This window comes from Bacillus cereus, assembly GCF_007678085.1.
GTDB classification, from domain to species: domain Bacteria; phylum Bacillota; class Bacilli; order Bacillales; family Bacillaceae_G; genus Bacillus_A; species Bacillus_A cereus_BE.
In genome coordinates this window covers 576,714-692,056 of sequence record NZ_VEDW01000001.1, presented here as the reverse complement: position 1 = coordinate 692,056, position 115,343 = coordinate 576,714, and the positions used below count along the sequence as shown (strand labels likewise).

Below are 115,343 nucleotides of genomic sequence, written 5' to 3'. Positions count from 1 at the left end.
CGTGCTTTTTTAACTAATTTTTTAATAGAAAAGCTTTTTTTAAAGGACATAACTTGCGTGCACTCTTTTTTCGCAGCAATCCAATTTCCGCTCCAGTTATCTTGCCCTTGTAATCCAGTCTCCCAAAATGCAACTTTAGACCAAGATGATTCTTCTCCGTAATTATCCCATACCTTTACCCGGTAAAAATAACGCGTCTCTGCTTTATATGAAAATGAATTGACTGGTACATGTATACTTTGATCTGTTTCTACTTTTTGCGAATCAAACATTATAATCTCAAAATCTCTATCCTTCGCAACCTGCAGTTGATAAGCAAATTGTTTTACATTTCGGTTACTCGACTCAAGCTGCCAACTCATTTTAACAACTTTTGAATCTATACCTATCGGATTTTTTTTATTATCACAAAGCACTCTCTTTATTGTTAGCACACTTCTTCACCATCTTTTCTAAATCTTAATTTAAATTAATTATAATAAAAATAAAATTCTAAATAAATAATAATTTTATTCATTCTTACAAAATTATTAACTTTCCATATTTATAAAGGTTTTTATTTTCTATTACCGAAATTATAGTGCGGTAGAACAAAATTTATATTTGGAGGTTAGAAGTATGTCTAAAATTGAAACTCCTGTTATGACTTCTTTACAAACAATGGTTGAAAGAATGATGAAGGATTTACATGTTCCTGGTTGCGCTGTAGCTGTTATAAAAGATGGTGAAGTTATTATTTCAGAAGGTTTCGGCTATCGTAATATAGAGACAAAAGAGGCTGTTACACCGAGTACTCGGTTCGCAATTGGTTCCTCAACGAAAGCTTTTGGCACACTTTCATTAAGTTTATTAGCACAACAACAAAAATTTAATTGGGATAGTCCTGTCCAGTCTTATATACCTAACTTCTCTTTATCTGAACTACTTGCTAGCTCACAAGTTACCGGACGAGATTTAGCTTCTCATCGAACTGGTGTAAGCCGTCATGAGGCTCTTTGGTATAGCTCTTCCTTACCTCGAAAAGATCTCGTTGAAAAAATAAAACATTTACCACTTGATGCACCGTTCCGTACAGCATTTCTTTATAACAACTTAATGTATGCAACAATGAGTTACATTGTAGAAAACATTACGAATCAAACGTGGGAGCAATACGCTACAGAACATATTTTAGAACCTTTAAATATGAGACATACAAATTTCTCTGTTACAGATTCACAAACTACAGATGATTATGCTTTACCTTACATTGAAAATGAAGGTGAAATAAAAGAAGTTCCATTCCGTAACATCGATACAGTCGGAGCTGCTGGATGTATTAATTCTACAATTGAAGATATGGCAAATTGGGTCCTTCTTCACTTAAACAAAGGTAAATTTGGAGATCATGAATTAATCTCCTCTGAATTATTACAACAAATGTATACACCACATAATTCCATTCCAGATCAACCAGTTTTATCACTTCCTGAATCTCCATTAAATAGTTACGGCCTTGGTTGGTTTATAAGCGCTTATCGTGGTAATAAGGTGATTCATCATGGTGGTAATATTGATGGATTTTCAGCGCTTGTTTCTTTCATACCAACAGAAAACATCGGCCTTGTCATTTTAACGAATGCTGGAGGCACATTACTTCCTACTTATCTCGCTAATCAAATTTATGACGAACTGCTTGAATTAGAATCCATTGATTGGCATAAACGTGCTGTAGAAGATACTGAAAAAATGAAGGAAATGATGAAAGAAGCAACCGAATCCATTCCAGAACAAATGAAAGGGACTACACCTTCTCACAAATTAGAGGACTATACTGGTACTTTCGAACACCCTGCATACGGAGTATTACAAGTATACAAACGAGATGATTCGTTATTTGTACAATTTATGGAGATGGACATTCAATTAGCGCATCATCATTACGACATCTTCTCTGCTAAAGTTGACTTATTCCAAATGAAAATGAATTTATTATTCGCTTATGAAATGAATGTGAGTGGTGAATTCCCATCCCTTCAGTTACATGTGCCAGCTATGTTAAGTACGCAGCCACTTGTATTTACGAAAATTAAATAAATATTTTAATAGAGGGATGATAACACATCCCTCTATTCCTCTTTTCTCTATGCAAAAAAGGATAATACGTAAAGGATATAGAATTGTATTATTTAACTAATTAAATTATCTGGAGGAAAAGCTGTGTACACAGAAATTTTCAAAGAAGTTGTTTCGATTACTCATCACGATTATTCCGGTTGTATTGATAAAAAAGGATGGGACGATCCTACTACTTATTTACAGACAATCGAGAAATTAGAGAAACACGGAGAACTGACACCAGTTTATTTCACTGAAATTGTACGTGATTACTTAATAGACTTTAAAGATAATCATATGTTTTTCAAAATGAACTCTAACAATCAACCTCTTAACAGTGTTGGTTTCCAAGTGAAAAGATACGAAGATCGCCTATATATTACATCCACTTCACATGAAGTAAGAGTGAAAAAAGGACAGTCTATACTAGCATTAGATAATATGAAAATTCCTGAGCTATTAATAAAATATAAGAAGTATTTAAATGAAGCTACATATGAACGAGAAAAATGGGATTATGTTTTATTAAAATCGTCAAATTGTACACTTATAGATGAAGATGGATTGACTCAAACAATTACTTTACAAAAGTATAAACAAAATGAATACACGCCTATTTATTCATTTAAACAGCATAATAAAGATACACTTTTAATTACTTTGACGGATTTCGCAAATACTGAAGCTATTAATAGATTATTAGACTCACACAAAAATGAGCTAAATTCTTTTCCGAATTTAATTATTGATGTGCGTTTGAATCGTGGTGGAAGTGATGATGCATTTTTCAAATTACTTCCTTACATATTCGAAGACAAAGAGATTTCCCTTTTCGATTCTTCAGATACAATGCAATTAAATCATACGGAACGAAACTTTCATTTACGTATGAAAGACATGGAAATGGAAGATTATGATTCTTTAGACGAACTTTCCAAAATATTCACAGATATATTTATTCAAGATTTAAAAAAGAATTATAAAAAAGGGTTCGTTACATTTGATCCTTCTGAATTACCAAAAGAACTCCAATCATTAACAATACATGGAAGGAAATCACCTACTAGAGTAGTGATATTAACAGATGTTACATGCGGAAGTTCTGGTGATTCTTTTGTAGAAGTTGCAAAAAAATCATCGAAAGTAAAAGTAATAGGTCGTCCTACTGCTGGTTTAAATGATTATTCTAATTTAGCGGTAATGAAATGGGCTGATACATTCGCTCTTTATTACCCTACTTCACGGCTTTCTATTATAGATAAAGGCGAAGGAATGTCCGGAATTGGTATACAACCACATATACATATCCCATGGACTCCGGAACATATACAAGAAGATATAGATGTAAAGTTAGCATTACAACTACTTCAAAACGAAAAATGGTAATAGGAAAAGGAAGGTGTGAATCACACCTTCCTTTTTTATTTCATGTCAATCTTTTCTGGTTGAAACCAGATTGGCTTCGATAACTCAAAGTCTTTATGATCCTCTAAAACGATAGTAAGGCGTTCTAACGTATCATCTAACATGTGCGGTGCTGCTCGTAATGACCATACAACTGATGAGAAAACTGTCATACCAACGTATACCGCATATAATTTCCAAAACTCCTCTGGTATTTTCCCATTAAAGTATCCTTCTATTTGTCCGATTGAATACGGAATACTAATATCCCTTGCAAACAGTGCAATTTTTACGAAATCATGAAGTGGATCGCCCCAGTCATAGCCATTAAAATCAACAACACCTACATATTTCCCATCTCGCACAATTATATTTTCTAAATGAAAATCATCGTGTTGAAATCGATTTGGACGGTTCTTTACATACATTTCATTTTCATCTATAAACTTTATGATTTTATCATCATTTTTTATTTTTATTCCACAGGTTTTATATGCCTCTACATATTTTTGATGTTTTTTCATTGCTCTTTCATACCACGGAAGGATATCATTAGGAGCTTCATATGTATGCATTTTTGCTAAATCTTGTCCTGCCTCTATACCAATTTCATATTGTTCTTTTGGTGAATACGTAGGCAATAGTTTCTTCGCATCTTCCCCTTCTATATATGAAAAAATACCATAGCATACGTCTTCCTCTGCCAATAAACCCATTTCAATTGGTTTTTGAGCTTGCACACTACGTTTTTGCATTTCATTTAAAATTTGAAACTCTATTTTCTTTCTTTCATACTCTTTTATATCGCCTGTTCGTAATAAATATTTTTCATTATTCGCTTTCGTAATGATATATTTCTTATCAGGTGAGAAACCTTTAGAAATTTCTTCAATATTAACTGCATCTTTTACTATCTGTATATTGTTTTGCCATGCTGTAATTGTTTTCATGTATATTCCCCTTACATTTCTACATTTGGTGTATACGCTACTTCTATAATAAATCCATTCGGATCGTAAAAATCAATTGTATAATACCCTTCCGAATAATGATTCATTTCAATCGGACCACGTATTATCTTTATTTTCGTACTAGAAAGAAACTCTGCTACCTCATCTACTACTTCTCTATGAATAGCTTGGTAACAAATATGTCTAGGCCCTAACGTCCTTACGATTTCCTCGTCTACTTCTTTAAAATATATTTCACTTTCTCCCGTACTATATGATGCTTCATTTAACTTTCTCCATCCAATTATGGAAAACAACATATCATAAAAAGAAATGGATTCCTCTAAATTCGCTACCCAAAATTCAATATGATGAATGCCTGTACGAAGTGTATTCATATTAAGAATACGCTCCTTGTACTACTTGCACAATTTCCATTGGTGTATTGACCATATAATCTGGTGCATCTTTTTTCACTGTTTCAATGACATCATATCCCCAAGATACCCAAATCACATTCACCCCAGCCTTTTTACAAGCTGCTACGTCTCGCTGTTCATCACCGACGTATAACATATCTTTCTCTGTTATATTTTTCGATTTTAAAAATCTTTTTATCATTTTATCTTTACCGAACAAATTTTTAGAACAATATACTTCTTGTATATTTTCTATATCATTATTGTGTAAAAACGCCCGAATATGCTCTTCTGAGTTCGATGATATGACTGCAATTCCGTAGCCTTTTTTATGTAACTCATCTAATACATCCTTCATCCCATGGAACAAAATAAGATCTTTTATGGCAGGTTGATACAATTTATAAAACTCTAGTGCTAATATTGGTAGTTTATACAATGGTACATCGAGTTGTTTACATCTCTCTGGCATCGTTAATTTCCGTAAATACTCAATTTCTTCTTCCCTTACCGTTTTATATCCATGCTTTTCAGCAATTTGATTATAAATTGGTACAAATATATTTTGTGAATCTACTAATGTGCCATCAAAGTCAAAAACAATATACTTTTGCATTCCCATACTCCCTTTGCTTCTTTTTTCTAAACCTATTTTATTCAACAACATAGTTGTCTTACCCTTCTCCAAAAATTAAAAAGAACAAGATTTTCTCTTGTTCTTTTTAAGAAAGCCATTTTGGCGGTACATTCGTATTCCAATAAATATTCCCTAACTCATGGTGTCCAGAGTACCCATCATCAAAACGGTGATAGTGGAAATTAAAATAGTAACCATCTTGCGGTGGATGATCTCTCCTTACATGAAATCGCAATAAGTCATTTCCTGATTTCGTGTCATAAACGTGAAAGATTTTTTCATTATTTCCACCAGCTGGTTTTTGGGAAATCGCTAATGATTGTAGTGAATCTTCTGGTACATCATTGGCAAGCTCAGCAATTGCCTCTTCAATTTTCGGTAATATTACATCTTTAAATTCATCTTCAATTACTGGACCAATTTTAGTGCCAAACTTTTGCATCGACTGCTTCTCTGCTTCTTGCATTGCATACGTAATAAAAATATCGGTGGTTAACCTGTCATTCGTTTCTTCATATGTATAGGACGTACTCTCCAAATTTTGTTGCCCAGCTGTGCTCGTAGGCTTGTCCGCAGCTTTGGCATTATCAAGCAATATGGAAGGAGGCGTCACTAAACCAAATGTAAATACGGTAATTAAGGCGACTAAGGTTTTTCTAAACCAATTTGGCATGTATGTTCCCTCCTCTTTCACTCATTATATTTTATATAACAGTTGTTTCTTCTATTATACAAAATGATTGTAATTTTTGCACTTTACAATTTTGTTAACGTTCACATATTTTTCACTTGAATATGAAATTGTAAGATTTCATACAATAAAATACAACAACAATGAGGAGGCGATCATATGTCTTTAGATGTCATGTATTCCGCCGCAAGCATACTCGTTTTAGCATATTTTCTTTATCAATGTGTAACAGATTAAAAAAAGAGCCGTTTTTCGGCTCTTTTCCTATGGTAAAAATACAATCCAACCAATCCATACTATAAAAAGAATCCCGGCAATTACAGCTAGTAATAAATAAAAATGTGAAAGGATAACTATTCCATACAAAAGTAGTACTGGAAGTAATAAATAGCGATCTGCCTTCCATCTTAACAATAGTAATTTTCCTTCATCACAATATAAATGAAGAAACATTTTTTTCGAAAATTCATTCCAATAATCGCGTGCATAACGAGAAATTCCAACTAAAGCAAATGCAAGAATAATAGCTGCAATCCACCTTGGACTCATAATAATACTGACAGTACTTATACATAGAATTTGAATATAAAATATTCGCGTACTACTTGTACGGAAAAATTCTTTTAAAAAGGATTCAACAATACGAGATTCCTTTTTCTTTCCTAAAAACTTTTTAGAACGCGGAAACATCCATGGTTTTTTACTCGAACTACTCGGTTTAGCTGTATGACCACCAACTTGCATAATCCCACTCGTCCAGCGCATACTTTCTTCTTTCTCTTTCTCTACTTCTTTAAAAAAGCAATTTTTATAATTCAATTTTTCTTTTATCAATACGATAATTAGAAAAACCGCTAGACCGATACATAGTATAGAATAAAATGGATTTTTATAAATAAGAAACAGACTCACTCCAAAAATGGTTAAACTTATAGAAAACATTACATTTTTTATAATCCATAATAGCCATCGTTTCTCCACACGTATATGAATAAATCTCGTTAATAACGACAATAAAAATCGAAATACAGTAAAGAATACCCAAAATAATACGACTTGTATTTTCGTCACTCCGATACTTTTCATCAACACTGGTAACATAGCAACTACTACTATTACATTCGTTATCGCTATTCGAATAAACGTATATATCATGCCATACTGGATTAACTTTTGCATGTGAGCGGGATACGAAATTAAAAATAAACTATCCGCTTGTTCAAAAAATGAACGAATTCCTCTTGAATATGTAATTACATAAAATGCGAATAGACCTAACCCAAAATAAACTGTCTCTCCCATCGATAATTCTTCTATCCATAGTGAACGATAATAAATCCCCATAAATATAAGTGCTGGAATAATAATATATAGCGCGACTGTCCAATCAGTTATAGAGCGTACGGACTTCCATTTACGCCTCAGTTCATGACGCAATCTTTTATAAAATTGTTGTTTAATCATGTTGTTCACGCCTTACGATTACATCAAAGCAGTCTAATAAAGAACTCCCTGGCATTTCCGCTAACGTTTGGATAGATTCTAAATGTCCATCTGCGACTAATGTACCTTGCGAAATGAGTAAAAACCTTTCACAAATTTTTTCAGCAGTATCTAATACGTGCGTACAAAGTAAAATTCCTGCCCCACGTTCTTTCTCTTTATATAAATAACTTAAAAACTCTTTCGTAGCTACTGGGTCTAAGCCGATAAAAGGTTCATCAATGATATAAAAATCTGGTTCAGTTAAAAACGCCAAAATGAGCATCGATTTTTGTTTCATTCCTTTTGAAAACTTTGATAAATACTCATGTTTATGTTTATCCATTCGAAACATATGTAATAATTCTTCAGCTTTCCTTTCCCAGCTTCCTATCTCATTCTCACGAGCAGCCATTAATAGTTCAATATGTTCCCATAGCGTTAAATACTCATAATATGTCGGATGTTCCGGCACATATGCATAAGGATTCTTTTTTTCACCGAATGATATTTCACCATCCATATTTACAAGTAAACCGAGCATCGTTTTAATCGTCGTACTCTTCCCAGCACCATTCGCACCAATAAGTGCAACTAATTCACCTTTTTCAATCGAAAAGGCAATATCATGAATTGTCTTTTTCCCTATATCATATCCAGCAGAGCGGATATTCACGTCTAACATACATTTCCCTTCTTTCCATTTCCAATACAATCAAGGAAAAGAATAACATATATCTATCTATATATCATTATAAAATATTTATTTTCGTAGCAGGAATAAATACTTTTTAACAGAATATTTAATGTTTGATTATATTTTATTGGAGTGGATACTATGTCTTTTCAAATTCGCAAAGCTACGATAGACGATATAGATGCACTTTGTTCTTTAACAAAAGAATTAAAAGGTGCCTCTATTTCCTATGAAGATATGAACAACCGATTGCAGTTCGTACAAATGAGTCCCTTTGATTTTTTATATGTTTATGAGGAAGAAGAAACCATATGTGGATTACTTGGGTTTCGTATACGTGAAAATTTAGAAGATATAACTCGTTATGGGGAGATTTCAATTATTAGTGTTGATTCTACAATACGACGGAAAGGCATTGGACAAGTATTAATGGATTATGCAGAACAATTAGCCAAAAAACATAATTGCATTGGTACATGGCTAGTTAGTGGAACAAAAAGAGTAGAAGCACATCCTTTTTACAAAAAATTAGGATATGAAGTAAATGGATATCGATTTGTAAAACATTTTTAAACTACTTATACATGGAAAGGACTAAAACTATGACAAACATCGAAGCTATTTTTATTGATCGTGACGGTACAATTGGCGGTGACACTACAATACATTATCCAGGTTCTTTTACATTATTTCCTTTTACAGAAGCAGCTCTGCAAAAACTAAAGGCTCAAAATATAAAAATTTTCTCTTTCACAAACCAGCCAGGTATCGCAGACGGGATAGCGACTGTTGCTGATTTTGCACAAGAATTAAAAGGATTCGGCTTTGATGATATTTACATATGTCCTCACAAACACGGTGATGGTTGTGAATGTCGTAAACCAAGTACAGGTATGATGCTACAAGCAGCCGAAAAACATGGGCTTGATTTAACAAAATGCGCTGTAATTGGTGATCGCTGGACCGATATCCTTGCAGGAGCAACAGTACATGCGACGACGATATTAGTTCGAACAGGCGCTGGATATGATGCTTTACATACGTACCGAGACAAATGGGCACATATTGAACCAAACTACATTGCAGAAAACTTTGAAGATGCTACAAATTGGGTTTTAAATCAACTATAATCATATAAAAAGAGACGTTTTCATTGTGAAAACGTCTCTTTTTATATGATTTTTTTAAAACGTTAATTCATAATGGAAATAACGATTATCTCTCAAATAACCATTTTCAGCATATAATCGCTGCGCTGATAAATTATCAATCTCAGTTTGTAATTTTACACCTTTTGCACCATTTTCTAATGCAAATCCTTTAGCAGCTTCTAATAATTTTTTTCCTGTTCCTGCTCCGCGTTTAGTGGCTTGTACAAATAAATCATTTAAAATCCATAATTCTTTCATCGAAATGGAAGAAAATGATGGATATAATTGTGTGAATCCAATATATTCATCGTCTTCAACTGCTACGAAAATAACGGATTCTTTTCTCTCGATTCGATTTCGCAAAAACACTTTTGCTCCTTCTATATCGGAATCTTGTCTATAAAACATACGATAGTTATTAAAAACTGATGCTAGTCCATCTAAATCTGCAATTGTTGCCTCATATATTCTCATTTTACTCCATTCCCCTTCCAATACTGTCTCATTATATCCGTTGCCCATTTAGGCTGTACAATTTCTTCTTTCGGCATAAACTCTTTCATTACCGGCTTTATATCCAATATAGGGGTGCCATCAATAGCATCTAACCCCTCAACAATAATTGATTTACCTTCTCTTTTGATTACCTTTACAATGGTTGCTCCTATGCGATTCGGACGATTTTTTCCACGCTGTGCAAAAATACCTACTTTAGGATAATCATTATTATTTCTAGGATGTCTAGCAAAATATTGAATTTGTTCATCCGTTACTTTATGAAAATAAAAAACAACTTCAATATGAGAAAAATCTTCAATCCCTTGTATACTTTCTTCTGTATACATTTCAGTTAAAGTAATATAGGATCTTACTTCTCCCCACTCATCATCTTTTATTTCCTTTCTTTCATTATGTACAAATGCGATTGGTTGAACTGAAAACATACGCATTCCCCCTTAAATGTAACCACTTACATTATAAAATATTTTCTGAATGTTTTCCACATACACGAACTAGGTTACATAATATGATTATACTCTATTTCGTAAAGCGAAATTAACTGCTTCAACTGCATGTATATGAGTTGTGTCGAATATCGGAACTGATACGTCTTCCTGCTTAATTAATAATCCTATTTCTGTACAACCTAATATGATTCCTTGTGCCCCTTCTTGTACTAGCTCTTCTATCACTCTTTTATAATATTCCCTAGATGGAGATGTTATCTTTCCTAAACATAATTCTGTATATATTACTTCGTTTACCTTATCTCTATCCTTTTTTGATGGAACCATTACTTTTATATGATTTTCCTCTATTCGTAATTTATAAAAGTCTTGCTCCATTGTATATTTAGTTCCTAGTAAACCAACCTTTTGAATATCTTTCCTTTTAATTTCTTTCGCTGTTGCATCAGCGATATGTAAGACTGGAATATGAATATTCTCCTTTATTTTCTCAATTACTTTATGCATTGTATTTGTGCAAATAATTATAAAATCGGCTCCTCCCTTTTGTAACGAATATGCTGCATTCCCTAATAATTCTCCTGCTCCATCCCAATCTCCGTTAGACTGGAATCGTTCAATCTCTTCAAAGTCCACACTATTAATCATACATTTTGCTGAATGTAATCCTCCTAATCTCTCTTTTATTTCTTCATTTATGATTCGATAATATTCAGTAGTCGATTCCCAACTCATACCACCAATTAAACCTATTGTTTTCATGAAAAGTAACACCTACCTCGCACTATATTTTATGTTAATTACAACATTTTATTATGTATATTATACACAATAAAAACAAGACTTTACGTTTGAAATATAAAGTCTTGTTTTAACTATTTCCAAGGAAATTTTATAAGAATATTCTGAAATTAATCATCTAATATTTTTATAGAATCTTCATATTGATAATGAAAACATTCTCGATACAACTGTTTAATTTCATCATACGATGGCACACGTGGATTATTTGCTGGACTTCCACTTTCAATTGCATCTGATGCCATTTTAGAAATAGCTTTTTCAAACTCAACCTCACCAATTCCGTATTCTTTTAAATTTGGAATACGAAGATCAAAACAAAGTTTTTTTATTTCGCCAAGCGTGTAGTCGGCTACTTCTTCATCACAATAGGAATACATATCTTTATTTAAACAACGTCCAATTTCCGCTAGTCTTTTTACTGCACTCACTTTTGTATATTCTAAAACTGTCGGTAATAGTATTGCATTCGATATACCATGTGGTACATGAAATAACGCTCCTACTGGTCTTGACATCCCATGAACTAATGTAACAGATGCATTTGAAAATGCGATTCCAGCTTGTAAGGATGCTATCATCATCGCTTCTCTTGCCTCCATATTCTCTCCATCTTCATATGCAATACGTAAATATTTCATAGTACTTTCAATGGCAGAAAGAGCTAATACATCTGTAAGTGATTGTGAAACTTTAGAAATATATGCTTCGACTGCATGACATAATGCATCTATCCCTGTTGCTGCTGTAATATGAGGTGGTACCGAACGTGTTAAAATTGGGTCAATAATCGCTACTTGTGGGGTAAAACTTGGATGTTTCATCATCATTTTTACATCTGTTCGTTTATTCGTAATTACTGCTACACTTGTTACTTCCGACCCAGTACCAGAAGTTGTTGGGATTGCAATAAGTGGTAGCGGATCATTATCTATTTCCATATCCTTTTGGACGTAATCTTCCACTTCTCCACCATTTGTATATAACACCGCAACTGCTTTCGCTGCATCAATACAACTTCCACCACCAATACCGATAATAAAATCACACTTTCCTTCTTTACAAAGTGTTAACGCTTCTAACACATGTATATTTGTAGGCTCAGCATTCACTTTATTATATGTAATAACAGTTATACCTTTCGTATTTAATTGTTGTATACACCTCTCAACATATCCTAAATCCTCCATAATTGTATCCGTAACTATAAACGCTCTTTTCCCCAACTTCTTAGATTGTTCCCCCAGCTTTTCAAGCGAATTTCTTCCATATAATACAGACTTCGGCATACGAAACTCAGCAACTTCTTGCAAGTACTCCACCCCTTCTTACCCTAATTAATATTTTAATTTATAAAATATCGACTTAATAAATTCCTGTTACAGTATAGAATGCGATTACTAAAAACACAGCAACCGTTTTCAAAATTGTAATAGCAAAAATATCTTTATATGACTGTTTATGTGTTAAACCTGTAACTGTAAGAATAGTAATAATTGCTCCGTTATGTGGTAATGTATCCATTCCTCCTGATGCCATTGAAACAATACGATGCATTACTTCTAATGGAATATCGAATTGATTGGCCGCTGCAATAAACTTATCTCCCATCGCACTCAAAACAATTCCCATTCCTCCTGATGCAGAGCCTGTAATTCCAGCTAAAATATTCGTCGTGACTGCTCCATTCACTAGAGGATTTGTGAATGTGGCAGAAATGCCATCTCTCATAATTGCGAAGCCTGGAAGTGCCGCGATGACACCACCGAATCCAAACTCAGCTCCTGTATTCATCGTTGCAAGTAGCGCTCCACCAATACTTGTATTCAATCCAGCTTGAAATCCTGTTACTACTCGTTTCCAATATAATAATAACGTAGTTACTATACCTATAATAAGTGCCAATTCTACTGACCAAATTCCAACTACTCCACTTAATTCTACTTTTCCAAATGTTTTCATACCAATTGTAGAAAAATCAAAACCATTCGGATACCACTTCGGTATCATAATAGTAAACACCTTATTCATTACACCTACTAAAATAAGTGGTATAAAAGCAATCACTTGCTGAACTCTTGTAATTTCAATACTTTTAAGTAACGGCATATCATTTTGTTCTACTTGCAAAGAAGCTGCCATTTCAGTATCCCCATCGTTAAAACCAAAATACCCTTCTCCTGCTGCTTTCGCCTTCTTACGTCTACTCTCTAAATATAGTAAACCTAACGTAAGTACAAAAATTGCCCCTACAATACCAAGTATCGGCGCAGCATAAATGTCTGTTTTAAAAAACGTTGTAGGTATTACGTTTTGAATTTGTGGGGATCCAGGTAGCGCATCCATTGTAAACGTGACCGCTCCAAGAACAATCGTTCCAGGAATTAAACGTTTTGGAATATTCGCTTGTCGAAACAACTTAGCTGCGAACGGATATACAGCAAACACTACTACATACACACTAACACCACTATACGTTAAGATAGCACCCATTAATACAATCGCTAAAATCGTACGTTTTTCACCAACTAACTCTATAATTGTCTTTGCAATCGAGTCTGCAATTCCTGACATTTCTACTACTTTCCCAAATATTGCCCCAAGTAAAAATACAGGGAAATATAGTTTAATAAAACCTACCATTTTCTCCATAAAGATATTCGAAAAGAAAGGTAATACAAAACTAGGCTCTGTCAAAAATACCGCAAATAATGCAAAAATAGGTGCAAATAAAATTACAGAAAACCCTCTATATGCTACAAACATAAGTAAACTAAGTGCTAATAATATAATAACTAGCTCCAATTATACCCCTCCTTTAAACAGAAAATTCAAACTTTTATTGTTAAACTTCTACTACTAGTCTTTTGATTCTGACATCCCTCCTCTTATTCATACAAATTTTTTATGCTAAAAATGTCTAATTATAAGTATTCGATTACATATGAAAAATCCCTTTAAACATAAACGATTTCATCGTCATACGTTATAAAGGGATTTTTAGTCTCTATATTTACTTCTTTATCAAACTATTTTCTACCAAAAAATAATGTAATTCTTTTACATCATTTACTATATGAGTCGCACCAACTTCAGTCAATTCTGTTTCACTACCATAGCCATATAATATACCGACTGAAGCAATTCCATTATAATTCGCCCCTATGATATCGTGTTTTCTATCTCCAATCATAACAATTTCTTCTTTATTAAGTTCTTCATTTGTTTGTAAAATATGAGCAATAATTTCTTCTTTTTTTATTCTCGTACCATCTAAATTACTTCCAATAATACCTTCGAAATAATTCGTTAGTTGAAAATGCTCTATAACTTGTTCAGCAAATATAGTAGGCTTTGAAGTTGCTATAAATAAACGATTTCCGTTATCTTTTAATTGTTTTAGAAGATTTGGAATACCCTCGTATACATTATTCTCCAACAACCCACGTTGCTTTAAATACTCCCTGAAATAAAAAACAGCTCGTTCAACTTCTCCTTCATTCATATTATATCTCTCTACGAATGATTGCTGAATGGGTGGACCAATAAATGAGTCTAACTCACTTACATGTAATTCTTCAATGCCAACCTTTTTTAATGCATACAATACTGAATTTATAATTCCTTCTTTCGGATCCGTCAATGTTCCATCTAAATCAAATAGAAATGTTATATACAAATTTAATCCCCCGCTCCTTTTTACTTTACATATTATATAGAAGGCTTTTTCATGCCCACCTTTCACTATACTACCATTATTTATCTTTTCGAAAAATTATTTCTTCTATGTCACATACTTTCCGTTACAAAGTGTAATACATATGATAAAGTAAAAAAGTTACAATTATTTTAATAGAAACGGTGAATCTAATGTCAATTACCTTAATTGTTATAATGGCTTTCACAATTGTTATTCACGCGGTTGAAACGAGCTCTTATAGTATTCGATTAGCTGGAGTTCGTTTAAAGAAAATTGCTGTTGCTTTGTCTGTCGTAGGTATGGTGTTACTTATTTCAAGAACATCTAACATGCTACAAGCCTTTTTAATCGGTGGGATTGTCGATGAGGCAAAACTAGACGCATCCATTAATTTAGAACATATTATACGGCTCGTTCTATTATCCGCCTCTGTCGGTACATTGATTGCGATTATACTATATCCAACTTTAACCAAACTATTTGGTTATGTCATTCAAAACTTTGAAACAGACGGTTCTTTCATTCGAATGATGAAAACAAATAACATTCAAAAATTAAAGTACACAAAAAAATATGTACGCTTTCCAAAATTAGAAATGATTCATAGACTGCGTATCGGTGGTATTCCAAAACGTATTATGCTTATTAATATGTTTGCTACTGCAATTTATACAGCTGGTGTTCTTTCAGCCCTTTACGCTTCCTTTTTACTTCCAGATTACGCAACAAAAGCTACTACAGCTTCTGGCCTTATTAATGGTTTTGCTACTATTTTATTAACAGTGCTGCTTGATCCACGTATCGCTCTTTTAACAGAGCGAGCTCTTCAATCAGAAGAAGGTGCAGAAGCAATGAGTAAAATGTATGGTTGGTTAATGATTTCTAGACTTTTTGGTACGTTATTAGCACAACTATTATTCATACCAGGTGCTTACTGGATCACTTGGATTATTAAACTGATGAATTAGTCCTCTATAAAAAAGTAGGTGGGATCACAAATGACTCTACAAACAAAGCAAGATATAATTCGCTTAATAGAAAACGACGAATGGATGATGAACGTATTACAATTAGCAAAATCACTTGAGCTACCTGATTGGTGGATTTGCGCCGGGTTTGTTCGCTCTAAAATTTGGGATACTTTACATAACTATGAAGCTAAAACAGCTATGCCTGATGTTGATGTAATTTATTATGATAGTCTACATAAAGATGAGATATACGAACAATCATTAGAAACGAAATTAAAGAATATTGATGCTACGATCCCTTGGTCGGTAAAGAATCAAGCTCGTATGCATGTAGTGAATAATATGCCACCGTATTCTTCTTCTGTTGATGCTATTTCTAAATTTCCTGAAACAGCAACCGCTTTAGGAGTTACACTTGATGAATTAAACAACGTCATACTAACGGCCCCATGCGGTATTGAAGATGTTCTTTCCTTACAAGTGAGACCAACAGATCATTTTCTTGAAACAAAAGAACGATTACATATGTACAACGCTAGAGTTACTAAAAAAAATTGGCAAAACAAATGGTCTAATATTACAATCACCTATCCCAAAATGTAAGAAAGGGGGCTTCGCATTATACGAAGCTCCCTTTCTATTTTATTTCAAAAACTGAATGACTATTTCAACAAAACGATCTGCTTCCTCATAATGTGGTGTATGACCACTCTCTTCGAATACAATATACTCTCCATTTTGAGCATCTTTATTAAACATATCAATTTGTTTTTCACACGTTACTGCATCGTATTTTCCTACAATTAATAACATTGGATTTTGTACATCTTTTATTTTTCGTAATAATGAAGTATGAAATGCTCCTTCTAATTTTAATCTATCAAAATGAATTTTGGAGCGATTTGAAAATACTTCCCACTCTTCATCACTATATAAACTCTCATCTGTCACATCTTCCTTATAATTGTAAATCTCCATTCTTTTTTCTTCTAGTTCATCACTTAGTCTTATATAAGCTTCTAACAACTCTTCTGAACTAGCATTGCTAGATAAATAAACTAAACACGCTTTTGCTACTTCTTCTTTTCCATACTTTTTTAATAAATCCGCTGTCTTTTGTAACAAAGCTTTACTTGTTAATGCAAAATCGAAAGTTGGTCCCTCAAATATTATTTTCTCTATTGAACTTGGATATATCGACGCATATAGCAACGCTACATATCCACCGAAAGAATGTCCAATTACAGACCACTTCTTAATTTGTAATACTTTTTTTAGTTCCTCACAGTCTTCAATTAAGTCATGTAATCCAAAAGCTTCGTCTTCAGTAATTTCTTCTGAGCGACATACACCTCTTTGATCTATCAAAATTACAAATAATGAATCTTTTAATCGTTCCGCTTGATGAAATGAAAAATCATAACAACTTTCTCCCGGTCCACCATGTAAGTATAGGACTGGTTTATTTTTAGGGTTTCCATGCGTTTCAACGTATAGCTTTTTGCCTCTAATATGCATGTATTTCCCTGCTTCTATCAAATTCGCCTTTATGATCATCACCTTCTTTTTTACTGAATATTATAACATTTTACCTTAAATAATCCCTATTACATTTAAAAAGACGATGATAATTGCAAGCGGTGCTACAAATCGAAGTAAAAACGCCCAACAAGTAAATATTTTCTTTCCATAATTACCACCTACAAAAAACTCTGCTTCTAGTACCTTCTTCTCCATTTTGAATGAAACGAAAATACTAATAAATAGTGCTCCAAGCGGCATTAATATATTACTAGATAAGAAGTCTACTGCATCAAAAATATTCTTTCCGAAAATCGTAATATCACTCCATATTCCAAATGATAACGCTGATGGTATACCTACTAAGAAAATGCCGAAACCGATCATCCATGATAATTTCGTTCTCTTTTCTTGTTCACCATTTGCTAATGCTGAAACAACTGTCTCTAATAGTGAAAATGCTGATGTTAATGTCGCAAATGTAAATAGTGCCAGAAATACTGTTAAGAATAAACCACCGAATGGAATTTGACTAAATACTGATGGTAATACGATAAATAGTAATCCAGGCCCTTCTGTTGGCTCCATTCCTAATGAAAATACAGCCGGAAAAATAGCAAGACCTGCAAATAATGAAACAAATAAATTCAATCCAACAATTGTTATTGCTGATTTTGGTAAACTTTCTTTTTTATTTAAATAGGAACTATACGTGACCATAATCGAAATACCGATACTAATTGCAAAGAAAGATTGACCCATTGCGAACAAAATACTTTCTGAAGTAATCTTTGAGAAGTCTGGTTGTAAGAAAAACTTCACACCTTCCATTGCATTATCAAGTGTTAATGAACGAATAATAAGAGCAACAAATAAAATGAACAACGCTGGCAACATATATTTACTTGCTTTTTCAATTCCGTTTTGTACACCTTTTGATACAACCCAAATCGTAATGAACATAAAAGCGAAATGTCCCATAATTGCCCAAGCGGGATTTCCAATTGTTTCAGTAAATAATGAACCGTAATTTTGTCCCGGAGTAATAAGTTGTCCCGTTACTCCTCTGAATAAATAAATTAACACCCATCCACCTACAACACTATAAAACGAAAGTAGTATAAAACATGTTCCAACGCCAAGGCGTCCAATCCAGTGCCACCCTGTATTTGGTGCAATACTTTTAAATGCTCCAACTGCTTGTTTCTGCGTACTTCGTCCAATCATAAATTCAGCTATAAGTAGCGGTAACCCAATTAATACAGTGAATAATATAAAGATTAAAAAGAATGCTCCTCCCCCGCTCTTCCCAGCGATATAAGGAAATTTCCATATTGCACCTAGCCCAATTGCTGATCCTGCTGCAGCCATTATAAAACCTAATTTCGAAGTCCATTGCTCCGTCTGTTTCATCTTATTTTCCTCCTAGTTAAATTACTTTATATAAATAATTAAATTTTATAAACCAATCCGAATAAACCCTCCATTTCTATTTCCATAAAATAAAAAAATGGCTCAACGTCTCTATATAAAGAGACGCTAAGCCATTTACTTAACGCGGTACCACCCTTATTGATTCCATTATGAATCCACCTTAGTAGTAATCGTTTGATTACAAACCTAATATCGAAGGTTAACCGTTAAGATTTACTAAGAATGTGATTCCGTTCCACCTTACTGCTCCTAGGCGAGTTCAGGATGTCATTTGACTATGTCACACCAACCCATAGCTCTCTGTACAAATATACGACCTTACTACTCCTATTCAACACATTTTAATATTTAGAATATATTTTCTTTTGAAATTAATATGAAGTATATCGGTTATATTTGTAACTGTCAAGGGTTATATTATTTTTTGTCAAAAAGAATGTTTCATTGTAACTTTGTACAATAGGACAATGTTATTAATCATCTTGATCATCATGATCCATATCGTCTTCATCTTGGTCTTCATCATCTTCATTTTTTATAAATTCAAATTCCTTTTCCGCTATAATATTCCCGTTTTTCTTATTAATATATATTTCTTCCTCACCTACATTTGTTTCTACCTCTACTTCATATACACCATTATCATCCATACGTTCTACATCAATTTCCTCTACAACTCCATTTACCTTTTCAACTGCAATTTGTTTAGCTGTTTCCGGACTAAGCTCTTTACTTTTGTAACGTTTTTCTTTCGTCTCTTCAAATCGTGTTTCTTCATGTTCCATTGCATTTACACCATATGCTGTCCCTCCAGCAATTAAAAACACCATTACGATTCCAATCCATAATTTCATTTCATGTTCCTCCTCTTCATTTCTTACTTACATACTAAAATGTTAAAATGAAAGAAAACTGTGAGAAACATTAAAATTTGATGAGAATTCCTTTATTGTTGTGATTACCCTTCGTCATCATCATCATCTTGATCATCATTGCCCTCTTCTTGATTATCGTCATCTTGTTGCTGTGATGACTCCTTTTGCTGAATAGCGTTATTTACCGATGTAGTTGATATAATTTCTCCTGTTATTGTATGTATTCTTACATCAACCGTTTCTGTTTGTTTTTTTATTATAATTTGATAGGTAGCCATACCATTTATATCAACTACACTTACCTTCTCGATAAATCCACCTGGTACTTTTTGTAGCGCCACTTCTTTTGCCTGCTCTTCTGTTATAACTTTTTGTATTTGTGAAGTACCAATAAAAGCGCCTGTATTTTCTTCAATTTCTACTATTACATTCTCATTTGTACTTTTCTCTATTTCTATTACATATATTTTTTTTTCGTTTTTTTGCTCAAGCCTAATTCCCTTTATATTCCCTGGCACTTGCTGCACTGCAATTTCTTTTGCCTGCTCTTCTGTAACTTTTTTCATCGGTTTCTCTAACAATTGAATTTTACCAGTAGTTTTTTCAATCTCAACTGCCTTACTTTGTTTATCATTTGTTTCTACCGTAATTACGAACACTTCTATCTCATTTCTTTTTTCTAATATAGTATGTTTAATTACACCTTGTACTTTCTGTAGCGCAATTTCTTCTGCTTTCTCTTTCGTTATTGTATTACTTTTTAATGATATTTCTTTTGCGCGTTTTATCTCTCCATTTTTGGCATCTACTATTATTTCATATAAGCCTTGCTCATTTGAAAGGTTTACTTTATAAAAATCTTGTTCCCCTTTATTTACCAATTTCATACTTTTAATTTTTCCAGGATACTGTTCAGATACAATACTTTGAATTTGCTTCTCAGATAATATTGTTTCTCCTTGCTTTGAAACAATACGTTGTGATACAAACGCTACACTTACAACCGCAAAGCAAACTAACAATGCAATTTTCCATTTCTTTTTCATTTTTAAAGCTCCTATCCCTTTATGAAAAATGAGGTAAATTTACTGTAACTTTCGTCCATTTTCCTTCTTCACTTTCAAGTTGTATATCTCCTTCATGAGCATCAATAATTTGTTTGGCAATCGATAAACCTAAACCGGTACCTCCCGTTTCCCTACTCCTCGCTTTATCAACTCGAAAGAAACGATCAAACACTTTCTGTATATCTTCCTTAGGTATGCCCATACCGTAATCTTGAATAGAAAAAAAGACTTTTTCTTTTTGTATTCCTACTATAATATCTATAGAATCTTTACTGTATTTCATTGCGTTATCCAATAAAACTACTAATACTTGTTTTATTTTTTGTTTGTCAATATTTACAACAATCTTTTCTTCCTCTGTTATAACACGAAAAGTCCGAGCATATGTTTTTTCTAACTGCTCAGCAGTCACCTGACATAATCGGACCAAATCTGATTCGTTAGTCTCCAAATTCCACTCAGCACTAGTGTTTGCAAGAAGCAGCATTTGATTCGTCATACCTTTCATTCTAACTGCCTCAGAATAAATCGCTTCTACAGATTCTTCCAAAACATCTTGTTTTTTCATTCCCCATCTTTTTAATAATTTCGCATAACTTTCAATAACAGTTAACGGTGTTCTCAATTCATGTGAAGCATCTGAAACGAACTGTTGCTGCTTTTCAAAGTTCTGATGTAATAAATCGATCATTTTATTAAATGTCGTTCCCATTTTGTACAATTCATCTTTTGATTTTTTCTCAAGCGGTATTTTTTTGAATATCCCTCTATCTTGTATATGCTCCATTGTTTGTATTAAAGAATTTACAGGTTTTAAAATGAGTTTACTTAACATTCTTCCCGCAAAAAAAGACGGAATTAAAACGAAAAGTGATGCAATAACTAATACATTTTTTAACATATTTAAATTCTCTTGCAAACTATCTAAACGTTCTGTCATTTCTAACGATACGATTTTCCCATCATTCCAAATGATTGGCATTTTTATATAAGCAAATTTCCCATCGTTCTTCTCATAAATCCCAGCTGATTCTTTTCTTTCAAATTTCGTATTTAATGCTGGAATTGGTTTTGTACTATCCACTTCTTGCCTAATCATTACCTTTGAATTTTCATTAATAATTCTAATCATACCGTTTGAAGGCAAGTATGGTTGCAATAGATTTATTGCATCTACTTTCTTTGCTGAATCCGCGTTCATTCCATCAATGATATGTATTCCCTCACGTTTCAATCGTTCTAACTCTCCGTTCGTAGTCACTTTATAAAACAAAAAATATATTGAACTATTAATAAGTAATAAAATAAGTAGTAACCATACTGTAGAGAATAAATATATTTTATTTTTAATTTTCATATATTACACCTTTAAGACATACCCAACACCTCTAACAGTGTGAATAAGTGGTACGTCCACATTACAATCTACTTTTTTACGCAAGTATCGAATATATACGTCAACAACATTTGTATCACCATAATAATCAAATCCCCAAACATTCGTTACAATTTGCTCACGGTTTAACACTTGATTTTCATGCTTCATTAAAAAGAGTAGTAAATCAAATTCACGTGGTGTTAAGTCGACTAGATTATTACCTCTTTTCACTTCTCTCGTTTTCTCATCTAAATATAGATCTGCAATTTGATAACTACTATTTTCCTCTTCTTTTACTACATTTGAAATTCTTAAACAAGCACGAATTCTCGCTAAAAGTTCTTCTATTTGAAAAGGCTTTGTGATATAGTCACTTGCTCCTTGATCTAAACCACTAACCTTGTCAACAACTGAGTCACGAGCAGTTAATAAAATAATAGGTATTACAACATTTTTCATACGTATTCTTCGAAGAACTTCTAACCCACTTATATTTGGAAGCATTACATCAAGTAATATTAAATCCCAGTTATCATTGCCGAACTTTTCCATTGCCTCTGTACCTGTTTTTGCAATTTCGCTTTCATACCCTTCAAACTCTAATTCCAACTGTACGACACGAGCAATTTTTTCTTCATCCTCGACGATTAAAATCCTTTCTCCCATAAAAGCCTCCTATAATATATATTTGCACCATTTTAGTATAACAAGTAATACTTTCCTTCAAAAGAAAAAATATCCAATATGTTTTATCCTTATTGAAAAAAATCAGGAATGAAATATATTCCTGATTTTTAAAGTGACAATCCAACCCATTGCCAATATGCATAGTAAAATATAACCATTACAAATATATAAATAACACTTAAATAACTACTTAACTTTAACAAATCTTGCGGCTGAAAAGTTTCTCTATCACTTTCTTGAAATAATAGTAATGCTTTAGAACTGACCGGAAAGGTTAAACAATAATTCATTCCAACAATACCTAAAAATAAGACAGATACTTCATTTAATTGCAGACTACTTGCAAAGTATAGTAATGGCGGAATAAAAATTACTGCTCTCATTGTGTGAGATGTAATATATAAATGTGATGTGACTGAAAGAATAACAATTACGAGTAACACGATAAAAATGGACTGCTTATTAATTAATTCAGTTACTAAAAATAACTTCTGCATAATCCATTGCGCTGCACCACTCTCCATTAATGATTTCCCTAATGCAATTGCTGCTCCAACAAATAAAATTAAATTCCACGAGACACCTTTTAAACTTTCTTTCCACTGCATCACACCGACTTTTGGTAAAGTTAATAAAAATACTCCGATTATCGTAACAGTTGCAATTTCCAAACCATGTAGCGACTCTGTTAACCAAAAAGCTACCATCGCTATTAAAATACTGATTGTATACTTCTCATTTCGCGATAATTCAAACTTAATTTTTTTCTGTTTCAGTTTTGTTTTTACTTCCTCTTTGTCTAAAAATAAAAATAATATTACGCGACAACTTATAAAGCTCATTATGACTCCAAATGGGAATCCCCATATTAACCACTCTACAAATGTAATGTTTTTATTATTAAATTCCTTTAACATATCTAGGGCGATTAAATGGGAGCCTGCCCCAATAATTGTAGAACTTGTTGATACTAAAATAACAGTAGGCATTAAAATTGCTAGTGCTTTCGTAATTCTTCTACTTCCAATTTCTTTACATATAGCTTGAAAAACAGGTAATACAACCGCTGCGCGTCCCGATGTAGATGGAATAAAAAAGGCAAGTATTTGAATAATCATTGTTAAAATCCAGCATAAGCCTGATATATTACGAGCACGATTTACAACAAAGTACGTCATTTTTTCAGCTAGACCGGTAACTTGAAGTGCTCTTCCTAAAATAAACGAACCAATCATAAGCCAAATGACATCCGAAGCTAGCGAATCAAATAAAAGATCTTGCTTTGCAGTTCCTGAAATAATTAGAAATAATACAGAACCGAGTGCAATATAGGCCGAATTTATCGTTGTTGTTGTCCATAATATAATTGCACAGCAAAATCCAAACAAACTCCATTTTGCTTCCATCGTTAATGACGATGGAAGCAAAAGAACCACTTCTACAATTAATATAAGTGCTACAGGCAGTACCCAGGATGACTTAATTTTCGGCGTATCATTGTTATTCGCATGTAATTCCACTACATTCTTTTCAATCATGATACGTATCCACTTTTATTCAAACGAGAAGCGATTTGATAACCGACTAAAACTGTACGCATCGTACTCTCTGTACAATCACGAAGCCATTTCTCCGCATTAGAAAATGCATTTTCTAATGAAGATGGCATTGGTAATATGCTTGTATATGCATCAATTCCGTAATCATAATTAATACGTGCACCTTTACCCACTGTCCCTACTAACGCTATTACTGGTAATCCATATTTTTTTGCATACTTAGCCACCTCAGCTGGAATTTTCCCACGTGGTGTTTGAAAATCTATACTTCCTTCCGCAGTAAATACAAGATCACACGCTTGCAATAGTTTATTTAAATCCATATACTTCATAATAATATCGTATCTCGGATGAAGCGTTGCCCCAATTAAAGCTTGCAGTCCAGCACCAAGACCGCCAGATGCACCACCTCCTGGTGTATGATGTACATCTATACCTATATCTTTTTTTATAATAGTAGCATAGCGCTCCAATGCTTTTTCTAGTTCTATTACTTGTGCTTCGTTAGCACCTTTTTGTGGCCCGAACACTCTAGCTACTCCCTGTTCGCCGCATAATTGATTAAACCAATTACAAGCAACGTCGATTTGAACATGCCTTAATCTAGAATCTACTTGTGACGTATCTATTTTTGAAACTTGTAATAAAGAGGTACCACCTTGAATTTGTATTTCCTTTTCATCTTCATTTAAAAACTTTACACCTAACGCTTCAGCCATACCAGCACCTCCATCAGACGTACCTGAATCACCACATCCTATTAATATACGATCTACTCCTTTATTTAAAGCTAATTCTATTAACTGTCCAACACCATGAGTAGTCGTTTTTCTAGGATCCCGTAAATCTCTCGGTACAAGGCGTAGCCCAGCCGCCGCAGCCATTTCAATAACAGCTGTACGCTCACCATTTCGCGTTTCAAAAACACCAAAATAAGATTGTATTTCATCTCCAACAGGTCCCGTTACTTGTACTTTATATATTTTTCCACCAGTAATATTTATAATTGCCTCTGTAAAACCTTCCCCACCGTCAACCATTGGTAAAGTCTCTACAGTAGCAAGTGGCATAACTTTTAAAATCCCTTCTTTCATTACATCAGCAGCTTCCTTCGCCCCTAAACTTTCTTTAAATCCTGATGGTACAACTAAAATACGCATGTAATATTTCTCCCTTCACCTTATATATCTTTCGTATCTACGGCTTATATTAAAGGTGAAAAAAGAGAGCACAATTAAGCTTACATTAAAATTTGGTGAGAAAGTGCTGAATTTTGCAAACTAAAAAATCCGTTACACTATGAAATAGCGCAACGGATACATTCCTTTACTCTTTATTCAATTTTATTTCTCTATTACGGGACACTACTTGTATGATTTCGCGTTTCTTGTACTCAACAAGCAATTGCTTTAAGTTTATATTTTGTAATTTTTGTAGTAACAGTATGACACCTTTTCTACATCATGACCAATACTATGTTAAAACTTACGAGTTTGTACAAGTTTGTTAGTTTCACATACAGTACATGTGTTTATATTTATCACCCGGTAAAATGTCATTTCGCCTAAGCTCGTACTTCGTTTTCTATTCTAGAATTGCACACAGTACTCCATGATGGTAAACCCTCATGGAGTACTTACTTTCAAATAACATATATTTTTTCTATCCACATCAAAAACAAATTCGTTTTCCTTCTCTTTTCTTGTCTATCCATATATAAAACTTTAACTATTCTTATATATAAAGTGAGGAATGTACTAATAAAACTTATAACTTCTATTACTCATAAACAATTAATCTTTTTATGATAAAAATGACCTGATTCAGCTTTAAGCTCAACAAGGTTATTTATCTATATTAAAACTCTTCTTCCCATGCTTCTTTTGTATCCAATAACCTTTGTGATAAAAACTCATAAAAATTCTTTGCTGAATCGTAGTCATCAAGTCCAACTTGTCTATCCCATGCTATTACTGTGCACTCATTGTTTTCCATATTACTAGTGTCTAAAAAATAAGCATATTCCCCAATGTCTTCAATAACTACTAAATTCTCATTCATTCCTAAATCCCTATAACTCTCTGTTTCAATAACAACAGAAGTAACAATGTGCATATTTGATTTCTGTAATATCTCATAAAAACGAACTCTTTTTTCTTCATTCTGTAAAACTACCACTAACTTCTCACCTAATGGAAAAATTTCTAGTAAACTCATTGCACTACACTCTTTATTTAAAATAACATTCGCCACCTTACTTAAAGTAAGATGGCAAATGTTAAATCCGTTATTTTTGAATATTGATAACTGGTACTTCATTTGTATTATTAGTTCTATTTACTAGATTTAGGTAGAAATGTGATACTGTAGTAGTATAATATGGCGTAATCCAAAGATATGGAAGATTTAGTGTGAATATTCCCACCAATGAACCTAAAATAAACCAACCAATGAAACTTAACCAAGTGATAAATAAATCTAACTTATGTCCTTTCATCATCATTTTACTTTTTTTAATTGCTTCACTTGCTGTACATTCTGGATCCTCTAACATAATGTAGTAAGCCATAGAATAAGAGAAAAATTTAATAATACCTGGAACAATGAACAAAAGACTCCATAAGCTAATAAATATTGTTTGTAAGATACCTAATTTCATAGCTCTAAATATATTATTTGAATTGAAACCAGCAAATAAATCACCTATTGTGGTAGATTCATTTTTCGCTAAACGTAATGTGATTGTATAATAGCCGTAACTCATAACACTCTGTACAACAATATAAAGAATAAAAATAATAGCCCATACAATAATTTGAGATAAAATCAATCCAAAATTAATTTGAGGTTCGCCATATGAATAATATACAAAGTTCTCAGGTCCTATAATATCTATAAACAAACCAAAAATTAGAAATACTACTATACCAATGATATACATACTTGCTACGGGAATGAGATAATTAAGAAACGTTGAACCTACCCCTAATCCCCATCGGCCTTTCAATGAGGCTAATGCTTCCCTTTTTAAATTGCTAATCATCTTTTTTCCACCTTTCAAATTCTGTATTATGCATAGTGTGGATTTAATGAATAATTAATGAGTTTAGTAAAATTCAAATTTCTACTAAACTCATTAATATTTACTCCTTATGCGAAATAATTTCGCCATCTTACGTAAAGTAAGATGGCGCATGTCAAATCCAATTATTTTTGAACGCTCATTGCTTTAATTTTTTCTACATTCTCTTTTGCTTGTTTCGTTATTTCTCCATTAATAGCATTTGCATATTTATCACGAGTTAAAAATTCAAAACATTTATACGCATTATTCGTATCAGTTGCAGACATATATCCTGCACCTTTATTAAACATTTTTAGAGCTACCGTATTCATCCACTCTTTTGCATCTGCTTCTGGATATCCTAGTTCCATAGAGTGGTAAGTTAATTCAATTGCTGAAGCTAAATCTTCAATCGTATCTTTATTCCCGCTTACCTTTGCAGCTTCAAATGTACTCAAATACTCAATTGCCGCTTTTACCCCATCTTTAATTCCTAATTCTTCAATACCTGGTGTTTTATATAAAATTTGATAGTTGTTTAACGCTGATTTATATTGCGTTTTTTCTAACTGTTTTGCTTCTTTAATTACAAGACCAGCTACATTAGAAAATCCTGTTTTGTCAACCACACCGCGTGAAGCTGCTTGACCATAATAATGTAAAGCATTATAAAGGCTCGTTTGTCCTTCTTTATTTGCTTCATCACCTGCTAATTGCACAAGTTGAATTCCCTCCATTTTTTTTGATGCATTATCAATCATATTCATACCACTAATTTGGCTAATCGTTTTATCAATATCTTTTAACTGTGCAAGTAATGTGTATGATGGTAATAAGTTTTTACCTACTTCACTTTGCCATCCTGTCGTTCCATTCATTTTATTCCATTCATTTTCTGTATCTGTCCATAATTTATTCGCATAATTAACCATTTCTTCTCTTGAACGTTCCAATGGGTGCTTTGTACGAATTGCATTTGCAATATTTAATACTGCTGTATAATATTCTCCATTATTTGCAGCATCGTTTGCTTTTCTTTCAAACATTAGCGGCATTAATAACTTATGAGATTCATCTTGAACGGATTTTTCTACTCTTGTCGTATTTGCTAATAAATTCGCTTTATTTATAGCATCTTCGACTTTGAAATTAGAATCTTTAATTTGTCCACGAAGTCCCTCTACAGCCGCACTAAATTGCTGTTCTAATTTTTCTTTTTGTTCTCCTGTTGCACCGTCAATATACTGATTTGCTAATAGTAAAGCATTTTCATATTGTGGATTCGCTGGATTTAAATATGTTTCTATTTGCTCGATTTCTTGACTAAATGGTTCAGATTTCACTTGTGCTTTTTGAGTACTTGAATCGATATTATTTGTTTTCTCGTTATTTTTGGTACCTTCAGTCTTAGCATCTTTTTGGTTTTTCTCAGTTGTTGTACTTGTTGCCTCATTTTCTTCTGTAACTGCTTTTCCTTCATTACTGCTAGTATTTTCTTTTACAGGGCTTGCTTTTTCTTGTGTCTCAGTTGCAGACTGCACTACTGTTGTTTGGATATTAAGGTTCTGTAATTCTTCTTGTAATAGCTTGTTGAAAATATCTTCTACACCTTGATTCGCTTTTTCTACTAATGTAGGATCTACACTTTCAAGTACTGATGTAACTAAATAAAATTTACTTAATGCTTGTTCTAAAGATGCTACATCCCCTGTATTTGACCACTCTCTTTTTTCTTCTATTGCTGTTTGATAAACTTTTTCTGCTACAGATTTAATATAATCTTTCTTATTTTCACTTAAATATCTTTGTAACTCTTCTTGTGTAGTAACCGATTCATTTAGTACATTCATTTGATTACGTAAATAGAATAGTGCTCTCTCATTTGAATATTCACCACTTGTAAGAATTTGTTCTACATTATCTAATGCTAGCTTATGTTCAGCTATCGATTTTGATTTTGATGGTGTATTCAATTGGCTAACGAGCGTCCAGTCTTCTTTTTTGCTATAGTAGTTCGTTAAATTATTTAATGCATTTTCATCCAGTTCTTTTTGACTCGTATAAAAATCATTAAAGAAAACAGATGAGTAGTATTTTCCATTTCCTGCGTACCACTCAACTAAAATATCACCTGTTTTTGGTGATACTGTAATTGTTGGGTGTGTTGGTTCTGGATCCGGTTTTGGTTTTGGTTCTGGCTTTGGTTCTGGATCCGGTTTTGGTTCTGGTTTTTCTGTTCCAGTTCCTCCTGTTTCAGTCCCTCCTGTTCCAGTTCCTCCTGTTTCAGTCCCTCCTGTTTCAGTCCCTCCTGTTCCAGTTCCTCCTGTTCCAGTTCCTCCTGTTTCAGTCCCTCCTGTTTCAGTCCCTCCTGTTCCAGTTCCTCCTGTTTCAGTCCCTCCTGTTCCAGTATTAGTTTTTGGCGGTTCTACAGTAGAGGTAGGTAATTGAGCATTATCATTATTTTTACTTGGCTCTGCCACAGGTCCAACCATATTAGTTGGTAAATCTAATTTTTGCGGAGTTGGTGCATCCGATAATTTAATTTGTGGATCTTTCTTTTCCACCGATACTTCATCTGGTTTATATGTTACTGGCGTAATTGGTGATTTATTATTTCCAATTAAGTCTGCTAAATTAATTGTTGGTTTTTCGCCGGGTTTTTCATCTTTTTTTGCAGGATCAGCGACTAAATTGGGGAACATAGACTGTAAATCGCCCCCTGTAATACGATCATCTTTTTTCTCTTCTGTATTACTTGCTAGTTTTACTTGTTCTTTTCCTGCTGTCTTAAAGCCTTTGTCATACACAAGATATCCTGATGTCCCTAGTAATGCTACTGACATTACTGATATAGCGACTTTTTTCCCTAAATTATTATTGTTTTCCTCCATGTCCTTTTCCCCTTTTCCTATCTTTATTGAATCCAACCGTTTGTTTTCATTTCTGTTAGTTTTTCTTGCGCAGCTTTCACTTCGGATTCATTTTCATTTGCTTGCACTGTTTTTCTTAAGAAACGACTTGCTTCCTCGTATTTTTTCTGTTTAATTTTAAACATCCCGAATGCAAAATTCACATGTGGATTTTCGTCGTTTTGTGAGTATGCTTCTGTGAAAAGCTTCTCTGCTTCATTTCCTTGTCCCACTTTATCGTATAAAATCCCTATATTTACAAGCGTATTTATGTCGCGTGTTCCACTGCTGACAACTCTATTGTAAGCTTCTAACGCTTGCTGATATGCAGCAGTACTCTTTGCACCATCTCGCGTTTCATAAAATTGACCCGCTTCGTAATACACAATTCCTAGTTGATTTAACAACTCAATATTTTTCATATCTTTTTGAATCGCTACATGTAAAATGTGAGATGCTTGTTGATAATTCATTTCTTTCTTTGCACTATCAATTAGATTTGTTTTATTCCAAAGCACATATAAATTTGAAAGTTCAATTGTATATATGGCATTCTTTGAATCTTGCATAATAGCTTCTTTAAAGAAAGATTCTGCTTTGTCTAACTGTACCGTTGCGGTTGATAATTGACCTTTTAAATAAGAAACAATTGCCTTATCCTCATTTGTCTTCGTGCTCATTTTGACAATAACATCTTCCGCTTTTTCAAATTCTTTCATTTTCATATGACTTACAGCTAAATCTCGCATCGCATCTTTTTTGTATGGTTCAATTCCTTTTGCATTATTCGCTAACGCTTGTTCAAAATTTTGCACTGCTTCTTGATATTTTCCAATTCGGAAATTCGCTGAAGCCAATAGATAAGCAGCTTCATTATTTTCTTTATCGATTTCTCTATCTTTTATTAGTTTTGTAATATAATCGATTGCAATTTTATTTTTTCCTTCAGCAACGTAAATCGTTGCTAATTGGAGATAAGCCTCGTCCTTACCCTTCACAGCAATTGCCTGTCCAACAGCTTCTTCAGCTTTTGTATATTTTTTATCATCATAAGCTTGTCGTGCTTGTTCCATAAACTTTTGATATTTAGCGTTTGTTGTGTAGAAATAAAACAACGTCGAACCACCTATAACAACCACTACAGTTGAACCAATAATCAAAATTCGCTTTTTATTCTTTTTCCACCATGTAGAAAAAGCCGATGGTTCGCTTTGTTCATGCGTTATTGTGAGTGGTTGATTTGATGCTTTTGCATTTAAAATTTCATCATCCACATCATATTCCATTTGTTTTTTCGTTTGTTTTCGGCTCTGTAGAATGCTATTTGGCACTGTAATTGTAGCTGCTACTTCTTGCTGCGACTGTGTTCCTTGCTCTTCTTTTATCTCTTCAATAATGCTTTCAATTTCCTGTTTTAACGCCTGGTCAATGTTTGGAAATTGTACGATTCGTGAATAGACGAAACAAGCAAATGCTGCATTGTTTTCTCGTTCCAATTCAGTAGCTAATTCCAAATAATGTTGTAGGACCATTTTATTATTTATTTCAGGCTCTTGACTCTCCATAGTTTGAATGATATATGCGAGTTCTTTTTGTAGAGCTTTTGATGGATTGAGTGAATTGAAAATTATTTTATACTCATTTAATGCCGCTTGTTTAAATCCTCTCTCTTCTAATAATCTTGCAATTTCCAAACATTTTGATACAAAAAGAGAGTGTTCTTCTGCTGACTGCCTTTCCGCATCAATTTTTATTCTTTCTCTCGCGCTATTAAATACATTGTACCACTGTGCAAAGCTTGGGCATTCTGCGAAAGATTTACTACTCCATGCCTGCTTAAATAATTTTGCAATTTCCCCGTTCCATTCATCATGTAATACTTCCTGAAGTAACGTATACCTTTCACATTCTGTCTGCATTTCTTCCGTTTTAAAGTAACTTGCATCCGTCCATTTTTTATTTCGAACTTCTTCACTACACCAACTTAATATTTCTCCCAATAAAATAGCACCAGCAAATCGATCGGCTTCTTTTTGCCATACTCCACTTTTTAAATACATCGGTGCGTAACCCGCTGAACCTGCTGGCAATAACGAAGGTCTTTTCGTTTTTGGGCCATACATTTGCTCAACATCAACAAGTTCGATATAGTGTTGACCTTTAATTGGATTTTCACTTAAGAAAGGTACAAGTATGTTGCTAGACGATAAATCATTATGAGCAACTTCATTTTCTTCCATCATTTTAAGTGTTGTAAGGAATGCTTCTGCAATAAAGAAACATTGTTCTTTTGATAACATTCGTTGCTCTTGTAAAATATCAGCCCAAGTTGGACCTTCAATCCAAGGCATTACAATACTGTTAGCAAGATCTTCAGATTTTTCGATAGCAGATATATGTTCTTCTTTAGTAACAATATAGCGTGAACATACTTTAAGACCCGCTAAGGAAGAAAGTGGTTTCAAAAATGCTAGTTGATGTTTTTCCTCGCGATAGCGTTCCTTAAAGACTTTTAATGCAATTCGTTCCATACCATTTTCATGTTGTAGTTGATAGACTGTTCCTTGTCTACCTTCTTGCCCATATGGCATTTCAATCCCAACTACTGCTGGATGTTTCTCAAACCGATAAACATCTTTATTAAGACTAAGTTCTTCTCCTACTTCCGGTCGGAATCCCATTTTATCCCCTTACTCTCATATGACAATTTTTCATACAAAAGACCAGGAACAATAGCTCCTGGTCTTTTGCAATTGTTCTATTCTTAGTATGTGTTATCTGTACTACGGAATTTCTCAGCAATACGTTTTAGGTCTCTCGAAATTCCTTCTAAAATAGGAATGTATTGTTGCATTTTTTGTTTAGAATTTTCAAATTCCCCTCTGAATTTTGCTTGTGTTGACCCAGCCCATTGTCCATCTAAGCTTTTAATATCGCCTTCAAGTCTATTAACTTGACTTTGTGCTTCCGCAGCTGCGTTATTAAAGTTATTAGAAATTCTTTCAAGGTCTTCTGGTCTGATTTTAATTTCTGTCATTTTATTAATTTCCCCTTTCAAATCATAAATGATACAACAATTAGATTATAAACTATATTCATACAATTTTAAAAGAGTTAAATTACAAAAAAATTCTATTTTATAGTAATTTAACCCTATTTTAATATTATTTCACTTTTAATTCAGACCATTTCACACTAATTTTGTCTGTCATCGTGCGAAGTAAATGTAATGGTGTATATGCACATTTTATTTTTATTGGCTTTCTACGTATGCAATATCCATCCCCACTTAATAATTCTTGATCGATTTCAGCATGTGGAAGTTTCATATTAAAGAAATATACATCGTTATTGTGGGTCGTTCCTAATAAATAACCTATACTTCTCTTTCTAATTTCTCCAAACCATTTTTCATGTGAAAAGCTATTTACACTAGATGTTGTAGCCGCCGTTAAAAAATGAACCCCTTTATTTTTACAATTTTGAACTATTAGTTCCATTTTATTTTTCGCCTCATAATCAGTTGATAATACCGTTAACATTTGATCAATATCATCAATTGCAATGATTATTTTCTTATATGGAAACTCCACTGTTATGTTTGGATCAATAGAAGGTACTACTGCTTCTCTATTATTTATTAGCTCTAACAATTCATCTAACATTTCTTTTAATTGCATATCATCTGTAACTCTCTTCTTCACATGAGGTAAATCTCCAAGAGCTAATATGCCAGTAGGTCTTTCACCAAGATCTACTAAGTATAGCTCAACCTTTTCTGGAGAGTATTGGTATGTAGTAGTGAAAAGAAGTGTTTGTAATAATGATGTTTTCCCGCCTTCTATTCTTCCACCAATAAATATATGATTCATTTCGTCCAATGAAAAATTTTGCAAACGGATATCGTCTGTTTCAACTCCTGCAGAAATTTGAGTTGGTTCTAATTGCTCAACTATATCTTCTACAAATATTTCTTTAGGAACCATTGGAATCTCTTTTGCTTTTTCACCATTCCATTCACTGCCCATTTTTTGAATAATCGTTTTTAATTGCTGTGAGTATTCTAATTCACTTTCACCTATAAACGGCAGTGCTGCTTGGAACAATTCAGGTGGTTGTCCTTTCATTAACCCACGGCCAGTAGGAACTTCAATTAACGGGAAATTCGGTCTACCAACTAAACTAGGATATTCAGCTCTATCTTGCAATTCAAATGTAATTGCCATCGGTATATTATTACGAACACGATCAAACATATCAATTGTTTGATTAAGTGAGAAATAGAAGTACACGCCATATGTGCTTGATTCGCGTAATAACATTTCTAATACTTCATTCTCTTTTTCGAATTCATTTTTAAATCTTATATAACCATCTACCATTACAACGATAGCAGGAATTTTCTTTCCAACCATTCGATTATACATAGAGAATGACTTTGCACCGATATTAGAAAAACTCTCTTTTCTATACGTGATTTCTTTCTTTAAAAATCCGAATAGACGTTTCATTTTTTCATTTTCGTCCTCTTGTACAACCCCGCCTACATGAGGTAAATCTCTAAAATCTAAGAACATACGACCAAAATCAATAATATAAAAATTCACTTCTTCTGGTGTATGAGATACTGCTAGAGACATAATAATTGTTTGTAACATCGTTGTTTTTCCTGTTCCTGGCATACCATAAATATTTAAGTGTCCTTCTTGTAAATCTAACTTCAGCGGAAATTGCGCTTGATTTGCAACATCATCAATTAATCCTACTGTTACTTGTAAATATTCTTTTGATTTATTCCACTCAGCAATTGTCCAATCTTCCATAGCATAAAATTCTTTTAACAATAATTTTTCTGGTAATGGATCCAGCCAAGGTCCTGGTAATGCTTTAATATTTTCTTTTTCTGATACGCTCTGTACATATTGAATAAAAGCTTGTAGTTGTTTTGGACTATTTGTCATTGGTTTTGGACGCTTTTTCACTTTTATTCTTTCACCCGAGAGCTTAACTTCTGTAAAATCAACTATATCAAGAACTTTCTCTTCATCTGGATTATACGGTGCTCCGCTCCATGCTGATTGGAATAATTCCAATACTTCATTGCTACCAACTTGGAGATACCCTCGTCCTGGTACATTGATTTTTGATGCATCTGGAATCTTTAACATTTCACGACTATCCGCATCATCTTGTACACGTAAACAAATTCGGAAACGCGAGTTACTCCAAATCTTGTCATTTACAACCCCTGAAGGTTTTTGAGTTGCTAATAATAAGTGAACTCCTAACGTCCTTCCTATTGCAGCGACACTAATTAGCTCGTCCATAAATTCTGGTTGTTCCTTTTTCATTTGAGCAAACTCATCAATAACAATAAATAAATGTGGTAAAGGTTCTTTTTCGCGCCAGCTTGTTTCATAATATTCATCTAAATGCTGGACATTTCCAGCCTGAATGAATAATTTTTGTCTACGCTCTAATTCTGCCTTTAATGAAATTCTGGCACGCTCAATTAAGTTTGGATCTTCTAAGTTCGTAATAGATGCAATAATATGCGGTAATCCCGCAAATGTGTTTGACATTCCACCACCTTTATAGTCGATAAGCATAAATGCCATCTCATGAGGATGATAGGTTGCCGCTAACGCCGCTATTATAGACTGAATTACTTCACTTTTTCCTGATCCAGTTGTACCAGCCATTAGACCGTGCGGACCATGCCCTTTTTTCTCTATTTTATCGTGAATATTTAGAAAAACAGGTTTACTTCCTTCTCTTACACCAATTGGAACCGGCAATGAAGTCGGGTATCGATTTTCTTTCCATCTCTCTAGCACTTGTAATTCTTCCATGTTTTTAGCTTGAAACAAGTCCAAAAATGTTAATACTTTCGGAATGTTGGCTGCTGTTGAACTTTTCATTCGAATTGGAGCAATACTTCGCGCTCCTAATTCACAGCGTTCGAATGAAAGTCGATCTACTTTAAAACTAGCACGCGTTGTTCCACTATTCTCAGCTGAACTTGAAAACGTTTCTACTAATTCACCATTTTCTCCATTTAAGCTTATTACAAGATCACATTCCATCGGTAAACGTTCCCTCTGTTCCGCAAAAATAAATGTAGAAGCTCCTACACTTTCCCCTTCTCTAAGTAGCATTGGTATTAAAGGGTCATCCTCTAATAATTCTCTCGCTGATAAGAAAAAGACATACATCGGAATTAAAGGAACTTTGGCATCCGCTTGCGCAGAGGAATTATAGATTCTACGCATGTTAAGTGGGGTAAATAATACTTCAGCTAGTTTCTGTGCATCTTGTTGATTTTCAGATAAAAAGCGCATACTTCTCTGTTCATCCCATACATGAGGAAGCCACCTCATCCAATCCCACTGCTTTTTCTCTTTCTCATGATAAAATGCTGCTATTTTCACTTCATTTGGTGCATGATGCGTCATAATTTGCGTCGTTACAATTCGAATAAAGTTTAGTCTATCTTCTTTATTTCCAACTACACCAATTACATCGTTTTTTTTCAAAGAAATAGATATGTGTCCATTTGGTATCGTATTGAAATCCCTTTTCACATTTTGTGCTTCTGTAACTAATGGATTTTCTTCATAACCTTTCTGCTCAGGCACCTTCAATTCTACAAGGAATGGTCTTTCTCCAGTTCCAATACGAATATCTAAAAAGTCCGGACTTTCAGGTGTACGCTCCCATAAATTACTTTCCCGATTTTCAATTCTTTGTACACTTTTTAATGGGCTTGGATTTTGTGTAATTAAATATTTTGCTTGTTCAACCTTTAACGTATCTAATTCCACTCGATGCTTTTGAATTTGCTCTAAGTATCTTGTTTGTAATTGTTCAACCATTTGACGATGTTCTTTCTTTTTACGGAAATATCCCATTGTTGTAAATAGATATGACCCCAACATCGGAATACTTGAAACCATCATTAATGGCATATAACTTGCATTCATCTTCATAAATTTCATCATTACAAAATATAATACCAATGTTAAAACCGTCATCATTGCAGGCAGTAACATTGTTTCAATTGAAAACTTCGGCTCCTCCGGTATATTCGGTGGATCATGAATAATAACATCCCCTGTCGGTATATCTACTTTCACACGCGGAGAGCGTTGAAAATACGGTGATTTTTGCACAAAACATTTCTCCTTCCCCATCCAAAAACTATTACTCAATGATTTTCCATACATAATCTTCTTCACTAGAAGACATATCTTGTTTAACAGGTTCATTATAAACTTCTTCTGCTGGCATCATTTCAAAAGAAGGGATAATTGCTCCTTTTTTATGTAGCATTACATATTGTCCATCCCATACATCATTATCGCGCAACGTTTCATCATTTCGAATAGAATGCCACTCCTCTTTATCTTTTGCCACTCTAATTTCATAGATCCCGCTTAATGCTTCATCTATTTTTTCATGATGTAAAATCGATTCAATAATTTGCACCACTTTTACGTCATTTGGAATTGCAATATCTATTTCTTCATTTGACTGTTTTATGTATGTAACAATAATCTCTTCCACATTTATTCACCTTTTTTCCATCATGTTTGTTACCAAGAAATATCTAAAAATGAAATATCATCGCTTGTCGGAGAGTTCTGTGCCCTCTCAATTTCTTTTAACACTTCCTCAAAGTTATACTGCTTAAGCGGCACAAGTCCGTCTGAGTGAATAACTATCCGATTAGCTTCTTGCCTGGATAATGTCTTTGAAAAAACCGCCAATTCCCCACCAATAATGCCCCGCTGCGTAGACCATCTTTTCTCTATATTTCTCTCAAACTTCATTACATTCAAACAATTCTCTTTATCTTGAAACAATTGTACAAATGAATCGCCATGTGTAACTATCGCTATTTGTACTTTATCTTCATTTGGAATCAGCTCTATTTTCCCACCGATAAACATCGCTTCACTACCTTGTTTTCGCTTTTCTTCTAATACATCGCGAAGTAACCACGGTGTTTCTTCTGGCAATCGAAATGCACTCACTTCCTCTGAAGCTTCTTCTATCCAATTTTTTAACTGTTCATTTAATAATGTAGCAATATCCAGTCCACTTTCTTGACATGTTTCAAACAAGTTTACTAACTTCATACCAAGAAATTTTGCAGCAATTTCACCATGAAAAGATAGCCCTACACCATCACATAACGCAAATACGAAACTAGTTCCATTATCTAGAAATACTAGAAAGTCTTGTCCACTCTCGTTTAAATCCTGCGTTTCTTTTGCTCTTACATAGCTATATCGATAAGTAAAATGTTTAGTTTCCTTGTCTTGCAATACCGTTTCTTTCTCTTGAGATAGAATATATTTCATCATACTTCTCTCTCCTATCGAACCGGCGTTGCAGCAGACATTTGAAATCCAAGTGATACTAAGTCCGCATTTGTCCCAGGAAACATCATCACAGCACCATCTGCAATATGAAACCCATGTTCCGTCATCATCTCACGATAGCTTTGAGGGATAGGCGATGAAAGTCTTTGCAACTTTGCACCATATTCATCTGTAATCTCTGTATTTGGCATAATTCCTTCCCACTTCTTTATATTAGAAATTTGGTCTTGCATAATTTCATCTGAAATAAAAATATTTTCAATTATTACGTTTCCATCAGGTACAGACATATTCATAATTCTTCGTACAATTGATTCTGGATCTTCACCAGTTGATGCCCCATCTGTCATATGACAAACAACAGGAGCTGGCCCGTCTTGTAAATTTGGTAGTTCCTTTTGCAATAACTTCTCCACTACAGAGAAAGCTTTCGCTGTATCAGTTAAACGATGCGTTTGGATTTTTTCTAGTGGGCGAAGTCTTGCTACCTCATCTATTGTTTTCACACCACCCAATAAATCAAAAACATGATCGCTATAGGCTAAAATAGATAACTTATATCTCGGAAGCAAGCGACTACCTTTTGTTGAACGAAATACCATTTGGCGAATCGCTAAAGAAAGAGCATCCGTTACAATATCAATTCTTCTTTTTTCTTCTCCGCCTGCATCCATCATTTGGTTCATTGATGCGCTTACATCAAGAAGATAAATTATATAAGCTGGTGTTTGTTGTGTTGCTTGAGTTTGATATAACATGTTTCATACCCTTCCATACTTTATTATATGAACTTTTTTTATATTCATATTTCATTATAACTTATGAATTTTCTTTTTCTCAATTCATTATAAAATGTTCTTAATATAATTTACATATTTTCACACAAAAAATTATTCCTTTTAACATGTGTTGAAAGGAATAAACCCCTTCTATACTATAGAAGGGGTTTATTATTACGGTATAAGACGCGTACAATCTCTCGGAAAAGCACTCGCCTCTCGTACATTTGTTAATTCTAATAGTTTGTATACAACTCTCTCTAATCCAATTCCAAAACCACCGTGCGGGGGACAACCGTATCGGAATGTATTTAAATAAGATTGAAATTTATCTGGATGTAATCCTTTTTCTTTAAAAGAAGCGTGTAACATTTCATAATCATGAATTCGCTGCGCCCCTGAAGTTATTTCTAGTCCTTTATATAGTAAGTCGAACGAATCAGTAATAGATGGATTCTCATTATTCGGCATCGTATACATCGGCCTAGCTTCTTTCGGATAATGTGTAATGAAAACAAACTCACTCTTATATGTTTCCTTCACATATTTCCCTAATAGCTTCTCACCTTCTGTATCTAAATCTCCAATTGGCGATTCTTTTCGGTACTTACTTTTCAAAATTTCTTGCGCTTGTAACAATGTAATTTTCGGTATTTCTGTAATAACAGGTACTTCTATTTGTAATAGTTGTAGTTCTTTTTCACAGGTTTTTGCTACTTGTTGAAACATATATCGTAAAACATCCGCTTCTAATTGCATCACTTCATAAAAATCATGAATAAATCCAAGTTCTACGTCTAACGATATATATTCATTCAAATGACGGGAAGAATTATGATGTTCTGCTCTATAAACAGGTGCAACTTCAAAAACACGTTCTAACCCTCCAGCTACCATCATCTGTTTATAAAACTGTGGTGATTGTGCTAAATAAGCTTCTTTTTGAAAGTATGGAAGTTTAAAAACATTCGCTCCTCCTTCTGCCCCTTGTGAAACAATTTTCGGAGTAAATATATGCGTGAAATCGTTCTCTATAAGAAATTCACTAAAGCTCTGAACGAGTGTAGATTTCACTTTAAATATCGCCGCAGTTCTCTCATGCCTTAATGATAATACCCTTTCATTCAGTAGTTGATCCAAGCCAACTTGCAATTTCTTTTTATTTATTTCAAATGGAAGTGGTTCTGCGCCATTTAATATTTTCACTTCGTGAGCAAGCACTTCAACCCCTAATTCTGTTTTTGACGTCTCAACTATTTCACCAATTACGTGGACAACACTTTCTACATCGACTTTGAATCCAGCTAACTCGTTTTCTAATACACATTGAATTACTCCTGTTCTGTCCCGTAATAATAAAAAACTAACATTACCTAGATGACGAATCTTTTTTACCCATCCTTGAAGTAATACAACCTTTCCACTTTGCTCCGTACATTCTTTTGTGAGTGAACGCTTCATTATTGAATCCATTATTTTTCCCTCCATTAATTTTTTGTTTATTTACGTTATTGTTGTTGTCATCGTCATCATCCACGGTCACTCACCTCCCTTCAAAGAATACAAAAATCCGCCCCTATAAATAGGGACGGATTTTTCCGCGGTACCACCCAAATTGTCATAATGACCATCTTAGCCCTGATAACGGTAGGTACCGTTTGCTTTTACTAATTATCACGTTCAAAGCAACACTCACAGGTGTCTTTCCATCATGCGGTATCGCAATCTTCTCAGCAACCGATTGCTCTCTGTAGACCTTTGCATCATGTACTTTTCCTAATCATCACTTTTTATATTTACAGAGTATTCTATCTCTTCATTTTATTAAATGCAAGCCTTTTTAAATATATTTTCATTTTTCATATCCAATTTTGTACGATTTCCTCTAAAGCCATTCCGCGTGAGCCTTTCAATAGTACGACATCCTTTTTCGTTATTACTTTTAATACTTCCTCTGCTATTTTTACTTTATTATTAAATGACTGTACTTTTCCTGTTTCAAAGTTCTTTCTTGCTTCTTCCGCTACAATTTCAGCTAACTCTCCATAGGTAAATACATATTGAATGCTCTCTTGATTTAACATTTTGCCAATTTCTCTATGATATGTTTCAGCTTCCTTCCCTAACTCCAACATATCCCCAATTACTATCATTTTTTTGTTATAGACTTTTAATTTCTGTAACGTTTCAATTGCAGCCTTCATTGAAGAGGGACTTGCATTCCATGCATCGTTAATAATCGTAAAACCTGTTTTAGCAGTTAAAAATTGAAAGCGCATATGAGTAATATTTACTTGACGCAATGCTTCCTGTATTTTTTCTGCAGTGACATTATAATATTGACCTACAGCGATTCCGACGATCGTATTTAATATATTATGCTTTCCATGTAAGGGGACATCGTACTGTATATTTGAATCATTTATTTTAAAATGAACACCATATTCATCTAATTGCACGTTTGTTGGAAACAAATCATTTGTATACGTTTCACCAAATGCCTTACAATTTACACTCAATAGATTCTTATTTTTCAAAAGCAATGGTTCATCACCATTATACAAACATAATCCTTCATCTTTTAATCCATCAATAATTTCTAATTTAGCCTTCGCAATTTCTTCTTTTGATCCAAGCGTTTCTAAGTGAGATTGGCCGATCATTGTAATGATTGCTACATCTGGCTGTGCTATTTTTGATAAGTTTCGAATTTGTCCTTTTTCACTCATCCCCATTTCAAGTATTAAAAACTCTGTATCTCGTTTCATTTCTAAAATCGTTAACGGCAAACCGATTTGACTATTAAAATTGCCCTTTGTTTTATGCACACGATAAGTTGTATTTAAAATTGTGTTTATTATATCTTTTACCGTTGTCTTGCCATTACTACCAGTGATTCCGATTACTTTTACATTTAGCTCTTTTCGATAAAATTGTGCCAATTGTTGCAAAGCAAGCAAAGTGTCATCTACAAATATAATTGCTACCCCTTTTGGCGGAGTACCGTAAGACTTTTTCCATAAGGAAGCGACAGCTCCATTATCCATTGCTTCTTTCACATAATCATGTCCATCTTTCACTCTAATAATTGGGACAAACAAATTCCCTTTCTTAATTTTCTTGGAGTCAATGCAGATACCCTGTATCTCTATATTGTGAAACGATTCTCTTAATCCTTCTCCATCTACTACCTCTTCAAGTTTTTTCAAATTCATTTGAATCAAATTATCACCTTTTTTCCATTTTATTACATAAAAATTGTGTTTTTTACGCATATTAACTAACAAATTTAAAGCGAGGTGTGTAAATGAAAAAAACAATAAGTTTCTTCCTCCTTTTGTTATGCCTAATCGTAGTAAATGAAACGTACGCCTATTCACCAAAATCTTTACCGATCTCCCAAAACTCTGATCAATGGCAAGTGAATCTTGATGAACCAAAAAAAATAAGCAAAAAGATGCTTCAAACTAAAAAAGATGAATTTCAAACATATCAATTTTCAATAAAAAATGTCGGAAACAGTGAAGTATATAACGTACAAGTCGAAGTATTCCGCAACGAGCCAAAAACGAAAACGAAATATGAACTTTTCTCACGAAAGGAAAGTCGCTTAGCAAGTGGAAAAACTGGATTTAAACATGCTAATTTTCCAGTTGCTACAAAAGCAGATGAAGTTGATGTAATCATTACTTGGCAAGAACACCCTTTCCGCTCCATGAGAAACGGTCAAAAAGTTGAGTCTAGAAAATTTAAAGAGCATTTTGTTTTTAAAGACGAAAAAAATAACTAGAATGCTGATAAATTCACATTATCATTCATTTAGCTAGCTTTACTAGTACCAGTTCTTAAGCAAATTAAAAAGTCGTGGCTTATAAATGCCACGACTTTTTATATTAATTCGTACTAATTCCTCTCGCTGCCCAAATACGATCGATATCAGCCGCATGTTGTCCGCCATATAAAAGAGCATCCGCTTGCTTAATTGCTTTTGCTCCATCACTGAATTTAGAGTTTGGTGTTAATGACCAGTGCGATTGTAAAATAATTTTTGTTGCAACATCACGGCCAAAAGCTTGTGCCATCTCATATTGTCCTTGTGCCCAAATTTCCCCATCATCATGTACCTCATTTGTAATATCTTTCGGATACACTTTATTCGTATCTAATCGGCGTAAGCACGTTGGATCTGAACTAGAATAAGCCGCCGCATCCCACTCTCCAACACATGCTTTTCCGTACCCTGTAGTCGATACAGCATCTTCATACGTAGCACCTAAGAAGTCACCAAATCCTTCTCCCATCGCTCCACCTTCTGCTGAACTACCAAAACCAGGCACTTGGTTATCTTGAATCGAATGCCCGTATTCATGTGCGATAATACCAGCATCTTCTGCATCATCTACTCCGCCAGTACCAAAAGTTAAAGCTTTCGTTGTCGGAGAATAAAATGAGTTGTCCGCTGTCGTTCCATTCACATTCACTTTAATAGAGCGATTATTAATATTTTTAAAACCTAACCCTTGAATGTAACGCTGTAATGTATCGATATGATAATACGACATAACATCTTCAAAGCTATCATTTGCGCGTGTATAGTTAAATTGTAAATTTGCAGATTTCGTTTTTGCTTTTGAAGAAATCGTTACATACTCTCCAATTAAAAATCCTGTTCCATCTAAACCTTTTAACGTAACAGTTTTCAATTGATTCGTTAACGCTGTTGAATCTGCATCGTTATTATCTTTTAAGCCTACTTTACTACCGCTAGATACGACTGGGTTAGGTAAAAATACTTTTCCTGTCCCTTCAGCTTTTCGATTTATATCAACCTTTTTAATTAGCTTTCCATTTTCGGCATCAATAAATGTTTCCCATGCACCAAATGGATTATTAGAATGGACTACCACTTTATATACTGGACGAGCAATTCCCTCTTCCACAATATATCCAAATTCTTTCTCTGTAGGAGCCCATAAGTTTTGCTCACTTGCTTCTCCTACATACGCCATTGATTTTTGTATTGCATCTTTTTCACTAATTTTTGTCGTTACTTCTTTCACACCTTTAACGGATTGATAATCAGAAACAGCAAGAACGCCTTTTCCCTCTCCGTTAAGAGTAACTGTAATTTGTTTTGAAAATACAGGCACACCATTAACAACTTGTTGGAACCTAACATATGAAGCTACTGACGTTTCTGTTGTAGAAATATATTGCAAGTCTGAGAGATCTGTTTTTAATCCATACTGCGCAGCATTTTCTTTTAAATATTCAGTTGCTTTTTTCTGTGGCGAATAAGCTTCTAGCTTTACTTGCTGCTGTTTTTCCAATGCCGAAACCGTAGAAATCGTCCCCATTACTAACGGCACAGTCATTGCCATTGCCACCATTTTTTTATTAAACATAGAACCACTCCCCCTAATAAAGTAGCTCAACCTTATCCCATTACCACTAGGCAATCATTCCCCACAAAATGGGGGGATAAAAATTGAATCTACGAGTAATTCTCTATGAACAATTCTATTACCTTTCCATTTAAGGTGAGTGAAATTTTCTCAATATTTATGTATAAAATGAGAAAAATACTGTAGAAATATATTTCTACAGTATTTTATTTAGTTTGCTATGAAGAAAGACATTCGCTTGAGGTCCTATCGATTAGATTACGAGGAAATTAGCCGGATAAATTTCTATCATACAAAAAGGAAGTTGGAATGATTCCAACTTCCTTTTTGTTTAATGAGCTGCGCTTAATTTAATGCGGATTTTTGTCTCACCTAAAGAAAGTTCATCGTCTTCATTCGTTAAGTTTCCAAACGTAAATTGCTTAACGAGTAAGTTTTCTTCCAACAGCTCTTTATGATTCGTTAACGTTCGCTTTAGTTCTTCCTCTGTATCAAGAATAACATCTACTCGTAAATTGACTGGTAAATTCAATTGCTTACGATATTCTTGAACCGCTCGAATAAATTCACGCGCTACTCCTTCTTGTAACAATTCTTCCGTTACATTCGTATCTAACATAACTGTATATTGTCCGTTAGTCGTATTAGAAAATCCTGATTTCGCAACTTTCTCTACTAGTACATCTTCAGCTGTTACAACTACTTCTTCTCCTGATGTAGCTTCGTAAACTGCTCTTTCTGTAGATACAAAGTGTTGTACTTCTTCTTTTGATAATTGTTTTAGCCAGCCATTTAATGCATTCACATTTTTACCAAACTTTGGCCCAGCTGTTTTAAAATTCAGCTTTAATTGATAGGACGTGTATTTCGTTTCATCGAGTTCAACATGGAAGTCCTTCACATTTAGCTCATCCATGACGATATCACGATAAGATTCCCAATCCATATCATTTTCATTATGTGCTAGTAATACAAGTTCTGCTAACGGCTGTTTTACTTTTAAAGAATGCTGATTACGGTTACTTCTTCCAAGTTCAACAACTTGTAAAACAGCATCCATTTCCGCTTCTAATTTAGGCTGAAGTAGCGATTCATTTACGACTGGATAATCCTCTAAATGAACGCTACTTCCAGTTAAATTCACATGAATATCTTCAGCGACAAACGGTGTAAACGGTGCAATTAATTTACTAATTGTCACAAGTACTTCATGAAGTGTCTCATACGCAGCTGCTTTTTCAGCATTCATACCAGATTCCCAGAAACGATTACGTGATCGTCTTACGTACCAGTTACTTACTTCATCTACAAGTGCCGCGATTTCACGAGCTGCATTCGTAAATTGATAATCATCAAGTGCAGTTCTCACTTTTTTCGTTGTGCTATGCAATCTTGATAATACCCATTCATCCAATTTCGTCCGCTTTACATCATACGTTTCTTTCGGATTATACTCATCTAAATTTGCATATAAAACGTAGAAGCTATACACATTGACTAACGTATCTACAAATTTAGATTTTGCTTCCAGTACTGTTCTTTCAGAAAAACGCTTCGCATTCCACGGAGCACTATCAACGAGTAGCGCCCATCTTAAAGCATCTGCACCAAACTGATTTACTAAATCAACTGGATCTAGTGCATTCCCTTTACTTTTAGACATTTTCTGTCCTTCTTCGTCTAGAACATGCCCTAGTGATAACACTCGTTTATAAGGCACTTTTCCTGTGTATAGTGCTGATACTGCTAATAAACTATAAAACCATCCGCGTGTTTGATCAATGCCTTCTGCAATAACATCCGCTGGAAACTGTTCTTCAAATAACTCTTTATTTTGAAACGGATAATGATATTGCGCAAATGGCATGGAACCACTATCAAACCAAACATCAATTACTTCAGGAGTACGATTCATTGTGCCACCGCATTTTTCGCAGCTAACTTGCACTTCATCTACATACGGCTTATGCAATTCTAAATCTTCAGGTGTTTCTTTCGTACTATACTTTCTTAAATCAGCAATGCTTTTCGGTGCGAATTGATGATCGCAGCTTTCACATTCCCATACGTTTAATGGTGTTCCCCAATATCTATTTCGACTAATATTCCAGTCCACCATATTTTCTAAAAACTTACCGAAGCGTCCATGTTTCATATGGTCTGGATACCAAGTAACAGAATCGTTATTTTGTAAAAATGTATCTTTAATTGCAGTTGTTCGGATTAACCAACTCTCTCCTGCATAATAAAGAAGTGGTGAATCACAGCGCCAGCAATGCGGGTAGCTATGTTCATACTTTTCTTTATGATATAGTAAGCCTTCCTTCGCTAAATACCGAACGATATCCACGTCACAATCTTTTACAAATTTCCCTTTCAAAAATGGTACTGCTTCTGTATACTCACCTTTTTCATCTACAACATGCAAGAATGACAATCCTTCACTTTGAACGACTCTATAATCGTCCTCCCCATATGCTGGAGCGATATGAACAAGTCCTGTACCACTATCTACCGTGACAAAATCTGCCGCGATAACTCGGTAGCCATTTGTAACTTCTTTCATTGGAAATGGCGGCATATAAAGTGTGTTTACTAATTCTTCGCCTTTATGGACAGATAGTACTTCATAGTCTTCTTTTAATACATCTTGTACACGTTCTTTCGCAACAATGTATACATGCCCTTCTTGTTTCACTTTCACGTATTCCATATTTGGATGTACAGCGAGCGCAACATTTGCTGGAAGTGTCCAAGGTGTCGTTGTCCAGCCTAGGAAATATTCATTTTCACTATCTTTCACTTTAAACTTAACTGTTGCACTTAAGTCTTTTACTGTTTTATACCCTTGTGCAACTTCATGTGAACTTAGTGAAGTTTGGCAACTTGGACAATATGGTGAAACTCTATGTCCCTTATATAATAAGCCTTTTTCATGAATCGTCCCTAAAATATGCCATACACTTTCGATATATGGATTCTCTAACGTAACGTATGGATTATCCATATCTACCCAATAACCGATGCTTTCAGTAAATTCACGCCACTGCTTCTCATATGTGAATACACTCTCTTTACACTTCTTAATAAACGGTTCAATTCCATACTCTTCAATTTCATGTTTACCAGAAATACCGAGTTGCTTCTCCACACCTAATTCTACAGGTAAACCGTGTGTATCCCATCCCGCTTTTCTTAACACTTTATAACCAGCCATCGTTTTATATCTTGCAACTACATCTTTAATTGTCCGTCCAAGTGCATGACCTACATGTGGTAATCCATTCGCCGTTGGTGGTCCTTCATAAAAAACAAAAGATTGTGCGCCTTCTCGATTCTGAATTGATTGCTCGAAAATACTTTTCTCGTTCCACTGCTTACGAATACGTGTTTCTCTCCCTACAGCTGACTCTTTTACATCTACTTTCTTCATCTACAATCTCTCCTTTTTATGTTTTAAAGCACACAAAAAACCCGTCCCTATGAAGTAGGGACGGGTTTAACCGCGTTACCACCCTAATTCTATTAGCTCTTCGCTAATAGCACTTAGCAACGTACTATCATACGTGTTCTTTGTAACGGTAGACATCCGTCCGGGCTTACTCACTTTCAGCCTCGGCTCCTCGGAGATGATTTTCAAATAACGTCTGCACACCGGCTTTCAGCTACATACCGGCTCTCTGGGGAACAGTACACTATTTTACTCTTTCTCGTCTTCAGATTTGTATACTTTGTTAAAAGCTATTTTATGCCATTTGGCAATAAATTGTCAACTAATTCGAAATATATTTTATTTATACCCTTTTTCCCTATGCTTAAATTACTTTTCAAATTCTCGCAATGCTGATAGATTTTCATTATCCTCGATAAGTTCAGCAAAAAATCCCGACTCATCCTCACGAAGTACAATTTCAAGCTCTTCCTTCGCCTCTTCATTTCTGTTTAACTGTGCTAAATAACAAGCACGATCGTATCTCGCTAACAAATCATTCGTATCAATTTTTAATGCTTCATTTGCTATTTTCTCTGCCTTTAGCGTTTGGCCGGCACCATGATATGAAGATGCTAAAGAAAGAAGAATCGCTGTTTCATTTGGATGATGTATAGAAGCATTTTCTAATACATGAATCGCCTCTTCAAACCGTTCTTGACTTTGATATATTTCTCCTAAAGCAAGAAACGCTCTATTTACAAACGGTGTTTGCTCCGTTAATTGTAAGGTAATCTTTTCTGCTTTTCTTTCTTCCCCTGCTTTAAACAATACTTGTGCTTGTAAAAGAAGCGTATCATAATCATCTGGTAATTCTCGAACCATTTGCTTCGTTAATTCTGAAGCATCCCGTAACATATCTTCTTCCTCACACTCTATGAAAAGATTTACAAGCTGCTTCGCTACATCGTAATCCCATTTATTTTCTAACGATGTTTGTAATACATCTATCGCCTCGTTGTTCATCGTCACATTCTCGTAAAATAGTGCAAATCGTTGTGCTGCCATACTATTTTTTTGATTTAACTTTAACGAAATTTCATATAAATCAATGATTGTAGTGATAATCGAAATTTCTTTCGCACGGTTTTTCATACGATAAAAAGCTCTCGTAATTATGGATTTCTTCGGCTGTTCACTTTGTTGACGTTCAATCCATCTTTCTGTAACCGCAGATGCAGCATACATAAATGCCATACTTCTTTCTGCCTTTTTCACCTTTAATGTATGAAGAAAATCTCGTATGTTAGACCATTTCTTATGTTGTTCTATCGCTTTTACATATACATCAAATATACGTTCATTATTTGCATCTTTTTGTATCACTTTCATTGCAATTTCAATTGCTTTTGCATTTCTTTTTTTCACTAACACTTTTGCATAATGGTATAGAACCTCTATATGCTCACCATCTAATTGTAGTGCTTCTTCAATCCATGCCTGTTCTTTATCTATTTCATCCATCGCTCCATACACATATGCAATCGCATCTAATCGCCATATTTCAGGTACTTCGCCCGCTAATTGTTCTAGTTCTGTCAGTAACTCTTCCTGAAGATTCATTTCTACTGAAAGCTGTGCCAAATATTCCATATTAATATGCAACGGCTCTTCTTTCATAGCCTGAACCATATGACTTTGTTCTTTAGAACGGTTTTCTTCTTTTTCGTATATTTCCGCAAGCTGTAAATGTACACCTGCGAAATTCCCATCAAGCTCTAAAGATGTTTCATACGCCTGTTTTGCTTCCGTCAATTGTCCTAATGCCATAAGTGTTTCACCAATTCGGTAATACGGTAATGCCGTTTCCTTTAGTTCTATCGCCTTATTATACCTTTTCATCGCTTGGCCGTACTGCCCAATAGATTCATATAGAATGCCTGTATAACAACCGTATTCACTTACTTCATTTCTTTCTTTGTATAGCGTTCTTAAGAATGCTATTCCTCTCTGTACAAATACCGTTCCTTTAATTCGGTTCACATATTCATCTAATGCACTTGCTACATTATATTCGCTCTGCTTTATACCATTCTCTAACTTAGACAATGCTACTTTAAACCCTTCTTCACTTCCACCAAGTTCAACCTCAGCATCCCATAACACCATTCCCGCATTCATAAGAAAATCTTGGCTCTTTTCAATTTGCTTTTCAATACCGAGTATATATTGTTTTGCTTCCTTGTATTGTTCTCTTGCCATATAAACTTGCGTAAGTCCAAAGTGAGAATAAACATCATCATGATTTTCTTCCAAAGCACGAGTATACAATGCTTCTGCTTCTTCCAGACTATCATTTTGAAAATGATAGTCACCGAGTTTTACGTATAGAGGTGCCTTATCGTCACAATTCTCAATACCTTTTAATAAAATTTCTTTCGTGCTTTCCTCATCCTTCAAATCAGACTCGTATATTTCCGAAAGTTTCGTATAAATGTAAGGTGCATTGCTATCTAAATGAATCGCTATTTTAAGCCCTTTTATAGCTAAATGTAATTTCCCTAAATGATGCGCACATCTCGCTCTCTCATACCATACATGTGCCTCATTTTTATACTCTCTTAACAGGTCATTAAAAATTTCATACGCTTCTTCATATCTTTCTAAATCTATTAATATTAACCCATGATTCGTTAAAGTGAATCTTTCTGGACTACGTTCTAAAGCAACTTGAGAAAACTGCAACGCCTTTTCAGATTGATCGATATACATATATGATAAAGCGAGAAAACTCCAAGCAATCGGCTGATCTGCGTCTAATTGTAATGATGAACGAAAACTTGAAATCGCTTCTATATAACTTTCCTGTTCAAAAGCATATCTTCCGTTTATTAAATGATATAAAGCACGATTATTTTTCTTCTCAACACTCGCGAGCATTTGCCCTGCTTTTTCTAATTCTTGAAGGCGAATAAAGCACTGCGCACCATGCAATTTAACAAAATCTGAGTTCGGAAACTTCTCCATTAACTTTTCAATACAACATATAATAAACTCATTATCGACTTCAACATCTAAATGCTTAACCGTATATAACCACGTATTTGGATTATCACTCGTCTCTTTTAAAAATTGTACTAAGTTATGAATCCCCTCTTTATCATGTTCATCTAAATGATCCGTAAGAGAAAAAATAGATTTAAAATAATGATTTTCTTCTTCATTTAAAAATGCTAGTTGCTCCTTCTTTTCTTTCGGAACAAACGTAATCGCTAAACAACCTGTATAACGGTATTTTTCTTGTAACTTACTATATTCCACAATAACCGGTTCTATAAAGTTCGGATCTTGAACATAAAAAGCTTGTAACGTATCATCATATCCAGATAATACTTGTACATGTGAAGCATGCTCAATATCTATACTTAATAAAACAGGAATCCCTTCATCCAGCAGCCTCTTATAATTTTCCTCATTACCTTTAAAATAACGATATTCATAACCTAATTCTTCTAAATAAGAAACAGTATCTGAAAACTTTGAGCCTGTCATGTCAAAAATAAACTCTGCTATTTCATCTTGTGTACGTTTTTCTCCCCATAACTGTAACATCATTTCTAAACTGGTCGGAACACAATAATTATCCTTTTGTACAATAGGAACTATCGGTAAGTGCACCTTTTTTCCATCTGGATTTTTTTCTAAATTATGATATAAAGACTCTTTTAAACTTTTTTCTTCCTTTAATAACTGCTGTAAATCTACAAGTTTATTCATTTTGTAAAGCGCTTCTGCACGTAAATGTACAAAATAAGCTTTATACGCATGATAAGGAAGCTGATTATTTATGTTATCTATTACCGCTAACATTTCTTCATACTTCCTTAAATCTAATAAATATTTTACCTTTTCAAAATGAAAATATGGTACTTGTGGGAACTTTACAATCGCATCATCGATTAGCTGTAAGGCACGTTTTTGTTCTCCTTGATTCGCATATAACTGCGATAATAAATAAGTAGATAACTCTTCACAATCTTTATGCTGCATGCCGGCTATAAATTGTTCTTCTGCTTTCTCCCATTCACCTGTATGCATATAGACGTAGCCCCATTTATCAAATACGGCACGTGAACTGTACTCCTCTGCCTTTTGCATATAGATTAGTGCTTCTTCATTTCGTTTCATTTCCAACAAACATCGTACTAATGTAAAATATGTTTTCGCTAAAAGATCAACCTCTATTTCTTCTTTATTTACCTCTTCTAATGAGTCTTTTAACAACTGTTCTACTTCAAGTATTTTCCGCTCATCAATTAACTCATCACAATATAAAGAGAGCGTTCTCATATTTGGGAATTTTTTATAGGCGTAGCGAATGAGGAATGAACTGTATTGGTGCATAAGCCCTTCATCAGTAAGACGTATTAATATGTCAAACTCCTTATGCGAAGGAACACTAGCAAGCCAATTCTTCAAATAAGATAAAGTATTCTTTTCTTTTATATATGAAATTTCATTATTTATTTCCTTTAATCCATCTATAAATCTCTTGTCTTTCAAACAAGCATCTAACTGCTTAAAATCTAGCATGTATTCACCTCGAATATTTATTTATACTGCTACTTGCTTAGATTTTACACATCATATTGTAGGTATTCAACTAAAATCTCCTATAATGGATAGTATTATTTAATATTATTCGAATTTATAACAAAATATAGTAAAAACGATTGTTTTTCTCTGTATTTTGTTTGATTAAATGGAATAACGTAACATGAGGATCTTATCTTTTGGAAGCCAAACTCCGTACATGAAATTATATCGGCGATTTTCAAAATATATCAGCGATTATACGGTGGATATCGACTTACCGACAAAAAGTTACAATCCTCAATAAATCACTACCTTTCAACATTCTATGTCACCAAATGTAATTTTCATATTCGGAGCATATACTAATGAAGAATGTAGCTGAAATGTTTTAAAAAATTTGAGTTCAGCCCCATATTGAGCTAGCGCATCATCATATGTTAATCCTCTAGCCTTTAAACGTTCTATAAATTGCTGTTTATCACCTGGATCTCCTGCAATCCCCTCTTCTTTTAATGAATGATACAACTTTTCTTTACCAATATGATGCATATTAGAATCTAAAAAGTTTACTTTATCACTTACTCTACATTGAATATTTTTCACACCTAGTTCACTTAATAACATCGGTATTTTCATGCCAATATTTCCATCTTTCCCGCTTCTCTGCATGTCACTTTCAAATAACTGCTGCAAAGCTCCTAGCCTAATAATTTCCGATTGTTTCTCTCCATATAAAGAGTATGATGACATATTTGATATCCAGTGTGGTTCAAAACAGATTATTTTTCCACCACTTTTAACTGAATGCATCATTTTTTGTAGCATCGTTTTTGGTGAACTCATATGTAATAAGAAAGCATGACAAATTGCTATATCGTATGTATCATTCAATTCAATTTCTGTAGCATCTCCCTCTAGAAATTCTGACTCATACGGAAGTAAACGAAACAACTCTCTCGCTTCGGCTAATAATGTTTCTCCACTATCAATGCCTGTATACTTTGACCCTTCTGGAAGTAAAGGCATTAATACTAAGCCTAAATAACCATATCCACAACCATAATCAACGATATGTACTGGCTTAGAAATCTTCCAAACTGTATTTACTAAAAAGCTTACATAATCTTCATTGTAATATAAATCTCTCGTGTTTTTTAAATATGTTATTTTACTGTTCCAATCGCACCTTTCCAAGTTTAACGCCTCCTTTATATATATGACATTACAATTCTCCATTTAATACGGACATTCCTACACTTGAAACAATTCTAGAAAAGTTTAGATTTAATAAAATTTAACTTCTCCTTTCACATTTTCTATAAAAATAAATAGGCATACATATCTACTATGATACATATACCTATTTGTTTTACATCTCTTCAGGAGCATCCACCCCAAGTAAACGTAATCCCTCTTTTAATACAACCGTCACAGCATACACTAATGCCAGTCTGCTGTCTTTCTCTTCGCTCTCTTCCAATATACGAACATTTCCGTAATATTTATTGAACGATTGTGCTACATCTAATACGTATTTTGAAATGATTGATGGCTCATTTTTGGTGAAGGCTGCTTCAATTACTTGTGGGAATTTATTCAGTAATTTTACGACGCTCCAGCTATGATCATCTTTTAATGCAAACGTACACGTTTCAAATTCTACACTTTCTTTTCGTAAAATAGAGCAAGCACGTGCATGTGTGTACTGTACGTAAGGTCCTGTTTCACCTTCAAATTTCAGCATATTTTCTAATGAGAATTCAATATTATGCATACGCTCATTTTTTAAATCGTGGAAGATAACTGCACCAGCGCCGACTTGCTTCGCTACTTCTTCTTTTTGTTTTAAGTTTGGATTTTTCTCTTCAATATTTTGTTTTGCCAGGTCAATTGCTTCCTCAAGTACTTCTTCAAGTAAAATAACTCTTCCTTTACGTGTCGACATTTTCTTACCGTCTTTTAAAATGAATCCAAACGGTACATGTTCCATGCCATCAACCCAATTGTAGCCAAGTTTTTTTAATACAGTGAAAAATTGATTGAAGTGTAAACTTTGTTCTGGGCCTACTACATATAACGCTTTATCAAATGCATATGTGTTTTGACGATATACAGCTGCTGTTAAGTCACGTGTTGCGTATATCGTCGCACCATCGGATTTTCTAATTAAGCAAGGCGGCATTCCGTCTTCTTCTAAATTAACGACTAACGCGCCTTCTGACTCTTCAAGCAAATCATGCTCCTCTAAAATCCCAATAAAATCTTCCATTAAATTATTATAAAAAGCTTCTCCTTGAAAATTAGTAAATTCAACACCGAGAAGTTCATAAATTCGAGAAAATTCTTTTAAGGATTCGTGACGGAACCAATTCCAAAGCTCAACTGCTTCTTCATCGCCTTCTTCTAATTTCTTAAACCAAGCACGCCCTTCTTCTTCTAGTTCTTCGTCGTCTTTTACCTCTTCATGGAATTGAACATATAACTTAAATAGTTCACGGATTGGATCCTCTTTAACTACTGCTTCATTTCCCCATTTTTTATAGGCGGTAATTAACTTTCCAAACTGTGTTCCCCAATCCCCAATATAATTAATTCCTACAACTTCATAGCCGCATTTTTCAGCAATATGTTTCAGTGAATTTCCAATCATTGTAGAACGTAAATGCCCCATTGAAAAAGGTTTCGCGATATTAGGAGAAGAATAATCGATAACTACAGTCTTTTCACATCCAAAGTGATTTTGACCGTACTCTTCTTTCTTCGCTAAAACCGTTTTTAATACCGCATCACTTACAGTTTCACGGTTAAAAAATACATTTACATAAGGACCGACGGCCTCTACTTTCGTAAAGAACGGATTATCTAATTTCTCCGCAACTTCCTTTGCGATTAGAGCTGGTGATTTTTTATATTGCTTCGCAAGTGAAAAACATGGAAATGCTGCATCACCGAATTCATCTTGTTTTGGTGTTTCGATTAAATCTAAAATTTGATTTTGCGTTAATTCATTTGTAAAAATATTGGATAAACTTTCTGCAAATTGCTTTTTATACTCCATACTACAACCTCCTTGTTTTTTAAAACACAAAAAACTCGTCTCTAAAAAGAGACGAGTTTAAACCCGTGGTACCACCCTTGTTGTTCATTACGAACCACTTTCCCGTTTATAACGAGGACAGGGGACCTCGGCTTTCTCTACTATTCGTTCAAGAAGCATCTCCGAAGTGCGCTTCATCTTTTTCTTCCGCACTAGGCTCACACCATCCCTAGCTCGCTTTCCTTCTAAAAAAGACTACTCTCTTCATCACCGACAGTATATTTAATTAATTATTGCTTATTATACATCTTTTCAAACAATTAGCAAGGGTCAATTACACCGAAGTGAAACTTAGCACTTTTTCTTTTGTATACATGAAAATTATGTTTTTCATATCTAGAACTACGGAAATGATCTTTCAGAACGACACGCTTTCTCGCCACACGCTTCGCTTCCGTAATTGTTTCGTCAGTAATATCATGATACAAAGCGAAGTGTTTTAATCCTTTTATTCCATCTGATTCTATAACGGTTTCTTCAAACATTGGATCAAGGTAAACGACATCATAACTATTATCTTCACATTGTTTTAAAAATGCGAAATGCTCCGTTTGCTTCACATCGATTCGTTGCATTGCTTCATCGATTTCAGAAACAGATGAAGACCATGTTTTCAAACCATTTCCCATAATATAAGCCATATATTCATTGCCTTCAAGTCCCGTTACTTTTCCGCTTTCACCAACAATATAACTAGCTACAATACTATCTGATGCCATACCGAGCGTACAATCTAATACTGTCATTCCGCTCTCTAATTGCGTGGCTTGTACAAACGGATCGTGTTCTCCGCGCATTAACCTTTTCACACGAAACATCGCCGAGTTTGGATGAAAGAAAAACGACTCTTCCGTTCCTTTGGGATAAATAGCTAATCGGTTTTTCCCTACAACAAGTACATCTTGTTCATACTGCTCATGTAGTTTATGTACCGGTATGTCATTACGTTTAACGAAAGAACGATTTAATTCTGCCGCTACCTTGTTTGCGTAATCTATCATTTCTTTGTTTGTTCTTCCTGCTGTTGTTACAATCATTTTTTCACCTCTATATAAAGAAAAGAGGGAGATTTACTCTCCCCCTTCTTTAGCAATTCTTTTCGAAAGCTTGTTCTAAGTTCGTAATAATTTCGTCCATAGTTGCACCTTCAATTTCATGACGGTGAATGAAGTGAACAACTTCTTTTCCTTTTAACAATGCCATAGATGGTGAAGATGGAGGAATTTCTCCGAAGTATTCACGCATTTTTGCAGTAGCATCTTTATCTTGGCCTGCGAATACAGTTACAAGATGATCAGGTTGTTTTTCAGCACGAACAACTGCTTGACCTGCTGATGGACGTGCTAAACCAGCTGCACAACCACAAACTGAGTTTACAACTACTAAAGTTGTACCTGCCGTGTTTTCCATAAATTCAGTTACAGCTTCTTCTGTAGTTAACTCTTCAAACCCAGAACGCACTAATTCTTGACGCATTGGGATTACCATTTGGCGCATGTATTCTTCATAAGCATTTGACATCTTGTAATCTCTCCTTCAACTTTCATTCCAAATTCATCATATCACGCTCTATTACTAGGTGCAAAAGAAAGATTACGATGATTTCATTTTTTTGTAGGGATTTCACATACCCCTTCACGGCAATGTCCAACTGGGACGAGTTTTCTATTGTTAGCGATATAATCGTATACTTTACTTCCAAATCCAAGTACGATAGATAACTTTATAACAGGCACGGCAAACCAGTAAGATGGAACGGCCTTTGCTAATACATGTATGCTATGAATTCCGTCATACCACTTATTATTTTTTAAAATATACAATCTTTGTTCCATCTTACTTTGTAGTTCTTGAGAGAGTTCATACTTCTCAACTACATCTTCATCTCGAAATGAAACAAATTTTATCTTACCCTTTTTATCTAACTTTTTCGTACGTTCTGCAACCGCCGTACACATCGGACACCAACTATCATAGAAAACAATCATACATTACTCCCCTTTACGAGACTCCGTCATTTGTTTCCATACAGAGCCTTTTGCTTCTTCTCCGCCTTCAATACGCTCTAATGCTAGACGCGCTTGCATCGCTACTTCAAACTCTGGATCATCTTGTGCTGCTTTTAATGCAGGAATCGCACTTTCATCTCCAAGTTCAAATAAGAACATCGCTGCACGCCAGCGTACTAATTTACTTGAATCTTTCAGAGATTTAATCATAACGAACATTGCTGCTGGATCACCTACGTCTGATAAGCAATCGCCAGCTGTACGGCGAACACTTACTGAACGATCTAATAACGCTTTATATAATAACGGTAATACTCCATCACCTTTTACCATACCTAAATACGCTGTTGCTAAACGGCGAATTGAAACTTTTTCATCATCTAACGCCATCTTCAATACTGGAATATCTTCTTCCGTAGGGTCCATTTGTTCTAATGCTGCAAAGCGATTTTTCCAGTCAGCATCTTTCATCATCTCTTCTGTTACTTTATATGGCTCACGCTTTTGAATCGTTACTTCAACAGCACCTGCTTGGTTTAATAATTCTTTAACTGTTTCATTTACACGTTCTTCTGAATAAGCAGCAACAATCTCTTCTACTACTTCTTTCCCGATTTCTTCAAAATTACCGTAACGTGTACTTTGTTCCACCCATTTGCGCTCTTTCACAACGTTTGGTGCAGACATTTGTACTTTCATAATTGATTCTTTAAAACGATCTGGTAAACCAACACGTTCTTCCGATGTTCCATCTGTTAATTTCACTTGCATTGGAATTGTAAAGAACATTTGAACAAACACTTTCACTTCCCCAAAATGAGCAAGTTGTTGTTCTTCATTTTCTTCCACTACTTCTTCACCGAAAACAGCACGAACTTGTTGTAATAAAACTTTCCAATCAAACTTTGCATTTCGCTCTACTGCTAAAAAGTCGGCTACATGATATACACCTTTAATGCCTTCAATTTTCAAAATTTCTTGCACTTGCATTGGTGCTTGTTCTTTATTTTCATTTGTATAATTATTACGCGCTCCTGATGGTAATACTTCATTCAAAATAACTTTCATTGTATTTGGACTTGGCGTCGGTTCAATTGCTTTAATCTTCACGTAAAAAACTCTCCTTTATTGCATGTTCTTAGCTGTATTGTAACATGTTACCACTCTATACTCCTACTCGGATGCTTTATTTTGCTGATTTCTTTCCACCATCATACTTTAATTTCCTCAAGTCCTTTCTTATTATGATGCACCCTCTCGCCTTTTCTCCAAAAATGTAATACTCTCAATCACAACTTCCGTTACATATATTCTCTTTCCTTGATCATCCTCGTAATTCCTCGTATGAATACGTCCAGTAATTCCAACAAGTGAACCTTTCGTACAATATTCCGTTACATTCTCAGCTGACCTTCTCCATACGACGCAATTAATAAAATCTACTTGCTGCTCACCTAAACTATTTCGAAAACCTCTATTCACCGCAACACATACTCGTGCATACGCGACGCCTTGCTTTGTGTAGTATAATTCTGGCTCCTTTGTCAATCTACCGATTAATACAACTCGATTCATCATAAGTTATACCACCTCACATATTTTTCTTCATTGTAAAGAAAAATGTTTGAAGGGTAAAAAGCGTAAAATAATATATTTTAAAGTGAAAAATATTATTTTATATCTTATAAAAACAAAAAAGAAACCTTACATATTTTAAACATGTAAGGTTTCAAAATTTATACTTCACTGCAGGATATGTAATATCCTCCGCGAGCCATCTTTATTTCAACGCGGTATATTACATTTTCTAAGTAAAAAGTAATCGGATTAACTTTACTCTCGAATTTTAGTCTTTCATTACACTCAGCCGCATATCTTTTTATTGCTGAAGTAATAACTTCTGCTGATGGATACGTTAAAGCATCATCTAGTTCTATGAAAAAACTTTTAGAAAATAGTTTTTTCATAATTCCTTTCTTCTCTTTCATCAATTTCCATCCCCTTCAGTTCAAATTAGCAGCATCCAATAATACTACATTCTCAATTTATCTTTGAAAATAAAAAAATCCTGCATTTTTCATGCAGGATTTTTTTATTAGTCATTTTTCGTAAAGTAAGAAACGAAACGAAGAATTTCTAAGTATAACCAAACTAATGTAAGCATTAGTCCCATCGCAGTGTACCACTCCATATATTTCGGAGCTTGACTACGTACACCATTTTCGATTAAATCGAAATCTAGTAATAAGTTTAATGCAGCGACTACGATAACAACTGCACTAATAATAATACCGATTGTACCGCCTTGGTGAATGTATGGAACCGTTACACCAAACATATTTAGTAGAAATACGACTAAATACATAACCATAATTCCAAGTGTCGCTGCCATCACGCCTGTACGGAATTTATCCGTTACTTTTACTACGCGTGTTGCATATAACACTAACATTGCAAATAGAATTGAGATTGTTAGTAATACAGCATTTAAAACGATAGAATCGCCAAACTTCATTGTATAAACAGCTGAAATACTACCTAATACAACCCCTTCTACCGCCGCATAGATTGGCGCACCAAAAGGTGAAATACGCGGGAAGAACATAGACGCAAATGCGATTATTGCCGCAACGATTAAAGCACCAATTAATACTGGCATTTTCATCGTACCCTCTATCATCTGTATGTATGAATAGACAGACGTTGCAAGTAGCAAGATAAGCATAATAAACGTTTTGCCTACTGTTCCGCCAATCGTCATCGCAGAAGCGCTTGCTCCCTCTTTACGGAATGCCTCTTTTTTCAACATTGGATTAGATGTTCTCATTTTTTCCCTCCTAAAATAGGTTCTACCAATAGTGTAAAGTTTTTCTCTTTACTTTTCAATATATGCAGCTTGTTTTTATTTTAATCCTTCAACGATGTCTGATAGTTCACTCCATCTTTCCATCGTTTTTTCTAGCTCTTCTTCTGTTTTCTGCTGTGCTTCAGATAATTCTTGTGCCTTTGTGAAATCAGATCCAACTTTCGCAAGTTCTTCTCCAATTGACTCAATTTTCTCTTCTAGTTCGGCAATTGTATCTTCAATTGTTTCCCATTCACGCTGCTCATTGTATGAAAGTTTACGTTTACGTTGTTGTTTCGGCGCTTCTTCTACCACTTTTTTCTCTTTTTGAACTTCCGCCTTCTCAATAAGTTCTTTCGTCTTTTCCATTTCTAAAAAGTCCGTATAACTACCTAGGAATTCACGCACTTCGCCTCCGCCACTAAAGATGAACAATTCATCTACTACTTTATCTAAGAAGTAACGGTCATGCGATACAGTTAAAACGACACCTGGGAAATCTTCTAAATAATCTTCCAGTACTGTTAATGTTTGTGTATCTAGATCATTCGTAGGTTCATCAAGTAATAGTACGTTTGGTTCTCCCATTAAAATACGTAATAAAAATAAACGTCTTCTTTCACCACCAGATAGTTTTCCAAGCGGTGTACCATGTGAATGCGTCGGGAATAAGAAACGCTCTAGCATTTGAGATGCACCAATTACTTTTCCATCTGTCGTATGAATAACTTCTGCAATCTCTTTAATGTATTCAATCATACGCTGATTTAAATTCATCTCTTCATTTTCTTGCGTATAATAAGCAACTTTTACAGTTTGTCCTACTTCAACTTCACCACTATCAGGAGCTAACTTACCTGCAAGCATATTTAAAAGAGAAGATTTTCCGCTTCCATTCGCTCCAATGATTCCGATACGATCTCCTGGTTTCACAATATGATTAAAGTTGTGTAATACCGTTTTATCACCGAATTTTTTCGTTACATCTTTTAACTCAAGTACTTTTTTGCCAAGGCGACTCCCGCTAAGCGCAATATCAACGGACTGTTTTGCAGCTGGTCCTTCTTGACCTTTTAACTCATCAAATCGTTGAATACGTGCTTTTTGCTTTGTCGAACGAGCTTTTGCACCGCGGCGGATCCATGCTAGTTCACGGCGATATAAGTTTTGACGTTTTGATTCTTGCGCAATTTCTTGTTCTTCACGAAGTGCTTTCGCTTCTAAAAATGTACTGTAATTCCCTTCATAACTATACAGTTTTCCATTATCTAATTCGAAAATACGATTCGTCACACGATCTAAGAAATAACGATCATGGGTTACAAGTAATACGGCACCATTATATCGTGCTAAATATTCCTCTAACCATTCCACTGTCTCATGGTCAAGATGGTTCGTAGGCTCATCTAAAATTAATAGATCCGGTGTTTCAATAAAACATTGCGCCATCGCGATACGTTTTTTCTGTCCACCAGATAAATTTCCAACAGTTGCTGTAAAATCAGTAATTCCTAATTTCGTTAATAACGATTTTGCATTCGCATTTGCTTCCCATGCACTCATCGCATCCATACGTTGCTGCACTGCAAATAATTGTTCCTGTACTTTTTCATTACTTGGATCTTTTTCGATATTTAATAACGATTGTTCATAATCACGAAGAAGACGAATTAACGGTGTATCACCATGGAACACTTGCTCTAATACTGTTAGTTTTTCATCAAACTCTGGTTGCTGTGATAAATAACTAATTGTATACCCACGTGAATGCGTCATATCACCTGTATCAGGAGTTTCTAACCCTGCAATAATTTTTAATAATGTCGATTTACCAGTACCGTTTACACCAATAATCCCGACACGTTGTCCTTCTGTAATACTACATGATAATCCATCAAATAACGGTTTTTCTCCGTATGATTTCGATAAGTTTTCCACAGTTAACATTTTCATATTTGTGCATTCCACTCTTTCATAAATTGTTCAATAAACTGTTCCATATAACGATGACGAACTTCAGCCTCTTGTTTTGCTGCGTTCGTGTTCATTAAGTCTTTTAATTTCAAAAGTTTTTCATAAAAATGATTTAAAGATGGATCGTTATTTTTTCTATATTCATCTTTCGTCATCACTTCACGCGGAGGAATAGTGGGATCATACATTAATCTCCCTTTCGCTCCACCATACGCAAATGTGCGAGCTATTCCAATTGCTCCAAGTGCGTCTAAGCGATCCGCGTCTTGAACAAGCTTCCCTTCAAGTGACTCCACTTTACCGCCATGACCACCTTTATAAGACATATTGGCAATGATATGAAGAACATGTTTACTTTCCTCTTCTTCCACATGTAATCCTTCTAACCAATCAGAAACTTTTTTCATTCCTGCTTCTTCACTTTCATTTAACTTCTCATCTGCCACATCGTGAAGTAATGCAGCCATTTCAATTATAAAACGATTTCCCCCTTCTTGCTCGGATAAAGAAATCGCCAGTTTATGTACGCGTTCAATATGATACCAATCATGCCCACTCGCATCTTTTTCTAAAATATGTTTTACAAAAGTAATTGTTTTTTGAATCTTTTCTTGTTTTGTCATTTTATCTTCACCCAGTTACTTATTGTAACACGCCCGCATTTTTTCATCACATATTTTCTTGTCCGCCCATACACTGAGTGGTAAGCATTATCATGAAGGAGGAATAAATATGTTCTATAACAATCAACCGCCTTATCCACAACAACCATTTTACCCTCAGCAACAGGAACAACGGTATGAAGAACAATATGAGGAACAAGAACAACAATTCGAGCAAAACCAAGAAGCTAATTACCAACAAAACTCATACGACACACGTCCAAATTATGAATATCCTCAAAACCCATATGCAGTACCACAAAATCAAGAACAACAATATCAAGAACAACAATATCAACAAAATCCATACGCAACACCACAAAACCAAGAAACTAATTATCAACAAAACTCATACGACACACGTCCAAATTATGAATATCCTCAAAACCCATATGCATCACCGCAAAATCAAGAACAACAATATCAGCAAAATCCATATGTAGCACCACAAAATCAAGAGCAATATCAACAAAATCCATACGCAAATCAGCCGCAGCAACCAAAATATCAGCCGCAAATGTATCAACCAAACTATGACGCGCGTGTTTCACCGCCTAAACCACCAACACTTGATCCTACGCAACCACAAATTTTACCACCTGGCCCAACACTTGATATAACACAACCGCAAATCTTACCACCAGGACCAACATTTGATATCACACAGCCTCAAATCTTACCGCCTGGACCAATTACAGAACCAACACAACAACAAATCCAGCAAGTTGTCGGTACACAGTTTTTACCTTTAAAGAAACCTGTATTAGATTTCGTAAAACCTTGGGTAGATTACGGATTAAATGAAGCAAAACATACATCACACAAACACGCTTTAACAGAAGTTGCTGCGATTATGTTTTTAGTTGGGAAAGGATTCAACCCGACGATTGCACATTATATTGTGGAATCTTGGGAGAAGAATGAGCAGTTTTAGGGTTGTTTATTTTTTATTAAATAAAACTATAAAAGAGTCACAAGTGCCTGTTATACAAGCATTTGTGACTCTTTTTATTTGTTATATTGTATTCTACTTCAAAAGGGTATTTCATATTTTTTCACATATTTTTATATTATTTGTGAGCAAAATGTGAGCAAATAATAACCTTTTATTTAAACTGTATTAGCTTGAATTCTAATTTAAAACAATTCTTTTAACATAAATTTCTACGATAAATCTTGAATTATAATCATTTTGATAAATAGCTATTACCGTTCCCATTGTTGAACTTGCGTGCGGAAAATATACCTTCATATTATATGGTGTCATTTCATTTCACACGTCACATAAAATGCCCTTTTATCTGATAACATTTTTCTGTGATATCACTACTTGTTATTAATTCGTGGCTGTTTTGTGGCTGTTTCATGGTTGGTAATGTGGCTGTTTTTATTTAATCTAAAATTCACCTCTACATGCACACCACTCTCTTCATTTACTTTCATTTCCCATAAACAATCTACCTCGACTGGATGAAGCGCGTCCTATAAATAGATACACCCGTTTTCTTTGTTCTTTTATCATTGCAAATAACTCGTTATATCAACGTTTTAACCTCTTAGCTGTTCTAATCATTTTCTATCTTTTTCTATAAAGCGGGGCAAAGGTGGGGCATCACTGATAATACAGGGGGCAAAACGAGTTGGATTTCTATTCAGCTCGTTCTTATTTAGATAATATACATAATACGAAAATCCTTGATTTTTGATATAATGATACAGTTATTAACATTTAATAGGTGGGAACAATTTATGAAGAAATTTTTCAAATTCGGTTGTCTAGGTATTATTACGATTTTTGCAATCCTTGTTGTCATAATGATTATTGATATAGCCAATGACGACCCAAAATCAAAAGAAAAACCAAAGGAAACTGTTACAGCAACAGCTAAATGGGAAGAAAAAATTAAAGAAGTTGCATCAAGTAATAAAAATCCAAATGAAAAGTTTGATGAAGTAAGTAAATATGCTCATGCTTACAAAGCATCTAAAGATGAAGTAAAACAGTTTGGTGATGCCATCATTAAAGAATATAAAGATAAAAATTATATTAAAGATATCTCTAACCACGAGTACATGTTAACAAATATTTCCAAATCACAAGTTGTTGATAGAAACGCATCAGAAAAGCCATTAAAAGATTTCGCTTTCGACTTCTGGCAAAACTCTAAATACAACTACCGCGGTGTAGAAAATGCGACAAGTAGTGCTACACAAGCAAATAAACGCCAAATGGATAAATCTTTAAGTAAAATGAATAAATAGAATCACCATTTTTGGGGAGGGTATATTATGAAGGTTGTACGCTCTATATTCAAAGGATTTCGTTTAATAGGCTTAATTGTAAAACCCGTACTTAAAGCATTATCTAAAAGTAAATTTTAAATTTCATAAAAATAAAAATCCCCTTCTGCATATAGGTGCAAAAGGGGATTTTTTCAAATTAATCTATTCGTTCTACAGATAATGCTCATAGATAAATAAGAAACGGTGTATATTTACACTAACATCTATAAATATACAAATTAAGATATACTTATCTACATATAGAATCAGGTAACAATTTTTATTCATAAAACTATTCTTTTGTAAGAAAACATTTAACATATACATAGTCCATATTTACAATTAAGCAGATTTTATATTACATAATATTATTATACTAATCTAAAGTTTCTGTATTTACTTTTTTTTCTTTTTATCTCATAATTTTAATTGGGGAAAGGGAGGAAAGAAATGGTTCAAATCAAAGTAACACCTGAAATGCTAGAAGAGGTTGCTAATCGTGCAAATAATACCAGAATCGCATTAGAATCTATACATAATAATTTATGTAATGAAATTGATCATTTGTGTTTTCAATGGATTGGTGCCTCTAATCAACAGTTCATTCAAATGTTCAATGATGCGCGACCAAAAGCTTTTACATCTATCAATTCACTTGTACAAGTAGAAGAAGATTTGAAACGAATCGCTGAAAAATTCCGTAACACAGATAATCAAGATGTTACAATAGAAGAAGGTGCAATGTGTGGTAAACCTTCTTCTGAAGAGAATGGCTTTGATGGTAAAAAATTAGCTAGAGATATTGCTGGTGAAATAAGTGGTGAATATGATGTTCGTCGTGTTTGGGATGGTATTGATCCATCTACTGGCGAAAAACTTTCGTGGTGGGAACGTGCTGGGGCAGGTGTCATGGCTGTAGCTGGCCTTACACCAGTCGGAAAACTCGCTAAAGTTGGTAAAGGTGTTAAGATGACAGCTAAGGCTGTTGAAAGCGCTGAGGCCGCTAAAGCTGCTAAGGCCACTGAAAATTATAAAGCTCACCTGGAGAGACAAGACAAATTATTAACTCGTAACGGTGCATATCGAAAGGCAAGACGGGACGCTGGAATTCCTAACTCCACTCCACACCAAAAACCTATTCATGTGTTTGATGGAACAAGTGAAAATAGATTGGTAGAGGAATATACTAATTTTAAGGGCCAAAAAAGATTTATCATTGAGCACCGGGAAGATAAAATGGGTAGGGGTCCTCATTTCCACCTTGCAACTGATAAAAAAGGAAATCCACTAGAAAAAGGAAGATATGATCAACTTAAAGGACATTATCCTGAAAATCTCGAGGGATACAACAAGTCAGGTAAAAAATAAGTGATTAAAGGAGTTAAAAATTTTGAGTACTCTAGATAAAAATCGCATGGAGATTCTTAAAAGGAACAATCGAAGAAAAGGACTTATAAATGAACTTTCTAATCTTGTTACTATTTCTAAAGAATCATTTATGGACGCAGAATCAAATGATTTATTTTGTAAAGAATTATTTAGTAAGTTAGAAAAGGTTTCGGACAAAAAAATATTTGGTGATTCAAATTATGAACAAAATATCACTCTATCAATAGAACTGTTGAAGGAAACCGTTAAAAATATTGATTTCCCGGTTAACCAAGGAAGATTATTTTTCTTTACGGAATATGACCTTGAGGCAATTAAACTGAATATCAACGAAGTGTTTGATAACCTAGAAAATTTATCAATCGAATCAGGATTTCTAAATGGAAATGGCGACTTTGTATTAGTTGGTGACGATTTAGAATTCGGATTATGTGTTGAAAGAACAGAGTATCATTATGAATTTAGTATGTGGGGAATAACAACAGTTTAAAATACGAAAGTAAATAAGGCCGGCTCCTTTAATAGGGACCGGCTTTTCATATTACTTTACATATACATAAGCTTCATTTGTTGTTACATAGTATGTTTTCCCTTTGCTATTGTGTACTTTATATTGTGATGAACCATTGACACTTACTTTCGCATCAATCGTAAATCCTAAACCTACATCTACAGACCCAGCAACATCTTTATCCTGCCAAGATGGAGCATCATAGAAACGTAGATTGTTAACTTTAGATACAACACGTTTACCTACAATAGAAGAAATTACAGAGATAGAAAAAGGGATCTATTTTGATGATAAACAATTAACTGTTTTAGATGTATGGGAAAAGTTAAAACCTCTTCGTAAAGCTGAGTTGAAAATTACATCTTTTGAAAAAGACATGAGCTTAGTTAGGCTCTATATCCTTCCCCCATTTAGTTATAAAAATATTAAGCCCGTAATGATTCAAAGCTACTATGCTGAACTTAAGGGAAAGGGACTATCAAATGGTACAATCAGCAATATCCATCGCTGCCTAAGGTGCATTTTCAAACACGCTATAGAATGGGAAATCATACATGATAATATAATGAATAAGGTTAAAAAACCACGTGAAGAGCAAGGTGAGATGAAAACATGGTCCAGTGAGGAATGTAATCGATTCCTTCACTATTTAAAAGAAAAAAATAAAAAGTACTATGTGTTCTTTTTACTCGCGATCTATACAGGTATGAGACGTGGAGAGTTACTCGCACTAACATGGAAGGATATTGACTTTGATAATAAACGTATCTTAGTTAATAAATCACTTATAAAAACGGAAGAAGGACTATTTAAAGCTGCTACTAAAACTAAATCTTCTAATAGAAGCATTAGTATCTCTTCCTTTGTTGTAACAGAGTTACACTCCTACTATCTTTATAAAAAGAAAGAGTTTTTCCGCTGGGGTATAAACTTGAATGAACAAGCCTTTATTTTTAGCGGCAATACGATACATTCTCCCTCACATATAGATGCTCCTCATCGTTTTTTAAAGGCTCACTACAAAAAAGCTGGTGTTCCACGAATTCGTATTCACGACTTACGGCACACACATGCAACACTTATGCTCCAAGCTGGTGAGCATCCTAAAATTGTACAGGATCGCTTAGGACACTCTTCTTATTCAAATGACTTTAGATAAATATAGCCATATCACACAAAACATGCAGCAACAAGCCGCAGAAAATTTTGAGAATGTAATAAAACCTTATGAAAATATTAAATAAAAAGCGAAAAAATTCTAATGTGAGCAAAATGTGAGCATCGATAAAAAATAAAGCTTATAAACCTTGATATATTAAGGTTTATAAGCCTAAATCGTAGAATCTTGGGAGAAGAATGAGCAGTTTTAGGGTAATTCATTTCATTTTAAATAAAATAAAAAAAGTGTCACAAATGCCTGGTTTATAAGCATTTGTGACACTTTTTGTTTGTTATGTTAAATATCATTTCAATACTGAATTACTGCAATTACCTTTTCCTTCTAGGACCTATAATTAATTTAATCGCCGTTCTTTCTTGATCATTAATAGTAACCTCTTGAAATGCCGGAACAAAAGCTAAGTCAATACCACTTGGAGCGACAAATCCTCTTGCAATCGCAATTGCTTTAATTGCTTGATTTAAAGAACCTGCCCCAATCGCTTGAATTTCTACATTTCCACTTGTTCTTAGTACACCTGCAATTGCACCTGCCACTGAATTTGGTTTTGATTTTGAAGATACCTTTAATATATTTTCCATGTAAGTTGCTCCCTCTATTATTTAATCGCTCTTTTGTTACGGTATAAAATATTTCAACGTATCTTTAACTACTATTCACACCAAAAGCAAACAATGCTACATATGTACATTCATTCGATACTTTTCGTCTTCTTCCTGCTCTACTACGTAAATAAAGGGAAACAACTATAAACTCTAATATACAAACTCTTAAAAACTCACAACATTGCAACTGAGGATAACAGTTTTACTTCTACATGTGAAATTAAAATAAGCATTCCCGCTATACTTTAACATTTCATGGTATTCCACTGATATTTTTACCAAATCATTAACCTTTTCTTCTTCAAAAATTGTTACAACTACTATTATTACTATATTTCATCGTATTAGCACTTTATACTCCAAATCTATCACCTTTTATATAAGACAAGCATAAAATACTATGAGTATACACTTCATTCTTAATAGGGGGGAATATATTGGGTTCATACTATCATTCTTCAAACTCCAATAAAAAATGTTCATGCAACTCCTCTTCTACTCCATATAAAAAATGTTCATGCGACCATTCACATAAAAAAAGCTGTCCGGCATACGGTACTTTTTGGCAAACAGAGTTTATAACTGTTCCTTTTGGAGATCCTTTTCCATTTAATCACGTTGGCCCTATAGCAGGAGGAGTTTCCTTACTAAATCCTACTACTATACAATTTAGTCAAGCCGGTGATTATAGAGTTTCTTTCATTTCAACTATTAACACTACTTTAAATCCTGTATTTCCACATATTCCAGTCATGACTATATTTTTAAATAATAATCCACTTGCTAATAGTCAAGGTGATTTCGCTTTTCAAATGAATACTTCATCAAATAACGAATGTCTTCAACTAGCAGGCGAAACGATTGTTACAGTGACAGCTAATTCCACTCTTCAACTGAAAAATAATAGTGGTTTTAATCGTCAAAGTATTGTAACTTGTGATAATGGTATCAATGCAGTTGAATTAACAGTTATAAAAATAAGTTAATAATCTTCTTCACATTTAGATGCTTTTTCAGCATCTTTTTTTATTGAATAATGTTCTTTTGTTTCCCATTATACTTTTCTGTTAACCTAATAGACATGAAAAAATTACCGAACTCTTCTACAAAAGTTCGGTAATTTTTATATTAAAAACTTCTCATTCTTTCTTACTTCTCCACATAAACCGACTTAACAATTGTACGATTATATGGTTGCCCTTCTTTATTCATCCCTTTTATATCCATCGTAACGTTATATACTCCTGGTTGCTTTATGTCCTTCAAAGCACCAGTAAATGTATTGTTATTAACATTTTGTAATTCATTGTATTCAGAGAATAGTTTCCCTTCTTTATTCACGACTCTTACTGTTATAGAAAGATCCCCTTTCATTTCAGGTGCCACAGGTGATTTTTTCAGTTTATACTCAGATTTATTCACTTTAACTTTTGTAGGCATTTGGAGAACAAATGGTGCGTCACTCTTGTAATCGCTTACAACTAAATATGCATCTTTCGACTGCTTCGCCATCATTTTCACTTTCCATTCTCCTACATCCATTTTATCAAATTTAAATGTTCTAATTGTCGCACCACCAAAGAAAGATTCACCTTCACCAGTAGTTATAACACTATCGTTATTTGTATATACTTTTCCTTTTGGTGATATCATTTGTACTTCTACATCAGAAGAAGCAGTTAATATAGAAACGATACCTTCTGCCTTTTTATCAACTGTAACGGTTTGCTCTATCCACTGATTTTGTGGCAATTCTCCTCCTAATATGTTTTGATTTGAAGTTGTATTTAATTGTTCTATATTTCCATTTGAACTAGTGCTAGATGCTACTAAAGCTGGTACGGCTACATTTGATGTACGTAAATATGGTTCAATTCGCGCGAAAACAGCAGATCCTTTTCGTATATTATCATGATCAAATTTGGAATCTGTAAATAAATGCGTTCCATACGGTAACTTAGCACTCCACTCATTTACTAGTCCATCATTTGAACCGTATGATGACAAATATAACCCGCCCATAGATAAAGCAGAAAATACTGGTCCCCAGCTAGTCCCAGTAGCCGTATAGTAACGGTTTAATTTAGCTGCTGGATTATTATCAATCGTTGAACGAAATTTTGCCATTTCACCCATTTGTAATGAGTACGTACCATCATCTTTTTGACCTAATATAGAAGCAAGCCATCCTGCCCACCAACTATATGATAAATCCGCTAAGTTTGATCCATGATGTGGCGTCGCAAGTGTAATTACATTTCCGACAAATCGATTTGCACCATACCCTACTAATGCAGCTTGTGTATCGATACCGCCCTTACTATGCGCTACAATATTAACTTTTTTACCGAAATGATTATATATTTCTTCTAATTTTTGTGCTAGCAATTTTCCGTTGTCCCACTGACTAGCTGATCCTTTTCCAGCAGCATCATATAATTGTATAAATACTGTTTGATAGCCTGCTTTCAAAGCATAATCATACATATCATTTATATCGTGATACACTGTCTTTCCATACCAACTATCAGCATTCCCATTCCTTCCTTGCACAAAAAGAATTGGAGGTTTATTCTCATCATAATTTGCAGGTTTTTGACCTAAAAACCATTCTCCAGGTGTAAATACTTCTTCATCTGGAAATCCTGTTTTAATTTCTTTTACTTCCTCCGCCTCTACCTTCGTACTAACAGCCATCGGAGTCATAATAAAACATGCGAGAAGTAATAACATACACCTTTTCAAAATCCTCATTAACATTCCCCCTTTTTTTGAAAGGAAGCACTATTTTTACTCTAGTGACTTCTTACTTATTTTATAGATGAAAAAATAGTAACTGCCCTTTCTTATGAAACGTTATTCTCTCAACATGTATTCATTCCTTTTCCTATTAAACTCATTAAAAATTTCTCAACATATTTCTAACTAAAAAAGCTGCGTATAAAAGGTCGATACCATAACCTTTTATACGCAGCTTCTTTCTTATAAATCAATGATATACTCATCATCATATTTATCGTATTGGAGCCCAGACCCAATTTTTGATTCCGTAACTTGATCTCTTAAAAACGGTGCAGCTTCCATTTTGCTAGTTGCAATTTCAATTCCATATTTTTTCGTTAAATGGGCTAATTCTATTAAAAACCACTCTCTTCGCAATGTAACTGGAATATCAAATGTTCTTCTTTTCATATATAATAGCACCTCTTTAATTTTCATAACTAAATAACCATCAATACATGCACGTGTGAAAACTACCTTTCATCACTAACAGCCAATGAAACATTATAGTATATGCATGTCCATTTTAAACGTGCTATTACAAAAACAATATTTCAGTTTACATAATCATATTATGTAAGAGTAGAAGAGAAGGGTATATCCCTTCTCTTCTACTCTAGAAATTTAAATTAAGAACATCTTGGTACACCTAAAGCTAAGAATAAACCTGCTACTCCCGCAGTAATCGGTACTTTTAACGTAATAACATCGTCTACTTTCGTTACTAAAAAGAAAGCATTACCTTCTTGTAATATACAAGTTACCAATAATTGAAATTCCATTTAAACCCCCTCCTCTCTATCGATATATTATACTTTATGAATTCTCTTTAAAAATGTAATAGGAAATATATCTATTTTTCCTTATATGCAAAATAAATGTTTATAAGTCTATTAAAAATACTAATTTTCTAAATTTATATAAATCGTGTAATATCCAATAAGTTCCTATATAATCAATAGTGAAAATCTTACAAATGGAGGTATAAAAATGGCGATTTTGAGTAATATTGGTACAGCTTTATTTTTCATTGCTTTTATTCTTTTAATTTTATGTATCATTTCATTCTTTAAGAAAAATGGAAAAGCAAAACAATATGGTCGTCCTGCCGTTATTCTTTTTATGATTTCGATTGTATTAATAATAACTAGTGCTGAAACTTCTAATAACCCAATTGTTGAATTCTTTTCTATTTTAAGTTTTGTTTTATTTGTTTTCTTCCTTGTTCTAGCAATCTTATCTGTAATTAAAAAGACAGGTGTAGCAAAAAAACAATTTATAATCACTGCTATTTTATTTGTCATTTTTATTGCATTATTAAGTATTTCAACTCCTTCTTCTGAAAAGACGGCAGCCACTAGTAAAAAAGTTGCTTCTAACAATGCTGAACAAAAAGAAAGCGAGAAGAAAAAAGAACTAGAAAAGAAAGAAGCAGACGAAAAAACTCAAAAGCAAGAAGATGAGAAACGTCAAGCCGAGGAACAAGCTCGTAAACAAGAAGATGAAAAACGTCAAGCCGAAGAGCAAGCTCGTAAACAACAAGAAGAGCAAAAACGTCTAGCTGATGAACAAGCTCGTAAACAACAAGAAGAACAAAAACGTCTAGCTGATGAACAAGCCCGCAAACAACAAGAAGAACAAAAACGCCAGGCTGATGAACAAGTTCGTAAACAACAAGAGGAACAGAAAAAAGCACAGCAAGCTCAAACACAACCAGCTGCAAGTAGCAATAGTAATGTAACTTACAAAAATTGTACTGAAGTTAAAAATGCTGGAAAAGCTCCATTATATAGAGACCAACCAGGTTATAGCTCTAAACTTGATCGTGATGGCGATGGAGTTGCATGTGAAAAATAGTAATAAAAAAGAAGCTTCTAGTAAGCTTCTTTTTTATTACATAGTATTGCGACTAATTATCTCCGCTCCCTCTTCCTTTTATAAAACTCATTTTATTATTCTCAAATCAGACACATAAAAAGTGATTTCAATCACCACATTGTTTTTCATTTATCGCTATTCTTAATTTAGATATTACATTTAAACTTTATGGAGGCATTCATATGGAACATACATTTATTGAAACTTCAATTGTTGGTGAGATTGTTACACAATTTCCGAAAGCTAGTGACCTTTTTAAGTCATATAGAATAGATTTTTGTTGTGGCGGTAATAAGCCACTTATTGATGCAATTCATGAAAGAAATTTATCGGCGGATGAAGTAATTACAAAGTTAAATACGCTTTATCATAATACGAAACGATTAAATGAATCTGAAATTGATTGGAAAAATGCTTCTTATCGTGAATTGATTGATTATGTAATTAATAAGCATCATCGTTATTTAAATGAAGAGTTACCTCAGTTAAGTCCATATGTGACGAAAGTATTACGTGTTCATGGAGTAAATCAGCCTCATTTAGCTCAAATTCATAAGCTATTTCATGAACTTAAAATGGAATTAGAACAGCATTTAATTAAAGAAGAAACAGAAGATTTCCCATTAATTTTAGAATTTGAACAAAATCCAACCGATGAAAACTATGCAAAGTTACGTAAAGTAGTAGATGAACTAGAAAATGAACACAATCATGCCGGAAATATTATAAAAGATCTTCGTAAAGTGACAAATGACTTTACTCCTCCAGAAGGAGCTTGCGGCACTTATCGACTTGTGTATCAACGCCTTGAAGCGCTAGAGTCTGATTTATTTGAGCATATTCATTTAGAAAATAATATTTTATTTCCACGTGCCATTACGAGAGCATAAATCAAGTGCAGGACATGAGTGTAAATACTTATGTCCTGCTTTTTCATTTTGCGAAAAATATCCACATCCCCCTCACACAAATCCGAATTTTAACAATTTGTGAATCATTATAAAAATGTGATAAATATCACATCTCCCCCTTTTATGATTTTCTATAATAAAAATATAATCCTTTGTTCAACATTTCACATAAAAAGGGGAAACGAAAATGAAGAAACGTTTAGTTATGATCGGAAATGGTATGGCTGGCATACGTTGTATGGAAGAAATATTAAAACATGATAGTGATTCCTATGAGATTACTATTTTTGGAGATGAACCGCATCCAAACTACAACCGCATTATGCTCTCTCATGTTTTACAAGGCAAAACAAATATGCAAGATATCATTATGAATGAATACAGTTGGTATGAAGAAAACGAAATAACTTTGTATACGAATGAAAAGGTTCAAAGTATTAACCGAGAAGAAAAAATTATTATTACTGAAAAAAATCGTACTCTTACATATGACAAGCTCATTATTGCAACAGGTTCTAGTGCTTTTATTTTACCTGTTGCAGGTTCCACCCTTCCTGGTGTTACAGGATTTCGAACAATTGAAGATACACAATTTATGATTGATGCCGCTAAAGAAAAGAAAAAGGCCGTTGTTATTGGTGGTGGGTTACTTGGTTTAGAAGCCGCAAGAGGTCTGATTGATTTAGGAATGGACGTACATGTTGTTCATTTAATGCCTAGCTTAATGGAGCAACAACTAGATACGAAAGCAGCTTCCCTATTGCGTGAAGATTTAGAAGCACAAGGCATGAAGTTTCTAATGGAAAAGAAAACTGTAAAAATTCTTGGTACAGATCATGTTGAGGGCATTCAATTTGAAGATGGTGAAGTTATAGATTGTGATTTAATCGTAATGGCTGTCGGAATACGCCCGAATACGAAAATAGCAAGTGATGCCGGTCTAATTGTTAATCGAGGCATTGTAGTCAATGACTATATGCTAACAAATGATGAATCTATTTATGCAGTTGGCGAATGTGCAGAACATGATGGTATCGCATATGGACTTGTTGCTCCTCTTTATGAACAAGGCGCAATATTAGCGAAACATATAACGAATTTACAAACTGGTGGATATACGGGCAGTATCGTCGGTACGCAATTAAAAGTTGCTGGTTGTGATTTATTCTCTGCTGGCCAAATTTATGAAGATGATCAGACGAAAGCAATTTCAATCTTTGATGAATGTAAACGTTCCTATAAAAAAGTATTAATTCGTGATAATAAAGTTGTCGGTATCGTTTTATATGGTGATACAGCTGATGGTACACGCCTCTTTAGCATGTTAAAGAAAGAAGAAGACATACAAGAATATACAGCCGCTTCCCTTCTTCACAAAGCTGGTGAAGAAAGTGAACTCGATGTTGCTACAATGAGTGCGGATGACACGATTTGTGGATGTAATGGTGTTACGAAAGGTACAATCGTTCACGCTATTTTAGAACAAGAGCTAACTACTTTTGAAGAAGTAAAAGGATGCACGAAAGCCGCAGGATCTTGTGGTAAATGTCGTCCGCTTGTGGAGCAAGTTTTATCTCATACACTCGGAGATGCTTTTGATGCTTCTGCGCAGTCTGCTGGTATGTGCGGATGTACAACTTTATCACGTGATGAAGTCGTAGCTGCCATTCATGAAAAAGGTTTAAAATCGCCAAAAGAAGTACGAAATGTTCTTGATTTTGCACATGAAGATGGCTGTTCAAAATGTCGCCCTGCTTTAAACTACTATTTACGTATGGCCATTCCAGAAGAATATGAAGATGATAAATCATCCCGTTTCGTTAATGAAAGAATGAACGGTAACATCCAGCACGATGGTACATTCTCTGTTATTCCACGTATGTACGGTGGTGTTACAACAGCAGATGATTTAATGAAAATTGCTGAAGTTGCGAAGAAATATGATGTTCCACTTGTGAAAATTACAGGTGCGAGCCGAATCGGCTTATATGGCGTTAAGAAACAAGATTTACCTAACGTATGGGCTGACTTACATATGACTTCGGGATATGCGTATTCAAAATCGCTTCGTAATGTAAAATCATGTGTTGGTTCTCGCTTCTGCCGTTTTGGTACGAAAGATTCATTAGGACTTGGTATGTTACTAGAACAATCATTAGAAATGGTAGATACACCACATAAAATGAAGATGGGTGTAACGGGCTGTCCACGTAACTGTGCGGAAGTATTAACGAAAGATTTTGGCGTTGTTTGTGTCGAAAATGGATACCAACTTTATATTGGCGGAAATGGTGGTACGGAAGTACGCGAAGCTGATTTTGTCATGATTGTCCCTACTGAAGATGATGTCCTTCGCATCGCTACAGCTTACATGCAATATTATCGTGAAACTGGTATTTACGGAGAGCGTACTGCCTACTGGACAGAACGTTTAGGCTTCGATCATATAAAGGAAATACTACAAGATACAAATATGGTTAGTACGTTAAATGAACGTTTCCAAACAGCTCGTAGTACATATACGGAAGCATGGGGACAAGCGCTAGAAACGAAGTCATTAAAAGCGATGTATGAAGTAGAAACTGTGAAATAAGGAGCTGTGATCTATATGATACAAACGAAAGAAAAAATAAAAGTTATGCGTGCGGAAGACCTTCCTATTCAAATCGGTAAAGAAGTGCAAATGAAAGGTATGTCTATCGCCCTATTCCGCCTTTCAAATGGTGATATTCGAGCTGTAGAAAATCGTTGTCCTCATAAAAATGGACCGTTAGCAGAAGGAATTGTGTCTGGCGAATTCGTCTTTTGTCCGCTGCATGATTGGAAAATCTCATTAATAACAGGTGAAGTTCAAAAACCTGATGACGGCTGTATTCAAACATACGAAGTAGAAGTTATTGATGGTGACATTTATTTATACATGTAATTTACGAAAGGAAGCCTCCTCTGGCTTCCTTTTAAATAAAAATAGATGAGGTGCAATTATGAACGGATATGTATATTTAGTTGGTGCAGGACCAGGTGATGAAGGGCTTATTACAAAGAAAGCGATAGATTGTTTAAAGCGTGCAGATATCGTTTTATATGACCGTTTATTAAACCCTTTCTTTCTTAGTTATACAAAAGAAACTTGTGAACTTATTTATTGCGGAAAAATGCCAAAGAATCATATTATGCGACAAGAAATGATTAACGCCCACCTCCTTCAATTTGCGAAAGAAGGAAAAATCGTAGTCCGCTTAAAGGGCGGAGATCCATCTATTTTTGGCCGTGTTGGTGAAGAAGCAGAAACTTTAGCATCTGCGAATATTCCATATGAAATTGTACCAGGCATTACATCTAGCATCGCCGCTAGTAGCTATGCTGGCATCCCCCTTACCCACCGCAACTACAGTAATAGCGTCACTTTATTAACTGGGCATGCGAAAGGTCCTTTAACCGATCATGGAAAATATAATTCATCCCACAATAGCGATACAATCGCCTACTACATGGGTATAAAAAACTTACCTACAATTTGTGAAAACTTACTACAAGCAGGAAAAAAAGAAGATACACCAATAGCAGTCATCGAATGGGGTACGACAGGTAAACAGCGCGTTGTCACAGGAACACTTTCAACTATTGTTCCTATCGTCAAAAACGAAAATATTTCTAATCCATCCATGACAATTGTTGGTGATGTCGTTTCCTTACGAGATCACATCGCTTGGAAAGAACGTAAACCATTACATGGTAAAAAGGTTTTATTTGCATCCGCAACAAATAAAACAAGTTCAATGGTGCAAAAGTTACAAGAAGCCGGTGCAGAAATATATCAAATTCCAACTTTTAAAAAGGAAGAATACACATTAACATTTGAACAAATCAATAAAATTTTTAACGTTAATCGACTTGTTTTTTGTTCAGCTGAAAGCGTAGAAATATTGATGAGATCATGTAGTAAACATCAGAAAGATATTCGTTCCTTACAGGCGAAACTGCAATATATGAACGTTGCAACTCAAGAAAAACTTATGCAGTATGGGTTACTAAGTAAACAAGCAGAGTTCTCAACCGATACAACTGTGTATTTAGGAAGAAATATTAATCGAATTGCTTTTATACAAGAGAAAATTGGTGCCGGTTCTTATATGTTGACTCATGAGTATACAATTGATCATCGCTTCGATGAAATCCATACTCGTATGCTTTCTGAATTCTCATGGGATAGCATTGTGTTTGAAGGGCGTGCCTCAATTGATGCATTTTTATCAGAAATAAAACGACTTGACTTTATCGATATTCTTACTCTCCCCTTCTCATATACCGACGTTCCAACTTTACACTATGCGAATAAAGTCGGTTTTCATCATGTAGATGAGCAATTACAAAACATGATTATGAAGAAAGATTTGGTGCTGCGATGAAAGGAATTGTATATGTGGGACACGGGAGTCGCCTGCAAGAAGGTAATGAACAATTCATTCACTTTATCCAATCTGTTATGAAAGAACGTAACGAACGGATTCAAAAAATAGCTTTTCTAGAACTAACAACACCTACTATTTCGGATGCCGTTACAGAAACGATACTAGAGGGCGCAACTGAAATAATGATTGTACCTGTCTTATTATTTGCAGCAGCTCACTATAAACGTGATATTCCTTTTGAAATAGAGCAACTACAAAAGAAATATCGACAAATCACATTTTCAGTTGTACCTCCTTTTAGTACGCATCCACATATGGTGGAACTTGTAGTAAAAAGAATACGTGAAACGATGCCAATGCAAGGTAGTAGTATTTTACTCGTAGGACGAGGCAGTAGTGACCCACAGCCGATACGTGAGTTACAACAAGTCGGAGCAGCTGTCGAACGAAAACTCGGTATGCCAGTAGCGTGCTCCTTTTTAACGAAAGGAACGCCCTCTTTTACTGCTGAGCTCAAGAAGATAACATCAACTGCGCCCCATGTATACGTCATGCCGTATCTTCTCTTTACCGGACTGTTGCTTCAAAAAATTAAGTTGCATACGAAAAAATATGATTACGTTACGACTTGTAACTGTCTACAATTTGATACATATATGAAGCTAACATTATTAGAACGAATGGAGGAATGTGTGTATGTATAACATGTACCCTCTCATGCTTAATTTAAATAAAAAAGTTGTCGTAATTATTGGTGGAGGTAAAATTGCATATCGAAAAGCGTCTGGATTAAAAAATACAGACGCTTTTATCACCGTTATCAGCCCAGAAATTTGCGAAGAAATGAAGGAACTTCCTTTTATTACTTGGAAGCAAAAAACTTTTAGTAATGATGATATTAAAGATGCTCACCTTATTTATGCAGCTACAAATCAACATGATGTAAATATGATGGTCAAACAAGCTGCCCATGACTTTCAATGGGTTAACGTTGTAAGTGATGGTACAGAATCATCGTTTCACACACCAGGTGTCATACGAAATGGTGAATATGTTGTAACGATTTCAACTTCAGGTAAAGATCCATCGTTTACAAAGCGTATGAAGCAGGAACTAACATCTATATTTCCTAAACTTATAAAAAAGCTTTCTCGTACTCACAAATAATAATCTATTTCTTAGCTAAAATAGTAATTACCTTTGGACAAACGTTTTTTAGAAGCGTTTGTTCTTTTTGTTTCGGTTTCTTTTTTGAATTAGGCTGTTTTCGTAAGTATTGTGGCTATTAAACTATTTGAAAAGACACTTTTAGAGTGTCTTTTCACTATTGCTAAATTGAATAGCTGTCGATACCCCATACCTCAAAAATATCATTTTTAGACTTTGTAAATAATGTCACATCTAATCCCAAATAATCATCTTCACCTGTTAAACAATGCTCTGTAAATCTTGTTGTAATCATAATCTGAATACCAATAGGACTAACTTGTTTCGAATAAGAAATTGCATCGATATAGTAATTCCCCGTTAATTTTTTACGTATTGGAAATAACTCTGAATTTTCATTTTCGTCAAAACACAAGTTATCATCATTAATATATTTAAATACTTCCTTATGAACAATAGAAAAAATCTCATTCCATCTTTTATCGATGTCCTTAATTTGTTCTAATGAAATCCCATTATAAAAAGTTATATTAGCCTTATTATCATTTTCTCTGAATATTAAATTCAAATTCACACCTCCTAATACTCTATTTATAATACTAGTTAATTCAACTTTCTTGTCATTTTGTTGAATTAATTGCCTATACTTAAAAACAATCTTTTTTCATTTTTTCAATGGTTAAATGCGTAGGGATATTACAAGCATGTAATAGTAAAGTAATCGTTGAATCTTTCTTATGAAGATTTTTAATCATCTCTAAGAAACGATGCCAGTATAGGTAGTTATCCAAATACTTTGTGGCAACGCCTTGGAATCGTTCCATCCAAATCTTTTAAACGTTTATGGTAATTGTTAACATGTTGAACATGATACAGCCCTTTGTTAACATATTGCTTTTTATTCATATTGACTACTTCATGTTGTAGTCCTTTTGATTTTGCAAAAGCAATATAGTTCTTTGCTGAATCAGTACATAACAAAGCAGAAGAGTCAATGTACTCTCCTAATGATTGTTCGATTTCTGCATGAGTAATACGTCCTCGTCCAGCATAACGTGAAACTAAGTTGCCTTGTCTATCTTTGGCAACAATAACACATATTTGCTCATTACTAATCCCTCTTTTAGAAGCAACACCACCACGTTCACGCGGTTCTCTATGATTGATATTTTTCTTTCCTTTTTCACTTTCTAAGAAGAATGTTTCATCGCTCTCAATAATCCCTGGGAGTTGATTAAATCCATTTGAACGCAAGGCAAATAAAACCTTATGTCTCCAATAAAAACATGTAGAAAGATGGATGCCAAGTTCCTCAGCAATTTGAGGAAGGGTACAACCTTCAACCATCATTTTTAGGTACTTCATCCATAACTGAGGATATCGTGTTCTTGCAATTGGACTTCCAGTTGTATCATTGAAAGACTTTCCACAATCATGACAAAGATATCTTTGACGAGAGCGATATTTACCATTCCGTTTCACCGATTTACTACCACAATGAACACAACCTAAACCATCTTTAAAACGTGATTCACGGATGTCTTCATAGGTAGATTCTAGCGGTCTTGCTTAATCAGGATATAGTTTACCTTTTAAAGAGTAAAATACTTTTTCATGTTCTTTTTTCGATAATTTCGCTATGTCTCTTAAGATGTCATTCATATAAAAAACTCCTTCGAACAGTTTATATTTATCTATTATACATTTTGTCCAAAGAAGCAACAATTAATACGAAAACAGCCTTGAATTAAGCCGCTTGATTATGAGGCATGCTACAATTGTAAACGACACCTAATATATCAAAGGCTGTTTTCCTCTCATATCGATGGGATTTCCGTCCATCATTTACCGCCTCAAATCTATTTTGTTTTAAACGTATATTCAAAACAAAATATATGACAAATAAATAACAACGGTTACTGTAATAATGCTGAAAAGTGTTGAAAATAAAACGATTTGTGCATGTAATTCTGGCTCTATTTGATACTCCATAGCAATGGTTGATGTATTTCTTGAAGTAGGAAAAGAACTTGCAATAAATAATGATTGTGCAACAATACCATCAATGTTTAATAGGTAGATCATGGCAAGTGCTAATAATGGTCCCATCAATAACCTTCCAATTAAAGCCCATGTTATGACTCGATGGAAAAAATTAAGCTTAATGTTGGATAATTGCGCTCCTAGCAATATGAGTGCTATTGCAACAAAACTATTCGCAAGCTGATTAAGAGGTAGAAAGATAGAATTAGGTATTTGAATTGTAAAAGATTGAAAGAGAACCCCTAATATGAGTGCATGAAATACAGGCATTCTTAGAAATGATTGAATAATACTTCCGATAGTTTTTGTTGCTGATAGTAAGTTATATATCCCATACGAATAAGTTAAAAGATTCTGAAAAATAACAATAAAAATTTGAATGGAAACCCCCACTGGATTGTGACTGAAAATCAATTGACTTACTGGTAATCCATAATTACCGGAATTCATTAACGAAATACTATTTTTTAGAGCTGCACTTTCTCCTTTTTCTAATTTTAATGTTTTTGAGATGAAATGACTTACTATCATCACACTCAGACTGTAAAGCATTAAATAGTATATTATCTGGAGCAACAAACCTGTTTCTATACTAATATCATATATATTCACAAATACAGCCGCTGGCATCAAGCAATAAGTAATAAGTGTAGATAGCTGCTTTAAGTTAAATTGGAACTTTCTTTGTAAGATTGCACCAATTAACATCAATATTAATATTGGTAATATTACGTCTAATATAATAAAAACAAACATTTAAAACCTCATTCTAAATATATTTTAGTTGGATTAAACGCTTTACTAAATATGGACACATTTAATTCAAATGTAGCCCCTGATGCTACCCAAAATACCATTTAAAAGCATTCGTATACAAGATGTTATCGGTAGCTTGTTCATCAAATAGCTGGTGAATCAATTTGATATCTCCATACTCAAAAGGTCTTTTCGCTCTTGTAGATGGTAAATCTGTTCCAAACATAAGTGCATCTGGGTTAACTTCATAAATCGACTTTAAGGCATTCTCAACATCTAATTCGACACGACCAAAACCAGTAGCTTTCACATGTACCCCTTTATCAACTAGTTTTAATAAATGTGGTAAACCTTCTTCTGATAACCCTAAATGGTCAATTGATATAGCTGGTAATTTTTCTATAGTCGATGCAATTTCGGGTAACTCTTTTGCATCCATATAAAGCTCACTATGCCATCCTACTAAATCATGAACTCTTCTAGCAAAGTAATCCAGCTTCGATAAATCTTCTGAACCACCTCTTTTAATATTAAATCGTAATGCTTTTATCCCATTTTCATTTAAATTTAGTATTTCTTCATCCGTCACTGTAAAAGGTAATTGTGTTACGCCACAAAATGTTGAACCCAACTGTTTTAGTGCCTTTAATAAATAGTCTTGATCAAACCCTTGGAAAGAACCAGATACGATCGCTCCACCAATTACATTCAAATTAGGAGTTTTATTCTGATAATCTTCTACAACAAAGTTGGGTGGAAAATATCCTTGGTTCTCAATGATCGGAAAATTAAAATCAATAATATGAAAATGTGCATCAAAAATTCTCATTTCATTTCCCTCCCCTCTCTTTTCTTTAACATATCAAACATGACTCATAAAGAAAATTATGGATTATTTATACAAATTCATAATTTTATCTTATCGACCTAAACTGTATTCTTTATTTTAAGTGTACTTTTTCACAATATCCATTAGCCTTACCAAAAAATCTGGCCCTAAAAAAGATAGCAATAAAACATGTCGAAGTCTATTACTAAAAGAACCATCCTAGATTACTTTAGGATGGTTCTTTTTCTTTATTAATGATTCTTTAACATCACTAACAGTTTTTCTTGACTATACATCCACACTGTAATGATTAAACAAGCAAGTGCGACTTCTGATAATGCCATAAATCCAATTGCATAATGACCTGTTAGTTGGAATAATAATGTTAAAATTAGCGGCGGGAAGAACCCTCCTAGTCCGCCTAATGCTGAAACGAGTCCATTTACAATACCAGCTTGTTCTGAGAAGTACATTGGAACGAGTTTGAAGATTGTACCATTACCAATACCTGCACAAAATGCGACTAGTAAGCAACCAAATGTATACACGTTCATACTAGGCATAAATGATAAAATAATACCTGAAAGTGTTAAACCGATAAATACGAAGATTAATATTTTAAATGGGTTAAATTTATCACCAAGCCAACCGCCAATCGGACGCATCATTGTTGCGAGTACAATGAATCCAGCTGTCCGCATACCTGCATCTACTTTTTCTAATCCGAAGTGAGATACTAAAAAGTTTGGTAAGTATACTGTAAATGCAACAAATGATCCGAATGTTAAAAAGTAAAAGATACATAGAAACCAAAGTTTTTCATTCTTGTATACACCTTTTATTTGTTCCATTAATGGTGTATTCACCTTTTTCTCCTTACGATCGCCTAATAAAAAGTTCATAAGTGCAAACGCTGCAAGTAAAACTAAATAACACTGTACCGTTGTTCTCCAGCCAACTGAAGTTGCAATGACAGGTGCTAAGAACGAAGTAATTGCTGTTCCGGCGTTACCGACACCGTAAATACCATTTACAAAACCGTGACTCTCTTTCGGAAAGTATTTCGGTAAAGAAGTTACGCCTACAGAGAATACAGCGCCACCGATTCCGACAAATAATCCACCAATAATTAAATCCATCATTGAATTAGCAACACTAATATAAAAGACAGGAAATAATAATAAAATAAAACTAATAAAGAATAATTTTCTTGCTCCGAAACGATTTGTCCAATATCCAATTGGAATACGAAGAACAGAACCTAAAATAACCGGTACTGCCGTTACCATAGAAATTTGTCCCGCAGTTAATGGAATATCCACTTTAATATAAGGCATTAATGATGATAAAATGACCCATACCATAAAACCAATTACTAGATTAGAAGTTTGTAGACTTAATTGAAAATTAGGACTTTTCATCCTGTTCCCTCCTATGTATGCATAGTTATATTCATTCCCTCCAGCCTAATCACGTCCTAACATGATTAGGCTGAGAAGAATCAACCACCACTTACTGGCGGAATCATTGCTACGACATCGCCAGTTTGAATGATGTCATCCTCATTTGCATACTCTTCATTGATAGCGATCATTATCTCACTTGAAATCGCTACGTTGTATTTCTTAATAAGCACTTCCTTTAGTTCAGCAACCGTAATATTTTCAAAATCTATGTGTAATGCTGGCTTACTTACTTCTTCTTGTAAATGTGCAAATAATAGTACTTCAATCATATTCTCATCTCCTTTGCAGGCTCACCATTCTCATATGCTACCTTCTCTAACTGATCACCTATCCATGATTCACCATCTTCCCAGAACTCTTTCTTCCAAATGGGAACAATTTGTTTTATACGCTCCATAATATATTCATTCGCCTCATAGGCAGCTTTCCGGTGTGGTGTAGAAACAGCGACGACAACAGCAAGATCAGAGATTTGTAAAGTACCAATGCGATGTGTAATGGCGACATATGTCCCAGGCCACTTCTCTCCTACTTCGGTACCAATTTTCTCAAGCTGTCTTTCTGCCATTGTTTTATATGCTACATACTCTAAATATAGCGTACGACGGCCTTTCGTAAATCCTCTAACAGTACCAATGAAAGTAGTAACTGCACCACACTCACGACGAATTACTTTGTTTGTAACTTCTTCAATTGAAATAGGTGTATCAATTACTTCATAATACGTATGTGTCATCTTGCACCTCTTATCTTTATATAAGTTAGCAATCTATTTTTCTATTATTTGTATGATCTAAGCGGTTCTTCCCATGGCCACTCACTCCCGGCAATTGATTCTAATAACAGTACCGAAACAGTTATTCCTGCTTCAAACCCTCTCGTTCCTCCCGGCAGGACGATACATGCATTTGCCTCTGCAAGTGAAGAAATTGCACTAGATTTATCTAAACCAACTGGTGTTGCTTGCAATTGGCCATCTACAATTTCTACTTTCCCTCTTACAAAACGAGTAAATGGGTTTGCTTTCGGAAAGTCTTTCTGTAAAATTGCCTCTGTACGAAATACGTGCGCATTTTTCTTATGCAAGTATGTTCCAATGACTGGTCGAACAAATAATTCACATCCGACATAACAAGCAGAAGGATTACCAGATAGACCAAATAGTAGTTTTCCTTCTACCTCAGCTACAGTTGTCACACTTCCTGGTCGCATCGCTATTTTGTTGAAAAGTACATTGGCTTGCAATCTCAGATAAATAGCAGGTAAATAGTCATAGTCTCCTACCGAAACGCCACCAGTCGTAATTAAAATATCAACTTCTTTTATCGCTTTTTTTACAGTGTTATAACACGTCTCTAAATCGTCAGCGATTTGGCCATAATACTGTACAACTCCGCCCGCTCGTTCAATTTGAGCAGCAATCATATAGAAGTTACTATTTCGAATTTTCCCTGGCTTTAAGTGTTCATGTAATTCGAGCAGTTCGCTTCCTGTTGTTACAATTCCAATAACCGGCTGTTTTACAACATGTACTGAACTATAACCAAACGTAGCAAGAAGTGCTACTACTCCAGGATTAATAACAGTCCCCTTTTTCACAAGGATGCTATTTTGTTTTACATCTTCTCCTTTAAAAGAAATGTTATCCCCCGAAGAGAAAGAGCGTTTTAATTTCATATAAGTCTTTTTGTTTTCTTCAAATCCTTCCGTTAGCTCTAACATAACAACAGCATTACACCCCGCTGGAATTGCCGCACCCGTCATAATACGGACAGCTTGAAATGGTTTCACTTCTTCCGTAAAAACAAAACCTGCTCCAATTTCACCAATCACTTCAAACTGAATGGGATTACTGCTACTTGCTTCTTTTGTATCTTCCGCTCGAATTGCAAACCCGTCGTATGGAGAGCGATCAAAATGCGGAACGTCATAATCTGCAATAACATCTTCTCCAAGCGTTCTACCGTAGCTTTCTATAAGAGAAACCTTTTCTATTTCACCCTGGTAGGCATATTCCATTACACGTGCAACTGCTTCTGCCACTGGAATTGGTATACGTTTTTCTAACATTCTTTTTCACCTCATTTTAATAAGCAGAAACTCTCTTTCTCTTCATCCTATATATTTTGCGTATAATCGTTTTGCTATTTTCACATCATTTGTCCCATGAATAAATGCCCTACCGTCTGTAAATAAAACGAAACGATATTCATCAATCAGAAATGATAGTAAGTAAGGCGTTTTTTTGACACGTACACTTTTTTGTAATCGTTTTTGAATTTCGTTTAAATTAAGATTCCTCTTTATTCCTGAACGAATTTGAACTGTATTCCGTCCGCATAACACTTCCGTTTTCATCTGCGTTTCAAATGTTAAACTTGGATACTTTCGTAATTTTCCACAAGAAGGACATGTACTTTTTTTCTGTCTATTTACTTTTAATGAGAGATGTTGATTGTTCCAAATATCAAATGATAACATCGTACCTCTTAGCGACTCATAATCATCCACCAATATTTTCATCGCCTCTGTAACTTGGTGAGCAACAACCATCTGTACAGCTGGCTGAATGATTCCGGCTGTATCGCATGTTGCACCGCCCATAGGATGATCCATTAGACAGCGAAAACATGGTGTTTTCCCAGGAAGAATTGTATACGTTACACCATAACTTCCAATGCATCCACCGTATATCCAAGGTATATTTTCTTTTTGTGAAATGTCATTTATAAGCAAACGCGTATCGAAATTGTCAGTCGCATCTATGATGAGATCCACTTCTTTTGTTACCCCTTCTATTTCTTGCATTGTTACATCCGTTACAACTGGTACAATTTTCACTTCAGAATTAATCCTTCTTAAATGCTCTGCCGCTGCAATTGCTTTCGGTTTACACTGCTGTGCATCTTCTTCTGTATATAACTGTTGCCGCTGTAAATTACTCCACTCGACGTAGTCACGATCGGCAATTGTCAATTTCCCAATTCCCATCCTAACGAGCACTTCCGCATTTGCAGCTCCTAGTGCACCCGCACCGATTAGGAGCACATGCTTTTCTCTTATTTTTCTTTGACCCATTTTACCAATTCCTGAAAACAATACTTGCCTTGAATATCGCTCTTGCATAGGGAATCCTCCTTTCACTATCCGCCAATGTAAGACATTTCAACTTTTGGACGTTTATTTGTACTTTCCGCCGTTCTTTCATCTGAATATCGATCTGTTCTATATTGCCATGTATGTTGTAAAATTTTTAATAGTGATGCATCCGAAATATTTTCTCGAAGAAGCGTTCGCAAATCCGTTCCTTTCGTTCCAAATAGACACGTGAAAAACTTGCCGTCTGCCGAAATACGAGCTCTCGTACAAGAAGAACAAAATGACTCTGATACTGAAGTAATAAATCCGACTTCTGCATCGCTCCCTACATATCGATACAATTTCGCAACTTCTCCAAAGTAACGAGGTGTAACAGGTTCAATCGGATATACACGATTAATCTTCTCTATTAATTGTTCCTTCGTAATAACTTGTTCAAAATTCCATCCGTTCGTACTGCCTACATCCATAAACTCAATGAAACGGAGCTGAATTTCTTGTTCTTTAAAATAACGAGCCATATGAAGGATTTGACTGTCATTCATTCCTTTTTTTACGACCATATTTACCTTTACTTCTAATCCAGCAGCCTTTGCTGCTTCAATTCCTTTTAATACAGGTTTTGTACTTACATTTCTCCCATTAATTTTTTGGAAAATGTAATCCTCTATCGCATCTAAACTAATATTTACACGTTTTAATCCCGCGTCTTTTAACGCCTTAGCTTGTTTTGCTAAATGAATTCCGTTTGTTGTGAGTCCAATATCTTTTAAGCCTTCTAGCTTTGTAAGTCTTGCAATTAACCACGGTAAGTCTTTACGTAATAATGGTTCACCGCCAGTAAGCCTAATTTTTTCAACTCCCATACTTATAAACAATCTTGCTAATCTTTCTATTTCATCGAACGTTAATAAAAACTCTTCCTGTAAAAAAGCGTAATCAGGTCCGAACACTTCAGCAGGCATACAATATGTGCACCTAAAATTACAACGATCGATAACTGAAATACGCAAATCTTGAAGTGGCCGTTCTAAAGAATCTTTCATTTTCTCGTACATCTATATCCCTTCTTTTCTGCTGCAATCCTTAGTAAGCTTTCAATTTTTTATTTGCCTTTATTATAAAAAATAAGCTACAAATTCAATGTGACTTTTCTCACATCACTTTCCCCATTCAAAAATTCTTCACAAATCTGTTCGCATTTTGTTCACATCTTCAGTCTCTCCTCCTTACGGTCATTGAAATTTCACTATATTTTTAAAATAGCTCTTGCATTTTCAGCATATTTACACTCAAAATAGGAAATGTATTGCTTATAAGAAGAAAGGTGATTGCTGTGACAAACAGTATGACATTATCTCAAGATTTAAAGGAATTACTTGCATCTGTTGAATATAAAATGCAGATTAAAAAGGGGAGTTTTATTTTTCAAGAAGGTATGGAAGCAACAGAACTCTATATCATCCACTCAGGAAAAGTACAAATTAGTAAACTAAGTGCTGACGGGCAAGAATTAACACTCCGTATTTGTTCGGCATACGACATTATTGGAGAATTAACATTATTCACGGACAATGCGAAGTATTTATTGAATTCAAAATGCCTTGAAGATGTTGAAGTAGGAGTAATAAAGCGTGAAACCTTAGAAAAAGCATTACTCCAAAAACCCGCACTTGTATTTGAATTTATGAAATGGATTAGTGAACATTTAAGAAGAATGCAAACGAAGTTCCGAGACTTAGTATTACATGGCAAAAAAGGTGCCCTGTATTCTACTCTCATTCGAATGACAAATAGTTATGGTGTGTTAAAAGAAAACGGGATTCTTATCGATTTACCTTTAACGAATCAAGAACTTGCTAATTTCTGTGCAACTTCACGTGAAAGCGTGAATCGGATGTTAAATGAATTAAAAAAGCAAGGTACAATTTCTATTCATAAAGGAAAGATTACCATCCACGATTTACAGTTTTTAAAATGTGAAATTGCTTGTGAAGATTGCTCTGCTTCTGTTTGTAGCATTGATTAACATCTTATTTAATTACTTATACTTATAAAGAAAGCCGAGGTCTCCAATTAGATCTCGGCTTTCTTTATAAGTTACTAAACATATAAAACAACATTATTTTTTCAATTCATTTGGAATACGTCTTCTGTAAATTACATAACTACGGCTTACGTATTTAATTGGGGCACTAAATACATGTACTAGTCTAGTAAATGGCCATACTGCGAATAGACCCATACCTGCAATTATATGAATTTTAAACCATACTGGTACTTCCGTCATATACTCAACTTTCGGTTGGAAAATAAAGAGACTTCGGAACCAAGGACCAATCGTTGTACGATAATCAAACCCTTTTGAGTCGATGTTTAAAAATGTTGAAGAAAGCCCTGCTAGCATTACGATAAGTAATAAAATAAGCGCAATATAATCCCCCTTCGTACTCGTTGCAATGATACGTTTTACTGTTACGCGGCGGTACGTTAATATAATTAAACCGATGATAGAAGCAATACCTGCCGGAAGTCCGAAACTAATTGCCACTGTGTGATACATATGCTCTGAAATACCTATTGAACGATATACAGCTTCTGGAATTAAAATCCCCATAACATGACCGCCAATTACGAACATAATCCCAAAGTGGAATAATAGACTTCCAATTCGTAGCATTTTCTTTTCTAATAGTTCACTAGATTTTGATGTCCATCCAAATTGATCATAGTTGTATCTGAAAATATGTCCACCGATAAAGATTGCAAAAATGATATAGGGAAACAATACCCATAGAAATTGATCCATCATTTTGACAACTCTCCTTTCTAATTTGTCTGTACACCCCATGTATCGATAGCGAGTAGAACAGCCGCAAGAATTGGTTCATACATACTACCCGCTTCTTTTAACTGAACGTGTAATGCTTGTATGTTCTCTTTGTATTTACTCATAATTGGTTCACTGTCTTGCTCATTTGCATTTGCAAAAAACTCTAGTAATAGCGGTAAATAATCAGGTAGCTCTTTATCTGTTACTTTAAAACCTGATTTTTTATAATGCTGCTTTAACTCTAGTAATTCAATACCTCTTTCTCTTTGTTCACCGGTGTTCATATACGTTAAATACATATTAGTCTTTTTGCCAAAATCAAATGTATATACGTAGCCATCAATTAATTGATCGTTCGTTTTATTTAATGCTTGTTCTATAAATACTGTAAGTGAAGCTTTAACATCGTCCTGCTCAATTGCTTCTATCTCTTCTTGTAATTCGGTTAAAGCTTCTCTCCACCCGATTTCTGGGTAGGAGAGAAGGAATGAAGAACATGAAAAAGCAGTTTGTAAACTTTGTTTCATATGTTTCCGCCTCCATTATTTAAGAAATTGTCATACAAGAGCCTGGGCCACCTGCGAAGGATAAACCACAGCTTCCTTGTTCGTTATACAAATCTGCAACTTGTTCGCGGTGAGTGGTCGGAATGACGAAGCGATCTTTATATTTCGCGATAGCAAGAAGACGATACATATCTTCTACATCCTGTTTCGTTAAACCGAGTTCTTTTAATACAGCTTCATTTGGTTCTTTATTAATTTGAAGTGCCCTCATATGCGTTCGCATTACAGCCATTTTTTTCAATGTAAGACGAATATGTGACTCATCTCCTGCAGTAAGTAAATTCGCTAAATATTGAATTGGAATACGCATATTATCAATAGCAGGGAAAATCTCTTCTGCTTGCCAGTTACTACCTTTTCCTTCCACCATGTTCATAATTGGGCTAAGCGGCGGGATATACCAAACCATTGGCATGGTGCGATACTCTGGATGAAGAGGTAGAGCGATTTTCCAATCGATAATCATTTTATAGATTGGTGACTGTTGTGCCGCTTTTATCCATTCTTCAGGAATACCTTGTTTTTTCGCTTCAGCTGCTACTTCTGGATCATTTGGGTCTAGGAAAACAGTAAGTTGAGATTCATATAAATCTTTTTCATCTTCAACAGAAGCTGCTTCTTTTACTTTGTCAGCGTCATATAGCATTACCCCAATATATCGAATACGTCCTACACATGTTTCCGAACAAATCGTTGGCATACCTGCTTCAATACGCGGGAAACACATTGTGCATTTTTCAGCTTTATTCGTTTGCCAGTTAAAATACACTTTTTTATATGGACAAGAAGATACACAGAATCTCCATGCACGGCATGCATTTTGATCGACAAGAACAATCCCATCTTCTTCACGTTTATACATCGCACCGGATGGACAAGAAGATACACAAGATGGATTCATACAATGTTCGCATATGCGTGGTAAATACATCATAAAGACATTTTCAAAATCCGTTTTAATTTCTTCTTCCATTTTCTTTACGTTCGGATCTTGTAATCCTGTTATATGCCCACCAGCTAAATCATCTTCCCAGTTTGGACCCCATTCAATTTTGTCGATAAATTCACCTGTAATTGCTGATTTCGGACGAGCAACTGGCTGATGCTTACGCTGTGGACTATTTGTTAACGTTTCATAATCATAGTTCCAAGGTTCAAAGTAATCATCAATTGTTGGTTGATCTGGATTGTGGAAAATATTCATAAGGCGCTTCATTTTCGAACCGGATTTCAGCTGAATTTCACCATTTTTCAATTCCCAGCCGCCTTTATATTTCTCCTGATCTTCCCATTGCTTTGGATAACCAATACCAGGTTTCGTTTCTACGTTATTGAAGTACATATATTCAGCACCTGGACGATTTGTCCAGGTGTTTTTGCACGTTACGCTACAAGTATGGCAGCCGATGCATTTATCTAGATTCATAACCATTCCGACTTGTGCTTTAATCTTCAAGCCAATCTACCTCCTTCAGTTTGCGAATTACAACGTTTAAGTCACGCTGGTTCCCAGTTGGACCATAATAGTTAAATCCATAACTTAATTGACCATATCCACCAATCATATGTGTCGGTTTTACGTGAATTCGAGTTGGGCTATTATGTGTTCCACCGCGATTACTTGTTAATTTCGTACCAGGTACGTTAATGTGACGATCTTGCGCATGGTGCATAAACGCCATTCCTCTCGGTATACGATGCGTTACAACAGCACGCGCTACAACAACACCGTTACGGTTAAAGCACTCGATCCAATCATTATCCGCAACGCCAGCTTCTTCAGCGTCCTCTTTATTCATCCAAACAGTTGGACCACCTCTAAACAGCGTTAACATCGGTAATGAATCGAAATACATACTATGAATCGACCACTTATTATGAGGCGTTAAATAGTTTAGTGTAATCTCTTTTCCTTCTACTTCAGGCCGTGATTTACGGAACGGTTTATGTTGCAGAATTGGTTTAAATGTTGCCATCGTTTCACCAAATTCTTTCATCATGTCATGATCTAAGTAGAAAGATTGTCGACCCGTTATCGTTCTCCAAGGGATAAGACGTTCCACATTTGTTGTAAACGGTGAGTAACGGCGTCCACCTTTTTCAGAACCTGTAAAGGCTGGAGAAGTAATTACTGTTTTTGGCTGCGCTGTAATTTGTTCAAATGTGAAGCATTCTTCTTCACGTTCTTCTGCTAAATCACGTAATTTTAAATCCGTTTGTTTTTCAAGTGCTTCCCATGCTTTTACAGCCATATGGCCGTTTGTTGTAGAAGAAAGCGTTAATACCGCTTCAGCTGCATTGATTGCTTCTTTTATATCTGGGCAACCTTTCGCGATAGAATCTGTTCGAACGACTCCTAATCGGCTCTTTAATTGCTCATATTCCTTTTCCGCAGACCAAGAAATCCCTTTCGTACCAATCGGTAGTTTTCCGGCATTTGGTCCTAGTGCAGTCATTTTGTCATAAATCGTTTTATAATCTCTTTCGACAACATGAATTTGTGGCATCGTTTTACCCGGAATTGGTTCACATTCACCTTTACTCCAGTCTTTAATTTTGCCAAGTGGTTGCGCTAATTCTTGCGGTGTATCGTGAAGAAGTGGTGTTGCCACAACTTCTTTCATTGGTTCAAGATCGATTTTCTTCGCTAAATCAGACACGGCTTTAGAAAGAGAAGTGAAAATATCCCAGTCAGAGCGCGCTTCCCACGGTGAACCGATTGCCGGATTAAATGGATGTACAAATGGATGCATATCTGTACTACTTAAATCATGCTTTTCGTACCAAGTTGAAGCAGGTAAAACAATATCAGAATATAGCGCTGTTCCAGCCATACGGAAATCTAAATTAATGAGTAAATCAAGCTTCCCTTCTGGCGCTTCTTCATGCCACTTTATTTCTTCTGGTCGTAATGAATCACTATCGTCATTCATTAAGCCGTTCGTTGTACCTAACAAATGTTTTAAGAAATATTCATGCCCTTTACCAGAACTTGAAATTAAGTTTGCACGCCATACGAATAAGTTACGCGGGAAGTTATTTTTATTATCTGGATCTTCAATTGTGAATTTCAGTTCTTTATCTTTTAGTTTTTGCGCAACGTATTTTCCTATTTCTTCTTGCGTTTTTGCACCAGCAGCAACAGCTTCTTTATATAATTCAATCCCATTTTTCTCGAATGTCGGATACGAAGGTAGCCAGCCAAGTCGTGCCGCTAATACGTTGTAATCACCGTGATGTTGATAACGAGAGTTGCCTTCTACTGGTGATGCTAAATGACCAACTGGTGTATCTTCATAACGCCATTGATCTGTTACGAAATAGAAGAAAGATGTACCATTTTGTAATTTCGGTGGCCCTTGCCAATCTTTTGCCATCGCGATTGTTTGCCATCCTTCCGCTGGTCGTAATTTTTCTTGACCAACGTAATGCGCCCAACCACCGCCGTTTACACCTTGCGCTCCAACGAGAAGAACAAGATTTAAAACGGCGCGATAAATCGTATCAGAGTTAAACCAATGGTTAATACCAGCTCCGACAATTATCATTGAGCGACCATTCGTATCAACAGCATTTTGTGCGAACTCACGAGCTATTTGAATAATAAGCTCACGTTTTACTCCTGTCATTTTCTCTTGCCATGCAGGAGTAAACGGTACATCATCATTGAAGTCTTTCGGCTCTTGTCCGCCAAGCCCGCGGTTCACACCGTAATTTGCTAACGTTAAGTCATATACAGTTGTAACGAATACTTCGCCTTCTTCTGTCATAACCTTTTTCACTGGAATTGTACGTTCTAATACTTTGTTTCCATCATCAGAGAAGTACGGAATTTGCACCGTTTCAATCGCTTCTTCAATTCCAAGTAAAGATAGACGTGGTTCAATCTTTTCACCTGTTTCTTCATCTTCTAAACGTAAGTTCCATTTCTTTTCGTTATCCCAACGTGACCCCATTGTGCCGTGAGGTGTTGCAAAATCATTCGTGTTCTCGTTCCAAAGTACAGGTTTCCATTCTCCTAACTTCGTTTCGCGTCCAATATCAGAAGCGTTTAAGAAACGATCTGCAACGAATTGATTCCCTTTTTGTTTCAATGTGACGAAGAAAGGAAAATCAGTATATTGCTTCGCATACTTTGTGAAGTATTCCACTTGATTATCTACGTAAAATTCTTGTAAGATTACGTGACCCATTGCCATCGCCAGTGCACCGTCTGTACCTTGTTTCACACTAATCCAATCATCCGCAAACTTTGTAGACTCAGCGAAATCAGGACTTACAGAAACAACTTTCGTTCCTTTATATCGAACCTCTGCTAAAAAGTGAGCATCTGGTGTTCTCGTCATCGGTACATTTGAACCCCATGTCATAATGTAACCAGAGTTATACCAATCACTACTTTCTGGTACATCTGTTTGATCACCCCAAATTTGCGGAGAAGCTGGTGGTAAATCTGCGTACCAATCATAGAAGCTAAGCATCGGTCCCCCCATAAGTTGCATAAAGCGACTACCAGCTGCATGACTTAACATCGACATAGCTGGAATTGGTGAGAAACCAACATTTCGGTCTGGACCGTATTTCATTACTGTGTATAGTAAAGATGCTGAAACGAGTTGTAATACTTCATCCCAATTCGCACGAATGAATCCCCCTTTACCACGCGCCTGCTTATACGTACGTGCCTTTTCAGGGTTTTCCACAATGCTTTTCCAAGCGTCTAATGGTGACTCGTTATTTTGCAGTTCTTCTTGCCACATATTCCAAAGAACACCACGTACATACGGGTATTTCACACGAAGCGGGCTATAAATGTACCAAGAAAAACTTGCTCCACGTGGGCATCCTCTCGGTTCAAAATCAGGCATATCAGGACCTGTAGTCGGATAGTTAAGCTCTTGTCCTTCCCAAGTTACAATTCCATCTTTCACATATATATTCCAACTACATGAACCAGTACAGTTCACGCCGTGTGTAGAACGAATTACTTTATCGTGCTGCCAACGCTTTCTGTACACATTCTCCCATTCGCGATCTTCATATGTTTCTTGCGTATGATTATCGTTATAACGATCTATTGGTGAAAAATATTTTAAACGTCTCATTAGTGCTGAAGTTTTTTTCTTCATACTGTTCACTCCTTTAATACGTCTCTCTTACATACCCTTACTATAAGAGAGGTTGTAAAATACAGATGTGACATTTCGCACAGTTCAAGAGATTGTCAAAAATTCCGGAAAAAATATAAAAAAGTGAAAATCTAATCATTGTGGAGGGCTCACATCCTTCACTGACTGTTAAATTACTTCCTTGCTTCTAGCAAAGTTTAAGATGAAGTACAGATAATAATGAGCTTGCAAAAAATTTCTTATATAATAGAGGAAGTAATTTGGGAGTAGTTAAATTTGGTATACCTAAATCGTTAGATGAGTTAATAAATAAAAATACAATACTTTAAATCCACCATATCAAGGGCAACTATCCTGAAAATAGTTGAACAAAAAACGCAAGGAAATCCATATGAATTGTCAGCAACTTGGATTGAATCAATAGAAGAATACACCAAGAATGGCAGGATTTTAAGATAATAATACAAGGAGTATATTATGAAATTAGAACCGCTTTATGCAGAAAACATTATAGTAGCCGTCATATATAAAAATGAGTTTAGATGGTATGTAACAGATAAAGAACTATGGTTTTTAGATTATAATAAATTAGATAATGCATATAAAAATTTAGGTATAAGCATTGAAGATAATGACGAAACGGAAGAAAGAAATGGAATAAAAGTATTAGATCATGAAAATGTAGAAGTATTTTTAGTAAGGATTAATCAATATAAAACAACTAAAGAAGAATTAAATTATTTACTACTTGAAAATATTAAAAGGAAAAATGCAGGAGAAGATCTATTAGATTTTAGTCCAATCTTATTAATTAACTTTGATAATAAAATACTATATTCAATGTTTCCAGAACCGGCATCATACGAAAACTATGTACCAAAAGATTGGAGTGGTACATATGAAGATTTCACTGAATTCATACCTACATCAGAGAAATATTGGATAGATAAGTTTAATAATAATCTACTTTTACTATAATTTAAGTAGGAAAATAGTGATGATAGTATAAGAATTTATTACCTTAATAGAGCTTATGAGATTAATAGAGAAGTAAATAGAGTCACTAAAGCCAGAAATAAAGGAGTAAAATAGTCATGAAATATCCATATAGTTTTGAAGTGCTTAACAGTAGTGATTTAGTTATGAGACTTCCTCAAGAAATTAAACTTGTTGAAACTTTTTTAGGAATTGAAGTTACATCTTTTGGAGATTGGATTTTAGAAGAAATACATAATGTTTTAAACGGAGAAAAAAATTATGTATTAGTAAATGGCAACATTTGCAGTTTAGAAATTCGGAACGACACAACTACTGTGTTAGACAATTTAGCCGAAGATGGTAAAGGAGAATATTGTGAGATTGAAACAATGGAATTGGTAGAATTAATTCATATTTGGTTAAATAAACGAAAAGAATATAAGAAAGATAAAAAATAAAGGAGTGTAATAATTTAAATAGCTGGCCTCTTCATGAGAAGTCGACTTTATTTTTTATTCATATACATTTTATTCACAAGGCGTATTAATATATGTTCCAAACTTTACGCGTAGGGTTTCCTACGCTATTTATTTTGCTCATTGAGGTCAATCTTTCCTTCTCCTCTTCTACTTTTACCGACGATACTATTCTATATCAAGACATATTTCACATAAAAAGAGAAATCATTATTTACCATATTGCCCTTAGTTACTGAAACAATTATACTAGATGTAACCAGAATAAATAATCTGAATATTCTTAGAATTAAAGGTAATAGTTTTATACTCGCACATAGAGAGGTACGTTCTATTTTTCACCAAATAGATTAGAAAACGATAATAACACATTAGGAGGATTACGATGCACCAGCTTGATTCATTACATCCCATTATAGAAAAAATAATCAACAATATTGAAAAATTAATGGTTGGAAAACGAAAAGAAACGATCTTAGCTTTGACAGCTCTCTTAGCTGAAGGTCATGTACTATTAGAAGATGTTCCTGGCGTTGGGAAAACAATGTTAGTACGTGCTCTTTCTAAATCTATTGATGCTGATTACAAGCGTATTCAATTCACACCTGATTTACTTCCATCAGATGTAACAGGTGTCTCTATTTATAATCCAAAAGAGCTCCAATTTGAGTTCAAGCCTGGACCAATCATGGGGAATTTTATACTGGCTGATGAAATTAATCGTACATCTCCAAAAACACAATCTGCCTTACTTGAAAGTATGGAAGAAGGCAATATTACAATAGATGGCATGACAAGACCGTTACCAAAACCGTTCTTTGTAATGGCTACACAAAATCCGGTCGAATATGAGGGAACATATCCTTTACCAGAAGCACAGCTCGATCGTTTCTTATTGAAACTAAAAATGGGATATCCTACACCAGAAGAAGAATTTGAAATTTTAAACCGGATGGAAAAAACGAATCCCCTCTCCCATTTACAAGCTATTACTACAATAGAAGAATTACTTTATTTACAACAAAGCGTACGGGAAGTAAGTATGGACAAGGCAATCAAGCATTACATTGTAAAGCTTGTTAGTCAGACTCGTTCTTATAGTTCTATACAACTTGGTGCAAGCCCGCGTGGCTCGATTGCTTTAATGAAAGCTTCACAAGCTTATGCTTTTATCCATGGTAGAAATTATGTTATTCCAGACGATGTTAAATTTTTAGCTCCTTACATATTGGCTCACAGACTCATTCTAAAAATGGAAGCAAAATTTGAAGGAATTACAGGAGAACAAGTTATCGCAAAAATCGTTGCACGAACTACCGTACCGACTCAAAGGAAGATGAACCTTTGATGAAACGAATACTACGATCACTCTATCATTTTACTAAGTTATCACTCATTCCGTTATGTCTAGTCTTAACATTTGTATACGCTATGCTTCAAGGAGGATTTGTAAGTTGGTTTTTGTTTTACAGTATGATTCCTATCGGCCTTTATTCACTATTACTCCCCTTCTATGCTTTACGAAATGCCGAGGTAAAACGAATAACAAATCAAGACGAATATATAGCAGGAGAATCATTTTTAAGCACCATTACAATAAAAAGAAAATTTCCTTTTCCCTTGCTTTATTTAATTATAGAAGATGTGCTACCATCACAATTCACAAATTGTAAACAAACGAAGATGAATAAAGTAATACTCTTTCCAGGATTGAAACGAAATATTTCATTTCAATATGCAATTGACACAATCCCTAGAGGAGAGCACTCTTTTTCAAGCGTACGTGTCAAAACTGGCGATCTATTCGGTATGATGGAGAAAGAAATAACTTTTTCAGTTCCAGATACATTTTTAGTCTATCCTCAGTATGTAGATATAACGTATCGACAAATGGAAAATCATTTCGAACAAGGAGCACTTTCAGCAAATATCAACTTAGTAAAAGATTCTACCATTTCTGTCGGTGTGAGAGACTATAAACCTGGTGACCGCTTTTCATGGATTGATTGGAAAGCAACTGCACGAACAAACAACATTATGACGAAAGAATTTGAACAACAGCGCAGCCATAATATTATGATATTCATGGACAGAACTCCCTCCCCTCTATTCGAATCAGTCGTCACATTTACTGCCTCTATTGTCAGATCTGTCTTGAAGCAAAATTCACCGGCGTCATTCGTATCTGTCGGAAAAGAACGAACTTTTTTCCCTTTAGACAATGGAGATAGTCAGTTGCATCAAATCTTTTGCCATTTAGCGAAAGTACAAGCAGATAGTGTATTCCCGCTCTCTCGGAGTGTAGAAATGGAATTAAGAAAAATTTATGAGCCCGTTACGATTATACTCGTGACAAGCGATCTTTCTCCCGATATTCAAAAAACAGCTGACTTTGCTGCTATAAAAAATAGAAAATTAATGGTGTTTGTCGTGAAAGAAAAAGCAAATCAACTCTCACATCGAGAACTCAGTATTCTAGAAACTCTACAAAAAAGAAAAATATTTGTAAATGTGGTTTATGGAAACCAGTATACAAACGTGTTTTTTGAGGTGAGCAAATGATAACATTACAGGCAAAAAAACAATTGGATATGACTAGATTCTTCATGCATACATGCGCATTTCTACTTTTACTAGAATGGCTAAGGCCTCTTATAGGTATTACAAACGTAGATAGATTAGATATTTTTGTAATATTTATAGGGATTTGCTTCACTCTCTCTTTTTTTCAAACAAGGTGGCAGATTCCAATAAAGATCATCACAATTTTATTCATCATTCATTTCCTGTATTATAAAAATGCTTTTATAAATCCATCTTGGCTAACGAAATTTTTCACTGATATTTCTCGAAATTCCTCCCTGTTATTCCAGGGGAATTTGCTAGATATTTCTCCAGTTTTTACAGCATTTTTATTTTTTTTATCATTTTGGTTTTTGAGTGCTTTCATCTCTTTTTGGATGATTCATAAAAAACGCGGTTTGTTATTTCTTATATTGACTATTATTTATATCACCGTTTTTCATAACTTACATTTATACAATGCAAACTACGCTATTATTCGTACTGTTGTCATCGGCTTTTTTATGCTTAGTCTTCTTCGCATAGAACGAATAAAAGAGATCGAACACTTACAAAATTATGCTAGAGAAATCTCAAAATTACTTAGACCTCTTACAATATTTATTGTATTGTCAGCAACCATCGCATACTTTGCGCCAAAATTTGGCCCTCAATGGCCAAACCCAATGGATTTTTTAAAATTCAATACATCCGAAGCAAGTAAAAAACAAGAAGTTTCTAAAATCGGGTATGGTTTAGATGACTCGCGATTAGGTGGTCCTTTTAAGGCGGATCCTACAATTGTTTTCACAGCACAAACGCAAAACAAACAATATTGGAGAGTCGAAACAAAAGATTTTTATACAGGAAAAGGCTGGGAGGTTTCTGAAAATCAAAAAAAGGTTTCTTTTAAAAATAAAAACGATGTCGTGAGCTGGTACGAACAAAATACAAAAACGGAGGCAACAAAGGCAACAATCAACATGCAAAAAAGTTATCCTCACCTTACCTATCCAGCAGGATTAATATCAGTTGAGGCTTCTTCTGATGTATCATACAGCATTGACCCATTTTCCGAAAAAATCTATACGATGGACGGAGATTCTTCTACTACTTTACATTCCTATAAAGTAACATATGAGGTCCCGGAGTTTTCCATAGAAAACTTAAAAGCTGTAAAAATGAATGAAGGTCAAGAAACAAATCCTTATTTCATGACAAAGTACACGCAACTTCCAGAATCATTACCGCAGCGAGTAAGAGACTTAGCTGTTAATCTAACAAATGATAAAAACAACCGATATGATAAAGTATTAGCTATTGAAAATTACTTCACCGACCATTCTTTCGTATATGAAACAATGAATGTGTTGTTCCCTGCCAAAAACCAAGACTATGTTGATCAATTTCTTTTCGATACAAAAAGCGGCTACTGTAATAATTTCTCGACCTCTATGATCGTGTTACTTCGTTCTGCCGGGATTCCTGCTCGCTGGGTAAAAGGTTATACAGAAGGAACTCTTGATAATACGCTTGTGGGTGCTGAAGGTGAGGATGTTTATAAAATCGCGAACGATAACGCACACTCTTGGGTCGAAGTATATTTCCCTAGATACGGATGGATTCCATTCGAACCAACAAAAGGATTTACGAATCCCTATAATTTTACAAATAATACTCCTGCTCCTACTATACAAAATAGCGAAGAAACTAATTCTCAAAATGCGCAAATGCACCAAAGAAACAATGAAGCAAAGCTTAAAAGTTTAATAGAAGATACAGAAGTAGCTCCTACTAAAAAAATTACAAATTCTAAAAATAAATTTTCTTGGTGGTACGTATTCCTTTCTACGATACCAATAAGTATCATCGGCTATACTCTCTTCGCTACTAGAATGAAATGGTTTACATTTTTTATCATTCTTTTCTATAAATATCGAAAAGATGATGCTGTTTATAGCAAAGCTTATGGCGCACTTTTAAAACAATTTGCGCGAATCGGTATACGACGAGGTGAAAGTCAAACATTCCGAGAATATGCTCTCCACATCGATACACTTTACAAATCGAATGATATGCAACAACTTACTTTTAGTTATGAGAACGCTATGTATCAAAAGGGACAGGCTGCAGCAGAATGGGAAAAATCCGTTCACTTATGGGAAATCCTTATGAAAAAAACAGCTTCTCCGCCTAAATCAAATGACTTCCATTCAGCGATTTAATCTTGATAATGTGAGTTAAAAGAAAAAGCCTCAAAGAACAACATTGCTCTTTGAGGCTTTTTTATTAAAGTGAAACTTCTAGTTATTCTCCAAGCACCTTCTCAATCTCACCCTCTAAATCCACCGGCTTCGTTTGTGGCGCAAAACGCCCTACTACTTTCCCGTCTTTTCCAATTAAAAACTTAGTAAAGTTCCATTTCACTGCTTTCATACCTAGCAAACCTGGTGCTTGTTCTGTCATGTATGTATACAGAGGATGAGCCTTATCACCTTTCACATCAATCTTTGCAAACATCGGGAAGTTTACACCATAGTTTAACTCACAAAAACTAGTAATATCAGCTTCTGTACCTGGTTCTTGTCCTCCGAATTGGTTACAAGGGAAACCGAGTATTTCTAGTCCTTGGTCTTTATATTTATCATATACTTCTTGTAATCCTTTATATTGTGGTGTAAAACCACATTTGCTAGCTACATTTACAATAAGAAGTGCTTTTCCTTCGTAATCTTTTAATGATTTATCTTCTCCCGTTATTGTTTTAGCTGAAAAATCATAAACTGTCATTATCCTTGCTCCTCTCCTCACTATCATTCTATGTTTATACTATACTACATTCGTGAATATACAGCTCTTATTACGTACTTAGACGCTGGAATGATAGCATTTACGTTTTTTTCATTAAATATAAAGAAACTGGGAATAAAGCATTTTACTGAAGCCTTGATTTATCAGGCTTTTTCCGTTTAATACAAATTTGATAATATACTCTTATATATGTTTGATAATCAAAATGTGGTCAAAGCCATTTTCTCACATAAAAAAGACCCTTTTCACTGAAGTGAAAAGGGTCTTAAAACATAGATATACTAACGTTTTGAGAACTGGAATGATTGTTTTTTGGATTGCTAATCTATATAACTCCTCTTATATCGCCATTCTGAAGGCTTCCAATATGGACTAAAACGGATAAAATGGACTCTTGTAGACAGCATTTGAACCAATTTGAACCATGTAAGAGGATAGTTGAATACAATTCACATTAAAAATCATCAAAATTAACAACATGATTCTCAATATCATATCCTAAGGTCCACATAATATCTTTAAATTCAATTTCCCTTGACTTCATTGACTCATCATAAAATTCAAAATTTATTAACTTATCTCGTATTTGAATAGTTAAATTATTTTCAATTTCTTTACCTGTTTTTAAAAACCTCACATCTCCAATTACAGATATTCCTAACATATTTTCAGATTTCTCTAATGAGACTATGATTTCATCTGAATGTAATAGTTTTTCTTTACCTCGGAAAAATTTCCGCCATATTTTTTGTAAGTCTCTACTATCAAATACTAAGTCTCTTGTATCAATCCCTGCAATTTCAAATAATTTATAAATATACCTTAATTTATCAGTCCTATTTAATCTAGTTCCCAATATAATTTCAATTTCTTCATCAAAGAACAATTCTGTATACGAATCAAAAGTTGTGTTTAATTCTTCATGTTTAGTTGATATACATGGTATATTCATTAAATCCTTATATTTTAAATCTTTCATATTAATAACTGTAATAAATACTTTTTCCATCATTTCTTTCTGGTTATTTAAAGTATATACATCACCAAATAAAGTAAATACAATTTTTTCTTCTTTTGAAACATCCACTTCTTTAAATGTTTTAATCTCATTTGCTATGTGTTCTTTAGTAGCTTCATCTTCCAGACTAAAGTATTCAATAAAATCTTCGACCTTCATTAAATCTAATAGTTTACCAGTTTTTTTGTAGAACTCTATCTTTAATTGATCATGTACTACTCTTTCTTTACCTAACTTTATTCTCCAATCTGATTTTTCTTCTGACAAACCATCATTTGTTACAATTACAACTTTAGAGAATTTTCTCTTTTTTTCTTCATTAACTTGTAACAAATTTATTAAATCTTTCCATAAGACAAGATCTCCTGCTTTATCAGGAATAACTATGTCTCCAAATATCTTTTCTTTATCACCTTTACTTTTATCACAAAATCCTGGGGGGATATTCTTTGCATACCTATCATCCATATCTGATATATATTCATATATATTTTCTTGGGTATACATTTCTCCAAGAACACTTGAACTTTCAAACAATTTATCAATTCGATCTGTAAGGTCTGCTATTTTTTTTTCATACTCTGCTATCTTGGGTAGATTTTTTTCTGAATTAGAAAATCCTTTTAATTTTTCATTAAGTATATTTTCTATCTCAATACACTTATTTTCAATCTCCTTAACAGAACTTTCAACATATTCATTTATAGTTTCTTCTATATCCTTTTTGAGTAAATTATTTAATTGATCATAATTCTTTGATTTATTTCTAAAACTCTCAGATTTTAGTTTTTGTTTAATTGCTGGAATATCAAATATCTTTACCTTTTCAACAACTGAATTAACATAGTTTTCTAAAATGTTAATATCACTTTTTAAAGAATTGGTTACAGAATTTATATTGGATAAGAACTCTATATACGTCATAAAAGGAATATATATATTCTTCTTTTTATTTTCTAATGCTTTTATATAACTATCTCCATTAGAGTAACTTTGATAGGCATATAAGAAATAATTCGTATCGAAGACAAATAAAGTCTCCTCTGAATCTTCTTGCTTATATTTGTAGTTCAATGCAGACAAATAACTCATAATAACCTTCTTTCTACTCAAAAATTTTGCACTAATGCTAAACAAGTACTAATCTATAAAAGTATGATTTTATTAATTATCAATTTATATAATGAATTAACATCTATCGCTTATTATACGAGGATAAAACTACAAACCGTTTATTAAATTTCTTATGTCCGGAGCATCTTTCCTTTTATCTTCAGTTGTCCATGCAACCGTACTGTTCGTTTCCTTTAAACGTTCTATAAAGTCCTCAATTATCTCTACCTCACTGTCCGTATAAAGATAGAGTTTTCGCAAAGTTTTATCTTGTGGCGTGCCGATCGATAAATGCTTTGTTCCAATAAGTATGATTTTATCATTCTCATCAATACCTAATTCACTAATTACACCTTTGTTAGCCCTTATCGTTGTTATTTTCTCTTCCTTAGGTATTGTATTAGGGATTTTATCGTTAAGTTGCTCAAGAAATAATTTGAAATCAAAAGTGGTACCATTCTTTTGTAGACCGAGTTCAGAAATGATATCCTCTTTTTCTTTCTCTTTTATCCAAACTTCAAAATTCCCCTTTAAATGATTTCCATATGTTTTAAGTTTGATAATTTTGTTAATGCGCCTCAAATGTATGTAAAGTTCATCTCTTCTGGCTGAATCCTCTTCAGAAAGAAACATAATAAAAACAAATCTGCCCTTATTAATATTAATCTCAAAAGCAGTCATTTTATCATCTGAATCTAGTCCTTCCAAATATACTCCTTGAAGGTTAGTAAAATTGAATTTAGTTGCCATTCTAATTATTCACTCCCATAATTTTTTAACCTGTAGTAATTCTATTTGTTCCATCATGGATAAATCCTCTTCAATACCTTTTAACATAATTTTACACCAAACGACAAGTTAAGTCCAAATTATTCCAGTATGACTATTTGCATCGAAGAGATAACTTTTCAACCTATATTTAAATGCAGAGTGAATATATCCCTCTTGCCTCTACTTCTTTAAATACTTTATCGACTTCTTCTAATCCTTTTTCTTGATAACCGATTAATTTGTTTACGGTATTAAAGTAAATTGAAGATATTGAGAGATTAGCTATCACTCCTCGTTTTTCTTCAACCTTCTATAGTAAGTTTCCTAACATTTCTGGGAAATCTATTATCAGTTACTAATCATTTTGAATTGATGCAAATTCCAGCAAACTACTAGACTTTTATGTTGGAAAGTTTTACAATTAAATTGTGAACAAAATGTGACAGTTTATATTCCATTATAAAAGAAAAGGATGGTGTTCATTATGAAAACTGCACAACATGAAACGATTTCAAATCGCGAGTTTTATTTCGTACTATATATGATGTTATTGTATGTGATTGGCTGGGTAATCGATGTTAATGGTTTATTTTTAAGCTCCTACTTTAATTTAGCAGGAGAGATTATGCTTCCAGTAGTAGGGGGCATTGTTGGACTGTTCATTATGTCTATTAGTAAACAACAAACGAAATAATAGTATTACAAAAAGGCAGAAGACGAGCTTTCGTTTTCTGTCTTTTTTCTATTTTAGCGTATAATAGAAACATGCAGTATATAAGGAGTGGTAAAGATGAAAAAAGTAGAGCAATTATCTTCTCACCTATATCTTATTGATGATTTCGATTTACAACATAATGAACGAACTGGTACGTATGTTTTATTAGGTGACGATATTACTTTAATTGAAACTTGTGCAGCCCCTTCTCTTCCGTATATTTTAGACGGCTTACAACAATTACATATTGATTTAGACGATGTAAAAAACATTATCGTTACACACGTTCATTTAGATCACGCCGGGGCTGCTGGTTTAATGATGGAAAAGTGCCCAAATGCTACTTTATATGTGCATTCTCGCGGCGCTCGTCATATGATTGATCCAACAAAACTCATTTTAGGCGCAAAAGCTGTATACAAAGAAGATTTCGATAAACTGTTTGTTCCAATTCTTCCTATAGAAGAAGAACGTGTTCGTATTGTACAAAATGGTGATACATTACAAATTGCCGAAGACCGCATCCTTACATTTTATGATACACCGGGACATGCTAAGCACCATATTAGCATTCACGATTCATTAACAAACGGCATTTTTACTGGCGATACAATTGGCATTTATTATAGAGAACTCGCAGACTTTGGTGTAGAACTATATTTACCATCAACGTCCCCTTCACAATTCCAACCAGATGCGATGATTGCTTCTAAAAATCACATTCAAAGTATGAATGTAGATACTATTTATTTCGGTCATTACGGCGCCTCATCCAATGTTACAGAAGTATATAACCAACTGGAACATTGGTTACCTATTTTCGTTCATACTGGTAAAGAGGTCTTTGAACAGTATAATGATTTCGATGAAGCGACTAAAGCTTTACAAACTGTATTAATGAATAAGATCTCTTCTCATCTTACAAAGTTAAACGTTCCATCCGATCATTCCGTTTATAACATTTTACATCTAGATATAGAAATTAGCGCGATGGGCATTATTGATTATTTCACGAAGCAAGAAAAAACAAACTCCACTATTAACTAACAGCAAAAGAAGAGATATACAACAGTAGTTATTGTATATCTCTTCTTTTTTTGAATATATTTTGAGTAAAGGATGGTGGAATATAATGCAAAAAGTGATGCTATATCTCTGCTTCACATTATTTATCGTTTTATTATTATTTGTCGGAGTGAAGATTCAATTTTATTTAGATACAGACGCGCAGGTGAACTTTAACGTTTATCCAAGATTATTCTACTTTACACTCTTCCCTCTTATAGTCGGCATTTTATTACGATTCCTTCAATCGATTAATCGCGAAACGAGTAAACAAAACTGGAGCTTTCAACCAGATAAGTTTATCGCCATTACAGTGCCTACAATATTAATTTCCTTTTCCCCAGCTCTACTCTTTTCACCACTTGGCCAATACCTACCTTATTTAACTAATATTATTCTTATAAATACAACTTTTGTTACGATAATAAGTTTAATAGCTGGCTATTCTCTTTTAGATTGTTTTATACAAAAAGATAATGCAAATATGAAAAAATATAATTGAATACTCTTTTTTGTTTCAATAAAAAAAGCTCACAGCTAAAGCTATGAGCTTTTCTAATTATTGCACCTTTTCGTTTACATATTCCATAAACTGCTCTGCTTTAATAAATCTTTCTTTATACGCTTCAGGTACTTCTTCTACTGTTATCCCACCACTCGATTTCGCTTTTACTAATACAGTTTGATATGACATTAATGCTTCCATATATTGTTCATACTCTTCTGAAGTTAATACTTCTTTACTAGATTTATGACCATTTAATTTATCAAAATACGGATGAAGCTCCATTACCACCTTTTTCAATTCATCTTTTTTAGCTGGTGATAATTGATCATAATCAATATTACCGTTCGAATCCCCGTATTCAAGCTTTGCATTTGTTAATTTCTTTAGTTCTTTTGTAAACTCTTCATATTCTTTTGCACCCATTTCATCTTTCGCTTGTGATAACTTTGCATTAAAACGCATGTATCCTTCTAATGTTATAGCTCCGGCATGCTTCTTTAAATTTTCAAACGACCCGTATATACCATCTGCCATAATAGATTGATACGCAAAACCAGTCGTCGGGATTAAAAGAGTTGCTGCAAGCACCCCTGCGATAAGACGTTTCTTTCTCTTACGCCCCCCTTGATTCATTTTTATTTGAACGATTACTTTTTCTTTTAACTCCGGAGGGGCAACAATCCCCTTCGCTTCTTCTTGTATAGATTCTCTAACTCTACAATCTAAACTCATTTCACATTCCCTACCTCTCCTAAAAAGATTTCTTCTACTTGTTCTTTTTGGCGTAGTTTCTTTAATGCCGCATGAATTCTAGATTTCACTGTGCCAATTGGAATATGTAATATTTGTGCTACTTCTTCTTGTGAGTAATCGTGTAAATATCTTAAGATAATAACTTGTTTCAATTTATATGGTAATTTATGAATGAGTTCAATTAATTTTTGGTTTGATATTTTACTTACAACATCGCTAGAAAAATCAATTTGTACTGGTTTTCTTTGCTCTTCTGCTTTTTTTATAATTCGTAGCCGCATCCACCTCTTTCTTCTATAAGAGTGAATTTGTTTAATCGTAAGTCCAATTAGCCAAGGGCGAAATGGTTTCTCTCTATCATACTTACGAAGTGATTCATATAATTGTATGTATATTTCTTGAACGACATCATCTACATCCGTTTTATCTTCAATTAAAAAATGTGCTGTTTTATATACTTCTTGAATCGTTTTATCATACAACTCGCTATATGCTTCTTTATTTCCTGTTAAAGTTAAATGGATTAAATCTATATACACTGTTTCATCCTTCATTTACCATCCCTCCTTTGTCGTACACTATATATTGGCAAGTAATTGATATTTCGTTCGATTTTTTCAAAAGTTTTTTTGTGTAGATTAGTATAATGATTCAATATGTTCATAAGCTTCACTTATAAAGTCGCATAACTATTATATAATTTTCCAATTTCTAATGACGATTTAAAATCATTTATATAGTCAAATTTAGGAGGATATATAATGAAAGCTATCGTTGTAACGTCGTTCGGTGGTCCTGAAGTGATGAAATATACAGATGTGGATATGCCGGCTTTTTCAGAAGATCAAGTTTTAATTCGCGTTGTTGCTACTAGTGTAAATTTCGCTGATATTAAATCGCGTTATGGCAAAAAAGGAAATAAAAAACTACCTTTTATACCAGGGATAGATGCTACTGGTATTGTAGAACGAGTCGGTTCTCATGTGAAAAATATTTATCCTGGACAACGTGTCATCGCTTTTCCTCAAAATGGATCTTATGCAGAATACGTTGTCGCAAACAAAAACCTTACTTTCGTTTTACCTGATGAAGTAGATTTTCAAACTGCAGCCGCATGCCCTATCGTATCTTTCACAAGCTATAATTTACTCGCAAATGTAGCAAGACTTCAACAAGATGAGTCTGTACTCATTCATGCTGCGGCTGGTGGAATTGGTACGACAGCAATTCAAATCGCTAAACTATTAGGGGCTGGAACTGTTATCGGTACTGTCGGAAATGAAGCGAAAAGGAACATCGCTTTAGACGCTGGAGCTGATTATGTTATATGCCATCAAAATGAGGATTTTGTAGAGAAGGTCAATGAGCTGACAAATGGCGAAGGGGTTGATGTAATTTTAGATTCTATTTCTGGAACTGTTTCGGAAAGAAGTTTAAAATGTCTTGCTTATTACGGTCGCCTCGTTCATTTCGGTAATGCTAGCGGTGAAATTGGTAACTTTCAAACGAAAGATTTACACGCAAGTTGCCGCTCTATACTCGGTTTTAGCTTCGGCACTACACGAAAAAAACGGCCTGAACTCCTCCAAGAAACAGCAAATGAAGTTTTCCGTTATTTACGTGACGGAAGTTTGCAAATTAAGGCTACGAAATCTTTTCCACTTCAAGATGCAGGGAAAGCACATGAATGGGTCGAAAGTAGAAAAAGTACAGGGAAAGTAATACTAACTGTTCAGTCCTCTTCCTGAAATGAATACTTGAAACCGAGGTGTCATTCATGGGATCACGAATTATGCATGCTATTATCGCCAACAAGATTGCCGAAAAACTATGTATTCAAGATAAAACTTCTTTCATACTTGGAGGAGTAGCCCCTGATGCGGTTCATTCAGCCGAAGAAAAAGGAACTTCACACTTTTACGCTGGCACAACGAAAAACTATACGAGAAGGATAGATTTCAATTCTTTTTTTCAAAAATATAAAGTTCATATGGATTCCCCTTTCCTCTTAGGTTATTACACCCATCTCATTGCCGATGACAATTGGCTAAGTGGCTTTTTTCTACCATGGCTAAAAAATAGAATAGAAAATGACGAAACTATCGCACCTATGTACTATAACGATTTTAAATTGTTAAATGCAAAGTTGCTCCATCATTACGATAACGAACAACGGCTCTTCTCTTTTCTCAATCAAGAGGCTCACATTATGGATATTGAAGAGGTTTCTAAAGAAAACGTATTAGCTTTTCGAAAGTATCTTTTTGAAGATATGTTGTATCCAGAGCAACATTTGCATGAAGACTTACAAGTATTTACGTTTAATCAAATCATTGGTTATATTGAGACAGCTATTGAAAAAGGCGTATTTTATATTAATCAACTCTCTAATAAAAAATCCACTTCAAACATGTAATCCCCCTCAATATATTGAGGGGGATTTTTCACATAGCAATATTATTATTTGTTCTTTTCCATAACCGCAAAATAATTCCCTTCACTATCAGCAAAGTTAAATACTTTACCAGAAGGCATAGTTACCATTTCGCCAACAGTAACATTTTTATTTTTTAAATCTGTATATAATTGATCAAGATTTTCTGAGAAGAACATTAAGGACGGTGTACCAAGATTTAATTCTGGGCTCATTTTCGAAATAAGTTCTTTATTATGTAATATAATGCTTGTTTCTGCACCGCTAGTTGGAGCGATTTCAATCCATCTCATTCCTTGCTTATTATCTTCCTCTGCAACTACATGAAACCCTACCTTTTCCGTCCAAAAGTTTACTGCCTCATCTTGATTATTTACATATAACATAATTTGTCCAACTTTATGAATCATTTCATTTCCCCCTAATGGTTTTTATATTCTATGTAGCTTTCTACAGGTACTATTATTATTCCTTTTTCATTCAATTACAAACAAAAAGACGTAACTACAAATAGTTACGCCTTCCCCATTATTTATCTAGGCTTTTTCTTCCCAGTAAACGCTGGTTTCTTTTTCTTTGGTGCTTTCGGTTTCGTTTCTACAAATGATCCGTTGAACATTTCTTGCTTCGTAAATACGATGCCTAGTTTTTTCGCAAATTGCAGTAATTTACGCTCTTCTTGTGGAGTTACAAGAGATACGACAGTTCCTTCTTTACCCATACGTCCAGTACGTCCTGAGCGGTGAATATATTGGTCTACTGTGTCCGGTAATTCTAAGTGAATTACATGTGTTAAATCATCAATATCGATTCCACGTGCTGCAATATCAGTAGCAAGTAGAATTTCTAATTTCCCGCCGCGGAAAGCACGCATCGTTGCTTCACGCTCTTGCTTACCTGCTTCTGCATGAAGAGCTGCTGCTTTCATTTTACGGAACTGCAACTTCTGAGTAATTTCATCTAAACGGAATGGGTCATTTAAGAAAGCAACTGCTTTTACATCGCCCATATGCATAATTCTTCTTACGTAATCATTTTTTTCGCGTCGCTCACAAATGATATACGTATGCTCAACTAAGCTTTTTGACTCTGCACGTGTTACACGTACCACTTGTGGTTCAACTGCTAAATCACGTGCCGCGTCTTCTGCAGCTTTGGTAATTGTCGCTGAGAAGAATACTAATTGACGGTCGCGCATCGTTGATTTAATTACATCTTGTACTGCGCCCATCATCTTTTGTTTTACAATTTGATCAAACTCATCAAATACAATTGTTTTCACTTCATGCATTTTTAGCTTTTTCATACGAATTAATTCTAAAATACGTCCTGGTGAACCGACAATTACTCTCGGATGTTTCTTTAATTTTTCAACTTGGCGCTTAATATCTGCACCACCAATTAAAGATGCCCCTGAAATTTCAGTCCCTGCTGTAAACTTTTGAACCTCTTCGTGAATTTGCATGACAAGCTCACGTGTTGGCGCTAAAACAACTACTTGTGGTTGTTTTACTTCAGGATTAATTTTATGTAAAAGGGGTAATAAGTACGCTAATGTTTTTCCTGTTCCAGTTGGAGATTCAGCTATAACGTCTTGTCCTTCTAAAATAGTTGGAATCGCTTGTTTTTGAATTTCAGTTAATTCTTTAAAACCAGCCTTCTCCCAAGCTTGTTGTAAAAATGGTTGCATATCTTTTATCATTTGTTTTTCTCCTTTATCTCTATTTTTGAAGAAAATGTTGTATTGTTCGCACCGTTTCTATCATGTGTGAAATAACAGCTATTAAATCATCAACATGGTCTTCTGTAATCGCTTTTTGAAATAGAACCTCTACCTTATTATGATATGAAATCGCTTGCTTATTATATTCGTATGAAAGTTTTTGTGTAATCATTCTTTCTTTTCCCCAAATAGAATGCATGAAAGTTTCAATTTCTTCGCATACTACCTCTGGCTTTTCTATCGGGAATGAAAATGCTAACTTCATTTCACAACCTGGTGTAAATTGTGGCACTTCTAGTATTTCACCAGACAAGTTCTTTGCATCCACAGATAATGAAAATGTTGCTTCTACTAGTGGTTCGAACGGTTCTGTTAATTGAAATGAAATATGATATATACGACTTAATGAGGCAAGGTCCATCATATCTTTTCGATCTGTTACAAGAATATCTCCATGTAAATCAAAATCATAAACAGCACCTTCTACGATTACTTTTAAATTATCAAAAGCAGTTGGATCAAACATAATTTCCTCCAAAAAACAGGCGCCTTTCGATGGAAAGGCGCCACTTGATGTATATATAGTTTACAGATAAACGAGATGAATTACAACCTTTTAGAATAAACCTACTGCTTTTCCATCTTCATTTACATCCATTTGCAGTGCCGCTGGCTGTTTTGGAAGGCCTGGCATTGTTAACATTGTTCCTGTTAACGCAACGATAAACCCTGCACCGATAGATGGTTTTAGCTCACGAATTGTAACGATAAAGTCAGATGGACGACCTAATTTTGTTGCATCGTCAGAAAGAGAGTATTGTGTTTTCGCCATACAAATTGGTAGGTTACTCCAGCCTTCTCCTTCATATTGAGCTAATTGCTTACGTGCTTTCGGAGCAAATTCAATATCTTTTGCACCGTACACTTTTTGA

General features: G+C 34.4%; 102 protein-coding genes, 3 pseudogenes and 4 other annotated features (2 of these 109 cut by a window edge). Of the genes and pseudogenes, 31 read left to right on the top strand and 74 right to left on the bottom strand.

Going from position 1 to position 115,343, the window contains the following annotated elements:
- Positions 1-434, bottom strand: partial view of an alpha-L-rhamnosidase gene (locus FS742_RS03460; protein WP_144611215.1) — the 5' portion only. 2,149 nt of this gene lie to the left of the window's left edge; 434 of the gene's 2,583 nt are visible here — the first part of the coding sequence; the start codon lies at positions 432-434; its stop codon lies beyond the left edge, outside the window.
- Between the two features lie 184 nt (positions 435-618).
- Here FS742_RS03460 and FS742_RS03455 point away from each other — a divergent pair, with 184 nt between their 5' ends.
- Both FS742_RS03455 and FS742_RS03450 read left to right on the top strand, forming a co-directional pair.
- Positions 619-2,076, top strand: coding sequence for a serine hydrolase (locus FS742_RS03455; RefSeq protein WP_144611214.1), 1,458 nt, complete (start codon positions 619-621; stop codon positions 2,074-2,076).
- A 123-nt stretch (positions 2,077-2,199) separates the two neighbouring features.
- Entirely contained in the window at positions 2,200-3,483 is a 1,284-nt protein-coding gene (locus FS742_RS03450; protein WP_144611213.1) for a S41 family peptidase, read from the top strand.
- Between the two features lie 35 nt (positions 3,484-3,518).
- Here the strand turns inward: FS742_RS03450 and FS742_RS03445 are convergent, their stop codons facing one another.
- From FS742_RS03445 to FS742_RS03420, 6 genes are all read right to left on the bottom strand, one after another.
- Complete coding sequence (locus FS742_RS03445) at positions 3,519-4,451, bottom strand: aminoglycoside phosphotransferase family protein (RefSeq protein WP_144611212.1); 933 nt, start codon at positions 4,449-4,451, stop codon at positions 3,519-3,521.
- A gap of 11 nt (positions 4,452-4,462) precedes the next feature.
- Positions 4,463-4,849, bottom strand: coding sequence for a VOC family protein (locus FS742_RS03440; protein WP_144611211.1), 387 nt, complete (start codon positions 4,847-4,849; stop codon positions 4,463-4,465).
- A gap of 1 nt (position 4,850) precedes the next feature.
- Entirely contained in the window at positions 4,851-5,486 is a 636-nt protein-coding gene (locus FS742_RS03435; protein ID WP_144611210.1) for an HAD family hydrolase, read from the bottom strand.
- Between the two features lie 106 nt (positions 5,487-5,592).
- Positions 5,593-6,180 carry a YpjP family protein gene (locus tag FS742_RS03430; protein WP_144611209.1) on the bottom strand — a complete coding sequence of 196 codons (588 nt, stop codon included), beginning with the start codon at positions 6,178-6,180 and terminating at the stop codon, positions 5,593-5,595.
- Positions 6,181-6,462: 282 nt separating this feature from the next.
- Positions 6,463-7,662, bottom strand: a complete 1,200-nt coding sequence (locus FS742_RS03425; protein ID WP_144611208.1) for an ABC transporter permease — start codon at positions 7,660-7,662, stop codon at positions 6,463-6,465.
- On the bottom strand, positions 7,655-8,365 hold the full coding sequence (locus FS742_RS03420) for an ABC transporter ATP-binding protein (protein WP_144611207.1): 711 nt from the start codon (positions 8,363-8,365) through the stop codon (positions 7,655-7,657). Before FS742_RS03420 ends, FS742_RS03425 begins: the two co-directional genes overlap by 8 nt.
- A 153-nt stretch (positions 8,366-8,518) precedes the next feature.
- Between FS742_RS03420 and FS742_RS03415 the strand changes: the two genes are divergently transcribed.
- Together FS742_RS03415 and FS742_RS03410 are read left to right on the top strand one after the other, a co-directional pair.
- Complete coding sequence (locus FS742_RS03415) at positions 8,519-8,950, top strand: GNAT family N-acetyltransferase (protein ID WP_144611206.1); 432 nt, start codon at positions 8,519-8,521, stop codon at positions 8,948-8,950.
- Between the two features lie 29 nt (positions 8,951-8,979).
- Positions 8,980-9,507, top strand: a complete 528-nt coding sequence (locus FS742_RS03410) for an HAD-IIIA family hydrolase (RefSeq protein ID WP_144611205.1) — start codon at positions 8,980-8,982, stop codon at positions 9,505-9,507.
- 54 nt (positions 9,508-9,561) lie between these two features.
- Here FS742_RS03410 and FS742_RS03405 read toward each other — a convergent pair whose 3' ends face one another.
- From FS742_RS03405 to FS742_RS03380, 6 genes are all read right to left on the bottom strand, one after another.
- The gene (locus FS742_RS03405; protein ID WP_144611204.1) at positions 9,562-10,002 is read right to left on the bottom strand and encodes a GNAT family N-acetyltransferase; all 441 of its coding nucleotides are present in this window, start codon (positions 10,000-10,002) and stop codon (positions 9,562-9,564) included.
- Complete coding sequence (locus tag FS742_RS03400) at positions 9,999-10,472, bottom strand: SAM-dependent methyltransferase (protein WP_144611203.1); 474 nt, start codon at positions 10,470-10,472, stop codon at positions 9,999-10,001. The genes FS742_RS03405 and FS742_RS03400 overlap by 4 nt, the downstream gene beginning before the upstream one ends.
- Positions 10,473-10,559: 87 nt before the next feature.
- Positions 10,560-11,258: an aspartate/glutamate racemase family protein gene (locus FS742_RS03395; protein WP_144611202.1), complete on the bottom strand. Its 699-nt coding sequence runs from the start codon at positions 11,256-11,258 to the stop codon at positions 10,560-10,562.
- A 149-nt stretch (positions 11,259-11,407) separates the two neighbouring features.
- A complete protein-coding gene (gene eutG, locus FS742_RS03390; protein WP_144612052.1) occupies positions 11,408-12,610 on the bottom strand; it encodes an alcohol dehydrogenase EutG in 1,203 nt (400 codons plus the stop codon).
- A gap of 52 nt (positions 12,611-12,662) precedes the next feature.
- Positions 12,663-14,102 carry a GntP family permease gene (locus tag FS742_RS03385; RefSeq protein ID WP_144611201.1) on the bottom strand — a complete coding sequence of 480 codons (1,440 nt, stop codon included), beginning with the start codon at positions 14,100-14,102 and terminating at the stop codon, positions 12,663-12,665.
- Between the two features lie 208 nt (positions 14,103-14,310).
- Positions 14,311-14,976, bottom strand: coding sequence for an HAD family hydrolase (locus FS742_RS03380; RefSeq protein ID WP_144611200.1), 666 nt, complete (start codon positions 14,974-14,976; stop codon positions 14,311-14,313).
- A 191-nt stretch (positions 14,977-15,167) separates the two neighbouring features.
- Between FS742_RS03380 and FS742_RS03375 the strand changes: the two genes are divergently transcribed.
- Positions 15,168-15,965 (top strand): lipid II flippase Amj family protein, encoded by a 798-nt coding sequence (locus FS742_RS03375; protein WP_144611199.1) that lies wholly within the window; start codon positions 15,168-15,170, stop codon positions 15,963-15,965.
- 30 nt (positions 15,966-15,995) lie between these two features.
- Positions 15,996-16,571: a nucleotidyltransferase family protein gene (locus FS742_RS03370; RefSeq protein WP_144611198.1), complete on the top strand. Its 576-nt coding sequence runs from the start codon at positions 15,996-15,998 to the stop codon at positions 16,569-16,571.
- A gap of 39 nt (positions 16,572-16,610) precedes the next feature.
- Here the strand turns inward: FS742_RS03370 and FS742_RS03365 are convergent, their stop codons facing one another.
- The 19 genes from FS742_RS03365 to FS742_RS03270 all read right to left on the bottom strand — a co-directional run bounded on the left by FS742_RS03365 (position 16,611) and on the right by FS742_RS03270 (position 42,843).
- Entirely contained in the window at positions 16,611-17,525 is a 915-nt protein-coding gene (locus FS742_RS03365) for an alpha/beta fold hydrolase (protein ID WP_144612051.1), read from the bottom strand.
- A 36-nt stretch (positions 17,526-17,561) separates the two neighbouring features.
- Positions 17,562-18,902, bottom strand: coding sequence for a sodium-dependent transporter (locus FS742_RS03360; RefSeq protein WP_144611197.1), 1,341 nt, complete (start codon positions 18,900-18,902; stop codon positions 17,562-17,564).
- Between the two features lie 116 nt (positions 18,903-19,018).
- Positions 19,019-19,267 (bottom strand) — a binding site (T-box leader).
- A 129-nt stretch (positions 19,268-19,396) separates the two neighbouring features.
- Entirely contained in the window at positions 19,397-19,777 is a 381-nt protein-coding gene (locus tag FS742_RS03355; protein ID WP_144611196.1) for a PepSY domain-containing protein, read from the bottom strand.
- Positions 19,778-19,881: 104 nt separating this feature from the next.
- Entirely contained in the window at positions 19,882-20,844 is a 963-nt protein-coding gene (locus tag FS742_RS03350) for a PepSY domain-containing protein (RefSeq protein WP_144611195.1), read from the bottom strand.
- Between the two features lie 19 nt (positions 20,845-20,863).
- Positions 20,864-22,222 carry a sensor histidine kinase gene (locus FS742_RS03345; RefSeq protein ID WP_144611194.1) on the bottom strand — a complete coding sequence of 453 codons (1,359 nt, stop codon included), beginning with the start codon at positions 22,220-22,222 and terminating at the stop codon, positions 20,864-20,866.
- 3 nt (positions 22,223-22,225) lie between these two features.
- The gene (locus tag FS742_RS03340) at positions 22,226-22,909 is read right to left on the bottom strand and encodes a response regulator transcription factor (protein WP_144611193.1); all 684 of its coding nucleotides are present in this window, start codon (positions 22,907-22,909) and stop codon (positions 22,226-22,228) included.
- 128 nt (positions 22,910-23,037) lie between these two features.
- Positions 23,038-24,468, bottom strand: a complete 1,431-nt coding sequence (locus FS742_RS03335; protein ID WP_144611192.1) for an SLC13 family permease — start codon at positions 24,466-24,468, stop codon at positions 23,038-23,040.
- The gene (locus FS742_RS03330) at positions 24,465-25,649 is read right to left on the bottom strand and encodes a glycerate kinase family protein (RefSeq protein WP_144611191.1); all 1,185 of its coding nucleotides are present in this window, start codon (positions 25,647-25,649) and stop codon (positions 24,465-24,467) included. The genes FS742_RS03335 and FS742_RS03330 overlap by 4 nt, the downstream gene beginning before the upstream one ends.
- A 697-nt stretch (positions 25,650-26,346) precedes the next feature.
- Positions 26,347-26,706 (bottom strand): SMI1/KNR4 family protein, encoded by a 360-nt coding sequence (locus tag FS742_RS03325; RefSeq protein WP_144611190.1) that lies wholly within the window; start codon positions 26,704-26,706, stop codon positions 26,347-26,349.
- A 70-nt stretch (positions 26,707-26,776) separates the two neighbouring features.
- Positions 26,777-27,532 carry a DUF975 family protein gene (locus tag FS742_RS03320; RefSeq protein WP_098239620.1) on the bottom strand — a complete coding sequence of 252 codons (756 nt, stop codon included), beginning with the start codon at positions 27,530-27,532 and terminating at the stop codon, positions 26,777-26,779.
- Positions 27,533-27,696: 164 nt separating this feature from the next.
- Positions 27,697-30,444, bottom strand: a complete 2,748-nt coding sequence (locus FS742_RS03315) for a hypothetical protein (protein WP_186327136.1) — start codon at positions 30,442-30,444, stop codon at positions 27,697-27,699.
- Between the two features lie 23 nt (positions 30,445-30,467).
- A complete protein-coding gene (locus FS742_RS03305) occupies positions 30,468-33,143 on the bottom strand; it encodes a tetratricopeptide repeat protein (RefSeq protein ID WP_144611189.1) in 2,676 nt (891 codons plus the stop codon).
- Between the two features lie 83 nt (positions 33,144-33,226).
- A complete protein-coding gene (locus tag FS742_RS03300) occupies positions 33,227-33,499 on the bottom strand; it encodes a WXG100 family type VII secretion target (RefSeq protein WP_000136048.1) in 273 nt (90 codons plus the stop codon).
- Between the two features lie 127 nt (positions 33,500-33,626).
- Positions 33,627-37,634, bottom strand: coding sequence for a type VII secretion protein EssC (gene essC, locus FS742_RS03295; RefSeq protein WP_144611188.1), 4,008 nt, complete (start codon positions 37,632-37,634; stop codon positions 33,627-33,629).
- Between the two features lie 31 nt (positions 37,635-37,665).
- Complete coding sequence (locus FS742_RS03290) at positions 37,666-38,028, bottom strand: EsaB/YukD family protein (RefSeq protein ID WP_144611187.1); 363 nt, start codon at positions 38,026-38,028, stop codon at positions 37,666-37,668.
- Between the two features lie 29 nt (positions 38,029-38,057).
- Entirely contained in the window at positions 38,058-38,831 is a 774-nt protein-coding gene (locus tag FS742_RS03285; protein WP_144611186.1) for a hypothetical protein, read from the bottom strand.
- Positions 38,832-38,842: 11 nt separating this feature from the next.
- Positions 38,843-39,607: a vWA domain-containing protein gene (locus FS742_RS03280; protein WP_144611185.1), complete on the bottom strand. Its 765-nt coding sequence runs from the start codon at positions 39,605-39,607 to the stop codon at positions 38,843-38,845.
- Positions 39,608-39,802: 195 nt separating this feature from the next.
- Complete coding sequence (gene aspS / locus FS742_RS03275) at positions 39,803-41,101, bottom strand: aspartate--tRNA(Asn) ligase (protein WP_144611184.1); 1,299 nt, start codon at positions 41,099-41,101, stop codon at positions 39,803-39,805.
- A gap of 108 nt (positions 41,102-41,209) precedes the next feature.
- Positions 41,210-41,421 (bottom strand) — a binding site (T-box leader).
- A gap of 66 nt (positions 41,422-41,487) precedes the next feature.
- Entirely contained in the window at positions 41,488-42,843 is a 1,356-nt protein-coding gene (locus tag FS742_RS03270; protein ID WP_260869609.1) for a UDP-N-acetylmuramoyl-tripeptide--D-alanyl-D-alanine ligase, read from the bottom strand.
- Between the two features lie 92 nt (positions 42,844-42,935).
- On the opposite strand from FS742_RS03270, the gene FS742_RS03265 reads away from it, so the two are divergent.
- Positions 42,936-43,418 carry a hypothetical protein gene (locus FS742_RS03265; protein WP_144611183.1) on the top strand — a complete coding sequence of 161 codons (483 nt, stop codon included), beginning with the start codon at positions 42,936-42,938 and terminating at the stop codon, positions 43,416-43,418.
- A 103-nt stretch (positions 43,419-43,521) separates the two neighbouring features.
- Here FS742_RS03265 and FS742_RS03260 read toward each other — a convergent pair whose 3' ends face one another.
- From FS742_RS03260 to FS742_RS03195, 14 genes are all read right to left on the bottom strand, one after another.
- Positions 43,522-45,033, bottom strand: a complete 1,512-nt coding sequence (locus tag FS742_RS03260; RefSeq protein WP_144611182.1) for a M36 family metallopeptidase — start codon at positions 45,031-45,033, stop codon at positions 43,522-43,524.
- 331 nt (positions 45,034-45,364) lie between these two features.
- Positions 45,365-48,466, bottom strand: a complete 3,102-nt coding sequence (gene ileS, locus FS742_RS03255) for an isoleucine--tRNA ligase (protein ID WP_144611181.1) — start codon at positions 48,464-48,466, stop codon at positions 45,365-45,367.
- Between the two features lie 53 nt (positions 48,467-48,519).
- Positions 48,520-48,759: a binding site (T-box leader), on the bottom strand.
- Between the two features lie 94 nt (positions 48,760-48,853).
- Positions 48,854-53,056, bottom strand: a complete 4,203-nt coding sequence (locus FS742_RS03250; RefSeq protein ID WP_144611180.1) for a bacteriocin-processing peptidase family protein — start codon at positions 53,054-53,056, stop codon at positions 48,854-48,856.
- Between the two features lie 318 nt (positions 53,057-53,374).
- Positions 53,375-54,253 (bottom strand): class I SAM-dependent methyltransferase, encoded by an 879-nt coding sequence (locus tag FS742_RS03245; RefSeq protein WP_144611179.1) that lies wholly within the window; start codon positions 54,251-54,253, stop codon positions 53,375-53,377.
- Positions 54,254-54,428: 175 nt separating this feature from the next.
- Positions 54,429-56,117 (bottom strand): arginine--tRNA ligase, encoded by a 1,689-nt coding sequence (gene argS / locus FS742_RS03240; protein ID WP_144611178.1) that lies wholly within the window; start codon positions 56,115-56,117, stop codon positions 54,429-54,431.
- Positions 56,118-56,161: 44 nt separating this feature from the next.
- Positions 56,162-56,376: a binding site (T-box leader), on the bottom strand.
- Between the two features lie 40 nt (positions 56,377-56,416).
- Positions 56,417-57,193, bottom strand: coding sequence for a class I SAM-dependent methyltransferase (locus FS742_RS03235; RefSeq protein WP_144611177.1), 777 nt, complete (start codon positions 57,191-57,193; stop codon positions 56,417-56,419).
- A gap of 49 nt (positions 57,194-57,242) precedes the next feature.
- Positions 57,243-57,677, bottom strand: coding sequence for a BrxA/BrxB family bacilliredoxin (locus FS742_RS03230; protein ID WP_000063705.1), 435 nt, complete (start codon positions 57,675-57,677; stop codon positions 57,243-57,245).
- Between the two features lie 83 nt (positions 57,678-57,760).
- The gene (locus FS742_RS03225) at positions 57,761-58,144 is read right to left on the bottom strand and encodes a thiol-disulfide oxidoreductase DCC family protein (protein ID WP_144611176.1); all 384 of its coding nucleotides are present in this window, start codon (positions 58,142-58,144) and stop codon (positions 57,761-57,763) included.
- 3 nt (positions 58,145-58,147) lie between these two features.
- Positions 58,148-59,275 carry a conserved virulence factor C family protein gene (locus FS742_RS03220; RefSeq protein ID WP_144611175.1) on the bottom strand — a complete coding sequence of 376 codons (1,128 nt, stop codon included), beginning with the start codon at positions 59,273-59,275 and terminating at the stop codon, positions 58,148-58,150.
- A gap of 132 nt (positions 59,276-59,407) precedes the next feature.
- The gene (locus tag FS742_RS03215; protein ID WP_144611174.1) at positions 59,408-59,743 is read right to left on the bottom strand and encodes a single-stranded DNA-binding protein; all 336 of its coding nucleotides are present in this window, start codon (positions 59,741-59,743) and stop codon (positions 59,408-59,410) included.
- Between the two features lie 158 nt (positions 59,744-59,901).
- Complete coding sequence (locus FS742_RS03210; RefSeq protein WP_144611173.1) at positions 59,902-60,156, bottom strand: DUF4318 domain-containing protein; 255 nt, start codon at positions 60,154-60,156, stop codon at positions 59,902-59,904.
- A gap of 104 nt (positions 60,157-60,260) precedes the next feature.
- A complete protein-coding gene (locus FS742_RS03205; protein WP_001260642.1) occupies positions 60,261-60,992 on the bottom strand; it encodes a Bax inhibitor-1/YccA family protein in 732 nt (243 codons plus the stop codon).
- A gap of 75 nt (positions 60,993-61,067) precedes the next feature.
- On the bottom strand, positions 61,068-62,963 hold the full coding sequence (locus FS742_RS03200; protein ID WP_098586101.1) for an ABC-F family ATP-binding cassette domain-containing protein: 1,896 nt from the start codon (positions 62,961-62,963) through the stop codon (positions 61,068-61,070).
- Positions 62,960-63,607, bottom strand: a complete 648-nt coding sequence (locus tag FS742_RS03195) for an HD domain-containing protein (RefSeq protein WP_144611172.1) — start codon at positions 63,605-63,607, stop codon at positions 62,960-62,962. The genes FS742_RS03200 and FS742_RS03195 overlap by 4 nt, the downstream gene beginning before the upstream one ends.
- A gap of 109 nt (positions 63,608-63,716) precedes the next feature.
- Between FS742_RS03195 and FS742_RS03190 the strand changes: the two genes are divergently transcribed.
- From FS742_RS03190 to FS742_RS03175, 4 genes are all read left to right on the top strand, one after another.
- A complete protein-coding gene (locus FS742_RS03190; RefSeq protein ID WP_144611171.1) occupies positions 63,717-64,580 on the top strand; it encodes a hypothetical protein in 864 nt (287 codons plus the stop codon).
- Between the two features lie 815 nt (positions 64,581-65,395).
- Complete coding sequence (locus FS742_RS03185; protein WP_144611170.1) at positions 65,396-65,908, top strand: hypothetical protein; 513 nt, start codon at positions 65,396-65,398, stop codon at positions 65,906-65,908.
- 471 nt (positions 65,909-66,379) lie between these two features.
- Positions 66,380-67,297 carry a WXG100 family type VII secretion target gene (locus FS742_RS03180; RefSeq protein WP_144611169.1) on the top strand — a complete coding sequence of 306 codons (918 nt, stop codon included), beginning with the start codon at positions 66,380-66,382 and terminating at the stop codon, positions 67,295-67,297.
- Positions 67,298-67,319: 22 nt separating this feature from the next.
- A complete protein-coding gene (locus tag FS742_RS03175; protein WP_137035228.1) occupies positions 67,320-67,808 on the top strand; it encodes a YxiF family protein in 489 nt (162 codons plus the stop codon).
- 51 nt (positions 67,809-67,859) lie between these two features.
- Here FS742_RS03175 and FS742_RS03170 read toward each other — a convergent pair.
- A pseudogene (locus FS742_RS03170) lies at positions 67,860-68,093 on the bottom strand (N-acetylmuramoyl-L-alanine amidase); the annotation flags it as partial.
- On the opposite strand from FS742_RS03170, the pseudogene FS742_RS03165 reads away from it, so the two are divergent.
- Positions 68,086-69,073: pseudogene (locus tag FS742_RS03165) on the top strand (tyrosine-type recombinase/integrase); the annotation flags it as partial. The pseudogenes FS742_RS03170 and FS742_RS03165 overlap by 8 nt on opposite strands.
- A gap of 244 nt (positions 69,074-69,317) precedes the next feature.
- Here the strand turns inward: FS742_RS03165 and spoVS are convergent.
- Positions 69,318-69,590, bottom strand: coding sequence for a stage V sporulation protein SpoVS (gene spoVS, locus FS742_RS03160; protein WP_088096245.1), 273 nt, complete (start codon positions 69,588-69,590; stop codon positions 69,318-69,320).
- A gap of 461 nt (positions 69,591-70,051) precedes the next feature.
- Between spoVS and FS742_RS03155 the strand changes: the two genes are divergently transcribed.
- Positions 70,052-70,600, top strand: coding sequence for a preprotein translocase (locus FS742_RS03155; protein ID WP_144611168.1), 549 nt, complete (start codon positions 70,052-70,054; stop codon positions 70,598-70,600).
- Between the two features lie 163 nt (positions 70,601-70,763).
- On the opposite strand, the gene FS742_RS03150 is transcribed toward FS742_RS03155, so the two are convergent.
- From FS742_RS03150 to exsG, 3 genes are all read right to left on the bottom strand, one after another.
- Positions 70,764-72,347, bottom strand: coding sequence for an esterase/lipase family protein (locus FS742_RS03150; protein WP_395940391.1), 1,584 nt, complete (start codon positions 72,345-72,347; stop codon positions 70,764-70,766).
- Positions 72,348-72,596: 249 nt separating this feature from the next.
- Positions 72,597-72,806, bottom strand: a complete 210-nt coding sequence (locus FS742_RS03145) for a hypothetical protein (RefSeq protein WP_046959276.1) — start codon at positions 72,804-72,806, stop codon at positions 72,597-72,599.
- 218 nt (positions 72,807-73,024) lie between these two features.
- Positions 73,025-73,177 carry an exosporium protein ExsG gene (gene exsG, locus FS742_RS03140; RefSeq protein WP_000395678.1) on the bottom strand — a complete coding sequence of 51 codons (153 nt, stop codon included), beginning with the start codon at positions 73,175-73,177 and terminating at the stop codon, positions 73,025-73,027.
- A gap of 208 nt (positions 73,178-73,385) precedes the next feature.
- Between exsG and FS742_RS03135 the strand changes: the two genes are divergently transcribed.
- The 7 genes from FS742_RS03135 to FS742_RS03105 all read left to right on the top strand — a co-directional run bounded on the left by FS742_RS03135 (position 73,386) and on the right by FS742_RS03105 (position 80,763).
- Positions 73,386-74,252 (top strand): excalibur calcium-binding domain-containing protein, encoded by an 867-nt coding sequence (locus FS742_RS03135; protein ID WP_144611166.1) that lies wholly within the window; start codon positions 73,386-73,388, stop codon positions 74,250-74,252.
- 203 nt (positions 74,253-74,455) lie between these two features.
- Positions 74,456-75,163, top strand: coding sequence for an iron-sulfur cluster repair di-iron protein (gene ric / locus FS742_RS03130; protein WP_144611165.1), 708 nt, complete (start codon positions 74,456-74,458; stop codon positions 75,161-75,163).
- Positions 75,164-75,371: 208 nt separating this feature from the next.
- Complete coding sequence (nirB, locus tag FS742_RS03125; RefSeq protein WP_144611164.1) at positions 75,372-77,777, top strand: NADPH-nitrite reductase large subunit; 2,406 nt, start codon at positions 75,372-75,374, stop codon at positions 77,775-77,777.
- A 15-nt stretch (positions 77,778-77,792) separates the two neighbouring features.
- Positions 77,793-78,110, top strand: a complete 318-nt coding sequence (gene nirD / locus FS742_RS03120; protein WP_087959673.1) for a nitrite reductase small subunit NirD — start codon at positions 77,793-77,795, stop codon at positions 78,108-78,110.
- 58 nt (positions 78,111-78,168) lie between these two features.
- On the top strand, positions 78,169-79,593 hold the full coding sequence (locus tag FS742_RS03115; RefSeq protein ID WP_144611163.1) for a uroporphyrin-III C-methyltransferase: 1,425 nt from the start codon (positions 78,169-78,171) through the stop codon (positions 79,591-79,593).
- Positions 79,590-80,300: a sirohydrochlorin chelatase gene (locus tag FS742_RS03110; RefSeq protein WP_144611162.1), complete on the top strand. Its 711-nt coding sequence runs from the start codon at positions 79,590-79,592 to the stop codon at positions 80,298-80,300. Before FS742_RS03115 ends, FS742_RS03110 begins: the two co-directional genes overlap by 4 nt.
- Positions 80,293-80,763, top strand: a complete 471-nt coding sequence (locus FS742_RS03105; RefSeq protein ID WP_144611161.1) for a precorrin-2 dehydrogenase — start codon at positions 80,293-80,295, stop codon at positions 80,761-80,763. The genes FS742_RS03110 and FS742_RS03105 overlap by 8 nt, the downstream gene beginning before the upstream one ends.
- Before the next feature lie 163 nt (positions 80,764-80,926).
- Here the strand turns inward: FS742_RS03105 and FS742_RS03100 are convergent, their stop codons facing one another.
- From FS742_RS03100 to moaA, 10 genes and pseudogenes are all read right to left on the bottom strand, one after another.
- The gene (locus FS742_RS03100) at positions 80,927-81,331 is read right to left on the bottom strand and encodes a hypothetical protein (protein WP_144611160.1); all 405 of its coding nucleotides are present in this window, start codon (positions 81,329-81,331) and stop codon (positions 80,927-80,929) included.
- 79 nt (positions 81,332-81,410) lie between these two features.
- Positions 81,411-82,425 (bottom strand): annotated as a pseudogene (locus FS742_RS03095) (IS1595 family transposase).
- Between the two features lie 219 nt (positions 82,426-82,644).
- Positions 82,645-83,562, bottom strand: a complete 918-nt coding sequence (locus tag FS742_RS03090; protein ID WP_144611159.1) for an AEC family transporter — start codon at positions 83,560-83,562, stop codon at positions 82,645-82,647.
- An 85-nt stretch (positions 83,563-83,647) separates the two neighbouring features.
- Positions 83,648-84,391: an amidohydrolase family protein gene (locus FS742_RS03085; protein WP_144611158.1), complete on the bottom strand. Its 744-nt coding sequence runs from the start codon at positions 84,389-84,391 to the stop codon at positions 83,648-83,650.
- A gap of 251 nt (positions 84,392-84,642) precedes the next feature.
- Positions 84,643-85,812, bottom strand: a complete 1,170-nt coding sequence (narK, locus tag FS742_RS03080) for a nitrate transporter NarK (RefSeq protein WP_087959667.1) — start codon at positions 85,810-85,812, stop codon at positions 84,643-84,645.
- A gap of 80 nt (positions 85,813-85,892) precedes the next feature.
- The gene (moaD, locus tag FS742_RS03075; protein WP_144611157.1) at positions 85,893-86,126 is read right to left on the bottom strand and encodes a molybdopterin converting factor subunit 1; all 234 of its coding nucleotides are present in this window, start codon (positions 86,124-86,126) and stop codon (positions 85,893-85,895) included.
- The gene (locus FS742_RS03070; protein WP_144611156.1) at positions 86,123-86,593 is read right to left on the bottom strand and encodes a molybdenum cofactor biosynthesis protein MoaE; all 471 of its coding nucleotides are present in this window, start codon (positions 86,591-86,593) and stop codon (positions 86,123-86,125) included. Before FS742_RS03070 ends, moaD begins: the two co-directional genes overlap by 4 nt.
- A gap of 44 nt (positions 86,594-86,637) precedes the next feature.
- Positions 86,638-87,927 (bottom strand): molybdopterin molybdotransferase MoeA, encoded by a 1,290-nt coding sequence (locus FS742_RS03065; protein WP_144611155.1) that lies wholly within the window; start codon positions 87,925-87,927, stop codon positions 86,638-86,640.
- A gap of 42 nt (positions 87,928-87,969) precedes the next feature.
- Entirely contained in the window at positions 87,970-88,983 is a 1,014-nt protein-coding gene (locus tag FS742_RS03060; RefSeq protein WP_144611154.1) for a molybdopterin-synthase adenylyltransferase MoeB, read from the bottom strand.
- A 17-nt stretch (positions 88,984-89,000) separates the two neighbouring features.
- Positions 89,001-90,014 carry a GTP 3',8-cyclase MoaA gene (gene moaA, locus FS742_RS03055; RefSeq protein WP_144611153.1) on the bottom strand — a complete coding sequence of 338 codons (1,014 nt, stop codon included), beginning with the start codon at positions 90,012-90,014 and terminating at the stop codon, positions 89,001-89,003.
- Between the two features lie 278 nt (positions 90,015-90,292).
- On the opposite strand from moaA, the gene FS742_RS03050 reads away from it, so the two are divergent.
- Positions 90,293-90,985 (top strand): Crp/Fnr family transcriptional regulator, encoded by a 693-nt coding sequence (locus tag FS742_RS03050; RefSeq protein WP_097841415.1) that lies wholly within the window; start codon positions 90,293-90,295, stop codon positions 90,983-90,985.
- 93 nt (positions 90,986-91,078) lie between these two features.
- Here FS742_RS03050 and narI read toward each other — a convergent pair whose 3' ends face one another.
- From narI to FS742_RS03030, 4 genes are read right to left on the bottom strand one after another with little or no spacing between them, the layout of a single operon-like run.
- Entirely contained in the window at positions 91,079-91,768 is a 690-nt protein-coding gene (gene narI / locus FS742_RS03045; protein ID WP_144611152.1) for a respiratory nitrate reductase subunit gamma, read from the bottom strand.
- A gap of 17 nt (positions 91,769-91,785) precedes the next feature.
- On the bottom strand, positions 91,786-92,316 hold the full coding sequence (gene narJ, locus FS742_RS03040) for a nitrate reductase molybdenum cofactor assembly chaperone (RefSeq protein ID WP_144611151.1): 531 nt from the start codon (positions 92,314-92,316) through the stop codon (positions 91,786-91,788).
- Positions 92,317-92,335: 19 nt separating this feature from the next.
- Positions 92,336-93,811, bottom strand: coding sequence for a nitrate reductase subunit beta (gene narH / locus FS742_RS03035; RefSeq protein ID WP_144611150.1), 1,476 nt, complete (start codon positions 93,809-93,811; stop codon positions 92,336-92,338).
- Positions 93,801-97,484 carry a nitrate reductase subunit alpha gene (locus FS742_RS03030; RefSeq protein ID WP_144611149.1) on the bottom strand — a complete coding sequence of 1,228 codons (3,684 nt, stop codon included), beginning with the start codon at positions 97,482-97,484 and terminating at the stop codon, positions 93,801-93,803. The genes narH and FS742_RS03030 overlap by 11 nt, the downstream gene beginning before the upstream one ends.
- A 477-nt stretch (positions 97,485-97,961) precedes the next feature.
- On the opposite strand from FS742_RS03030, the gene FS742_RS03025 reads away from it, so the two are divergent.
- The 5 genes from FS742_RS03025 (at position 97,962) to FS742_RS03005 (ending at position 103,725) form a co-directional block, all read left to right on the top strand.
- The gene (locus FS742_RS03025; RefSeq protein ID WP_044797210.1) at positions 97,962-98,462 is read left to right on the top strand and encodes a hypothetical protein; all 501 of its coding nucleotides are present in this window, start codon (positions 97,962-97,964) and stop codon (positions 98,460-98,462) included.
- Positions 98,463-98,578: 116 nt separating this feature from the next.
- On the top strand, positions 98,579-98,920 hold the full coding sequence (locus FS742_RS03020; RefSeq protein ID WP_144611148.1) for a hypothetical protein: 342 nt from the start codon (positions 98,579-98,581) through the stop codon (positions 98,918-98,920).
- Positions 98,921-99,323: 403 nt separating this feature from the next.
- A complete protein-coding gene (locus tag FS742_RS03015; protein ID WP_078420013.1) occupies positions 99,324-100,286 on the top strand; it encodes an AAA family ATPase in 963 nt (320 codons plus the stop codon).
- Positions 100,286-101,500 (top strand): DUF58 domain-containing protein, encoded by a 1,215-nt coding sequence (locus FS742_RS03010; protein WP_144611147.1) that lies wholly within the window; start codon positions 100,286-100,288, stop codon positions 101,498-101,500. Before FS742_RS03015 ends, FS742_RS03010 begins: the two co-directional genes overlap by 1 nt.
- Positions 101,497-103,725: a transglutaminase TgpA family protein gene (locus FS742_RS03005; protein WP_144611146.1), complete on the top strand. Its 2,229-nt coding sequence runs from the start codon at positions 101,497-101,499 to the stop codon at positions 103,723-103,725. Before FS742_RS03010 ends, FS742_RS03005 begins: the two co-directional genes overlap by 4 nt.
- Positions 103,726-103,807: 82 nt before the next feature.
- Here FS742_RS03005 and bsaA read toward each other — a convergent pair whose 3' ends face one another.
- From bsaA to FS742_RS02990, 3 genes are all read right to left on the bottom strand, one after another.
- Complete coding sequence (gene bsaA / locus FS742_RS03000; RefSeq protein ID WP_144611145.1) at positions 103,808-104,290, bottom strand: glutathione peroxidase; 483 nt, start codon at positions 104,288-104,290, stop codon at positions 103,808-103,810.
- Between the two features lie 475 nt (positions 104,291-104,765).
- Complete coding sequence (locus FS742_RS02995; protein ID WP_144611144.1) at positions 104,766-106,421, bottom strand: PIN-like domain-containing protein; 1,656 nt, start codon at positions 106,419-106,421, stop codon at positions 104,766-104,768.
- 129 nt (positions 106,422-106,550) lie between these two features.
- Positions 106,551-107,192, bottom strand: a complete 642-nt coding sequence (locus FS742_RS02990; RefSeq protein ID WP_144611143.1) for a hypothetical protein — start codon at positions 107,190-107,192, stop codon at positions 106,551-106,553.
- Between the two features lie 505 nt (positions 107,193-107,697).
- Here FS742_RS02990 and FS742_RS02985 point away from each other — a divergent pair.
- From FS742_RS02985 to FS742_RS02975, 3 genes are all read left to right on the top strand, one after another.
- On the top strand, positions 107,698-107,907 hold the full coding sequence (locus FS742_RS02985; protein ID WP_144611142.1) for a DUF3925 family protein: 210 nt from the start codon (positions 107,698-107,700) through the stop codon (positions 107,905-107,907).
- Positions 107,908-107,994: 87 nt separating this feature from the next.
- A complete protein-coding gene (locus tag FS742_RS02980; RefSeq protein ID WP_144611141.1) occupies positions 107,995-108,975 on the top strand; it encodes an MBL fold metallo-hydrolase in 981 nt (326 codons plus the stop codon).
- A gap of 85 nt (positions 108,976-109,060) precedes the next feature.
- Positions 109,061-109,495 (top strand): hypothetical protein, encoded by a 435-nt coding sequence (locus FS742_RS02975; protein ID WP_144611140.1) that lies wholly within the window; start codon positions 109,061-109,063, stop codon positions 109,493-109,495.
- Positions 109,496-109,552: 57 nt separating this feature from the next.
- On the opposite strand, the gene FS742_RS02970 is transcribed toward FS742_RS02975, so the two are convergent.
- Both FS742_RS02970 and FS742_RS02965 read right to left on the bottom strand, forming a co-directional pair.
- The gene (locus FS742_RS02970; protein ID WP_144611139.1) at positions 109,553-110,233 is read right to left on the bottom strand and encodes a DUF3600 domain-containing protein; all 681 of its coding nucleotides are present in this window, start codon (positions 110,231-110,233) and stop codon (positions 109,553-109,555) included.
- Positions 110,230-110,808, bottom strand: coding sequence for a sigma-70 family RNA polymerase sigma factor (locus FS742_RS02965; protein ID WP_144611138.1), 579 nt, complete (start codon positions 110,806-110,808; stop codon positions 110,230-110,232). The genes FS742_RS02970 and FS742_RS02965 overlap by 4 nt, the downstream gene beginning before the upstream one ends.
- A 207-nt stretch (positions 110,809-111,015) precedes the next feature.
- On the opposite strand from FS742_RS02965, the gene FS742_RS02960 reads away from it, so the two are divergent.
- Both FS742_RS02960 and FS742_RS02955 read left to right on the top strand, forming a co-directional pair.
- Positions 111,016-112,002 carry a quinone oxidoreductase family protein gene (locus FS742_RS02960; RefSeq protein ID WP_144611137.1) on the top strand — a complete coding sequence of 329 codons (987 nt, stop codon included), beginning with the start codon at positions 111,016-111,018 and terminating at the stop codon, positions 112,000-112,002.
- 29 nt (positions 112,003-112,031) lie between these two features.
- Positions 112,032-112,670, top strand: a complete 639-nt coding sequence (locus tag FS742_RS02955) for a zinc dependent phospholipase C family protein (protein ID WP_144611136.1) — start codon at positions 112,032-112,034, stop codon at positions 112,668-112,670.
- 44 nt (positions 112,671-112,714) lie between these two features.
- Here the strand turns inward: FS742_RS02955 and FS742_RS02950 are convergent, their stop codons facing one another.
- The 4 genes from FS742_RS02950 to FS742_RS02935 form a co-directional block, all read right to left on the bottom strand.
- The gene (locus FS742_RS02950; RefSeq protein WP_144611135.1) at positions 112,715-113,098 is read right to left on the bottom strand and encodes a VOC family protein; all 384 of its coding nucleotides are present in this window, start codon (positions 113,096-113,098) and stop codon (positions 112,715-112,717) included.
- Between the two features lie 122 nt (positions 113,099-113,220).
- A complete protein-coding gene (locus FS742_RS02945; RefSeq protein ID WP_144611134.1) occupies positions 113,221-114,390 on the bottom strand; it encodes a DEAD/DEAH box helicase in 1,170 nt (389 codons plus the stop codon).
- A 19-nt stretch (positions 114,391-114,409) separates the two neighbouring features.
- Complete coding sequence (locus FS742_RS02940; RefSeq protein WP_141434954.1) at positions 114,410-114,937, bottom strand: hypothetical protein; 528 nt, start codon at positions 114,935-114,937, stop codon at positions 114,410-114,412.
- 90 nt (positions 114,938-115,027) lie between these two features.
- Positions 115,028-115,343: the end of a formate--tetrahydrofolate ligase gene (locus tag FS742_RS02935; RefSeq protein WP_012580602.1), read on the bottom strand. The gene runs 1,373 nt beyond the window's last position; the window shows 316 of its 1,689 coding nt (coding positions 1,374-1,689); its start codon lies off the right edge, out of view; it ends in the stop codon at positions 115,028-115,030.

Excerpts from the sequence above, each read along its gene's own strand:
- FS742_RS03455 (WP_144611214.1), top strand. The coding sequence starts at position 619 with ATGTCTAAAATTGAAACTCCTGTTATGACTTCTTTACAAACAATGGTT.
- FS742_RS03445 (WP_144611212.1), bottom strand. The coding sequence starts at position 4,451 with ATGAAAACAATTACAGCATGGCAAAACAATATACAGATAGTAAAAGAT.
- FS742_RS03440 (WP_144611211.1), bottom strand. The coding sequence starts at position 4,849 with ATGAATACACTTCGTACAGGCATTCATCATATTGAATTTTGGGTAGCG.
- FS742_RS03435 (WP_144611210.1), bottom strand. The coding sequence starts at position 5,486 with ATGCAAAAGTATATTGTTTTTGACTTTGATGGCACATTAGTAGATTCA.
- FS742_RS03430 (WP_144611209.1), bottom strand. The coding sequence starts at position 6,180 with ATGCCAAATTGGTTTAGAAAAACCTTAGTCGCCTTAATTACCGTATTT.
- FS742_RS03425 (WP_144611208.1), bottom strand. The coding sequence starts at position 7,662 with ATGATTAAACAACAATTTTATAAAAGATTGCGTCATGAACTGAGGCGT.
- FS742_RS03420 (WP_144611207.1), bottom strand. The coding sequence starts at position 8,365 with ATGTTAGACGTGAATATCCGCTCTGCTGGATATGATATAGGGAAAAAG.
- FS742_RS03415 (WP_144611206.1), top strand. The coding sequence starts at position 8,519 with ATGTCTTTTCAAATTCGCAAAGCTACGATAGACGATATAGATGCACTT.
- FS742_RS03410 (WP_144611205.1), top strand. The coding sequence starts at position 8,980 with ATGACAAACATCGAAGCTATTTTTATTGATCGTGACGGTACAATTGGC.
- FS742_RS03405 (WP_144611204.1), bottom strand. The coding sequence starts at position 10,002 with ATGAGAATATATGAGGCAACAATTGCAGATTTAGATGGACTAGCATCA.
- FS742_RS03400 (WP_144611203.1), bottom strand. The coding sequence starts at position 10,472 with ATGTTTTCAGTTCAACCAATCGCATTTGTACATAATGAAAGAAAGGAA.
- FS742_RS03395 (WP_144611202.1), bottom strand. The coding sequence starts at position 11,258 with ATGAAAACAATAGGTTTAATTGGTGGTATGAGTTGGGAATCGACTACT.
- FS742_RS03375 (WP_144611199.1), top strand. The coding sequence starts at position 15,168 with ATGTCAATTACCTTAATTGTTATAATGGCTTTCACAATTGTTATTCAC.
- FS742_RS03370 (WP_144611198.1), top strand. The coding sequence starts at position 15,996 with ATGACTCTACAAACAAAGCAAGATATAATTCGCTTAATAGAAAACGAC.
- FS742_RS03365 (WP_144612051.1), bottom strand. The coding sequence starts at position 17,525 with ATGATCATAAAGGCGAATTTGATAGAAGCAGGGAAATACATGCATATT.
- FS742_RS03360 (WP_144611197.1), bottom strand. The coding sequence starts at position 18,902 with ATGAAACAGACGGAGCAATGGACTTCGAAATTAGGTTTTATAATGGCT.
- FS742_RS03355 (WP_144611196.1), bottom strand. The coding sequence starts at position 19,777 with ATGAAATTATGGATTGGAATCGTAATGGTGTTTTTAATTGCTGGAGGG.
- FS742_RS03350 (WP_144611195.1), bottom strand. The coding sequence starts at position 20,844 with ATGAAAAAGAAATGGAAAATTGCATTGTTAGTTTGCTTTGCGGTTGTA.
- FS742_RS03345 (WP_144611194.1), bottom strand. The coding sequence starts at position 22,222 with ATGAAAATTAAAAATAAAATATATTTATTCTCTACAGTATGGTTACTA.
- FS742_RS03340 (WP_144611193.1), bottom strand. The coding sequence starts at position 22,909 with ATGGGAGAAAGGATTTTAATCGTCGAGGATGAAGAAAAAATTGCTCGT.
- FS742_RS03335 (WP_144611192.1), bottom strand. The coding sequence starts at position 24,468 with ATGATTGAAAAGAATGTAGTGGAATTACATGCGAATAACAATGATACG.
- FS742_RS03330 (WP_144611191.1), bottom strand. The coding sequence starts at position 25,649 with ATGCGTATTTTAGTTGTACCATCAGGATTTAAAGAAAGTTTAGGGGCG.
- FS742_RS03325 (WP_144611190.1), bottom strand. The coding sequence starts at position 26,706 with ATGAGTTTACTAGAAATTTTTCCATTAGGTGAGAAGTTAGTGGTAGTT.
- FS742_RS03320 (WP_098239620.1), bottom strand. The coding sequence starts at position 27,532 with ATGATTAGCAATTTAAAAAGGGAAGCATTAGCCTCATTGAAAGGCCGA.
- FS742_RS03315 (WP_186327136.1), bottom strand. The coding sequence starts at position 30,444 with ATGGAGGAAAACAATAATAATTTAGGGAAAAAAGTCGCTATATCAGTA.
- FS742_RS03305 (WP_144611189.1), bottom strand. The coding sequence starts at position 33,143 with ATGGGATTCCGACCGGAAGTAGGAGAAGAACTTAGTCTTAATAAAGAT.
- FS742_RS03300 (WP_000136048.1), bottom strand. The coding sequence starts at position 33,499 with ATGACAGAAATTAAAATCAGACCAGAAGACCTTGAAAGAATTTCTAAT.
- FS742_RS03285 (WP_144611186.1), bottom strand. The coding sequence starts at position 38,831 with ATGATGAAATATATTCTATCTCAAGAGAAAGAAACGGTATTGCAAGAC.
- FS742_RS03280 (WP_144611185.1), bottom strand. The coding sequence starts at position 39,607 with ATGTTATATCAAACTCAAGCAACACAACAAACACCAGCTTATATAATT.
- aspS (WP_144611184.1), bottom strand. The coding sequence starts at position 41,101 with ATGGATTCAATAATGAAGCGTTCACTCACAAAAGAATGTACGGAGCAA.
- FS742_RS03270 (WP_260869609.1), bottom strand. The coding sequence starts at position 42,843 with ATGAATTTGAAAAAACTTGAAGAGGTAGTAGATGGAGAAGGATTAAGA.
- FS742_RS03265 (WP_144611183.1), top strand. The coding sequence starts at position 42,936 with ATGAAAAAAACAATAAGTTTCTTCCTCCTTTTGTTATGCCTAATCGTA.
- FS742_RS03260 (WP_144611182.1), bottom strand. The coding sequence starts at position 45,033 with ATGTTTAATAAAAAAATGGTGGCAATGGCAATGACTGTGCCGTTAGTA.
- ileS (WP_144611181.1), bottom strand. The coding sequence starts at position 48,466 with ATGAAGAAAGTAGATGTAAAAGAGTCAGCTGTAGGGAGAGAAACACGT.
- FS742_RS03250 (WP_144611180.1), bottom strand. The coding sequence starts at position 53,056 with ATGCTAGATTTTAAGCAGTTAGATGCTTGTTTGAAAGACAAGAGATTT.
- argS (WP_144611178.1), bottom strand. The coding sequence starts at position 56,117 with ATGGAGTATAAAAAGCAATTTGCAGAAAGTTTATCCAATATTTTTACA.
- FS742_RS03235 (WP_144611177.1), bottom strand. The coding sequence starts at position 57,193 with ATGATTGTAACAACAGCAGGAAGAACAAACAAAGAAATGATAGATTAC.
- FS742_RS03230 (WP_000063705.1), bottom strand. The coding sequence starts at position 57,677 with ATGTCAAATGCTTATGAAGAATACATGCGCCAAATGGTAATCCCAATG.
- FS742_RS03225 (WP_144611176.1), bottom strand. The coding sequence starts at position 58,144 with ATGATTGTTTTCTATGATAGTTGGTGTCCGATGTGTACGGCGGTTGCA.
- FS742_RS03215 (WP_144611174.1), bottom strand. The coding sequence starts at position 59,743 with ATGATGAATCGAGTTGTATTAATCGGTAGATTGACAAAGGAGCCAGAA.
- FS742_RS03205 (WP_001260642.1), bottom strand. The coding sequence starts at position 60,992 with ATGAGAACATCTAATCCAATGTTGAAAAAAGAGGCATTCCGTAAAGAG.
- FS742_RS03200 (WP_098586101.1), bottom strand. The coding sequence starts at position 62,963 with ATGAAAATGTTAACTGTGGAAAACTTATCGAAATCATACGGAGAAAAA.
- FS742_RS03195 (WP_144611172.1), bottom strand. The coding sequence starts at position 63,607 with ATGACAAAACAAGAAAAGATTCAAAAAACAATTACTTTTGTAAAACAT.
- FS742_RS03190 (WP_144611171.1), top strand. The coding sequence starts at position 63,717 with ATGTTCTATAACAATCAACCGCCTTATCCACAACAACCATTTTACCCT.
- FS742_RS03185 (WP_144611170.1), top strand. The coding sequence starts at position 65,396 with ATGAAGAAATTTTTCAAATTCGGTTGTCTAGGTATTATTACGATTTTT.
- FS742_RS03180 (WP_144611169.1), top strand. The coding sequence starts at position 66,380 with ATGGTTCAAATCAAAGTAACACCTGAAATGCTAGAAGAGGTTGCTAAT.
- spoVS (WP_088096245.1), bottom strand. The coding sequence starts at position 69,590 with ATGGAAAATATATTAAAGGTATCTTCAAAATCAAAACCAAATTCAGTG.
- FS742_RS03150 (WP_395940391.1), bottom strand. The coding sequence starts at position 72,347 with ATGTTATTACTTCTCGCATGTTTTATTATGACTCCGATGGCTGTTAGT.
- FS742_RS03145 (WP_046959276.1), bottom strand. The coding sequence starts at position 72,806 with ATGAAAAGAAGAACATTTGATATTCCAGTTACATTGCGAAGAGAGTGG.
- exsG (WP_000395678.1), bottom strand. The coding sequence starts at position 73,177 with ATGGAATTTCAATTATTGGTAACTTGTATATTACAAGAAGGTAATGCT.
- FS742_RS03135 (WP_144611166.1), top strand. The coding sequence starts at position 73,386 with ATGGCGATTTTGAGTAATATTGGTACAGCTTTATTTTTCATTGCTTTT.
- ric (WP_144611165.1), top strand. The coding sequence starts at position 74,456 with ATGGAACATACATTTATTGAAACTTCAATTGTTGGTGAGATTGTTACA.
- nirB (WP_144611164.1), top strand. The coding sequence starts at position 75,372 with ATGAAGAAACGTTTAGTTATGATCGGAAATGGTATGGCTGGCATACGT.
- nirD (WP_087959673.1), top strand. The coding sequence starts at position 77,793 with ATGATACAAACGAAAGAAAAAATAAAAGTTATGCGTGCGGAAGACCTT.
- FS742_RS03115 (WP_144611163.1), top strand. The coding sequence starts at position 78,169 with ATGAACGGATATGTATATTTAGTTGGTGCAGGACCAGGTGATGAAGGG.
- FS742_RS03110 (WP_144611162.1), top strand. The coding sequence starts at position 79,590 with ATGAAAGGAATTGTATATGTGGGACACGGGAGTCGCCTGCAAGAAGGT.
- FS742_RS03105 (WP_144611161.1), top strand. The coding sequence starts at position 80,293 with ATGTATAACATGTACCCTCTCATGCTTAATTTAAATAAAAAAGTTGTC.
- FS742_RS03090 (WP_144611159.1), bottom strand. The coding sequence starts at position 83,562 with ATGTTTGTTTTTATTATATTAGACGTAATATTACCAATATTAATATTG.
- FS742_RS03085 (WP_144611158.1), bottom strand. The coding sequence starts at position 84,391 with ATGAGAATTTTTGATGCACATTTTCATATTATTGATTTTAATTTTCCG.
- narK (WP_087959667.1), bottom strand. The coding sequence starts at position 85,812 with ATGAAAAGTCCTAATTTTCAATTAAGTCTACAAACTTCTAATCTAGTA.
- moaD (WP_144611157.1), bottom strand. The coding sequence starts at position 86,126 with ATGATTGAAGTACTATTATTTGCACATTTACAAGAAGAAGTAAGTAAG.
- FS742_RS03070 (WP_144611156.1), bottom strand. The coding sequence starts at position 86,593 with ATGACACATACGTATTATGAAGTAATTGATACACCTATTTCAATTGAA.
- FS742_RS03065 (WP_144611155.1), bottom strand. The coding sequence starts at position 87,927 with ATGTTAGAAAAACGTATACCAATTCCAGTGGCAGAAGCAGTTGCACGT.
- FS742_RS03060 (WP_144611154.1), bottom strand. The coding sequence starts at position 88,983 with ATGCAAGAGCGATATTCAAGGCAAGTATTGTTTTCAGGAATTGGTAAA.
- moaA (WP_144611153.1), bottom strand. The coding sequence starts at position 90,014 with ATGTACGAGAAAATGAAAGATTCTTTAGAACGGCCACTTCAAGATTTG.
- narI (WP_144611152.1), bottom strand. The coding sequence starts at position 91,768 with ATGATGGATCAATTTCTATGGGTATTGTTTCCCTATATCATTTTTGCA.
- narJ (WP_144611151.1), bottom strand. The coding sequence starts at position 92,316 with ATGAAACAAAGTTTACAAACTGCTTTTTCATGTTCTTCATTCCTTCTC.
- FS742_RS03030 (WP_144611149.1), bottom strand. The coding sequence starts at position 97,484 with ATGAAGAAAAAAACTTCAGCACTAATGAGACGTTTAAAATATTTTTCA.
- FS742_RS03025 (WP_044797210.1), top strand. The coding sequence starts at position 97,962 with ATGAAATTAGAACCGCTTTATGCAGAAAACATTATAGTAGCCGTCATA.
- FS742_RS03020 (WP_144611148.1), top strand. The coding sequence starts at position 98,579 with ATGAAATATCCATATAGTTTTGAAGTGCTTAACAGTAGTGATTTAGTT.
- FS742_RS03015 (WP_078420013.1), top strand. The coding sequence starts at position 99,324 with ATGCACCAGCTTGATTCATTACATCCCATTATAGAAAAAATAATCAAC.
- FS742_RS03010 (WP_144611147.1), top strand. The coding sequence starts at position 100,286 with ATGAAACGAATACTACGATCACTCTATCATTTTACTAAGTTATCACTC.
- FS742_RS03005 (WP_144611146.1), top strand. The coding sequence starts at position 101,497 with ATGATAACATTACAGGCAAAAAAACAATTGGATATGACTAGATTCTTC.
- bsaA (WP_144611145.1), bottom strand. The coding sequence starts at position 104,290 with ATGACAGTTTATGATTTTTCAGCTAAAACAATAACGGGAGAAGATAAA.
- FS742_RS02995 (WP_144611144.1), bottom strand. The coding sequence starts at position 106,421 with ATGAGTTATTTGTCTGCATTGAACTACAAATATAAGCAAGAAGATTCA.
- FS742_RS02990 (WP_144611143.1), bottom strand. The coding sequence starts at position 107,192 with ATGGCAACTAAATTCAATTTTACTAACCTTCAAGGAGTATATTTGGAA.
- FS742_RS02985 (WP_144611142.1), top strand. The coding sequence starts at position 107,698 with ATGAAAACTGCACAACATGAAACGATTTCAAATCGCGAGTTTTATTTC.
- FS742_RS02975 (WP_144611140.1), top strand. The coding sequence starts at position 109,061 with ATGCAAAAAGTGATGCTATATCTCTGCTTCACATTATTTATCGTTTTA.
- FS742_RS02970 (WP_144611139.1), bottom strand. The coding sequence starts at position 110,233 with ATGAGTTTAGATTGTAGAGTTAGAGAATCTATACAAGAAGAAGCGAAG.
- FS742_RS02965 (WP_144611138.1), bottom strand. The coding sequence starts at position 110,808 with ATGAAGGATGAAACAGTGTATATAGATTTAATCCATTTAACTTTAACA.
- FS742_RS02960 (WP_144611137.1), top strand. The coding sequence starts at position 111,016 with ATGAAAGCTATCGTTGTAACGTCGTTCGGTGGTCCTGAAGTGATGAAA.
- FS742_RS02955 (WP_144611136.1), top strand. The coding sequence starts at position 112,032 with ATGGGATCACGAATTATGCATGCTATTATCGCCAACAAGATTGCCGAA.
- FS742_RS02950 (WP_144611135.1), bottom strand. The coding sequence starts at position 113,098 with ATGATTCATAAAGTTGGACAAATTATGTTATATGTAAATAATCAAGAT.
- FS742_RS02945 (WP_144611134.1), bottom strand. The coding sequence starts at position 114,390 with ATGATAAAAGATATGCAACCATTTTTACAACAAGCTTGGGAGAAGGCT.
- FS742_RS02940 (WP_141434954.1), bottom strand. The coding sequence starts at position 114,937 with ATGTTTGATCCAACTGCTTTTGATAATTTAAAAGTAATCGTAGAAGGT.